This window comes from Enterococcus sp. CR-Ec1, from assembly GCF_002850555.1.
In the GTDB taxonomy this organism is placed as follows: Bacteria; Bacillota; Bacilli; order Lactobacillales; family Enterococcaceae; genus Enterococcus_D; species Enterococcus_D entomosocium.
The window spans coordinates 3,572,844-3,688,186 of sequence record NZ_CP025223.1 but is presented as its reverse complement, the minus strand read 5'-3'; the positions used below and the strand labels follow the sequence as shown (position 1 = coordinate 3,688,186).

107 protein-coding genes and 1 pseudogene (1 of these 108 only partly in view) are annotated in these 115,343 nt (G+C 37.5%); 79 read left to right on the top strand and 29 right to left on the bottom strand.

Annotated features, from left to right (window positions below):
- The 8 genes from CXM95_RS17735 to CXM95_RS17700 form a co-directional block, all read left to right on the top strand.
- Positions 1–366 carry the 3' portion of a hypothetical protein gene (locus tag CXM95_RS17735; protein ID WP_101699544.1) on the top strand. 351 nt of this gene lie to the left of the window's left edge, so only the last 366 of its 717 coding nucleotides appear in the window; its start codon lies off the left edge, out of view; the stop codon is at positions 364–366.
- A 27-nt stretch (positions 367–393) separates the two neighbouring features.
- Complete coding sequence (locus CXM95_RS17730) at positions 394–2,028, top strand: glycoside hydrolase family 43 protein (RefSeq protein WP_101699543.1); 1,635 nt, start codon at positions 394–396, stop codon at positions 2,026–2,028.
- 611 nt (positions 2,029–2,639) lie between these two features.
- Positions 2,640–3,632, top strand: coding sequence for an ABC transporter permease (locus CXM95_RS17725; RefSeq protein WP_005233042.1), 993 nt, complete (start codon positions 2,640–2,642; stop codon positions 3,630–3,632).
- Positions 3,633–3,647: 15 nt separating this feature from the next.
- A complete protein-coding gene (locus CXM95_RS17720; protein WP_005230433.1) occupies positions 3,648–4,532 on the top strand; it encodes a carbohydrate ABC transporter permease in 885 nt (294 codons plus the stop codon).
- Positions 4,533–4,580: 48 nt separating this feature from the next.
- Positions 4,581–6,188 (top strand): ABC transporter substrate-binding protein, encoded by a 1,608-nt coding sequence (locus CXM95_RS17715; RefSeq protein ID WP_061053451.1) that lies wholly within the window; start codon positions 4,581–4,583, stop codon positions 6,186–6,188.
- Positions 6,189–7,673, top strand: a complete 1,485-nt coding sequence (locus tag CXM95_RS17710) for a glycoside hydrolase family 32 protein (RefSeq protein WP_002323464.1) — start codon at positions 6,189–6,191, stop codon at positions 7,671–7,673. It abuts the gene before it with no gap.
- A 175-nt stretch (positions 7,674–7,848) separates the two neighbouring features.
- Positions 7,849–8,841: a LacI family DNA-binding transcriptional regulator gene (locus CXM95_RS17705; protein WP_002323463.1), complete on the top strand. Its 993-nt coding sequence runs from the start codon at positions 7,849–7,851 to the stop codon at positions 8,839–8,841.
- Positions 8,842–8,892: 51 nt separating this feature from the next.
- Complete coding sequence (locus CXM95_RS17700) at positions 8,893–9,762, top strand: ROK family protein (protein WP_061053450.1); 870 nt, start codon at positions 8,893–8,895, stop codon at positions 9,760–9,762.
- Between the two features lie 493 nt (positions 9,763–10,255).
- Here the strand turns inward: CXM95_RS17700 and CXM95_RS17695 are convergent, their stop codons facing one another.
- From CXM95_RS17695 to CXM95_RS17685, 3 genes are read right to left on the bottom strand one after another with little or no spacing between them, the layout of a single operon-like run.
- Positions 10,256–11,185: an NAD-dependent epimerase/dehydratase family protein gene (locus CXM95_RS17695; RefSeq protein WP_061053449.1), complete on the bottom strand. Its 930-nt coding sequence runs from the start codon at positions 11,183–11,185 to the stop codon at positions 10,256–10,258.
- Complete coding sequence (locus tag CXM95_RS17690) at positions 11,170–11,862, bottom strand: type 1 glutamine amidotransferase domain-containing protein (RefSeq protein WP_101699542.1); 693 nt, start codon at positions 11,860–11,862, stop codon at positions 11,170–11,172. The genes CXM95_RS17695 and CXM95_RS17690 overlap by 16 nt, the downstream gene beginning before the upstream one ends.
- On the bottom strand, positions 11,859–12,194 hold the full coding sequence (locus tag CXM95_RS17685) for an ArsR/SmtB family transcription factor (protein ID WP_086316684.1): 336 nt from the start codon (positions 12,192–12,194) through the stop codon (positions 11,859–11,861). Before CXM95_RS17685 ends, CXM95_RS17690 begins: the two co-directional genes overlap by 4 nt.
- 296 nt (positions 12,195–12,490) lie before the next feature.
- Here CXM95_RS17685 and CXM95_RS17680 point away from each other — a divergent pair, with 296 nt between their 5' ends.
- The 11 genes from CXM95_RS17680 to CXM95_RS17620 all read left to right on the top strand — a co-directional run bounded on the left by CXM95_RS17680 (position 12,491) and on the right by CXM95_RS17620 (position 25,623).
- Complete coding sequence (locus CXM95_RS17680; protein WP_101699541.1) at positions 12,491–13,966, top strand: helix-turn-helix domain-containing protein; 1,476 nt, start codon at positions 12,491–12,493, stop codon at positions 13,964–13,966.
- Positions 13,967–14,306: 340 nt separating this feature from the next.
- On the top strand, positions 14,307–14,606 hold the full coding sequence (locus CXM95_RS17675; protein WP_086372948.1) for an LPXTG cell wall anchor domain-containing protein: 300 nt from the start codon (positions 14,307–14,309) through the stop codon (positions 14,604–14,606).
- An 18-nt stretch (positions 14,607–14,624) separates the two neighbouring features.
- Complete coding sequence (locus tag CXM95_RS17670; protein WP_061053445.1) at positions 14,625–15,425, top strand: WxL domain-containing protein; 801 nt, start codon at positions 14,625–14,627, stop codon at positions 15,423–15,425.
- 85 nt (positions 15,426–15,510) lie between these two features.
- The gene (locus CXM95_RS17665) at positions 15,511–16,566 is read left to right on the top strand and encodes a DUF916 and DUF3324 domain-containing protein (protein WP_101699540.1); all 1,056 of its coding nucleotides are present in this window, start codon (positions 15,511–15,513) and stop codon (positions 16,564–16,566) included.
- Positions 16,567–16,584: 18 nt separating this feature from the next.
- Positions 16,585–18,957 (top strand): lectin-like domain-containing protein, encoded by a 2,373-nt coding sequence (locus CXM95_RS17660; RefSeq protein WP_101699539.1) that lies wholly within the window; start codon positions 16,585–16,587, stop codon positions 18,955–18,957.
- A 615-nt stretch (positions 18,958–19,572) separates the two neighbouring features.
- On the top strand, positions 19,573–20,970 hold the full coding sequence (locus CXM95_RS17650; protein WP_086372455.1) for a polysaccharide deacetylase family protein: 1,398 nt from the start codon (positions 19,573–19,575) through the stop codon (positions 20,968–20,970).
- Between the two features lie 36 nt (positions 20,971–21,006).
- Positions 21,007–21,525: an RNA polymerase sigma factor gene (locus CXM95_RS17645; protein ID WP_101699611.1), complete on the top strand. Its 519-nt coding sequence runs from the start codon at positions 21,007–21,009 to the stop codon at positions 21,523–21,525.
- A 32-nt stretch (positions 21,526–21,557) separates the two neighbouring features.
- Complete coding sequence (locus CXM95_RS17640) at positions 21,558–22,397, top strand: RsiV family protein (protein WP_225869329.1); 840 nt, start codon at positions 21,558–21,560, stop codon at positions 22,395–22,397.
- 411 nt (positions 22,398–22,808) lie between these two features.
- Positions 22,809–23,189 (top strand): MarR family winged helix-turn-helix transcriptional regulator, encoded by a 381-nt coding sequence (locus CXM95_RS17630; protein WP_016613715.1) that lies wholly within the window; start codon positions 22,809–22,811, stop codon positions 23,187–23,189.
- Positions 23,190–23,269: 80 nt separating this feature from the next.
- A complete protein-coding gene (locus CXM95_RS17625) occupies positions 23,270–24,655 on the top strand; it encodes an MATE family efflux transporter (protein ID WP_101699535.1) in 1,386 nt (461 codons plus the stop codon).
- A gap of 281 nt (positions 24,656–24,936) precedes the next feature.
- Positions 24,937–25,623, top strand: a complete 687-nt coding sequence (locus tag CXM95_RS17620; RefSeq protein ID WP_087664496.1) for a YoaK family protein — start codon at positions 24,937–24,939, stop codon at positions 25,621–25,623.
- Positions 25,624–25,701: 78 nt separating this feature from the next.
- On the opposite strand, the gene CXM95_RS17615 is transcribed toward CXM95_RS17620, so the two are convergent.
- The 11 genes from CXM95_RS17615 to CXM95_RS17565 form a co-directional block, all read right to left on the bottom strand.
- Positions 25,702–26,241, bottom strand: coding sequence for a DUF1697 domain-containing protein (locus CXM95_RS17615; protein WP_101699534.1), 540 nt, complete (start codon positions 26,239–26,241; stop codon positions 25,702–25,704).
- Between the two features lie 274 nt (positions 26,242–26,515).
- Positions 26,516–27,907 (bottom strand): oxaloacetate decarboxylase subunit alpha, encoded by a 1,392-nt coding sequence (locus CXM95_RS17605; protein WP_101699532.1) that lies wholly within the window; start codon positions 27,905–27,907, stop codon positions 26,516–26,518.
- Complete coding sequence (gene citX, locus CXM95_RS17600) at positions 27,904–28,446, bottom strand: citrate lyase holo-[acyl-carrier protein] synthase (RefSeq protein ID WP_233499073.1); 543 nt, start codon at positions 28,444–28,446, stop codon at positions 27,904–27,906. The genes CXM95_RS17605 and citX overlap by 4 nt, the downstream gene beginning before the upstream one ends.
- Positions 28,439–29,971 (bottom strand): citrate lyase subunit alpha, encoded by a 1,533-nt coding sequence (citF, locus tag CXM95_RS17595; RefSeq protein WP_101699530.1) that lies wholly within the window; start codon positions 29,969–29,971, stop codon positions 28,439–28,441. The genes citX and citF overlap by 8 nt, the downstream gene beginning before the upstream one ends.
- 2 nt (positions 29,972–29,973) lie before the next feature.
- On the bottom strand, positions 29,974–30,861 hold the full coding sequence (gene citE / locus CXM95_RS17590) for a citrate (pro-3S)-lyase subunit beta (RefSeq protein ID WP_005230463.1): 888 nt from the start codon (positions 30,859–30,861) through the stop codon (positions 29,974–29,976).
- Positions 30,849–31,157 carry a citrate lyase acyl carrier protein gene (gene citD, locus CXM95_RS17585; RefSeq protein ID WP_005230465.1) on the bottom strand — a complete coding sequence of 103 codons (309 nt, stop codon included), beginning with the start codon at positions 31,155–31,157 and terminating at the stop codon, positions 30,849–30,851. The genes citE and citD overlap by 13 nt, the downstream gene beginning before the upstream one ends.
- A gap of 12 nt (positions 31,158–31,169) precedes the next feature.
- On the bottom strand, positions 31,170–32,165 hold the full coding sequence (gene citC / locus CXM95_RS17580; RefSeq protein ID WP_101699529.1) for a [citrate (pro-3S)-lyase] ligase: 996 nt from the start codon (positions 32,163–32,165) through the stop codon (positions 31,170–31,172).
- A gap of 12 nt (positions 32,166–32,177) precedes the next feature.
- The gene (locus CXM95_RS19130) at positions 32,178–32,303 is read right to left on the bottom strand and encodes an OadG-related small transporter subunit (RefSeq protein ID WP_008381833.1); all 126 of its coding nucleotides are present in this window, start codon (positions 32,301–32,303) and stop codon (positions 32,178–32,180) included.
- A gap of 24 nt (positions 32,304–32,327) precedes the next feature.
- Positions 32,328–33,443, bottom strand: coding sequence for a sodium ion-translocating decarboxylase subunit beta (locus tag CXM95_RS17575; RefSeq protein ID WP_101699528.1), 1,116 nt, complete (start codon positions 33,441–33,443; stop codon positions 32,328–32,330).
- A gap of 23 nt (positions 33,444–33,466) precedes the next feature.
- On the bottom strand, positions 33,467–33,886 hold the full coding sequence (locus CXM95_RS17570) for an acetyl-CoA carboxylase biotin carboxyl carrier protein subunit (RefSeq protein ID WP_101699527.1): 420 nt from the start codon (positions 33,884–33,886) through the stop codon (positions 33,467–33,469).
- 9 nt (positions 33,887–33,895) lie between these two features.
- Positions 33,896–34,243, bottom strand: coding sequence for a hypothetical protein (locus CXM95_RS17565; protein ID WP_223347142.1), 348 nt, complete (start codon positions 34,241–34,243; stop codon positions 33,896–33,898).
- Positions 34,244–34,674: 431 nt separating this feature from the next.
- Between CXM95_RS17565 and CXM95_RS17560 the strand changes: the two genes are divergently transcribed.
- The 3 genes from CXM95_RS17560 (at position 34,675) to citG (ending at position 37,689) form a co-directional block, all read left to right on the top strand.
- Complete coding sequence (locus CXM95_RS17560) at positions 34,675–36,021, top strand: CitMHS family transporter (protein ID WP_010748906.1); 1,347 nt, start codon at positions 34,675–34,677, stop codon at positions 36,019–36,021.
- Between the two features lie 116 nt (positions 36,022–36,137).
- Complete coding sequence (locus CXM95_RS17555; RefSeq protein ID WP_101699526.1) at positions 36,138–36,833, top strand: GntR family transcriptional regulator; 696 nt, start codon at positions 36,138–36,140, stop codon at positions 36,831–36,833.
- A complete protein-coding gene (gene citG / locus CXM95_RS17550) occupies positions 36,826–37,689 on the top strand; it encodes a triphosphoribosyl-dephospho-CoA synthase CitG (RefSeq protein ID WP_233499072.1) in 864 nt (287 codons plus the stop codon). Before CXM95_RS17555 ends, citG begins: the two co-directional genes overlap by 8 nt.
- Here the strand turns inward: citG and CXM95_RS17545 are convergent.
- On the bottom strand, positions 37,666–38,382 hold the full coding sequence (locus CXM95_RS17545) for a response regulator transcription factor (protein WP_008381846.1): 717 nt from the start codon (positions 38,380–38,382) through the stop codon (positions 37,666–37,668). The two genes, citG and CXM95_RS17545, sit on opposite strands and share 24 nt — an antisense overlap.
- A gap of 53 nt (positions 38,383–38,435) precedes the next feature.
- On the opposite strand from CXM95_RS17545, the gene CXM95_RS17540 reads away from it, so the two are divergent.
- On the top strand, positions 38,436–40,241 hold the full coding sequence (locus CXM95_RS17540; protein WP_101699524.1) for a sensor histidine kinase: 1,806 nt from the start codon (positions 38,436–38,438) through the stop codon (positions 40,239–40,241).
- 15 nt (positions 40,242–40,256) lie between these two features.
- Here the strand turns inward: CXM95_RS17540 and CXM95_RS17535 are convergent, their stop codons facing one another.
- Positions 40,257–40,676, bottom strand: a complete 420-nt coding sequence (locus CXM95_RS17535; protein ID WP_008381850.1) for a phosphate-starvation-inducible PsiE family protein — start codon at positions 40,674–40,676, stop codon at positions 40,257–40,259.
- A gap of 481 nt (positions 40,677–41,157) precedes the next feature.
- On the opposite strand from CXM95_RS17535, the gene CXM95_RS17530 reads away from it, so the two are divergent.
- On the top strand, positions 41,158–42,681 hold the full coding sequence (locus CXM95_RS17530) for a flavocytochrome c (RefSeq protein WP_101699523.1): 1,524 nt from the start codon (positions 41,158–41,160) through the stop codon (positions 42,679–42,681).
- A 277-nt stretch (positions 42,682–42,958) separates the two neighbouring features.
- A complete protein-coding gene (locus CXM95_RS17525; RefSeq protein ID WP_176257016.1) occupies positions 42,959–44,341 on the top strand; it encodes a lytic polysaccharide monooxygenase in 1,383 nt (460 codons plus the stop codon).
- 180 nt (positions 44,342–44,521) lie between these two features.
- On the opposite strand, the gene CXM95_RS17515 is transcribed toward CXM95_RS17525, so the two are convergent.
- Both CXM95_RS17515 and CXM95_RS17510 read right to left on the bottom strand, forming a co-directional pair.
- Complete coding sequence (locus CXM95_RS17515) at positions 44,522–45,802, bottom strand: 2-hydroxycarboxylate transporter family protein (RefSeq protein WP_101699522.1); 1,281 nt, start codon at positions 45,800–45,802, stop codon at positions 44,522–44,524.
- 13 nt (positions 45,803–45,815) lie between these two features.
- Positions 45,816–47,477, bottom strand: a complete 1,662-nt coding sequence (locus CXM95_RS17510) for a malolactic enzyme (protein WP_279612812.1) — start codon at positions 47,475–47,477, stop codon at positions 45,816–45,818.
- Between the two features lie 116 nt (positions 47,478–47,593).
- On the opposite strand from CXM95_RS17510, the gene CXM95_RS17505 reads away from it, so the two are divergent.
- From CXM95_RS17505 to CXM95_RS17440, 13 genes are all read left to right on the top strand, one after another.
- Positions 47,594–48,508: a LysR family transcriptional regulator gene (locus CXM95_RS17505; protein ID WP_101699520.1), complete on the top strand. Its 915-nt coding sequence runs from the start codon at positions 47,594–47,596 to the stop codon at positions 48,506–48,508.
- A gap of 253 nt (positions 48,509–48,761) precedes the next feature.
- Complete coding sequence (locus CXM95_RS17495; protein ID WP_086338795.1) at positions 48,762–48,965, top strand: hypothetical protein; 204 nt, start codon at positions 48,762–48,764, stop codon at positions 48,963–48,965.
- A gap of 356 nt (positions 48,966–49,321) precedes the next feature.
- On the top strand, positions 49,322–50,812 hold the full coding sequence (gene dcm / locus CXM95_RS17490; protein WP_101699519.1) for a DNA (cytosine-5-)-methyltransferase: 1,491 nt from the start codon (positions 49,322–49,324) through the stop codon (positions 50,810–50,812).
- Positions 50,813–51,061: 249 nt separating this feature from the next.
- Positions 51,062–51,265, top strand: coding sequence for a hypothetical protein (locus tag CXM95_RS17485; protein ID WP_034871981.1), 204 nt, complete (start codon positions 51,062–51,064; stop codon positions 51,263–51,265).
- 44 nt (positions 51,266–51,309) lie between these two features.
- A complete protein-coding gene (locus tag CXM95_RS17480; protein ID WP_101699518.1) occupies positions 51,310–51,639 on the top strand; it encodes a hypothetical protein in 330 nt (109 codons plus the stop codon).
- 92 nt (positions 51,640–51,731) lie between these two features.
- Entirely contained in the window at positions 51,732–51,911 is a 180-nt protein-coding gene (locus CXM95_RS17475) for a hypothetical protein (RefSeq protein ID WP_101699517.1), read from the top strand.
- Between the two features lie 581 nt (positions 51,912–52,492).
- The gene (locus CXM95_RS17470) at positions 52,493–52,894 is read left to right on the top strand and encodes a hypothetical protein (RefSeq protein ID WP_005233107.1); all 402 of its coding nucleotides are present in this window, start codon (positions 52,493–52,495) and stop codon (positions 52,892–52,894) included.
- Positions 52,895–52,949: 55 nt separating this feature from the next.
- A complete protein-coding gene (locus tag CXM95_RS17465; RefSeq protein ID WP_101699516.1) occupies positions 52,950–53,714 on the top strand; it encodes a hypothetical protein in 765 nt (254 codons plus the stop codon).
- Between the two features lie 365 nt (positions 53,715–54,079).
- The gene (locus tag CXM95_RS19090) at positions 54,080–54,499 is read left to right on the top strand and encodes a hypothetical protein (protein ID WP_223273155.1); all 420 of its coding nucleotides are present in this window, start codon (positions 54,080–54,082) and stop codon (positions 54,497–54,499) included.
- A gap of 1 nt (position 54,500) precedes the next feature.
- Positions 54,501–55,274 carry a cytochrome b559 subunit alpha gene (locus CXM95_RS17455; RefSeq protein ID WP_101699514.1) on the top strand — a complete coding sequence of 258 codons (774 nt, stop codon included), beginning with the start codon at positions 54,501–54,503 and terminating at the stop codon, positions 55,272–55,274.
- A gap of 14 nt (positions 55,275–55,288) precedes the next feature.
- On the top strand, positions 55,289–55,951 hold the full coding sequence (locus CXM95_RS17450; protein WP_189372419.1) for an ABC transporter ATP-binding protein: 663 nt from the start codon (positions 55,289–55,291) through the stop codon (positions 55,949–55,951).
- A gap of 484 nt (positions 55,952–56,435) precedes the next feature.
- A complete protein-coding gene (locus tag CXM95_RS17445) occupies positions 56,436–56,804 on the top strand; it encodes a BlaI/MecI/CopY family transcriptional regulator (protein ID WP_016612637.1) in 369 nt (122 codons plus the stop codon).
- A 433-nt stretch (positions 56,805–57,237) separates the two neighbouring features.
- Entirely contained in the window at positions 57,238–57,771 is a 534-nt protein-coding gene (locus CXM95_RS17440; protein ID WP_016612636.1) for a hypothetical protein, read from the top strand.
- A 56-nt stretch (positions 57,772–57,827) separates the two neighbouring features.
- On the opposite strand, the pseudogene CXM95_RS17435 reads toward CXM95_RS17440, so the two are convergent.
- Positions 57,828–57,935: pseudogene (locus CXM95_RS17435) on the bottom strand (IS6 family transposase); the annotation flags it as partial.
- A gap of 148 nt (positions 57,936–58,083) precedes the next feature.
- Between CXM95_RS17435 and CXM95_RS17430 the strand changes: the two are divergent.
- From CXM95_RS17430 to CXM95_RS17420, 3 genes are all read left to right on the top strand, one after another.
- On the top strand, positions 58,084–59,196 hold the full coding sequence (locus tag CXM95_RS17430) for an RHS repeat domain-containing protein (RefSeq protein ID WP_101699512.1): 1,113 nt from the start codon (positions 58,084–58,086) through the stop codon (positions 59,194–59,196).
- A gap of 28 nt (positions 59,197–59,224) precedes the next feature.
- Positions 59,225–59,605 (top strand): hypothetical protein, encoded by a 381-nt coding sequence (locus CXM95_RS17425; RefSeq protein WP_101699511.1) that lies wholly within the window; start codon positions 59,225–59,227, stop codon positions 59,603–59,605.
- Positions 59,606–60,437: 832 nt separating this feature from the next.
- On the top strand, positions 60,438–61,085 hold the full coding sequence (locus tag CXM95_RS17420; protein ID WP_101699510.1) for a hypothetical protein: 648 nt from the start codon (positions 60,438–60,440) through the stop codon (positions 61,083–61,085).
- 587 nt (positions 61,086–61,672) lie between these two features.
- On the opposite strand, the gene CXM95_RS17415 is transcribed toward CXM95_RS17420, so the two are convergent.
- From CXM95_RS17415 to CXM95_RS17405, 3 genes are all read right to left on the bottom strand, one after another.
- Entirely contained in the window at positions 61,673–61,963 is a 291-nt protein-coding gene (locus CXM95_RS17415; protein ID WP_101699509.1) for a hypothetical protein, read from the bottom strand.
- Entirely contained in the window at positions 61,941–62,273 is a 333-nt protein-coding gene (locus tag CXM95_RS17410) for a hypothetical protein (protein WP_101699508.1), read from the bottom strand. Before CXM95_RS17410 ends, CXM95_RS17415 begins: the two co-directional genes overlap by 23 nt.
- Before the next feature lie 96 nt (positions 62,274–62,369).
- Positions 62,370–63,371, bottom strand: a complete 1,002-nt coding sequence (locus CXM95_RS17405; protein WP_101699507.1) for an ROK family protein — start codon at positions 63,369–63,371, stop codon at positions 62,370–62,372.
- A 175-nt stretch (positions 63,372–63,546) separates the two neighbouring features.
- Here CXM95_RS17405 and CXM95_RS19155 point away from each other — a divergent pair, with 175 nt between their 5' ends.
- From CXM95_RS19155 to CXM95_RS17290, 23 genes are all read left to right on the top strand, one after another.
- Positions 63,547–64,170 carry a sugar O-acetyltransferase gene (locus tag CXM95_RS19155; RefSeq protein ID WP_324847127.1) on the top strand — a complete coding sequence of 208 codons (624 nt, stop codon included), beginning with the start codon at positions 63,547–63,549 and terminating at the stop codon, positions 64,168–64,170.
- A 24-nt stretch (positions 64,171–64,194) separates the two neighbouring features.
- Complete coding sequence (locus CXM95_RS17395) at positions 64,195–64,986, top strand: Cof-type HAD-IIB family hydrolase (RefSeq protein WP_101699505.1); 792 nt, start codon at positions 64,195–64,197, stop codon at positions 64,984–64,986.
- A gap of 336 nt (positions 64,987–65,322) precedes the next feature.
- Entirely contained in the window at positions 65,323–66,468 is a 1,146-nt protein-coding gene (locus tag CXM95_RS17390; protein ID WP_101699504.1) for an MFS transporter, read from the top strand.
- A gap of 15 nt (positions 66,469–66,483) precedes the next feature.
- Positions 66,484–66,807: a hypothetical protein gene (locus CXM95_RS17385; RefSeq protein ID WP_101699503.1), complete on the top strand. Its 324-nt coding sequence runs from the start codon at positions 66,484–66,486 to the stop codon at positions 66,805–66,807.
- Positions 66,808–66,863: 56 nt separating this feature from the next.
- Positions 66,864–67,493, top strand: a complete 630-nt coding sequence (locus tag CXM95_RS17380; protein WP_101699502.1) for a sugar O-acetyltransferase — start codon at positions 66,864–66,866, stop codon at positions 67,491–67,493.
- Between the two features lie 655 nt (positions 67,494–68,148).
- Entirely contained in the window at positions 68,149–74,898 is a 6,750-nt protein-coding gene (locus CXM95_RS17375; RefSeq protein WP_101699501.1) for a DNRLRE domain-containing protein, read from the top strand.
- 28 nt (positions 74,899–74,926) lie between these two features.
- Positions 74,927–75,307, top strand: a complete 381-nt coding sequence (locus tag CXM95_RS17370) for a hypothetical protein (RefSeq protein WP_101699500.1) — start codon at positions 74,927–74,929, stop codon at positions 75,305–75,307.
- A 753-nt stretch (positions 75,308–76,060) separates the two neighbouring features.
- Positions 76,061–76,381, top strand: a complete 321-nt coding sequence (locus CXM95_RS17365) for an LPXTG cell wall anchor domain-containing protein (RefSeq protein ID WP_233499071.1) — start codon at positions 76,061–76,063, stop codon at positions 76,379–76,381.
- 26 nt (positions 76,382–76,407) lie between these two features.
- Complete coding sequence (locus CXM95_RS17360) at positions 76,408–77,238, top strand: WxL domain-containing protein (protein ID WP_101699498.1); 831 nt, start codon at positions 76,408–76,410, stop codon at positions 77,236–77,238.
- 92 nt (positions 77,239–77,330) lie between these two features.
- Positions 77,331–78,401 (top strand): DUF916 and DUF3324 domain-containing protein, encoded by a 1,071-nt coding sequence (locus tag CXM95_RS17355; protein WP_101699497.1) that lies wholly within the window; start codon positions 77,331–77,333, stop codon positions 78,399–78,401.
- A gap of 5 nt (positions 78,402–78,406) precedes the next feature.
- Positions 78,407–80,716, top strand: a complete 2,310-nt coding sequence (locus CXM95_RS17350; protein ID WP_233499070.1) for a WxL domain-containing protein — start codon at positions 78,407–78,409, stop codon at positions 80,714–80,716.
- A 77-nt stretch (positions 80,717–80,793) separates the two neighbouring features.
- Entirely contained in the window at positions 80,794–81,618 is an 825-nt protein-coding gene (locus CXM95_RS17345; protein ID WP_101699496.1) for a helix-turn-helix domain-containing protein, read from the top strand.
- Between the two features lie 61 nt (positions 81,619–81,679).
- Positions 81,680–82,072: a hypothetical protein gene (locus tag CXM95_RS17340; protein WP_158297438.1), complete on the top strand. Its 393-nt coding sequence runs from the start codon at positions 81,680–81,682 to the stop codon at positions 82,070–82,072.
- A gap of 58 nt (positions 82,073–82,130) precedes the next feature.
- Positions 82,131–82,478: a DUF7006 family protein gene (locus CXM95_RS17335; RefSeq protein WP_101699494.1), complete on the top strand. Its 348-nt coding sequence runs from the start codon at positions 82,131–82,133 to the stop codon at positions 82,476–82,478.
- Between the two features lie 61 nt (positions 82,479–82,539).
- On the top strand, positions 82,540–84,975 hold the full coding sequence (locus tag CXM95_RS17330; RefSeq protein ID WP_101699493.1) for a WxL domain-containing protein: 2,436 nt from the start codon (positions 82,540–82,542) through the stop codon (positions 84,973–84,975).
- Between the two features lie 375 nt (positions 84,976–85,350).
- A complete protein-coding gene (locus CXM95_RS17325) occupies positions 85,351–86,214 on the top strand; it encodes a helix-turn-helix domain-containing protein (RefSeq protein WP_101699492.1) in 864 nt (287 codons plus the stop codon).
- Positions 86,215–86,324: 110 nt separating this feature from the next.
- Positions 86,325–86,852, top strand: a complete 528-nt coding sequence (locus CXM95_RS17320) for a hypothetical protein (protein WP_158297437.1) — start codon at positions 86,325–86,327, stop codon at positions 86,850–86,852.
- Between the two features lie 310 nt (positions 86,853–87,162).
- Positions 87,163–87,453 (top strand): LPXTG cell wall anchor domain-containing protein, encoded by a 291-nt coding sequence (locus tag CXM95_RS17315; RefSeq protein ID WP_101699490.1) that lies wholly within the window; start codon positions 87,163–87,165, stop codon positions 87,451–87,453.
- 26 nt (positions 87,454–87,479) lie between these two features.
- On the top strand, positions 87,480–88,253 hold the full coding sequence (locus CXM95_RS17310) for a WxL domain-containing protein (protein WP_101699489.1): 774 nt from the start codon (positions 87,480–87,482) through the stop codon (positions 88,251–88,253).
- An 84-nt stretch (positions 88,254–88,337) separates the two neighbouring features.
- Positions 88,338–89,396 (top strand): DUF916 and DUF3324 domain-containing protein, encoded by a 1,059-nt coding sequence (locus tag CXM95_RS17305; protein WP_101699488.1) that lies wholly within the window; start codon positions 88,338–88,340, stop codon positions 89,394–89,396.
- Positions 89,397–89,411: 15 nt separating this feature from the next.
- Positions 89,412–94,640, top strand: a complete 5,229-nt coding sequence (locus CXM95_RS19075; protein ID WP_233499069.1) for a WxL domain-containing protein — start codon at positions 89,412–89,414, stop codon at positions 94,638–94,640.
- Positions 94,641–94,784: 144 nt separating this feature from the next.
- On the top strand, positions 94,785–95,123 hold the full coding sequence (locus tag CXM95_RS17295; protein ID WP_101699487.1) for a DUF7006 family protein: 339 nt from the start codon (positions 94,785–94,787) through the stop codon (positions 95,121–95,123).
- A gap of 173 nt (positions 95,124–95,296) precedes the next feature.
- Positions 95,297–95,653 carry a DUF1398 family protein gene (locus CXM95_RS17290; RefSeq protein WP_101699486.1) on the top strand — a complete coding sequence of 119 codons (357 nt, stop codon included), beginning with the start codon at positions 95,297–95,299 and terminating at the stop codon, positions 95,651–95,653.
- 255 nt (positions 95,654–95,908) lie between these two features.
- On the opposite strand, the gene CXM95_RS19215 is transcribed toward CXM95_RS17290, so the two are convergent.
- The 3 genes from CXM95_RS19215 to CXM95_RS17275 all read right to left on the bottom strand — a co-directional run bounded on the left by CXM95_RS19215 (position 95,909) and on the right by CXM95_RS17275 (position 99,259).
- The gene (locus CXM95_RS19215; RefSeq protein WP_101699485.1) at positions 95,909–97,078 is read right to left on the bottom strand and encodes an MFS transporter; all 1,170 of its coding nucleotides are present in this window, start codon (positions 97,076–97,078) and stop codon (positions 95,909–95,911) included.
- 183 nt (positions 97,079–97,261) lie between these two features.
- Complete coding sequence (locus CXM95_RS17280; RefSeq protein WP_101699484.1) at positions 97,262–98,689, bottom strand: 6-phospho-beta-glucosidase; 1,428 nt, start codon at positions 98,687–98,689, stop codon at positions 97,262–97,264.
- A gap of 105 nt (positions 98,690–98,794) precedes the next feature.
- Complete coding sequence (locus CXM95_RS17275) at positions 98,795–99,259, bottom strand: MerR family transcriptional regulator (RefSeq protein WP_101699483.1); 465 nt, start codon at positions 99,257–99,259, stop codon at positions 98,795–98,797.
- Positions 99,260–99,410: 151 nt separating this feature from the next.
- Between CXM95_RS17275 and CXM95_RS17270 the strand changes: the two genes are divergently transcribed.
- From CXM95_RS17270 to CXM95_RS17225, 10 genes are all read left to right on the top strand, one after another.
- Positions 99,411–100,769 carry an MATE family efflux transporter gene (locus tag CXM95_RS17270; RefSeq protein WP_101699608.1) on the top strand — a complete coding sequence of 453 codons (1,359 nt, stop codon included), beginning with the start codon at positions 99,411–99,413 and terminating at the stop codon, positions 100,767–100,769.
- Between the two features lie 128 nt (positions 100,770–100,897).
- A complete protein-coding gene (locus tag CXM95_RS17265; RefSeq protein ID WP_101699482.1) occupies positions 100,898–101,731 on the top strand; it encodes an SDR family NAD(P)-dependent oxidoreductase in 834 nt (277 codons plus the stop codon).
- A gap of 138 nt (positions 101,732–101,869) precedes the next feature.
- On the top strand, positions 101,870–102,424 hold the full coding sequence (locus CXM95_RS17260; RefSeq protein ID WP_101699481.1) for a sugar O-acetyltransferase: 555 nt from the start codon (positions 101,870–101,872) through the stop codon (positions 102,422–102,424).
- A 143-nt stretch (positions 102,425–102,567) separates the two neighbouring features.
- Positions 102,568–103,296, top strand: coding sequence for an SDR family oxidoreductase (locus CXM95_RS17255; RefSeq protein WP_101699480.1), 729 nt, complete (start codon positions 102,568–102,570; stop codon positions 103,294–103,296).
- A gap of 908 nt (positions 103,297–104,204) precedes the next feature.
- Positions 104,205–104,804, top strand: coding sequence for a tyrosine-type recombinase/integrase (locus tag CXM95_RS17250; RefSeq protein ID WP_070415749.1), 600 nt, complete (start codon positions 104,205–104,207; stop codon positions 104,802–104,804).
- Positions 104,805–104,852: 48 nt separating this feature from the next.
- Positions 104,853–105,545, top strand: coding sequence for a Fic family protein (locus CXM95_RS17245; protein ID WP_101699479.1), 693 nt, complete (start codon positions 104,853–104,855; stop codon positions 105,543–105,545).
- 339 nt (positions 105,546–105,884) lie between these two features.
- On the top strand, positions 105,885–106,103 hold the full coding sequence (locus CXM95_RS19070; RefSeq protein ID WP_233499068.1) for a PBECR4 domain-containing protein: 219 nt from the start codon (positions 105,885–105,887) through the stop codon (positions 106,101–106,103).
- A 674-nt stretch (positions 106,104–106,777) separates the two neighbouring features.
- Positions 106,778–106,978, top strand: coding sequence for a cold-shock protein (locus tag CXM95_RS17235; RefSeq protein WP_101699478.1), 201 nt, complete (start codon positions 106,778–106,780; stop codon positions 106,976–106,978).
- Between the two features lie 69 nt (positions 106,979–107,047).
- Positions 107,048–107,263, top strand: a complete 216-nt coding sequence (locus CXM95_RS17230; RefSeq protein ID WP_101699477.1) for a hypothetical protein — start codon at positions 107,048–107,050, stop codon at positions 107,261–107,263.
- An 86-nt stretch (positions 107,264–107,349) separates the two neighbouring features.
- A complete protein-coding gene (locus CXM95_RS17225; protein WP_101699476.1) occupies positions 107,350–107,655 on the top strand; it encodes a hypothetical protein in 306 nt (101 codons plus the stop codon).
- A 597-nt stretch (positions 107,656–108,252) separates the two neighbouring features.
- Here the strand turns inward: CXM95_RS17225 and CXM95_RS18750 are convergent.
- Both CXM95_RS18750 and CXM95_RS17215 read right to left on the bottom strand, forming a co-directional pair.
- Positions 108,253–108,429 (bottom strand): hypothetical protein, encoded by a 177-nt coding sequence (locus tag CXM95_RS18750; RefSeq protein WP_158297434.1) that lies wholly within the window; start codon positions 108,427–108,429, stop codon positions 108,253–108,255.
- A 275-nt stretch (positions 108,430–108,704) separates the two neighbouring features.
- A complete protein-coding gene (locus CXM95_RS17215; RefSeq protein WP_101699474.1) occupies positions 108,705–109,343 on the bottom strand; it encodes a CPBP family intramembrane glutamic endopeptidase in 639 nt (212 codons plus the stop codon).
- Positions 109,344–110,028: 685 nt separating this feature from the next.
- Here CXM95_RS17215 and CXM95_RS19120 point away from each other — a divergent pair.
- On the top strand, positions 110,029–110,151 hold the full coding sequence (locus CXM95_RS19120; RefSeq protein WP_267892602.1) for a hypothetical protein: 123 nt from the start codon (positions 110,029–110,031) through the stop codon (positions 110,149–110,151).
- A gap of 291 nt (positions 110,152–110,442) precedes the next feature.
- Here CXM95_RS19120 and CXM95_RS17205 read toward each other — a convergent pair whose 3' ends face one another.
- The gene (locus CXM95_RS17205; protein ID WP_101699473.1) at positions 110,443–111,351 is read right to left on the bottom strand and encodes a DUF4238 domain-containing protein; all 909 of its coding nucleotides are present in this window, start codon (positions 111,349–111,351) and stop codon (positions 110,443–110,445) included.
- A 24-nt stretch (positions 111,352–111,375) separates the two neighbouring features.
- Positions 111,376–111,996, bottom strand: coding sequence for a recombinase family protein (locus tag CXM95_RS17200; protein WP_101699472.1), 621 nt, complete (start codon positions 111,994–111,996; stop codon positions 111,376–111,378).
- A 428-nt stretch (positions 111,997–112,424) separates the two neighbouring features.
- Between CXM95_RS17200 and CXM95_RS17195 the strand changes: the two genes are divergently transcribed.
- The 4 genes from CXM95_RS17195 to CXM95_RS17180 all read left to right on the top strand — a co-directional run bounded on the left by CXM95_RS17195 (position 112,425) and on the right by CXM95_RS17180 (position 115,256).
- Complete coding sequence (locus tag CXM95_RS17195) at positions 112,425–113,129, top strand: hypothetical protein (protein WP_101699471.1); 705 nt, start codon at positions 112,425–112,427, stop codon at positions 113,127–113,129.
- A 281-nt stretch (positions 113,130–113,410) separates the two neighbouring features.
- Positions 113,411–113,788, top strand: coding sequence for a hypothetical protein (locus CXM95_RS17190; protein WP_233499067.1), 378 nt, complete (start codon positions 113,411–113,413; stop codon positions 113,786–113,788).
- Positions 113,789–113,970: 182 nt separating this feature from the next.
- Positions 113,971–114,867: an RHS repeat domain-containing protein gene (locus CXM95_RS18905; RefSeq protein WP_233499066.1), complete on the top strand. Its 897-nt coding sequence runs from the start codon at positions 113,971–113,973 to the stop codon at positions 114,865–114,867.
- The gene (locus CXM95_RS17180) at positions 114,852–115,256 is read left to right on the top strand and encodes a hypothetical protein (protein WP_005233121.1); all 405 of its coding nucleotides are present in this window, start codon (positions 114,852–114,854) and stop codon (positions 115,254–115,256) included. Before CXM95_RS18905 ends, CXM95_RS17180 begins: the two co-directional genes overlap by 16 nt.
- Positions 115,257–115,343 lie beyond the last annotated feature (87 nt).

The following is a 115,343-nucleotide window of genomic DNA, read 5'->3' as shown; positions in this document are numbered from 1 at the left end:
TATCAACGCTCTGTTATGTTTTTGCCATTTGTCCTTACGAGCTGTTTTTTATTAAGCAGTATGCTCTTTGTCTTACTGATCTCAAGCGATTCTCGCGTCGCTCAAATCCCATTTAAGAAGAAAATAGAATGGTCATTGCTGATAAGCTACCGATTGCCTTCAGTCACTGTTTATAATAGTGCATTTATTGGACTGTCAATTTTCTTAATGCAGTATTTCTCTTTGGCGTATCTTTGTTTTCTTAGTGGTGTAATCAATTACGGCGTGTATCGTAATTTGATTCGACGATTTTCACTTGATTTGTTTTTTGAGGAGTGGGACAACAAGAGCGAACGGCTTGAAATGAATACTAATCAAAAACTGTAGCTTAAATTTAAAAAAAGAGGTGTTTCTATGAAAATAAAAAATCCTGTCTTATCCGGCTTTCATCCTGATCCATCCATCATCCGAGTAGGAGATACGTACTATCTAGCTAATTCAACGTTCGAATGGTTCCCTGGGATTCGTTTGCACGAATCAAAAGACTTGGTCCATTGGAAACTGCTGGATGCTCCTCTCGATTCAGTAGAGATGCTAGACATGAAGGGAAATCCGTCGTCTGGTGGAATATGGGCACCAGACTTATCCTATGCAGACAACAAATTTTGGTTGGTGTTTACCGACGTCAAAGTTGTGGATGGGGCATTTAAGGACATGACCAACTATTTGACTACCGCAACGAACATCCATGGACCGTGGACTACACCGATTCGATTGAATGGCGTTGGCTTTGATCCCTCTCTGTTTCATGATGAGGATGGCAGAAAATACCTCGTGCAACAGACGTGGGATCATCGAGAGTATAAAAATCCTTTCAATGGCATTACACTGACCGAATTTGATGTAGAAACCATGCAGTTGAAACCAGAAACTGCTCGAATGATTTATGAAGGAACGAATGTAGGATTAGTTGAAGGTCCGCATCTATACAAAATAAATGGGCGTTACTATTTATTTGTGGCAGAAGGTGGAACTGTCTTTACCCATCAAGAAGTCGTAGCTAGATCCTCTTCACTGGAAGCTGATTCGTTCGAAACCGATCCTCATGGTCCGTTTCTAACCAATTACGATACGCCTCATTCATACTTGCAAAAGCAAGGACATGGGGCACTTGTGTCTACTCCGTCAGGCGAATGGTACTATGCATCGCTATGTGCCAGACCCTTACATCGAGAAAACGAGTCGGTGACAAATCCTCGCGGATGGTCAACTTTAGGACGTGAGACTGCCATTCAAAAAGTTGAATGGGATTCTGAAGACTGGCCAAGAATCGTTGGTGGACATGGGGGACAAACAAGCGTGGAGGCTCCTAAAGATGCAGCACCTACCGAAGTTTTGAGTAGCCGCTCTCATTATGATGACTTTAGTGAGAAGCAGCTAAATAAAAACTGGCAGACCCTTCGTGTACCATTTTCAGCAGAAATGGGCAGTGTAGGCGATGGGAAACTAGAACTAATTGGAAAAGGAAGCTTAACAAATCATCATGATCTTTCAATGATCGCACGCCGTTGGCAAACCTTTTATTTTGATGCAATAACAAAAGTAAAATTTGATCCATTTTCTTACCAACAAATGGCAGGACTAACCAATTACTATAATGACCAACACTGGTCCTTCATTTTTATCACTTGGAATGAAGAAAATGGAAAAGTAATTGAAGTAGCTGAAAACAATCAAGGAACCTATACGTCCTACTTAAGAGAAAATGCGATTACCATTCCAGATGCTGTGGATTTTCTATGGTTCAAAACAAAAGTCCGCAAGCAGACCTATAGATATGCCTATTCCTTTGATGGAGAAACATGGCAAGATTTACCAATCGAATTTGATTCTGCTATTCTATCGGATGATTATGTATTACAAACTTGCGGCGGCTTCTTCACCGGAGCATTTGTCGGACTAGCAGCGGTTGACTATGCAGGCTATGACACAAAAGCTGTGTTTTATGAATTTGATTATCGAGAGATGGATGAGGAAGGGCGCAGTTAATTATTATATTGATCTAGAGTAAACTCATTTTTTGTAAGTTTACTCTTTTTCGCTAATTTCTTTCAGTTGGCGGATGAAAAAGTGAATACTCTTAGGTGCTACACATTTTTTAAATTTTGATTGGCGACCTTACTTGTCCAAGATTCCCCTATAAAGCTCATCTAACAGCTCCTAACCTTATATACATTTACATATCTAACTCTTATCTTTTCGCTTTTAGTTAGTTAAAAAGCAAAAAATAAAGGTGAATCCGAGCTATTTTTAAATAATTAACCAGATAATCTTCCGATTGGAACGGTTAAATAGTGAATGATTGGTAGAAAAGAGATTAGAGGATGCGAGTTGTGATAAGTAAACTCATAAAAGAAGAATGCTAGAAAAGTAGAGAAAAATAGGATTAATGAAATAATCGAGATCCTTAATTTTTAACAATTTTCGTAAACCATAAATGAATTGACGAAAGCTTAGTGGGGGTGAAAGAATAATTACAAAAAAATATTGACTTAAAAAAATGGCTATGGTAATCTATAAACGAAAATAGTGGGAACGTTTCCAAAATGCATCTTCGTTAAATTTTTATTTTTTTAGACGAAAATGGAAACGTTTCTAAAATGTATTGGGAGGAGATTGAATTGGAAAAGACATTGGGACCAGGTGGTGAGATAAGGGCGGTACAACGGGATAAAAAAAATATCTCGAAGTGGGAAAAATTAAAGAAACAGTTGCGGCGTGATAAGTGGATGTACTTGTTGCTCTTACCAGGTATCATCATGACGTTTATCTTTAAGTATGTGCCAATGTACGGTGCTGTGATTGCATTTAAAGACTATAATCCTATGCTAGGAATTTTGGAAAGTCCTTGGGTAGGACTAGATCACTTTAGGGAATTTATCAGTTCACCAAATTTTACGCTTTTGCTGAGCAACACATTAAAAATTAGCATTTATGGTTTATTGTTAGGTTTTTTTCCACCAATTATTTTAGCACTGAGCTTGAATCAAATTATCAATAAAAAAATAAAACAGAAAATCCAGTTGATTCTATATGCGCCGAATTTTATCTCAGTAGTTATTATCGTGGGGATGCTGTTTTTGTTCCTATCCGCAAATGGACCTATTAATGGGTTAGTAGAAAAGGTTACGGGGCAACCAATTATGTTCATGTCTAATCCAGCTTATTTCAGAACGATTTATATTTTATCGGGAATTTGGCAAGGAATCGGCTGGTCATCCATTCTTTACACCGCGACGCTGGCGGGAGTCAGTACCGATTTATATGAGGCAGCAAATATCGATGGGGCAAATATTTTACAAAAGATTTGGCATATCGATTTGCCTGCATTGAGGCCTGTGATGGTGATCAGCTTCATCTTGGCCGCCGGCGGTATTATGAATGTAGGATATGAAAAAGCCTACTTGATGCAAACTTCAATGAACATCCCTGCCTCAGAAATCATTTCCACTTATGTATACAAAGTCGGCTTGCAATCAGGTGATTATGCCTACTCTGCTGCTGTTGGTCTGTTCAATATGATTATTAATGTCGTTTTATTACTGATTGTCAACAATATAACCAAGCGGCTAAACGATGGTCAAGGCTTGTAATGAAAGGAGAAAATTATGAATAGTGCTTTATCAAAAATCGACCGTCAAATCTTATGGTTGAATCGAGTGATTGTAACTTTTTTAGTCGTCATCACCATTGTTCCGCTGATTTATGTACTGGTAGCTTCTTTTATGGACCCAGCTACTTTGATCAATAAAGGTATAAGCTTCAATCCGAAAGATTGGACAATACAAGGATATCAACGGGTATTTGCAGATGATTCCATTTTACGCGGTTTTGTAAATTCGTTGTTTTACTCTTTTAGCTTCAGCTTATTGACTGTATTTATTACGATGATCACTGCGTATCCTTTGTCTCGACCTAACTTGGCGGGGAAAAAGATTATTATGACTTTTTTTGTCATTACAATGTTCGTGGGTGGCGGCTTGATACCTACCTATTTATTGGTAAAGAACTTGGGCATGTTAGATAGTGTATGGGCGATTATCGTACCAGGTGCTATAAATGTGTGGAATATTATCTTAGCCCGTACCTATTTTAGTGCTTTGCCAAAAGAACTTTCTGAAGCTGCTACTATCGATGGCGCCAATGACTTGCAAATACTGTTCAAAGTCATGCTTCCATTAGCTAAACCAATTATGTTCGTATTGTTTTTATATGCCTTTGTTGGGCAATGGAACTCATATTTTGATGCCATGATTTACATCAAAGATCCCGACTTACAGCCGTTGCAACTCGTATTAAGAAATATTTTGATCCAAAACCAACCTTCACAAGACATGGTGGGAGCCAATACTGCCATGGCAGAAATGAAACAAATTGCTGAGTTGATCAAATACGCAACGATCGTCATTTCTAGTCTGCCATTAATCATAATGTATCCTTTCTTCCAAAAATATTTTGATAAAGGTGTTTTAGTTGGTTCTGTTAAAGGGTAAGTATTGTTCACTATTTGTATGAATAAAAATTATAAAGGAGATTTTAAGATGAAAGCAAAATGGATGCTGCCAATCGTTTTTACTTCCGTACTAATTTTGGGGGCTTGTGGAGGCTCAAAAGAAAAGAGTAAATCAAGCCCTGATTATGAACTAGAAAATGTCTCTTTTCCATTGAAAGAAAAAGTATCTTTAAAAATGATGTCTCAAAGTGCCCCTTTGGCTCCCAATGATCCTAATGACAAATTGATTTTCCAACGATTAGAAGAAGAGACCAATCTCCATATTGATTGGACAAACTACAGTAGTGATTTTGCCGAAAAAAGAAATTTGGATATCGCTAGTGGGGATTTACCAGATGCCATCTTCAACGCCGCTGCAGGTGACTATGATTTATTAAACTGGGCGGAAAGTGGCGTTATTGTACCGATTGAAGACTTGATCGAAGAATATATGCCAAATCTGAAGAAAATTTTTGATGAAAACCCCGAATACCGACAAATGTCTACTGCACCTGATGGTCACATTTACTCTATGCCTTGGATTGAAGAATTAGGCGAAGGAAAAGAGTCGATTCATACAGTAAATGGGATGGCTTGGATCAACAAGGAGTGGTTGGATAATTTGGGTCTTGAAATGCCGCAAACCACTGATCAGTTGATGACTGTGTTGGAGGCTTTCAAGACGCAAGATCCAAATGGTAATGGTGAAGCAGATGAAATTCCTTTTAGCTTTATTAACAATGGAGGAAACGAAGACTTAAAATTTTTAATGGGGGCATTCGGTCTAGGTGATAATGATGACCACTTAGTCGTTGATAACGATGGCCAGGTACAATTTACTGCTAACAAAGAAGGGTATAAAGAAGCCATCAAATATTTCAATGAAATGAATAATAAAGGTCTTATTGATAAAGAGGCTTTCGAACAAGATTGGAATACGTATGTTGCCAAAGGGAAAGAACATAAGTATGGCGTGTACTTTACTTGGGATAAAGCAAATATCACGGGTGCAGATGATAGTTATGACGTCTTGCCAGTCTTAGCGGGACCAGATGGAACGAAACACGTTACTCGTACGAATGGCATGGGTTTCTCAAGAGATCGTTTCGTAATTACTAGTGCGAATAAAAACTTGGAACTTACAGCTAGGTGGATAGATAAAATGTATGAACCGTTACAGTCTGTCCAAAATAACTGGGGAACCTACGGTGATGAAGCACAGGCGAATATTTTTGAATTAAAGGATGGTATGTTAAAACATTTGCCTTTAGAGGGGACAGCACCGGGAGAACTAAGACAAAAGACCGAAGCTGGAGGACCATTAGCAGTTCTTGATTCTTATTACGGCACAGTCACTACTATGCCAGATGATGCGAAGTGGCGTTTAGATTTGATGCATGACACGTATTTGCCATATATTACAGAAGACAATATCTATCCACGTGTCTTTTTAGAAAAAGAAGAAACAGATCGATTAGCAAAAATTGAAACAGATATGTGGGATTACATCTATCGCAAAAGAGCAGAGTGGATCACCGGCGGTAAAATCGATGAAGAATGGGAAGAATACCTTGCTGAATTGGAACGTGTAGGTTTGGAAGAATGGATTCAAATAAAACAAACTGGCTATGATAATTTTTTGAAGGGAGCACAATAAGTGTTAGTAGAAGAAACGGCGATTTTGGATAAAGCAAATCGATTTATTGAAATGATGCGAGGAAAAGTTAACCCTCAGTATCGACAAAACTATCATTTTTCCGCACCCATCGGGTGGATAAATGACCCCAATGGGTTTATATATTACAAAGGGCATTACCATCTCTTCTATCAATACTATCCTTACGATAGTCGATGGGGGCCCATGCATTGGGGGCATGCGCGCAGTAGTGATTTGGTCCATTGGGAAGATCTACCAGTAGCGTTAGCCCCAGATCAACCTTATGACAGCGGCGGGTGTTTCTCAGGAAGTGCAATTGAAAGAGACGGAAAACTATATTTATTTTATACAGGCTGTCAAGAAATTGATGGTATTAGCCATCAGCATCAATGTTTGGCGGTCTCTGAAGATGGTATTCATTTTAGCAAATACAGTGGTAATCCTGTGGTAGCAGAAAAACAGCTAGGTGAGAATGGGCTGATACAAGAATTTCGTGATCCTAAAGTAATTGTTCACAACGATGCTTACTATATGGTAGTAGCTACTAAATCTACACAGTCTACTGGTAGAATAGTGATGTTTCAATCGTCAGATTTGTATACTTGGCACTTTTACTCTGTGTTGCTAGAAGGGACTTCAGAGCAAGGAATAATGTGGGAATGTCCTGACTTATTCCATTTAGACGGACGAGATGTCTTAATCATGTCACCGATACAAATTAAGAAGAACGGACTGGAATATCATAATATCAGTTCTACCATGGCTTGTATTGGTGAGGTAGACTGGGAAACAGGTCAGATGATAGTTGATAATTTCCATGAAATGGATTTTGGAATGGATTTTTATGCACCACAAACAACAACAGATCCTAATGGTGGACGGGTGATGATTGCTTGGATGCAGATGTGGGATCGTACATTGCCTACACATGAGTTAGGCCATCTTTGGGCAGGCTCTATGAGTTTGCCCCGAGAGTTAAGAGTGAAAAAAAATCGATTGGTACAAAAACCCATCTCAACTGTATATAGTCATTTAGTTTATCAACAAGGCAGTGAAAATATTGCAGTGACTGACACATCAGTCGTATTTCGAAACGCGCTGTCTGATTCTTCATATTTACATCTAGTCGCAGATTTGGAGAAAGCAGAAGTTTTTACAATTGAATTACTGCGGTCTAAGACGGATTGTCTCAAACTAACTTATGACACTGCTAAACAGGTTTTTGAATTGGATCGTCAGAAACTAGGAAGAGAGCTTACAGGGGCGGAAGAAGACCCTCTGAATGTCCGAAAAGTTGAAATACCTTTGATTGATAATCAGCTCGTTCTTGAGATTTTTAGAGATACCTCATCAGTTGAAGTCTTTATTAATGGTTTAGAAGTTATGACGGCTACTTTCTATGAGCTGGAAAAAGCTCGAGATATCTTATTTCATTCGATCGGAGAAAGTCGTATTCAAGCTTTTGAAACAGCGAGTGTGAAATAAATGTTTGATTGCTTAGGCGATGAATCAATTATTTAATAGGTTTTGAAGGATAATTTTTTAGAAAAGAACAGATAGCTAGATTTCCCATGGCTTTGCTATTAGTATTTTGAAAAAATTAGTAATTTATGACAAAATTCATTATACTAAACTTGTGCAGAAATGTGAGGGATCAACTATGAAAGCAACAATGAAAGATGTCGCAAAATTAGCAGGTGTCGGAGTAGGAACTGTTTCCCGGGTATTGAATAACGGCTCTGTTAAAGCTTCTACTAGAGAAAAAGTTGAAGCAGCAATGACAGAGTTAAACTATCAACCAGATTTTTATGCCCGGGGGTTAAAGATGAAGCATACGAATACGGTTGCTTTGATTCTACCCACTGTATGGCATCCATTTTTTGGCGAATTTGCCTACCATGTAGAAACAGCATTAGAAAGACAAAACTACAAGCTTTATTTGTGTAACTCCAGTGGGAATAGTGAAAAAGAACAAGAATATATCCAGATGGTCAGCCAAAATAAAGTAGACGGCATCATTGGAATTACTTATTCAGATATCGATGAATACATTTCGAGTAATCTGCCTTTTGTTAGTATTGACCGTTATTTCACTGAAGAGGTGATTTATGTGACCGCTGACAATGCGGCCGGTGGACGTTTGGCTGCAAATGAACTTTATCGCCGAGGATGTCAGAATGTAGCATATATCGGTGGGTACCAAGAAACACCGAATGAAACGAAGAGTCGTCGAAAATATTTTGAGATCGAGTGCCGTCAACTGGGGATTTCCTATAAAGCGTTAGATATGTTAGAACCTTTAGACCATCTCTCAGAACGTGTAACAAATTTTTTGTTAGAGAATCCTGATATCGATGGGATTTTTACGATCAACGATCCGATGGCATTAGCTGTCATTGGTATGCTTGAAAAAATAGGGAAAAACGTACCAGAGGATGTCCAAGTTATCGGATTTGATGGTCAAAAGATGACAGAAGGAGACCCTTATCTCGTCTCAACAATTGCCCAACCTACAAAGCAAATGGCGGAAGTGGCAGTGGCAAAATTAATTGCTGTCATTAATGGAGAGACAGTAGAAAAACGTACCGTATTGCCGATTGAATTTGGCGAAGGTGGCACAACGAAACCTTTAGTGAGAAACGATTTTGCTTAGTGCAAATACGTTTCTTTTTTTGAAGATAAGTGAATGAAAGGTGTAGATAAAATGTTATATGGTGGAATTGAAGCTGGTGGAACAAAGTTTGTCTGTGGGATTGGTAATGAACAATTACAAGTGATAGAACGGAAAAGTTTTCCTACCACAACACCAGAAGAAACGATGAAGCAAGTGTTTGATTTCTTTGATAAGTACAAAGGAAATATCGCATCAATTGGTGTAGGAGCATTTGGGCCAATTGATATTCAAATCGAATCAAGAACTTACGGATATATCACCAACACTCCGAAGGTAGCTTGGCAAAATTATCATTTTGTAGGAGCTTTGGAAAACGCCTTGTCGGTTCCCATCTATTGGACTACCGATGTAAATGCTGCTTGTTATGGAGAATATATGGCAGGGTATGGAAAAGGTAAAAATAGTGTTCTTTATTACACCGTTGGTACTGGTGTTGGTGGTGGTGCTGTAGTCGATGGAAAAATAGTCACAGGTTTCAGTCATCCTGAAATGGGACATATGCTCTTACAACGTCATAATGAAGATCAATTTGAAGGAATCTGTCCTTTTCATCATGATTGTTTGGAAGGGTTAGCCTCAGGGCCCGCGATTGAAAAACGCTTTGGAAGAAAAGCCCAGACCATTTCATTTGATCATCCTTATTGGGCGATTGAGGCAGATTATCTTGCTCAGTGTGTGTATAACACAACGTTACTATATGCACCGGAAGTAATAATTTTAGGTGGGGGTGTAATGAAACAGCCGCAACTACTCGAGTTGATTCGCCAAGCGTTTAAAGAAAAAATGGGTTCCTATGTGGATACCCCTGCTCTTGAAGAATACTTACTAACTCCAATGCTTGCTGACGATGCAGGTTTGATCGGCTGCTTAGCTTTAGCAATAAAGAAGTTGGAACAATAGTAGCATGTTAAAGAACGTGTGAGAGAGTTTTTATAGCAGTTGGGATAGATAAAAAGGTTAACTAAAATGTGAGTTAGAAAAAAGGATGGCTAATAATAGATGTTCATATATATTTTTTGCGTAATCGAATGTCGCAAATAAGAATTTTTTCTTTCGTTCTCGTCTTCAGTTATATTGTTGTCTAGCTGCCTCAAAATTACTTCTTAGTGCTTGTTTTTTTTCTATTAGCCCGAGCAAAGAAAAAGGAAACAGAATGTCTTATTAAAGCCAATTAGGCCTACGCCTAATTGGCTTTCTATATTCCTGTGCTAATTGTGTTTGGGTGGGATGAATATCCTTTTTATTAATAATAGTGACGGTGTAATGAACGGTTTTGCTAACGGTAAAGATTCAACTTTCTACAAACGCGAACATCCTTTGAATTTGATTTACTAAAAGCTGGGTAGCTTCTCATCAGTCATTCTCTTCATTGGGGTTAATAAAGTGTTGTCAGTCATCCTGCCCTATTCTCAACAAGTACCTGCCTAATGCCTTCTTCAAACGTTGTGATCTTAAAATGAGGAAATGCCTTTTTGAATTTATCAGAGACAAAAAGATTATCCACCGTGTATCTAGGTAATAACTCACTTAGTTCGCGCGCGTTTTTACTGAATAGCTTAGCAAGTTTAAATTGCCACAAAGGAATGACACGGTATTTCAATGGTTTGCCTTCAATTTTTTCGGCGAGATCGATCATGTCTTGGAAACTATGAGGTGTATCACAGGGCAAATGCCAAGTCTGGCCATAGGAACTAGGCGTATTTCCGATAAGGGCCATTGCTCGGCTAGCATCAGGTGTCCATATAAGTGTGCGTAAAGTGTCCTTATTGACAGGTATTTTGACGGGAGCATTGTGGACTATATTGTTTAAGACGAGTGTATTGGTAATGCTCTGGGTCTTGCCTGGGCCGTAAAACTCGGGGGCTCGACAAATCACCGCATCTAAACGGCCACTTTCCATCTCGGATAAAACCAATTGAGCCATTTTAGAGCGTACGAGGGACTTCCTGCCTGCTGGAGAAAATGGCGTGTCTTCCTTTTGGGGGGTACGATCCTTTGGATACATATAAGTATTATCAAAAAAAACCAGTTTGCTCTGTGCTTCTTGGCAAGCGCGGATGACATTTTCTGTGATTTTCATAAAATTGGTTTCCCACAGCTCTGCATCCATCGGTAACCCAACAGTGAAGTAAACAATCTCACTATGTTCAATCGCTTTTTTCGTTTGCGAAAAGTCCATCAAATCTGCGGAAACGATCTGATCTGTAGGATTGATTTTTTGAGGCTTCCGGCTAACTAGCCGAAGCTCATTTGTGTAATTTTTGTATAGTTCTTTTGCTAGTTCATAGCCGATTTGTCCATTGCTTCCTAAAATTGTTTGCATGACTGTACCTCCTCAAGATATAGTTTTGCTACAGCACGTACAGAAAAAGGATTTTGGCCAGTGATGATCCGCCCATCTTTTAGGGCAAATGCTTTATAAAAGCGTCTTTTTTTGAATTGAGCGTTTCTTTCTTCTGCGGCGGTTTGATTAAAGAAAGGAACTTTGTTCATTTTCCCGGCGAGAAATTCTTCGGTTTTCGTAAATCCTGTGATTTTTTTCCCAGAAATCAAAAAGCTTCCTTCTCTATCTTTTATATTTAGTAAACCAGCGATTCCGTGGCAAACAGATAAAATATACCCATTGTTTTCATAAATGGCTAAAGCGAGTTCTTGCAGCTCTTTATTATCAGGAAAATCCCACATGACACCATGCCCTCCGGTAAAATAAATCGCATGGTAGTCATTTGGATTTACTTCTGCGGGTTTTTTCGTTTGAATCAAGCCGTTTTGAATGAAATTTTCTTCCAGATAAATGTTCATAATGGCTTGATCTATATATTTCATGCTTCTTGGATCTAGAGGAACAAAGCCTCCTAATGGACTTACGAAATCAACATCAATCCCTTGTTGATAGACTTCATATAGAAACTCGGCACTTTCTCCTAACCAAAGTCCGGTAGCCTCGCTCGTGCCAGCATATTTTTGAATGTTTGTTTCAACAACTAATACTTTCTTCATGAATGGTCCCTCTCGTTCATAATGTGAAGGACTTTCGTTAAAAAGGATTGGAGTTTTTTTATTTCTGTTTGCTCATGATCGAGATAGTAATAATTTTTTGTTCCTTCTTGTCTGAAATTCACGATTTTGGCTTCTTTTAAGATTTTCAAATGATGTGAAATGGCGGGTCTAGATAAATTGGTGGCCTCTAATAAGGAAGTGACCTGTAAGCCAGCACAATTTTCCGCTTCTAGCAACCGAATGATGATAGCTTGTCTTTTTTTGTCACCTAGCGCGATTAAAAAATCACTTAACTCAGAAAAATCTTGTTGCAGATTGGCATAATCTATCATAATTGTCTCTCCATTATCGTTTAAAAGTTTAAACCATTAAACCATTTAAAGGAGATTTTTGCAATGAAAGAAGCTCGAGAGCATTCCTCTTCTCCACCATCGCTAAGGAGATTAGAATGTTCTGTAAGCAAATAGATAATAATGGAAAAGCATAAGAGCATTTGATCCTTTTTTGTGTATAGAAGCAACTTATTTTTTTATGAAGTGATTAAGAGCCGTGTCTTGCTCATTTTTTGTTGTTGTGTTATGTATGTAACATCTAGACAAAAGACGTAGTGAGATATGAGGCGGAGAATATGAGAGACTTACAGTTAGCATTTATCAGTAATCGCACAACTAAGCGCTTATTTCGAGTTTTGAGTGTGATGGAGCGAGATCGTTTATTTACAATTGGTGAAATGGCAGAAAAGATGCAAGTCACACAACGCACAATTGCAAATGATCTCAAGTATGTGAAAGACTATTTTGGTGATTGTATCACCCTAACTTCGGGGAATAGTGGCTTTCTTTTTGAAGAGAAAAAACCTTCCGTGTACCAAGAAAAGAAACAAGATTTGCTAGAAAATGAGTGCTTATTTGAAATCATCGGTCATATTTTTCAAGGGGAATTGATGGATATTGACGAGTTGGCCCATCATTATCATTTTTCTGAGAGCACGTTTCGACGGTTGTTGGGGCAATCGAACAAAATATTGAGCAGTTATCGGTTAAAATGGGTGTCGAATCCATTGACAATTGAAGGGAGCGAAGCGGATTTACGGAAATTCTTCAAAGACTTTTATTACGAAGGGATTGATACTGCCCATACCCTTGTTCCCGACCCCGCATTGCATGAGTTGGTCTTAACCCAGTTAAACAACAAACTAGGACAATATGATATTGGCTCTGGAACAACACCAGCTGCTTTTTACTATACTTTTTTTATTGCAATCAAACGGGCGAGCCTTGGTTTTCCGATAACAGTCCCGAAATACTTGATTGAATTAGCCTACAAAGGAAATAGCTTCTCCCTCCTGTATTCTTTAAAAGACGGAATCAACAAGCTTTACGGCGTAGAACTAGCGAAGGAAGAATTTGCATGGATTTATTTAGTTACTATTTGTAAACGTACCTTAGATCGAGAAGCATCGGAGGAAAAGTTCTACCAGCAGTTTCATCAAGGATCAGAAATTGCCAAACTTACGGAGGCTTACTTACAAGAGTTTGAGCTCACAAATGAGAGCTATGCCAAGATAAAAATTTTCTTGCAATCCTTCTTTTTGTCTAGAAAAGTGAACTATACGTTAGCTCCTGCATTGAACAAAGAGGCACAGGACATCAAAGAATCTCTCATGCGTTCTGACAATGAAAACTATCAACGGAATTTACGATTTTTAAAGAAGCATCAAAGAAAAGACTTTTTGGCTGCGCCATATCTTGAAGATATTTGTGTGAGTTTAACGATCTACAGTGATTTGATTTTTGATTTTTATTCACCGACAAAAAGAATTTATTTTCTTCTAGAAGGTGATCACTTCATCTGCCAACAGATTCGAACTCGTGCAATGCAACAGTTTGGTACAAAGCACACGTTGACCTTTTTGCCATTGCAACATCTGACACAAGAAATATTAAATGCCGCTCATATTGATTTGATTGTCACAAACTATAATCGGTACCTCTTAGACTATATTATTGAAACAGATTACTTGTTATTGAAAGCTGTCCCAGATGAGCATGACTGGCGGAATCTGGAAAGAAAAATCGATCCGTATCGAAAACCATTTCTCTAATTCCCGTACACTCGTTAAAAGTATTAACGAGTGTTTTTTTCATTTATTTCATCCGTATATGAAAATATTGATTCCAATTTGACCAAAAAATCAGGTAACCTTAATCATGTAAGAAAAAGGTATGCATACAAACTTACAAATAAAAGTATCAAAAACCTTCGTTTTTTAGAATAGATATTTGTTATGTATTCTCTAAAATAGAAAACCTAATCTAATAACTTTTCCAAGACATTCGATCCGATCGAATGTCTTTTTTTGTCGTCAACCCAAAAACGAAGAATTTTGAGATACAACAAAGGGGAGGATCATGATTGAGAAAACAAAAAGGTGGATAATATTTATGGGAATACTCTCAGTTTTATCATTACCGTTGGTAAACGCTGCAGAAGTCCAGCAAGTTGAAACAAATGGGACCATTGGATTTACTGGTGTCTATGAACCCATTGGTACACCTGATCCAGCGCCGCCCGAAAGTATTGTCAGACCACCAATTACCGAAGTGGCCAAACCAGATGGTACGTTGCCACAAACAAACGAAATAGGACATTCATGGCACGCTTGGCTAGGCGTTTTTCTAATCAGTTTCGTCTTCCTCTTATGGAAACAAAAAAGAAATCATAATAAAAATCTAAAACAATAAGAAAGCAGGAATAACCAAATGAAATTTATTCGTTTAGCAACAATTGCCGCACTATCAACTACTATTTTAGCAGGAGGAGCAGCTTCTGTTTTTGCCGATGAAATGAGAGAAGTAACAACCGAAGGTCAAATCCAGTTTACAGCGGATGAAGACGGTGATCTGGAAGTCATCCCTCCTGTACCTGATCCGGATGTGATTATTCCACCGATTATCGATCCAGTTACAGGTCCATTGTCTATCGTACAGGCACCTACAATGAACTTTGGTACTCAGGTCATCTCCAACCAAGATCAAACATATAATATGGTTGCAGAGACTGCTGAACTCGCTAATCCAGAAGAAGGTGGGCCTACTGACGTTCCATATATTAGTTTTGCTCAAGTACAAGACGTTCGTGGAACCAATGCTGGATGGGATCTAAAAGTGAGCTTAAGTGATTTTGAAGCTCCAGAAGCACAAAATAAAATTCTAACGGGAGCGCAAATCACCTTTGCTAATGCTCAGTTAAATTATGAAGGTAGCAATACTGATAACGAACCTACAGTGCACCAGGCTGGACTAACATTACTTCCTAATGGTGCAGCGCGTTCAGTGATGACTGCGGCACAAGGACAAGGTGCAGGAGCTTCTTCAGTTATCTGGGGAGACCAAGCAGACTTGACTGCCCAATTTGAAGCAGAGGACTTTAATCCTGAGACAGACGTTGTAGAAAACAACGCAATACAATTGTCGATTCCAGGTTCAACAGCCAAAGATGCGACAACGTATACGTCAACGCTAACTTGGGAATTAAACTTAACACCTGGAGACGAACTATAAAAGCCTTGTAACCATTTGTTTTGAAACTCTCGGCAGCGTCACAGTAAAATTGTGACGCTGTTTTTCTAAGAAAGGAGACGTAACCTTGAAACAAACAACTTTAGCTCATCGTTCTCAAAGAGCCTCTTGGTGGGTACTTACGCTTCTTTTTCTTCTTTTTGGAATTTTTCCATCAGTAGCTCAAGCGGAGGAAACACTGTCATTTTATGTCACGCCTGAATTTCCTGAAAGCCAGGTAGAAGGATCAAATAGTTATTTCGATTTGAATCTAGCAGCTGGAGCAACAGAAACCTTAGCATTGAAACTGCAAAATGTTAGTAGTGACCCAATTCAAGTGCAAGTAACCCCTCATACAGCGTATACCAATGTTCATGGAGTCGTTGAGTACGGAAAAGATGCCCAAGAACCAGATAGTAGCCTTACTTATTCATTGGACGAATTGATTGACTCATCTGGCGTCATTGAACTGGCAGGAAATGAAACCCAAACAATTAGTGTTCCTTTACATATGCCAGAAGAATCGTTTGAGGGATTTTTAGCGGGAGGTCTACGGATTTCGGAAGTCAAAGAGGAGCAAGAAGAAACGGCAATCAATGAAGAAGGCGTAGCGATCAAAAATGAATTTGCCTATGTGATTGGGATTGTTGTCAGCAATTCTCGGGATTCAGTTCAACCGGATCTCGATTTATTAGCTGTTTTTGCAGATCAGTTGAATTATCGGAATGTGATTAGTGCAACGATCCAAAACTTCACGCCTACCTTTGTCAATCGAATGGCGGTGGAAGCGACAGTACAACGAGCAGGAGAAAACGAGGTTCTTTATGAAGCGAGTGAAGAAATGATGCAAATGGCGCCCAATTCTAATTTTGATTTTCCAATCTCGTTAGAAGGCGATCGCTTTCAAAGTGGCGACTATGTATTGAAATTAAGAGCAATATCTGGTGAAGATGAGTGGGTATGGGAGAGACCCTTCACAATTAAAGCAGATGAAGCCAGGGCATTGAATCAAGCAGATGTGACCATTGATTCAAGTATGAATTGGTGGATGATTGGCGCAATCATTTTACTTGTTCTTTTACTGGGGGTCATTCTTTATCTACTTATTCAAAAAAAGAAAGCAAACAGAAGCGAACAAGAGTAGTAAAAAGGAGTGAATGGAATGACCACGAGATTAAGAAGACCGCTGCTTCTATTAGGGGCGTCTATTCTAATGATGCAAGCATTAATTCTATCGATTGGCATGGTCTACGCTGAGACAACGATGGACACTGAGGAACAAAAACAGGTAGAACACCCATCCATGAAAAACCTTCAAAAAGAAGAACAGGCTAGTGATGCGCGCTTTTTCTTTACTCAGGCGCGGATGCAAGGGACGGTAGAAGAACCCATACAAGTAACCTTCTTTTCTGATCAAGAAGTTTCAGAGACACGAGTATTTTTACCTGAAGAAGCAACGCTTATCAACGAGCAGTTACCGGCAGGGGGATCAGTCGAACAGATAGAGCAGTCTCAGGAATGGCTGGTTCAGTCAAAACGGGCGCAAAATACGTTTGTTCTTCCTTTAGTATTTGAACAAGCAGGACGCTATGAACTGTCTGTGGGAGGAGCAACGGCTTATCTTGAAATCAGTGAACAAGAAGATAGTAATGTGGAGAACCCTACTGAAGGAATAGAAGCTTCTGATGATGCTCAAACAGTACAAGCGGATCTGGAAGCGAAAGAGAATGCAATAGAAGAGAATCAAATGAAGGAGCAGCCATCGCAAAGTTTAGATAATGAATACAGTTCAAATGCTACCGTCACAAAAGATAATTTTTTGCAGCATTTTGACTTACAGGGTTCTGCAACGTATGATTCAGAAACAGGGGAAGTAACCTTAACTACAGCTAGTAATAATCAAGTTGGAAATGTTACATTGAAGGAAAAATTAAGTGTAAATTATCCATTTGTTTTGACAGGGAAGGCAAATATTGGTTCTAATACGAATGGTGCAGATGGTATGGCTTTTGGTTTCCATAGATCTGAAAATTCTGCTGTTGGAAATAGTGGAAACGGTATGGGGATTGCTGGCCTAACAGGAGGCTTTGGATTCAAATTGGATTCAAATTTTAATACAACTCAGGGAGCGGGTGCAGCTAGAGATCCGGCTGCTTTAGGTGGGGCTCCTTTTGCTGGATACGTTTATCATGAGACGAATGGTTTATTGACTACTTATATGGGAAGCGATGCTCCAGCAAAGCGAACAGGTACATTGAATGGCGCTTACGATGATATAGTCATTGAGTATCTGCCAAGTGAAGAAGCAAACATTTTCCGTATTAACTATAAAGGAGAAACCTGGGAACGAGATATATCCGATTGGCAAGGAATCGATACTACTGCATTATCTTTTTTAATCTCAGGAAGTACAGGTGCAAGAAACAATGTTCATAGCTTTATATTTGAACAGATGGACTATGTAATAGGGACAGGAGAAGTTGAAGTCAGTTATCGTGATGCAGCTACAAATGAAGAAATAATACCTAGTCAATTGTTAGAAATTCCTTTTAAATCAGAGGCAGTTCTTAATCCAAATTCAGGGATTGATGATGAACCGTACCTTCTTGGTTATGACTATAGTCATGTTGAGACAGATGCACTTTATTTCGATGAAACAAACAATACCATAAAACCAGAGGCTGAGCGTCGGAATGTTACTTACTTTTTTAATCGTGCTGAGTCCGAGGTGACAATTCATTACATTGATGATGCCGGGACAGTTATTTCGCCATCTGATACAATCATTGGTTATGTGAATGAGGAGCTAGAAGTAACGATTAAAGAAATAGAAAACTACAAGTTTTTATTTGAAAGAGACAATCAATTATTGAATACGGTATTTACTCGAGAGCAACAAAATTATTGGCTCGTTTATATCTTACAGGGCTCTATGCCACCAGTAGATCCATTGGATCCTGAAATAGAAGTGAACCCAGAAAATAAACCAGAGCTGCCAGAAAATCAAGGGCTTCTGAGTATTGACTTCATTTCCTCCTTTAACTTTGGCTCACAACCTATTTCAGTTCATGACCAAATCTATTACGCGCAACCACAACGTTTATTGGATGAAGACGGAACTGTAAATGAGATGGAAGAACGTCCTAACTATATTCAGATCAGCGATCGTCGGTCAGCTACTGAGCGTAACGGCTGGCAGCTATCGGTTACCCAGACGAAACAATTTGAAGGATTAAAAAATCAACAGCTTACAGGTGCGAGTATTACTTTCTCAAATCAACAATTAGTGACCGCTCAAGGTGGCAATACCCCTTCTTTACAGACAGCCAACCCGTTAACGTTGGTACCAGGAAACAAGCGAGCACTGATTCGTGCGGAAGATACTGAAGGAACAGGCACATGGATCTATCGTTTTGGAGATGAGCATACCGCAAGGGAAAGTGTTACGCTCAACGCACCGAAAGGTTCAAATCCTGAAGCCACAAGCTATTCCACAACCCTGATATGGGAATTGAATGCTATTCCTGACAATTAAAAGAGAAATTTCTTTTTTCCTTTTTCTGCCATTTATTAATGAGACCGCTAGATTGGTTCGAAAAAAGATGAATAGTTCGTGTATGATCCTGGTTCATTCAAAAGAAAGTCAAGCCATGACGAACAAAGAATTAAACGAGAAACTAAGCGTCATGCCACCAATAGTTAAAGGAAATATCAAACAAATCAAGACATATTTCAAAGAAATCTGTGGTTATGATCTAAGTGTAGAAAAGAAGAATTCTATCGTATTCAATGTGTCATAGAGTTTGCATAAATACAAATTATCTTAAAAAAGGCTTCAAAAAAAATTTTTTGAAGCCTTTTTTTGTTTTCCGCAAGTATTAAGATTAAGAACTAACGCTATTGTCTAATGACATAGTTAAGGGAAAACGTAAAGGTCTGATGTCAAAGCTAAACCTTAAAGGAAAAGACAGGAAAAAACGAATAATTTGGAAGTTACTATTTTTCGCTAATGAATTTAGACAGCAACATTATGGAGATAAAGGAATCACGATTAAGAAAGTTCACGATTGATAAAAACTTGCTAATAAATGAAACTATTTGACCTGTTCTTTCGTCATACCCTATAGAACAACGAAAGAGAGGAAATACTATGAGAAAAAAATTATTGTTAATAGCTATATTCTGTGCACTGATTCTTACGTTAGTAGTGGGTGCCATGTATAAGTACCTAATGAGTCAAGTGTATGGAGAAGAACAAACAAATTTTGAAATGCAAGTCGAAAAAACAATTAAAACTGAATTTTTTGATCGTGATATCACTCAGATTGAAGAATCAAAGAGTGGCGATAATCAATACAACAAATATTACCTGTACTATTCTGCGACTGAAAATAAAAATATTATAAAACAATTGGAAGCTCAAACTCAGGTTGCTTCGAAACAATTGAAGGATTCTCGGTCAATGGTGCTTTCTTATGTCAATGAGGAAAAGGTGAATGATGCCCTTATTAATCGACAATTAGTAACAAAGGAATATATTTGGGATGATAAAACAAAGTCTTTGAAATATTTAGGTGAATTAAAAGAATTATCTGAAATACTCTTATCCAAAAATCGAAATGAGCCTCGATTAAAAGATATTGTCAACGATGAATCAGACTTGCTTGCGATAAACAGAATTGTACAAGAACAGCTACTTAGTACTCGAACTAAATTAAAATCGACAATTGATGAGGAAGAATTAGATCAAGTGTTAACGAATGACTTTTTAAGCAAGGATAGTAAGATAACCCTTCTCCCTCACTCAATACAAATCGCTTTTGATAAAGAGGTCTTAGGGGTGACAAAGATGAATGTCGACACTGAAAAAATTCTGCCTTTTATTGATCCAGCAATCGTTTCTGATAATAATCTGCCGAAAAAATCCTTAGACCAAAAAAGAAACTATGTCGCGCTCACCTTTGATGATGGACCTAACGATACGTCTACGAAAAAATTACTAGGAGAGTTAAAAAAAGAAAAGATCAAAGCGACTTTTTTTGTTTTAGGTCAGATGGTTGATAAGAACCCAGAGGTCGCGAAAAAAATAGTGGGAGAGGGGCATGAAATTGGCAGTCATTCATACACTCACCCAGACTTAACTCAAGTAACCCTGGATAAAGTCAAAGAAGAAGTACTGAAGACTGATAAGGCAATATTTCATGCTACAGGGGTATTGCCAAAACTCTTTCGACCACCTTACGGAGCAGTAAACGGCGCCGTTGCCAAAACCATCGGATTGCCTATTATTCAATGGAATGTAGACTCTGAAGATTGGCAAGTCAAAAATAAAGATTTGATTGTAAATAAGGTAATTGATACTGTGGAAAATGGATCAATCATTTTGATTCATGATATCCATGAACGTTCCGTAGAATCCATTCCAGAAATGGTAAGTCAACTAAGAAAAAGAGGCTATGAGTTTGTGACTATAAGCGAATTGCTCTCTTATGGACAAAAACCACTAAATCAGTATTTTGGTTTAGCTGACCAAAGAGAAATTAAATAGCAGTCTTTTCTAGTCCATTGGAGAGTTGTGGAAGGAGTGATCTTTATTTTTAAGAATAGAAGTCAAACAAAAAAAGTGCGCTATTATGAGCATTTACTAGAAGAACTGATAGAAGGTAAATATGATCAAATGTATCGAATTGCCTACAGTTATGTTTATGATCATGAAGATGCTTTAGATGTCCTGCAAGATAGCTTTCAAAAGGCGTTAAAAAGCTTTAGAAACACAGTAGAAATTGATAATTTTCAAGCATGGTTCTATAAAATTTTAGTAAGAACCGCGATTGATCAATGGCGAGTGAAGAGACTAAGACCATTAGGATTAGCCTTTGAAGAAACTATAGAACTAAGTCATTTTCGTTTCGATCAAAGTGAATTTCTTGAACTAAAGGAAATTCTAGAGAGAACGCCTAGTCCGGAAAGAGATATCATCATTTTAAAATATTTTGATGGATTTACCTTGCAAGAAATTGCTCAAATACTTAATTTAAATGAGAATACGGTGAAAACGAAGATGTACCGTTCTCTTGTTCAATTTAAGCATCTTTTAAATTAAAAAAACAAGATATGAAAAGGAGAATGAGCGAAATGAAACAGCACACGTTTGATGGAGAAAACCAAGAACAATTAAAGCGTGAAATAGTTGCGCGTTTTCAAATAGAAAAGGCAAAGGTATACGAAGAAAAGAAGCGAAAAGTACTTAGAAGAGGCGTCGAAAGCGTGATCTTGGTGGTTTTTAGTTTTTTGATTATGCTTCAAAATACTACCTTTAGAGGTTTTGCATCAGAAATACCTATTTTGGGGGATTTGGTATCAATTATAACTGGGGAAACGCTTCTGTTCAGTCAAGAGGAGGCAGAAATCACTATTGATGTGCCTAAGATAACAGAAGAAAATCAAGTGTATTCGCAATTAAATGAAAAATATCTCCGTGAAGGACAACGAGCATATCAAAGTTATATAGACGTAATAAATAAGGTGGACGAAAAACAAATGTATGTCAGTGGTACCTATGATGTGAAAGTCAATGATAATCGATTTTTAGTAATCGACCGTACATTTGAAGAGACAGTGGGGAGCACCAATGTCGAACATCGATTTGATACATTCGATAAAAAGAACGAGGTCTTATTATCATTAAAGATGTTATTTAAAACGGAAAACTATTTAGAGGTGCTGGCTCAGGAAATTGAGCACCAAATGAAAGAGCGGATGAGAGTAAATAGCGATATCAAATATTGGGTTTTAGACTATAATGATACAAATTGGTTGGAGAATGATCCGAATTTTTATATTAATGAAAATCATGAACTAGTTATTTCGTTTGATAAATATGAAGTTTCGGCTGGATACATGGGGACACAAGAGTTCATAATACCTACTACAGTATTGAAGCCGATCTTAGTTGACGAAAATTTTTTTAATTAGATCAATAAATCAGTTTAAGCTTATTCAGAAAATGATTTCTGGATAAGCTTTCTTTTTTTCGCTAGCAAGAGCGGAAAATAAAGCCTACTTTTCTAATTGGCTTTGATACCATGAGGGGAAAAAATCGATGAACCCAGAGACTCTTTTATACACGTTTACTACAAAGGCAATAAAAAGTCCCTTGTTGTCTGCTTTTGTGAGTAACTTTTCCACAGTGTGGAACTCCCTGAGCCTTACTACCATTATTGGATTTGAAAATAATTAGAGATCTAATTATTAGGTAGCGAATCTTTTTATTGACTTTCCTTTTTAACCGGTGTATATTCTTTTCGAATAGTTAGATATCTAACATTTGGCGAAGGGGGAGTCGTTTTGGAGGAACTGATCGTTTCGAATGTGATGCGTTCCATTATGAATAAGTCACGGGAATCGATGGAACTGCGTATAAAAGACCTGGATATCAGTCAGCAGCAAGGAAGAATGATTGCGTATATCGCACAAAATGAAGACAAGGGATTGATTCAGAAGGATTTGGCCCAAGTGTTTCAACGTCGTGATGCCAGTATCACAAGTATGCTTCAAGGGTTAGAAAAAAAAGGGTATATCGAACGCCGCATCCCAAAAAATAATGAGCGGCAAAAAAATATATACGTTTTACCTAAAGGAAAAGCGTTGATTGATCAAACCAATGAAGCTTTTTATGCGGCAGAAAAAGAACTGGTCCAAGCACTGAATGCAGAAGAAGTCGAAGAACTGACTCGTTTGTTAAGAAAAATCGATCAAAGTCTATGAGCAATAAGCAGTCAATCACTGCTTATTGCCTTAAAGTTAGAATTCTAACAGTTAACTATCTAATAGAAGGAGGAATCATCATGGAAGAAGTCACAATGAATGAATCCAATATTTACTACTTAAGCGAAAGTCCGGTGCGAAAGGCAATTGCCCATTTATCGATCCCGATGATGGTTGGTATTTCAACCACGACGATCTATAATTTGATTAATGCCTATTTTATTGGATTGATCCATGATACCAATATGATGTCGGCGATTACCTTGGCGATGCCCATTACGATTCTGTTGATGGCCGTTGGGAACATGCTGGGTGTTGGTGGAGGAAGCTATATCACACGACTACTAGGCAATGGAGACACTCAAAAGGGCAAGAAAGTTGCCGGCTATGCGTTTTACTCGAGCATCCTGCTCGGTGTAATCATAGGGATTGTCGCAGTAATTTTCATGGATCCGTTTATTCATTTACTAGGAGCAGGTGGGCAGACATTTTTGTATACAAAACAATATTCACTGATTTTGTTTGTTGGTGGAGCATCGTTCATTTTAAATTTTGCTTTGGAACAGTTGGTGCGTTCAGAAGGGGCATCAAAAGAATCAATGTATGGCATGTTCGTCAGTGTTGCAGTGAGTATCCTACTTGATGCATTATTGATTCTCGTCTTTAACCTACATGTGATCGGTGCAGGGCTATCACTGGTGATTGCGAATATCGCTTCAACAACGTATTATGTCTGGTTCCTAGAAACGAAAAGCGAGACATTGAAGGGCTTTTTAAAGAACATGAAACTTTCAATCAAAGATCAGCTAGAAGTTTATAAAATAGGGATATCCGAGCTGTTTAAATCAGCTTTCATGATCGTCACCACATTATTATTGAACAATTTTTCTGCTGAATATGGAGATAATGTTGTGGCTAGCTTTGGTATCGCTGTTCGAATCACGCAATTACCGGAATTTTTAACAATGGGTCTATTTTTGGGCGTCATACCGTTATTTGCCTACAGTTTCTCTGCCCATAACACGAAACGAGTGAAAGAAGCACTGAAAGAAGTATCTTTGTGGATAGGTGGGATCTCCATCCTTTTTGCCTTGATTGTGTATTGGTTGCGAGTGCCTGTGCTGGGGTTATTTACAAGTGATCCTCGTGTGATCCAAGTTGGCTTAACGATTTTGGGAGCACAGTTGGTTTCTTCGATCTTTAATGGTTTCTCTGGTTTATTCACGGGCATCTTTCAGGCATCTGGACTAGGTGCTCAGACCGGAGTGATGTCCACGATTCAAGGAACATTCTTTATTCCGATCGTTTTATTGCTGCATCATTTCTATGGATTGGATGGATTGATTTGGTCAATGACGATTACAGAAGGTATCGCGTTTGTTGCGGGTGTCTTAATGATGATTCCTTATCTAAATAAACTAAATAAGAATGATCTGCCCGCCATGCAAAACCAACAGCGTATATGAATCAGATACATTCGGAATATTTGTTTATGGAAGAAAGGAAAACGAAAGGTTTCTTTTCGAACATCCTATAAGGAAAGCCCAACGAAGTTTGCTTTGTTGGGCTTCTTTACTTGCTATATATTTCCTTTTCGTTAAAGTAAGAGGAGATGTTGATTCTGTTATACTTACTATTGAAAAAAACTCCATTTCAAGGATAAACGATCTTTTTCATGTATCAATAGAAGAAAAGCGTCTAAAACAAATGCTATTAGCAAAATTATCAAGCGATTGAGGAACCTACTATGCAAAAAAAATTTTATAAAGTTGTCTCTGTCTCGAATAACAGTCGTCTGTTTGCGATTTTAATGGCTTTTTCAGGCGGGGCATTAGATGTCTATTCTCACAATTACTTTCATGGATTAGTTGCTACCCAGACGGGGAACATTATTTTGATGGCTTCGAATTTATCCCAATATAATTGGCAGCAAATGCTGCCTAAGATCGTATCGATCGTTTTGTTTACGGTAGGATTTTTATTAGGTATTCTTCTAAAGCGCAGCAATTTCAGTCATTATTGGCGCAGTTACACCATGCTACCTGTTATTTTATCGAGCTTGATCATTCCATTGTTGTCTCAAAACTTGCACCTTTTTAAAATTGGTCTGCTTGCTTTTGGCAGTGGCTTGCTGATGCTGACGTTCACTGGAACGCAAATCGAAGGAAATCCTTATACGATCATGATGACCTCAGGCAATTATCGGAAAATGCTAAATGAATGGTATCTTTATCTGACCTCACGGAATAAAACGTCGCTTCAAAGACGCAATGCCCATAACTATACGATCGTCGTGCTCTCATTTGTCATTGGTGCTTGTTTACTAGCCTTTGTCAGTCTTGTTTTGAAAAAATATTCAATTTGGATCGTAACCTTCACGTTTCTGCTGGCTCTTTTTATTGAAATCCATCAAGCGAAAAAGACGATTCGATAGTCAAAGAAAAACCGTCAGAGGGACTCCTTCTGACGGTTTTTCTTATAAGTTGAAACAGGAATATTTTTTAGAATGTCGTCACAGCTCCGCAATCTTCCTTACGGTATTGATGGTCCGAATCGTAATCTGCTTGCCGACGCTAGTGCTGGCTGTTTTTTTCCACCAATTGGTTTTTTGATAGTCTTTGCGGAGGTAGGACCAGAAGACGACGTCTTTGTAAGGAAAAACCTGTTCAAGGGTGGCATTCGGAGCCCCGAGTTTTTCAGATAACTCCTCGTAGGACAGTGAAGGCATCAAAAAGATCAGGTTGTCATAGATGGTTTTATCTTCCGTTCCTGACCAGTCAGGTATATGGGTCAAGCGTTCCTGCAGCTCTGTTTGGCGAATGATATAAATAGCGATATCAAAGGAAAAGTACCGTTTGATCATTGCTTTAATCGTTTCGGCAAGGGCTTGTGGATCATCCTCTTCGCTAGAAAAAATCACATTGCCACTATTCAAATAAGTGACCACATTGCTAAACCCCAGTTCTTCAAAACCGGCTTTCAATTCTTTCATAGAAATTTTGTTCTTTCCACCGACATTGATGCCTCTTAATAAAGCGATGTATCGTTGCATGGATAACTCCTCCTTTAAAACCCTTCTTTTAGCTGATTATAGAATGGATGGAGCGGAAGTACAATCCTGGCTTCTCAGCTACCCAAAATACGTGAGCGAGAAACGACGAATGCAAGCTTATTGGTGGAGTGGCTATGGCGCATGTATTTTTGCGCTGCTAATTAGTAAAAACGAATAAACAGCCTGTAAATGATAACAACCCTCACAAATCTGCTCAAGCAAGCGAATTTGTGAGGGGCACTTTCAGTCGTTTTCTCTGTTTCTGGCTTCGTTGTTAATCCACCGCAATCCTCACAGACACGGTCTGTACGGGGACATCATAAAAGGGATCTTCTCGTCGGCCTAAAAAGTCTTGGGCTTGTTGAGGGAAGAGGGCGTACATCAGCACGTCTTCTTCGCTTTTGGCATACTCAGCGATTTCTTCCCGAAAGGCTGGCAGTTGTGGTGCCAGTAGATCAGCTGGTCTGACGGTGATCACTTCAGCATCTCCGATGATTGTTTCTTTGATTTCGTCGGTGATGGGTGCTGGCGATTGACCGTAAAGTCCTTTGACGTAATCTTTGATCTCACTTGGGACAAGTTTGTAACGTTCTCCTGAAATCACATTCATCAAGGCTTGGGTACCGACCATTTGCGACAATGGGGTCACTAGTGGCGGATAGCCCAAGTCTGCTCTGACTTTTGGTACTTCTGCTAGGACTTCTTCATACTTGTCTTGCAATCCTTGTTCCGTCAATTGGCTGAGTAGGTTTGACAACATGCCACCAGGTACTTGATAGATCAAGGTTTTAGGTTCAATATCTTTGACTTTTGGATTCAGCAGACCTTCTTCACGGAAGCGATCACGAACGGGATTGAAATGTTCAGCAATCTCAGCGACTTTCTGCAAATCAAGTCCCGTAGCAAAGCCGCAATCTTCTAAGGCGATCGCCACAGATTCGGTTGCTGGCTGACTGGTGCCGCCAGCAAAGGAGGAGATGGCGGTATCAATGATGTCTGCACCGGCTTCCGCAACTTTTAAGTAAGTCATCTCAGCGATGCCGCTGGTGGCATGGGTATGGACTTCTAGCGGCAGATCGACGGCATCTTTGATTCGGCTGACCAGCTCGTAGCCAGTTTGCGGTGTCAAAACGCCTGCCATATCTTTGATACAGATGGAATCGGCGCCGAGGTTTGCCATTTTATGGGCAAGGTCGACGAAGTAATCCACCGTATGGATTTGGCTAGTAGTATAAGAGATTGCTGTTTGACAGTGTCCGCCGGCTGCTTTTGTGGCGCGGATGGCGGTTTCTAAATTGCGGACATCATTTAAGGCATCAAACAAACGAAGAATGTCGATGCCGTTTTCAACCGATTTGGTAACAAAGTCAGCAACGACGTCATCGGCATAGTTTTTGTAACCTAAGAGATTTTGTCCCCGTAAGAGCATTTGCAATTTGGTCTTTTTCACTTCTTTGCGGATCGCCCGCAATCTTTCCCATGGGTCTTCATTTAAAAAACGCAGACAAGCATCGAAGGTCGCGCCGCCCCACATTTCAAGGGCATGATAGCCTGCTTGATCCATGGTTTTTAAAATCGGCAGCATATCGCTGGTAGGCATCCGCGTGGCGATCAGACTTTGTTGGCCGTCCCGCAAGACGGTTTCGGTAAATTGGATTTTTTTCATTCTTTCACTCTTTCCTGAATGATTTTACGGATCTGCTGCTGCATATCTGCTACGCTATGAGTTCTAGAACGGCCACAAACTTTGGCATCTTGTTCACAGACGTAGCAGCTTCTTGTCGGCAGTCCGATTTCGGTGCGGCTGATAGGTAAAAGCTGGTCTTGGTTTTTGGCTAAGACATCCAGATCCACCAATCGACCATAAGGATGATGGGTCTCAATCTGAACCATCATTCGTTTTAGTTCATAAGGATCTGTGGGCAGTACGAGATAATATTCCGGTCCAGTTTCCAAACTACGGTAGAGGTTTGCCAGTGGAATCAGTTCCTTGACGGCCTCTTCGATTTCCGTAATGAGTTCTTCAAAAACGGCGGTCAATGGGGCAGAATTTTTCACGGGACCGGGAATATTCATGGTGGCAACAAGCAATGCCGCTTTTTCATCCGCAGCGAGAAGCTCCCGTTGAAGCGAGCTTCTATTTTCTCGTGCCTGCAGCATGTCGATTAGCGTCACAGGGGTTCCTGAAAATAGGGCATCAGACATTTTTGACCACATCAATGATCGTGCCATCGCGGTATTCGATCAAAGCGACGGTTTTTTCCCCGTACTTGATTGGTTCGGGTTGACCGACAATGCTGTAGGCTTTTTCTTTTAGCTCTTCAATGGTGTATTGGGGAATATCCAATGCTTCAAAATGGCTGATCAAGTCTTTGCGAGCTGGATTGATGGCGATCCCGATTTCTGTGACGACGACATCAATGCTGGCGCCTGGCGTGACGATCGTGTTGACGGTATCGACGATCGTTGGGATCCGTCCCCGCACGAGAGGAGCGATCACTAAGCTCATTTTGCACGCCATACTGGTATCTGAGTGTCCGCCAGAAGCACCGCGGATCACACCGTCAGAACCGGTGATGACATTGATGTTGAAATCCGTGTCGACTTCCAGTGCGGAAAGAATGGCGGTATCCAATTGATTGATAAACGCCCCTTTGCTTAACGGTGAGGCATACATATTGGCATCGATCTCGTAATGATTGGCGTTTTTTCCTAGCGATTGTGCGGAAGGGTGATCAAAGTCTTGGACATCGATCAGTTTTTCCACTAATCCTTCTTCTAACAGTTCCACCATGGCATTGGTGATGCCGCCAAGGGCAAAGCTGGCTTTGATCTCATCTTGGATCATTGCTTCGCGTAAAAAACGAGAAACGGCTAATGCGGCACCGCCCGTTCCAGTTTGGAAGGAGAAGCCATGTTGGTAGTAAGGCGAGCTGGTGATGACCTTGGCTGCATACTCAGCAATCAGCAATTCTTTTGGATTTTTGGTAAAGCGGGTCGCCCCTTTTGCGATCCCTGCAGGATCACCGATGGCGTCGACTTCCACGACATAATCGACATCCGTTTGGGGAATGCTGATTGGGGTATTTGGAAACGGCACCAGGGTGTCGGTGATGATCACGACTTGGTCGGCGTATTTTGCATCGACCATCGCATAGCCCAATGAGCCGCAGGTTGCTTTTCCGACGGTACCATTGGCATTGCCATACGCATCTGAGCTAGGCGCTCCTAAGAAAGCGACATCGATGTGGATATCGCCGGCGGCAATCGCACGAGCCCGACCGCCATGAGAACGGATAATGACTGGGGCATCCATAATGCCTTCGGAGATTGCGGCACCGACTTTGTCCCGCAGACCGCTGGAGGTGATATTGGTCACGACCCCAGATTTGATATGTCCGATCAATGGTTCATGGACATTCGCGATGGAACTAGGGGCAATCGCAAGATTCTTGATGCCCATTTTTGCGATCTCGTCCAAAACGAGATTCATGATAAAGTCCCCTTCGCGAAAATGATGGTGGAAGGAGATCGTCATGCCGTCCGTTAGCCCTGTTTTTTCAATGGCTTCACGTATGCTGCCTAAGACCTTGCTTTTGCCTGGCAGGACTGGCTCGATCTTGCGACTCGCTTCTTTGTAGGCACGGATATTGGCCGTTTCATTTTCAAAGACCCCGTATTGGTTGGCATAGCATTCAGGGATATCTTTTCCTGCTTTGTTTAACACCATAATTACACTTCCTCCTCGGTAATCAATTTCGCTGCTTTGGCAAGGGCAATCACACGTTCCGCTCGCTCAACGATTGGTTTATCGACCATTTTGCCATTCAAGGAGATCACACCAGAACCTTTGCTTTCGGCTTCACGAATGGCCCATATCACTTCTTTGGCCTGTTGGATCTCGGCTTTTGAAGGCGCATAGATCCCATTAACTAGGGGAATCTGCCGTGGATTGATCACTGATTTTCCGTCAAAACCAAGCTGCTTGATGCGGGTCGTTTCAGCGATAAAGCCATCTGTGTCATTGATATCAGAAAAGACGGTATCGATGGCGGCGATCCCCGCAGCTCTAGCTGCATGCAAAATCATACTGCGGGCAAACAACAACTCTTGCCCATCTGGGTAGCGACGGGTTTTCATATTGGTGACATAATCTTCTGCCCCTAAAGCGATCCCGATCAAGCGGTCGGAAGCTGTGGCGATGTCTCGGGCATTTAAAACGCCTTCGGCCGACTCGATGGCAGCCATCATTTTGGTGGTTCCTACAGGCAGATCGTTTTCTTCTTCTACTTGTGTGATCACAGCGGCAACGTCAATGATATCTTGGGCGGTTTCGGTTTTCGGTAGTCGAATGACGTTGACCCCCGCTAGGACCATCGCTTCGATATCAAGGGCACCCACCGTGTCGAGGCCGTTGATGCGCACGACGGTTTCGATGGCAGAATAGTCAAAGGTTTTTAAGGCAAAATGCACCAGTGTCCGAGCAGAGTCTTTTTCATTCAAGGAGACCGCATCTTCTAAATCAAACATAACGGAATCGGCGCCATACAATGGCGCATCCCGTAGCATGGCAGCATTGGCTCCTGGTACAAACATCATCGTTCTTCTTAAACGTTCCATGTGTCGATCTCCTTCCAAGCATACTGTTCTTGTTCGGCGGCCCGATGAACGGCGGTCAGAGTTCGGGCTTTGATGGTACAGTCCAATGCGCCTTTATCGGTGGCAGTGATTTTGGCCTGTGTCACGCCTAGATGGTTCAGCGTCTCAAGGATGACGGCGCGAATTTGTTTGCCGAATTGTTTTTCGACACTGCTATCGAGGGTCAGCTCGATGGTTTGGGTTGTGGTGGGCTCGATCGCGATCAAGATATCACTGGATTCAACAGAGCCAGCAACCGCACTTTTTTTGATTTCCACTTATTATCACCTCTAAATATAGTTATGCTGCATTAAAAATGAGAACGTTGTTTCTGGTAAAAATTGCTGCAAGAAAAGTAAATCTTTTTCTGCAATCGCTTTCCGAACTTTTGTAGCCGAAACGGTTGATTGGTTGATCTTCAGACGGTCGATCACGATCAGTTCAAGCTCGGGAGAAAAAACGGCAGCCATTGCCTCGTTGTAGAGTTGGGTCACGGGCGAGTAAGGCTCTGAGCCTACAAAACGCGTAGTGATCGCCAACAACGGCGCAATTTTTTCTTTGAAGAGGGTTGCATCAAAGGCGGCTTGTTTTTTGGCGATCGCCTCAGGTGCTTGCTCTTTCAAGAAATAACTGGGAAAAACTGCCGAAGAGACGAGATAGTTGTTGGTTGGCAGCACCGTTACATTTGGCAGGTGAGCCACGCCATCCGTCACCATCTGCAGCCGTTCACTGGCAGAAAATTGCGAGCGGTCTTCTGATAAAACGAACACATAAACCTGTTCTTTTTGACTCGCAGCCGTTTCGACTAAGTACAAATGTCCCTTGGTAAAAGGATTGGCGTTCATCACGATCGCGCCGTTGTTTTGTCCGATTCGCTGCCGTTGCAGTTGTTGGGCATAGCTTTCATAAGAAGGAACGCCTTGTTCCATGAACAAGATGTCTTGCGCAGCGAGCACTTCACGAAACCCGAGAGATTCAAAAAACAGACGATTTTTCGGTGCTGTATAGACGAAGGACTTGGTATAGCCCTCGTCTTTGATATGATCGCTAAGGTGCGAAATCAATTGCGTCAACAGCTGTTCGGAGCGTTTTTTTTCACAGACCACCACATACTTGATGATATTGGCATAGCAAGAAGCAGTAGCAATCAAGGTTTGCTGGTCAAAAATGCCGATGGTATAGGCTACTTCTTCACCGACGGCTAAGCCAGCACGGGTGATCAATTTTTGCCATTGCAAAAAGACTTCCGGATCTTTTTGCAGCCAGATTCTTTTTAGGGTATACATACAATGCCTTCTTTATTTTTTTACTGGGAAGAGCTTCGACAAAAGCAAAGATGCGAAGTAGATGATCAGGATCACGACAAAGACGCCGCCCCAACCGAATAACAACAATTCAAATGAAGTCAGTAAATCTTGACTCATAATTTTCCTCTCCTTTCTAGTGACCTAAGCAATCAGTGCCAGCAGTAAGCCACCGGCGATGACCGAAGCAATCTGTCCTGAAACGTTGGCACCGGCTGCATGCATCAAGATAAAGTTTTGCGGATCTTCATCTGTCGCCATTTTTTGGATGACCCGGCTAGACATTGGAAACGCAGAGATTCCGGCTGCGCCGATCATTGGATTGATTTTTTCTTTACGGAACAAGTTCAGCACTTTCGCAAACAACACCCCGCCGACCGAGTCCATAATGAAGGCAACCAGCCCTAAACCAATAACCATCAATGTATCGACTTGTAAAAATTCTTCATATTGCATTTTCACAGAAATTGATAAACCTAGGAGGATACTGATGATATTCACCAGTTCGTTTTGAGCGGTGATGGACAAACGATCCAAGACACCACATTCCCGCAAGAGATTTCCGAACATCAAAAATCCGACCAATGGCAATGAAACAGGAGCAATCAACCCTGCTACGATCGAGATCACGATCGGGAACAAAATTTTTGCCGTTTGCGAAACTTCATCGGCACGATACGTCATGCGGATTTTTCGTTCGTGCTTGGTCGTCACAGCTTTGATGGCTACCGGTTGAATGATCGGTACAAGCGCCATGTAAGAGTAAGCTGCTACCATGATCGCACCCATATATTTCGAGTTCAGCGTATTTGCGACAAAAATCGACGTTGGTCCGTCAGCGGCACCGATGATCCCGATGGAAGCTGCGTCGTTTAAATCAAAACCAAGCAGCACGGCAACGATGATCGTAAAGAAGATCCCGAATTGCGCAGCGGCACCAAACAACAAAAGAAATGGATTTTGCAGCAATGGACCGAAGTCGATCATCGCACCAATCCCGATAAACAAAAGCAAAGGGAACAATTCAGTTGAGATCCCCATATCAAACAATACTTGGAACGGGCCAGCTTCTCCACCAGCACTTAACACACCTGAGTTCGGGAAGTTCACTAACAACGTGCCCAATCCCATAGGGACCAACAAGGTTGGTTCATATTCTTTCTTGATCCCCAAATACATCAATAGACCACCGATGAGCATCATAACGATCCGTCCCGGCTCCGATCCTAACCCGACTACACCTTCAATTAACGTTTCCACTACGTCACTTCCTTTTCAATAAATTAGCCGATCGTAATCAGCAGTTCTCCTGGGTTGACCATGTCGCCCGCATTGACTGCAATGGCAACAACGGTTCCTGCTTTTGGTGCCACGATTTCATTTTCCATCTTCATGGCTTCTAAAATCATCAATGATTGGTTTTCTTGCACAGTATCCCCCACATTGACCAAGAGACGTAAAATCGTTCCCGGCATTGGAGAATGAATCGGCTCGCCGTCAGCAGGAAGCGTAGCTGGCGCTGGCGCTGGCTGTGGTGCTACTTCTGGTTCTGGTGTGCTGACTGGTTCTGGTTGAGCGGGTGCCGCTGCTGGAGCCGGTGTTGGCACTGCTGGGGCAGGAGCGGTAGGTTGCGGGGCACCGATTTCTTCCATTTCGACAAGGTATTCTTGCCCATCGATCGCTATTTTAAATTTACGTAACATGTTTTTCCCTCACTTGTTTTCATTTTTTTTGGCTATTTTTTTGATTGTGAACTGAGAATCTGATAGCTCTCCGGCGGCGATACTGGCGGCAATCAGGGTGACTCGCTTAAATTCAGGATTGCGTTTCTCAATTCTTCGAATGACAAACTGACTTTCAGGGGAACACTCGGCACCTAGTGCGGCGGCTATCAGACTGACTAACGGATAATCTTCTGCAGGCGCCGGCTGATAGCCCGACACTTCTTGCCAATCAGACGCGGGTGGGTCCGCTATCATTTCCCTTGGCTTCAGAGGAGGACTGACAGGCGCATCTGGTTCATCATGCGTTTTTTTGAACAATCTTTTAATAAGATTCATGGGTTTCTCCTTTCTCAATGATTCGTTCCCTTTCATTATAGAAACTCCCGTTCAATCAGCGAGATTTATTTCGGCTGAAAATTGTTTTTTCAGTGTTCCTTTTTTGAGAAAAGAGTGAAAAACCGATATAAACGCTGATTTATCAAGGTTTTTCTTGCGTTAATATTCTGTTAAGAACTTTTTAAACGAAAAATAAGATTTGAAAAGAGAAATTGTTTTTTTGCTGTTCTTTTTTTAAACGGGTCTTTTTTTCTATTTCTTGATTGTTTATTCTTAGACGTGTAAAGCATTCAATAACATTATTTCCTTTAATAAAAGAAAAATATTCACAAACTAGTGACGCTTGTCGCTAACAAATTACGGGCCTGTAATTTTTTTAAAATGTTTTTTGATAACGCTTACACATTTCGATGCATGAAAGGAAGAAGAAAATGTTCTTAACAATTTTGTCCTATGCCATGATTATTGTCTTCATGTTTGTCATCATGAAGAAAAAAATGTCACCCTTTACATCCTTAGTAATTATCCCATTACTATTTACCCTCGTTGCGATGGTTGCTGGTGTTTCCGAAAAAGGCAACATCGGTGATTTTGTCCTTGAGGGCATCTCCACAACAGCCAACACAGGAATCATGTTGCTGTTTGCGATTTTGTACTTTTCCATTATGTTGGATGCCGGTTTGTTTGATCCAATCACGAAAAAAATGATTTATTTTGCTAAAGGCGATCCGATGAAAGTCTTGATGGCAACGGCAGTCGTTGCCGCTGCGGTCTCTTTGAACGGTGATGGAACGACCACTACCTTGATCTGTTGTTCTGCGTTTATTCCCATCTATAAGAAGTTGAATATGAAAATGATGAACCTTGGTGTCTTGATCATTTTGCAAAATACCATCATGAACTTGTTGCCATGGGGCGGACCAACTGCTCGGGCAATGGCCGTGCTGGAAGTCGATGCGGATATTCTTTCTTATCTGCTGCCAGGAATGATCTTGTCTCTGCTCTATGTGGTTTTCTTTGTAGCTCGCAGAATGGGGATCCAAGAACGGAAACGTTTAGGGGTTACCGAGCTGACGAATGATGAGATTTTAGAAATGACAACTGTGACTGATCCTGATACATTAGCGATCCGCCGTCCGAAAAACTTTGTCTTCAACGGTATCTTAACAATCGTCTTGATTGGCTGGTTAGTAGCAAGCTCCTTTATCTCTAGTATCGCTTTACCGCCAATCTTGTTATTCCTTGTAGGTACGTGTATTGCATTGATGGTCAACTACCCAATCTTGAAAGACCAGTCGTCACGGATCGGTGCCAACGGCGGCGACGCTGTGCAAGTCGTAATTTTAGTTTTTGCAGCAGGCGTCTTCATGGGCTTGTTCCAAGGCTCAGGGATGGCAACGGCTTTGGCGAATAGCTTCACGCAAATCATCCCTAAACAATTGGCTGGTTTCTGGGGATTAGTCATTGCCCTGATTTCTGCACCTGGGACCTTCTTTATTTCCAATGACGGATTTTACTTTGGGGTCCTGCCAGTCTTAGCAGAAGCAGGTCGTTCGTATGGTTTCACCAATATGCAGATGGCCTTGGCGTCCTTAATGGGCCAAGCGTTCCACTTGTTAAGTCCATTGGTTGCCTTCATCTACTTGCTATTGCGCTTGACGGGCTTAGATATGGGGCAATGGCAAAAAGAAGCGGCGAAATACGCACTGGGGATTTTCGTGATCTTTGTCGTTACGATCGTACTATTGGGTCATATGCCGTTTTATATTCCACAGTAACTTCATAAAGAAACTATCGAGCAGGCTGCCATTTTGCTCGGTAGTTTTCCTTGTTTATCGATATATCTATTTTTTCCCAAAAATCTCATTTGTTTTTAGTATGATAGGAGTAAATCATGAATCCAATTATTGATGCAGTAAATAAAAATCTGGATCTGACCAAAAATAAACCATTAAAAGATTTGATCTATGAAGCGTTCAAAAAAACCATCATTTTAGGAGACATTCCCGCAGGCTCTCGCATCAATGAGAAAGAATTTTCCGATACGTTAAACATCAGCCGGACCCCAATTCGTTACGCCATGACTCAGCTGGTGGCTGAAAAACTGGTGGAACACGTACCAAAAATCGGCATCGTCGTAAAAGGGATCAGTATCAAAGATGCTTATGAGATTTACGATATCCGCAAATCATTGGATACATTGGCGACTATCAAAGCAATGGCCTTGATGAGTGAGGAAGATTTCCGGGAGATGCGCTGCTTGTTAGAACATGGCGAACAGCTGAATCGTGAGGATGATGTGGATGGGGTCTTGAAAAACTTTTCTGACTTCAATGCGTTTATTTACGAAAAAAGCCAGATGCTGCGGTTAAAAAGTATCGTGCTGGATCTGCAAGCGTACCTCGTTTATTTTCGTGACATTGCGATTCGCTCTTCTAGAAGAAGGGATGCGGCATTGGCGGAACATTGGCTGATTTATCGCGGCATGAGAACCAATGACGCGGAACAGATCACGTTGTTGACCCATGAACATTTGGATCACTCCCTGCAATTTATTCTTGCTGAAATGGAGCGAAGAAAAATTGACTGATTCCCGTCTTTTTATCGCCAGCAGCTATGCAGTCAATGCGCTGCATTATGAGGTAGCGTTAGCACCCAAGCCTGGTTTAGTAGATCCTTGCTCCTCTGGTGCGCATCAGGACATGAATGTGTTTACCTTTATCAACAGTATCACTTGTTTGGCGCCTTTTTTTCAGCGCTATAGCCAAGCTGGCTTTGCCCATACAGGCGCCCTGATCCAGCTGTTTGACCAGTTACGTGGGATCGGTCAAGAAGCAGAAGAAGCGATGCTTCAGGCAACCAAAGGCATCAATACCCACAAAGGGGCGAACTTTTCCTTTGCAGTTTTGTTGGGGGCGACAGGAGTCTATTATCAACAGCATGACAAGGCTGTGCTGACGGCTGAAGATACTAATCAGATCCTGCGGCTTGCCGCCAACATCTGCCAGCATTTGGTCAAGCAAGACCTGCAGCAAATCACCCACAAAGACCAGTTGTCTTACGGAGAAAAAAATTATTTGACCTACGGCACGATGGGGATTCGTGGAGAAGCCGCAGCTGGTTATCCAACGGTTAAAAAATTGCTGGAGTACTTACGGCAGCAACCACAAAAAACCTCCGTTTCCTTGTTGCGAGGGTTGGTCTATCTAATGAGTGAAACCGAAGACAGCAACCTCGTCCACCGAGGCGGCTACGAGGCGATGAAGACCGTGCAGCAGGAAATGCAAAAAATTCACCAAGCCAATCTGTCGGATACAGACTTGCTTCGTGAATTAACGACCTATGATCAATTGTTGATCGCACGCCATTTGAGTCCTGGCGGGTCGGCGGATCTTTTAGCCTTGGCCCTTTATTTCTTGCAGCTAGAAGGCGTCTCCTTCTGGTAAAAAGGTATAGCCGATCCCCCAAACGGTTTTCAAAAAACGGGCTTGCTTCGGCTCATCTTCAATTTTGTTTCGCAGATGATTGATAAAAACCATCACGGTATTGGCATCGAATTGGCCATCTTGCCAAACATTGCTGTAAATCTGTTCTTTCGAGAACACTTGATCCGGATTTTCCATGAAAAAGCGCATCAGCATGATTTCTTTTGAAGACAACTTGATGGGCTGGTCATTTTTGAAAAACTGATAGCGTTTTTGGTCAAAACGAAACATGCCGCTGCACAGATCCCCTTCCGGTTTGGCGATCCCTTTTTCTCGCAGCACGTTGCGGCGATCAAGAATCGAAACGATTTGTGCTTTTAAGAGTGCTGGTGAAAAAGGCTTCGTAATGTAGTGATCGGCACCGATCTCATAGCCGTTGATCATATCTTTTTCGTCACTTTTACCGCTCAAAAAGACGATCGGCACCGTGGGGTTTTCTTCTCGAATCAGTTGTGCCAAATGATAGCCGTCATTTTCATGCTCCAAACTGATATCCAGTAAAAAAAGATCAAAGCTGACACGAGAATTGATCGCAATCGTTTTTTCAACGGAATCAGTCTGGTAGATCAAAATGCCCGTCGATTGTAAAGATTTCCAAATCAGCCGCCGAATAGCAGGGTCATCATCAACGATTAAAATTTTTTCATCTCGCAAAATATCCGCCTCCTGTATCAATAGTATTATAGTAAATATGAAAGGGGTTTACAATGAAACCGCCATCAAAGTTTTGGCTGTATTTAAGCGTGGTCGCTACCTTATTCATTACATTGATTGGACTTATTTTTACCTTTACAAGTTATAAAAGCGCACAAAGACAAGCTGAAACCGTCGGGTTGCGGCAGTTAGAAACGGTCAACCAAGCGGCGATCAAGCTGATCAGCCGTAGTATCGAATCGTACCACATGGCTCTTGCCAATTATGCCGATGACCACCTCGAAGGTGCCGCCTTGGCTGATTTGCAGCGCCCCTTAACGTTACCAGTGATCAATTCCGCGAACAATGCCATGGTCGGATTGTTTTTGATAGACCAACAAGGTCAGGTCATCGCCCAAAATACCGCAACGTCTATAAATAAACCACAAGATCCAACGATGCAGGAACTGTTATTTAAAGACCCATCCTTAGACAAAGTATTGGCAGGACGACAAGTACAAAATGGGCAAGTCTATTTTGATGGCAAGCAGGCCTATTTAAATGTGTATCAGTCCTTAACCCTTGACGACAAAGAAGCGGTTCTTGTGATGCCTTTGAATCTGCAGCGTATGTATCATCATGAATTTACCACCGATCGCAATGTTTCCGGCTATACGATGGTCAAAAACGCCGATATGCGGATCGTTATGCACCCATCGGACGAACAAATTGGTTTTTCCATCGTTGAGAGCCGCAAAAAAGAATTTCCAGAGCTGGATTTCACCGATCTTGAGCGCTTGGAGCAAGAACAAATCGACAATGAAGAAGGCACCTCCGTCTATTATTCTTATTGGTGGAACGAAGAAACACTGCAAAAAGTGCTGAAATTGGCTGCTTATCAATGGATCACCATCGGCGACAGTCGGCTGATCGTCGCTAGCAATGCCGATTTTTTGGAGCAAAGCGGTCTCTTCTTACAAGACAACTTGATTTTGATCGGCCTACTGGGTTTGTTGTTTGTCATTATGATTTTATTGACCGTCCTGATCAAAAACTACATGAAACGCAATCAAGCCTATGTCGAAAACCAAGCATTGAAAGAACGACAACGGCTGTTAAAAGAAAAGCACGAAATCGAAAAAAACATTTTGCAAGAATCAAAACTGGAAACCATTGGCTTGCTAACGACCTCGATCGTCCATGACCTAAACAACTTTTTGACGCCAATGATTGGTCATCTGCAATTGCTGATCGAGGAAAACCAACACGATGAAGTCTTAGTGGAGGACTTGCAAGAAGTCTGCAAAGCGGCGGAAAAAGGCAAAGAGTTATCCAGCAATGTGCTGCGTTTTTCGAAACTCGAAAGTGCCGATAAAACTGTGCAGTCGATCGCTACTACCTTGACAGAAGCCATCGATACTATGCGCGCACTGTTGCCAAAAGCCTTTTCCCTTACGTATGATATCCAAGAAGTAGGATATGCCGTCTACGAGAAGATCGATCTGCAAGTCATCATTTACAATTTGTTGATGAATGTGTACCAAGCAAATGCCGATTGTAGCATTCGATTGAGTCCCACTTCGACAGAAAGCGCCACCTTTCCATTTCGTAAGCAAGCTTTCTCCGCACAACAGGAGTTTGCTTTGATCGAAATCGTCGACAACGGTCCCGGCATACCAGAAGCGATCCAAGAAAAAATCTTTACCCGCTTTTTCACGACCAAGAGTGCCACTGGCGGTACTGGTCTAGGACTCTTTACTGTCTCTTCGATCGTGGAAAAAAACGACTGGTTGATCGATGTTACAAGTACGCCTAAAGGAACCACCTTTTATATTGGTATTCCTCTAACTGATCCCGAAAAAGCCACTGAGCCCAACTGATCCGACGGGCTAGTTTCAGTGGTCTTTTTCTTGGGCATGCTGGAAGGCATTGATTTTTTGCAGGACTAGCAAGACCAGTACCAAGACAAAAATCGCTAGAGCAAAAAATAGGGCATCGTTCGCCATGCCTTGCGTTAACAATAGCTCGCGCAAAATCGCAGTAATACTGATCAAAATCAAGTAACGGACGGGAATATGGTGTCCGTCCTTCATATACCGCAGCAACATCAAAATGATTTCTAACAAAATGAATAACGTGGCAATTTCTTCAATCAAAAAGGACAGGTGGGGCGCTTCACTTAAAGGAAAGAGCGTCGTGCTGATCATAAAAATCGCTTTTCCCATAAAAATCAAGACGACAACGACTAAGATCGCTAACATGCTATCAATACAGATACTGATCACTCGCTCGAACATCCGGGTCAATTTTTCCATTTGCCACTCCATTTCTGCTTTTTCTTTTATTATACAAAAGAAGGCGCAGGACAAAGGGAAAAGAACAGTGAAAGAACAATCGCGACAATATCTTTTTGACCGCGAACTTAACGGTCATTCTATGAGCGGGACCTTTGTGGCAGCTTTGAATAGCAGAAATTAGCGAGGAAAATATAGTATCTTTTTCCGATAAAATTAGAAAAAGATGAGAACGGATAGTTAAAATATACACAAATTATTACGAGACACTTAGTTTCTTTTTTTGTTACAATGGTTAAATAAAATAGAACTCTGTTTAAATGTTGCTTAAACAATGTTTTTATCGCTATCGAATAGAAAAATAGTCCGATCGCAAGATGTTTATCATTGTTAATAAAGTAACAAGTTAAGCAGGGTTCGCAAGAAAAATGCCTCTTTTCTCATCATATATGACGGGGATCAGTGAGGAGAAAAGGGCAAAAAGAAAAACGGAGGGAAACAAATGAAAAAAAGTGGATGGTCAAAATGGGTGATTGGGGCAGCCTCATTATTGTTGCTTAGTGCATGTGGTGCCGATGGCGGAACAAAAGCCAGCAGCAGTGCGGCAAGCTCTTCTTCAGAAAGTGAAGTCACTTCAGGTGCTTCCCAACAAGAGTATACCGATCCAGCAGAGTTAAAAGATCAATATGATATCGTCATCGTTGGTGCTGGCGGTGCAGGGATGGCAGCAGCCTTGTCGGCTAAAGATGCTGGAATGAATCCAGTCATTTTAGAAAAAATGCCGATCGCAGGCGGAAATACCTTGAAATCTTCTGGCGGAATGAACGCATCAGAAACCAAATTCCAAGAAGCCCAAGGCATTGAAGATTCGAATGAACAATTTTTTGAAGATACCCTTAAAGGTGGTAAAGGAACCAACGATCAAGAATTGCTGCATTATTTAGTAGACAACTCTGCTTCAGCGATTGATTGGTTGGATTCAATGGGGATCACTTTAGACAATATCAGTTATAGCGGCGGTGCCAGTGTGAAACGGATCCATCGCCCTCACGACGGTTCAGCAGTCGGTACGTATTTGGTGGATGGCCTGTTAAGAAACATTCATGAGCAAGAAATTCCTTTGTTTGTAAATGCTGATGTGACAAAAATCAATGAAACAGACGGCAAAGTCACTGGCGTCAACGTGAAAATCAATGGCGAAGAAAAAGAAATCGCTGGTGATGCAGTGGTTGTTACTACTGGTGGTTTTGGCTCCAACAAAGAACTGATCGAAAAATATCGTCCAGATCTGAAAGGCTATGTCAGCACGACTTCTGAAGGAAGTACAGGCGATGGCATCAAGATGATCGAAGAATTAGGCGGCGCAACGGTTGATATGGATCAAATCCAAGTCCATCCAACAGTGGTTCAAGATACAGGGATGTTGATCAGTGAAACCGTTCGTGGAGAAGGCGCCATTTTGGTGAACCAACAAGGGGAACGTTTCTACAATGAATTAGAAACCCGCGACAATGTTTCAGCTGCTATTACGGATCTGCCAGAAAGCTATGCCTACTTGATTTTTGACAATGCGTTAGCAGGTAGAGCCAAACAAGTCGATTACTACAAAGAACGAGGTGTAGTGGTAGAAGCTGACACCATCGAAGCGTTAGCTGAAAAAATTGATGTTGATCCAGCAACCTTGAAGAAAACTTTAGATACATGGAACCAAGCAGTGGCAGACAAAGCCGACAAAGATTTCGGTCGTGAAACGGCGATGGACTATGATTTGACGGAAGGACCATTCTATGCGATTCAAATTGCACCTGGGATCCACCATACTATGGGCGGCGTCAAGATCAATACGAAGACCCAAGTGTTGAAAGAAGATGGCACACCAATCACTGGCTTGTATGCAGCAGGTGAAGTGACCGGCGGTATCCATGGACAAAATCGAATCGGCGGCAATGCTGTAGCCGACATTATGGTCTTTGGTCGCCAAGCAGGCGCGCAATCCTCTGACTATGTGAAAGAAAACGGGAAATAAGCGGCTGTTTTTTCCTAAAAAAGATCGTCTATAAAGAAAGAAACTTGGAACGAATCCTGTTAAGTGATTAGGAGGAGAATCGTTTCAAGTTTTTTTGTATTTCTAACTGAAAGGACGGAAAACTAGTCATTATAATCTTATAATGATTAAGTCGTTTATCATACATATATAAATAAACTATTTATAAATGTAGGGTTTGCTTTTCAATGAATCGGAATCAAGGAATAAACGGATAGGATTGGTTTATTCGATGATAAAAAATTTTAGGAGGCAGAGTATGAAAAACGCATTGGTAAAATGGTCGGTCGGGGTGGCAATCTTACTTGGAGGGACCTTGTTCTTCACGGGGAAACAAGTATTTGCTCATGGTTATGTGGAATCACCGGTCAGTCGGGGCTATCAAGGGTCTTTGGATCGCAATACGTTAGGGTGGAGCGCTGCGTTTGAAAAATATGGCAATGTCATTTCAAACCCACAATCATTGGAAACCAAAAAGGGCTTTCCAGAAGCAGGACCAGTAGATGGTCGTATCGCTTCGGCAGATGGTGGACTCGGACAAATCGGGGACTTTGTTCTTGATGAACAAGGAACCAATCGTTGGACCAAACAAGACATCAATCAAGGACCATTGCGGGTCAATTGGCACTATACAGCGCCTCACAAGACCACAAAATGGCATTACTATATCACGAAACCAGGTTGGGATCAAAACGCGCCACTTTCGAGAGATAGCTTGGAATTGATCGCTACTGTGAATCACGATGGTTCGGCTGCCAGCAATAGCCCAAGCCATACCATTACCATTCCAGAAAATCGTCTCGGTTACCATGTCATTTTAGCGGTCTGGGATGTTGCCGATACGCCAAATGCCTTTTATAACGTGATCGACGTCAACGTTTCCGGCTCAACGGTCATTCCCGAAAAACCAGCAGCACCAGCAAATGTCCGCTCAGAACGAGTGACTAGCAGCACGGTGGCTTTAGCATGGAACGGTCAAACCGATGCGAAAGAATACAACGTGTATCGCGATGGTGCCTTAGTGGCAACGACTACTGAGCCAACTTTTACCGACACACAATTAAAAGCCAACACAACCTATAGCTATCAAGTAGAAGCAGTCGGCTTTACTGCGTTAGTTTCAGAAAAAAGTGCTGCAGTGAAAGTGACTACCTCAGCAGACAATCAAGTCGAAACCCCTTCGACACCAGGCAACCTGCACCAAATGAGCGTGACAGACAGCAGCGTTTCCTTAATGTGGCAAGCATCGACTCATACAAATGGGATCGCTGGATATGACGTTTACCGCAATGGCGTAAAAATTGCTACAGCCACAGGGACAACCTATGAAGACACGAATCTAGCAGCGGATACAACCTACAATTACCAAATCAAAGCAATCAGCAAAACGGGCGAACAATCCGCTTTCAGTAACCAGCTGAGCGTGAAAACCAATGCCAAAGAAGAAACTGAAACACCTGGAGGCGGGGAGTCAGAATACCGTGTGTGGAAACTAGGTACATTCTCTGCACCAGAAGTGTATACAAGTGGTGAAATCGTGAGCCATAAAGGCAGCAATTATGTCGTGATTAACACCCACTCAAATTACGGGGACACCACTTGGTCTCCTGATCAAGCACCAACCTTGTTTAAGAAGCTGTAACCCTTGAATGAATCAGGAAAGCAAGAGCAGTGCGGAGGCACTGCTCTTTTTGGCTCTTTTATGAGTGAATGGCTGAATCTTTGTTCGATTCGTGCAACCAATTGGACGAATTCGTTTGAGGAATGCAAAAACAGGTGCTGCTATGCATCATGCGTAGCAGCACCTGTTTTTTGTTTTAGATCAAGAATAGAAGAAACGGATCAAGATTCCACCTAGAATCAGCACGATCGCACCGCATAAACGGTTGGCCATTTGGGCAAAAGCAATCATTTCCATTCTATCAGAGGCAGACAATACAGCGATATTACCTGTTCCCCCCATCGAGTTGTTGATCATACCGGCGCCAATTGCGGTTTCAACGGGGTACATCCCCAATACCATCCCGAAGAACCAGCTGGCAGCCCCCATAGATACGACACTGGTTAGGCAAAGCACGACAAATTGCCAAGTAAAGGCAGAGGCCAATGTTGACAGATCGATCAATGCCAAACCAATCCCCGCCAAGACCGCGTGGGTCAAATTCGTCATTACAACATTGTTGAACATCACCACAGAATCTTCGAGTTTCTTAGGGACAATGTTCAAGGCTTTCAGAATAAAGACAATCACGATCATAAAGGCATACTCGTGAATTTTAGGGAAAAAGTCGCTTAAAATTGCACCAACGACCAACAGTGAGAAGGAAAACAGCATCCCAACCCCGATTTGTTGGGCATCAAGCGTTATTTTTGGTTTTTCTAATTCTTCTTTCGTGGCATTGATCAGGGTGCCATGGCCATTGTATTTGGTTTTAGCAAAGGTCTTTGCGATAAATAAAGCACCAATAATGGCAAGAATATTCCCGAAAGTAACTGCTGGCGCTAATTGAGAAAAGATGGCGGCTTGATTACCGTTTGCCAAGCCATCAGCATAAATTTGTGAAAGTGGGGTGATTCCCGCACCCATCCCGCCAGACATCATTGGTAGAGACACATACATCACCGAATCAGCGAATCCATTGCCTAGCAGCATACCGACAAGGCCGACGGAGAAAAAGCCTATTACCATGGTGATCAAAGCAACAGGAATGAATTTCGTAGAAGCTTTCACCAACAAATTGCGGTTCATACCTAAAATCGAGCCGCAAATCAAAGCGGCAATATAGAAATCAAGAAAGCCAAAACCGCCCCCCATGAAGTCACTGACCGCGTCAATGACTTTCGTGGGTACGAGATGGAAGGAGGCTAAAAGGGTGGCACCAAGCAGGGTAAAAACTGACCCACCGCCAAGATAAGAATTCATGATCGGGAGTTTTTCCCCAATGAAATACAGCAGGTGTCCTAAGGCAACCAGTAAAATGGTGATCCCAACCATATTTAATGGCAACTTGTCTAAGGCAATCGCACTGAATATGACAACCATGAAAAAGAGATACAAGGGAAGACTAATTCCCGAAATCGTCATCGTTTTTAATTTATTCATTTTTCAGACCTTCCTAGTATGTTGGATACCATTTAAGATTTTGGACAGCTTTTGCCATATCGGTTTCTTGCGCTTGGGCTAGTCCTTGTTCTTTGGCTTTATTGGCAACTGCTTCAGCCACTTTGATGGAAACGTCCGCAACGTATTCAAATGGTGGAAGAACAGGTGCACCGGGTTGGCTCAGATCAACCAAACCACTTAATGAGTGAGCAGCGGCACCAATCATTTCGTCGGTCAAGAGAGAGGCTTCTGAAGCCAACATACCTAACCCTAGACCAGGATAGATCAAGGCGTTGTTTGCTTGGCCGATTTGGTAGTCGACTCCTTTGTATTGGATTGTTCCTGAAGGGACACCGGTTGCCACAAAGGCTTTTCCATCAGACCATTCGATTACTTGCTCAGCCGTTGCTTCTAATTTTTTGGTTGGATTCGAGATAGGGAAAATCACTGGACGAGCAGTGTTTTCACACATCGCTTCCACAACTTCTTTGGTAAAGGCACCGGCATTGGTTGAAGTACCGACCAAAATCGTTGGTTTTGCGACTTTAATGACATTGATCAATTGCGTCATATCGCCAGCATTGGCAAAGTCAGCCCGCTTTTTAGCAAATGGTTTTTGTGCAGGAGTCAAATCGGACATATCATCAAACAAAAGCCCTTGTTTGTCAACCATAAAGAAATGATTGTAGGCTTCTTCTTCTGAAAGCCCTTCGCTGACCATTTCCGCATGGACTCGACTGGCTATCCCGGCACCAGCGGAACCACCACCATAACATAAGTAGACTTGATCCGTTAATTTTTCACCTGTAATATCTAACGCGCCGAAGATACCGCCCAGTACAACGATTCCCGTTCCTTGGATGTCATCGTTAAAAGTTGGAATCGTTTGTTTGTATTTGTCCAAAATCGTTGCAGCATTTGAACGGCCAAAGTCTTCCCAGTGCAAGTAAAGTTTAGGGAACAATGATTCTGCCGTTTGAACAAATTGATCGATGAATTGGTAGTAAGCGTCACCGTAGACACGTTCTTGACGATTGCCTAGATACAAATGATCCTCTAACAATTCTTTACGGTTGGTACCGGCATCGATCACGATTGGTAAAACAGAAGCAGGGTCGATCCCAGCAGCTGCGGTATAAATCATCAATTTACCGACAGAAATATCGACACCTTGGACACCCCAATCACCAATCCCAAGAATTCCTTCAGCATCTGTGGCTACGATCAAGCGAATGTCCCGATCGCCAGCGGCATTTTTCAACGTTTCTTCGATGTTTTCTGGATGATTGATATCTAAGTATGCTGCATATTGAGGATCAACGAATAGGCGGCTGTAATTTTCAATGGTATCAGCAATCGTTGGATCGTAGACGATCGGATTGAATTCAACGATATGTTGGTTGAACAAATAGTAGAACAATGTCCGATTGGTATTAAAGATCTCCATTAAAAAGTGACGTTTTTCAATGTCTGATTCTTTTGTGACATATTGCAAATAGGCTTGTTCTGCTTGTTCTTCGATCGTTTGCACGTGAGGGGGCAATAAACCGATCAATCCTAGTTCTTTTCGTTCTTCTTGTGTAAACGCGGTTCCTTTGTTTAAAAATGGGTTATTTAAAATGTCATGTGCTTTCATTATGTTCCTCCAATAGATATATTTTGAGTACTCGTTCATTTCCATTAGCTACTTTAATCCTCGGACAGAATTATAGTCAACTATCGGTGGTATAATAAAAATTATTTATAACAAAACCGCTGCTAGTTTAAACCGGTTAAGGGAGGAATCAGACGATGAATATACGAGATTTAGAATACTTTAACGCTTTGGCAGATATGCTTTCTTTTACCCAAGTGGCGCATAAATTTGCCGTCAGTCAACCAACCGTCAGCTACGCTGTCAAACGCTTGGAAGAGCATTATGGCTGTGATTTGATTGTGCGAGAAGCCTCGCATCGCTCCATCTCATTGACGACGGAGGGGGAAATTTTGAAGGCTCATGCACAGTATATCTTAGATGAATTTGTGACCTTGGACCGAGCCATCGACCATGCTAAAAACAACCGGACCCACATCGGTTTGCCGCCGATCATTCGTTCCAAAGTTTTTTCAAAACTCTTAGATGAAAAAGAGATCATCCGCTTTATTTCGAAATTTCACTTGGTATCTGGGGGATCCAATGAATTGCTTTCAAAACTATTATCGGGAAAAATCGATTTTAGCTTGCTGGGCAGTGTCAATCCCCTCGTCCACCCGAATCTGCAGGTGAAATTATTGCATCAGCAAGAATTCTTTATTTTTGTGTCAAAAGAAAACCCATTAGCTAAGAAAAAGGAAATCTCATTTGAAGAAGCTGCCGAATATCCCTTTATCCTATTGGAAAAAGGCTATACCCACATGCGCGCTTTTCAGAATTTAAGTGAGAAATCAAAGAAGAAGCCGGAAGTCCCCTTTTATTTTTCAGACGTCCAGACGATTGGCCAGCTGGTCAGTTCCAATATTGGCATTACCTTGATGACGGAATTTCCTGTGTTTCAAGAAATGGAAGGCTTAGTGAAAATACCGCTAGTCCCTGAAGATAAGGAAATTTTTTATATTCAATATGCCTATTTAAAGAGTGCGATGTTGAATCAAGAGGTTCAAAAGTTGATTAGGATCTTGGATGAGCTGTCTTGGGAGGAGGAAGAGGGAGGAGTGGGGATTTTTTGAGGTAAGGTCAGAGAAAAATGGTGTAGGTATGTGTTCTTGAGGTAAGAAAAATCTTTCAAAGTAGAAAAAACAAATGGATGATTTCTTTAACCGATGAAACGAGAAAAAATTCCTTTATTTGGGCTGTTCTTACCGCATGAAAAAACGCTAAAAACCTTGATAACTATCGGTTTATAGCGTGTGTTTTTGGTATAATAGTAGTACAGTAAAGTTTGTGACGGTGGCGCTTTTTTTGAAAGTGAGGTGGTGCATTATGAATGTACTATCGAAATCTGAAGAAAGGAGCAGTCTTTTGCAAGGTGTAGATATAATCGGCATTTTGTTAGCAATAGCGCCTGTTTTATTAGCCTTTATTGGTTTAATCGAAGCATGTGTGAAACTAGCAGATACGATTATAAACACTCGTTCTTCTAAGCGTAAAAGCAAGAAGAAACGAAAAAAGAGTGCAAAAAAATAACCGTCAACTTTAGCCGGCGGACGATTATTTTTAACAATTAATTAAAACTGGCCACCGTCTTAAACGGTGCTGTAGGGGAGTAGTTAGCGCAACTCCTCTTTACATAGTAATTATAGCAAGATTTCAGTGAAATATCAACCTTTTGCTCTACAGACGTGCCTTGCAAGTCTATTTTTTTTGCCCTCCTAAGTGGTGGAGGCGGCTGGAACGTGGAGGGCAAAAAAGATCGCTTTTCTTTCTTAAAAAAGGTCTAAGTACCACCATTGTTCCGAAATTTAACCATCCATTTTCTCGGTATTCTTAATCCATCAGGTACTTGAAATACCTTTCATGCGCATGAAGAAACTGAGTGAACAATGGAAAATGGTACAACAGAAAATAAAGGCACCTTTTTAGATCTTTTTTCAGGAATCGGAGGATTTCGTTTAGGAATGGAACAAGCTGGCTTTCGATGTGTTGGGTATTGTGAGATCGATGGCCATTCCAGAAAAAGTTATCAATCAATTTTTGACACAAAACAGGAGGTAGAAATGCATGATATCACAAAACTTTCAGATGAATTTATTCGAGGAATCGGACGTGTGGACATTATCACGGGAGGATTTCCGTGCCAAGCTTTCAGCCTTGCAGGAAAAAGAAAAGGTTTTTCAGATACTAGAGGAACTCTCTTTTTTGAGATTGCACGCTTCGCATCTATCTTGCGACCTAAGCTTTTATACCTTGAAAACGTCAAAGGACTCCTCAACCATGAACGAGGGGCTACGTTTGAGACGATCCTCCGAACCCTGGATGAATTGGGGTATGACGTGGAATGGCAACTGTTTAACAGCAAAGAGTTTGTCGCCCAAAACAGAGAGCGTGTATTTATTATCGGACATCTTAGAGGAGCAGGTACCAAAAAGATTTTTCCTCTCACAAGAGAAGAAGGATCAGCTGATCAAAAATCAGGAAGGATCCGTTTAGCTGGAACGACACATGCAGCGAATGATTTAAGTCGTTTTACACGAGAAAGAACGTACTACACGGATGGTCTGATGGGGACTTTGACCGCAACGGACTACAAAACACCGAAACAAATCGTTGTTGGCAACATCAATCCAAGCGGTGGCGGAATGAATGGCCAAGTGTATGACGCTTCAGGACTTAGTCCTACGATCACCACAAACAAAGGAGAAGGAAATAAAATTGCGATCCCGATACTAACGCCAGATAAAGCTACTATTCGTCAAAACGGCCGTAGAATGAAGGAAAATGAAGCGCCTATGTTTACTTTAACCACACAAGATCGTCACGGAATTATCGTGGCAGGGTCGATCGATGGTTCCTATCGATCAGCTGCAGCGATCCATTCCATAGAAGGGTTATGCCCTACACTTACCACCATGAGTGGTGGCGGCCACGAACCCAAAATACTGGTGAAAGAAGCCACGAAAAAAGGCTATACTGCAGCACTACCAGGCGATAGTATTAATTTCGCTTATCCTAAATCTACAAAACGTCGGGGACGTGTGGGAAATCAGCAAGCAAATACCGTCGTTACAGGTGATCAGCAAGCAGTAGTAACCGAAGATTTTCAGATCCGGAAACTAACACCACTTGAATGTTGGCGACTGCAGTCGTTTCCTGATTGGGCCTTTTTATCAGCGAAATTCGGTAGTAGGCAGATCGCTGAAGAAATAATCAGTAACGGGCTTGATCACTATAACTGCAGATACGATCAAAAAACTTCGGACAGTCAGCTGTACAAACAAGCTGGAAATTCGGTTACTGTATCAGTCATTTATTTCATAGCAAAACACTTCGAAATAAATGATACGACGGCTTTTGATCGCTTTAGCGAAAGGTAAATAATTAAAGATAGTTCTTAAAAAGAACGGTATGCCGTGATATAATAGATATACGGTATACCGTTATTTCGTTTAGGTTAAGGAGGGATTTAATTAAAAATAGACGGAACAAAAAAAGCATTTATTCTGCTGGGAACAGAATAAATGCACAGTAACAAATCCTTTCACGGGACGCTACTACTCAAAATATACCATAATTGCGAGTAGTGGCAAGCTTTAATTGTCACACTCCTTTCAGGAGGAAAAAATATGTATGCAGATAAAGAAAAAATTGAATGGCTGCTATTTAAAAGCGGTCACTCGATCACTGAAATCAAGAATAGATCCGGAGTCAAAGCAATGACTGTCTCTGATTTGATGCACAAGAAATCTTCTATAGAAAGAATGCGATTCGATAACGCTGCAAAGCTTACAAAACTTGCGGATCAATTAAAAGAAGAAATCACTGAATAATCAGGGTTTTGCCTTGTAACTCCTTATCTTTAGGAGGAAAAACTATGAACGCCGTTTTAAATAAGAAAAAATGTACTGTGACATTTGATCACTATGAAGATAATAACAATGTAGCGATTCAACTGGTTAAGAAAAGAAGAGGTCAGTCTGAAGAAGAGCTGCTTGCTACGGCTACGGTAAACACGAGTATCGGAATCAGACAAGATTTCGTCGCAATCAAAGGGTGGTCTGAAAATACGGGCATTGAAGAGGTACTGATAGAAGCGGGTGTCATTTGTGAGGAAGCTGTAGGGGCAATTCCTTGTGGCATGGCTGTTGCAAAAGTCTTTCCCCTTACAGATGAAGCAAAGGAAGTCATGAAAAACAATCAGTAGAAAAGAGTCCGTTCAAAGCTGCGGCGAGTGTGATTTACGCTCGCTGCGTCTTTTATCAAATCTACGATCGTTTCAATGAAGGAGAGCAAGTTATGGCTATTGCAAAAGGAAACACATGTCTTCCTGTAACGCTTAATGAAAAGAGGAAGCAGGGACTGAAGCACTTGAACACCAAGTACAAGAAAAGTGAATCGAAATTAATGTGTATCGCTTTAGATATGTTGCTTGAGCAAGAAAAAGCGGGATTTGAGATTCCTGCACTTAGAAAGTGACCGCATTTTATTTTCTATTTCATTGAAGTGCTATCACTTTTCACTCATTACATTTATCAGTGAAACCGTTACCCAATACGTGGTAAACTAAAATCAGACAAAAGGCGAGATACACTGGATGAAAAAGCCCCCAAAAAAATCGTAAAATTATTAGGTTTTTCAAATGATGGCAAACTTCGCTCGTTGGTTAATTTTGTCCAATGAGATATCAATAGTAAAATGTGATTTGATGGCAGATTATTTAGAGATGAGCAATGAATTATTGCTTAGATCTATATTTTGTTTACCAATTAATACTTCTATGATTTAAAGAAATAAGGTGAGAGATACAATATTTAACCACTAGATATATGGTCTAGTGGTGGTGAAGCATGGTATCAGCTCGGCAATAAATCGGTGGGATTAAATTGAAACTTTACTGGAATAATTTTAAGGAAAATCAATAATTTAATATTTCTAATTTTATTTTTAAGCTATAATTTATTTGTCAAAAGACTTTAAAAAATTAAAAAAATATTGATATAGGTTTATATAAATGATAAGGTTAATTATGGCGCTGTCAATAAAAGGAGAATATTATTTTGAAAAAAATTAGACTAGTTTTGACAATTGGTATAATCGCATCATTCTTTGGTTTTGTAATTCCTTCTTTCGCAAGAAGTATTTCAACCTATGATGTAACGATTCCTAGACAAGGCGCAATCGTTACTGGTTCATTGAAGAAAGAGTCTGCAGGGAAAGGTGTTCATAATAACTCTGCAATAGGTGGTAATAAAAGAATCAATACCTCTATTCGTTTAAAAAAGGATAGTTCAAATATAACCCCATCTTACAATATGGGGTCTGGGGACCGAATTACACTTAGTTACTCTGGTGGCGGTTCTTCTTATAACGGTAGCAACACTTCACTTGGAATTGCAACTCCTGTAACAACTACCGTTAAAGTTGCTGCTCAAGGAAGTTGGAGTCCAGACGAAAAATAATTTATAAATTAAAATATATGATAGCGCCAGATTTTTTGCTAAAGGGGATTTAATAATGAAATATATACACTACGAATTGAAGTTAGTACTAAAATCAAAATTATTTGTTTTTTCAATAGTTTTATCAATTTTGAGTATTGTAATAGGAATAGTTGGTAATATATTGCTTATCGAAATGGAGAAAGGTTTAACTATTTTCTTTTCTGGATTTAGCTTAAGCACTTCCTCAATACTCCCTTTATTGGCTCCGTTGTTAGCGGCTTTACCAATGGCCGATTCTTTTATAAATGATTTTCAGAATAATATGACTACAGCAATATTTGTTAGAGAATCGAAAGAAGATTATTTCTTTAAAAAATTTATTAGTGTGGGTTTATCTGGTTTTCTATCTTTATTCTTCCCATTGACATTGTTACTAATAATAAATTTATTAATATTTCCTGACTATTCTAATGCATATGTAGGGGTAATAGGAGGGGCATTTTCTAGCATTTTTTCAAAAAATCAATTGTTATATGCTGTTGTCATTATAGTAAATAGTAGTATTTTTGGATTTATATATGCCAATATTGGTTTAGTTTCTTCTTTCTACTTTAAAAATCGATATATATGTGTGTTTTTTCCTTTAATCGTATATTTTTTACCATCTTTTATTTTCCCTTTTATGGGATTTGATAAATATGAACCAGTTACAACATTTGATTTAACTTCAAATACAGCCACAAATGGCTATTTAGTATCTTTGCAGTTAGCATTCCTATTTATATCGACTTTCTTTGTGGGCTATAAAAAAATCGCAAAAGGAAATTTAAACATATGATTCGAAGAACAGAAGCTATAAGATTATCTAAAAATAATCGTCATATTATATTATTTGTATGTTTATTATTCATAGTAATTTGTTTTTCTTACTATCAATTTTTTTTGGAAACACCAACTAGAAATTTTTTCATGTGGCTACTTTATAACTTTCAAAATCTTTATTCCACAATTTTTGCTTTTCCACTGCTTTATCTAATCACAATAAATTCGCAGTTTTCATTTAACCTCAATAATTATCTTTATCTTAGTAGGATACCGAATAGAAAATTTCTATTTATTTCAGATATCAATTTAGTTTTGAAAGTTACTTTTTATTATATGGCTGGGATTTTTTTCATAAGTTCAATATTAGGAATCTATGAGTTGAGATTTAATAATAGTTGGAGTCAAGAATTAGTTAATTTTTTTAAAAATACGTTTCAAGCTATACCAAATACTAATTATTCTCCCGTATTTCAAACAGGGCTTGCCTTTCTATTTTTCTTTTTATACTTATTAACTATTGGGAATTTATTTAATTTTTTGTTTGTGTTACTAAAAAAGAAAGGAATTAGCTTTTTAATTATATTTGGTATGATTGGGCTGCAAGCATACTTTTTTAAATCACCTACAAATAACTTAATTAAAATTATGATGCCTATTAATCATTATTTGATTTATTTTGAAAGAGCAAATGGCCAGTTTATTTCAATTTCTATAAGTTTTTTGTATTGGCTATCCCTTTTAGTAGCTAACTATTCATCTCTATATATACTATACAAAAATACTAAACTAGGAGATTAGGATGCATAGCATTTTACGGTTTCAAAAAATCTATTTTGCACAATTAAATAGCAAAAAATTTATCTCATCAAGCATTATATTAATTTTAATTATTTATATTTCTACATTAATCGATGTCGGTGATCAACCAGATTTAATTTATAAGTCAATCGTTAACGGTATTTCCTACCAAGATTTTTCTTTTTTAACAATTATAAGATTTTTAGTATTACATCTAACCTATGTTTATGGATTTTCGGCAGCGTCTAGTTTTAGTAACAATGCCTATTTGTATCTAGCCATTATCAGACTTAAGAGTCGATGTAATTTGTATTATAATTCTATTTTCTTTTCTTTAATTCTATCCATACTATATTGGGGGATAGCAGTTATTATTCTTGTGGTATATTTATCTGCTTTTACGCTTTTCAATAGCAGCCTATCCGAGATTTTTTTCTTATTAATTTCAAAAGAAACAATGCTATTTTGTCTATTAAATATGCTTACTAGTTTTAGTCTTATAAACATTTTTATTCTGGTTAAAGCTAAGTTAAGAAAAGAGACATTAGCGTTTGGAACAATTGTTTTTCTACTGATAATTTATATATATTCATTTTTCATTTTTGGGAAAAATCATTTTTTATTTCTTAACACAGGAATTTTAACTGTTTATAGAACTAATTTATTCTTATTGGAAAAAGAATCATTAGTGCCAAATCTTTTATGGTTTAGTATACAAAATTTAATCATAGGATATCTAAATTTGTTTAATCTGAAGAAATTAGGAGTGGAGTGATATTAGTGAAAACTATAGAAAGTGTAATACAATTAGACAATGTGAGTATGAAATTTAAAAAGCATATCATTTTCGAAGATTTATATTTCCAGTGTCAAGCTAACGAGATAATTGGTATCGTTGGTGAAAATGGATCTGGAAAAAGTGTATTATTTAAACTTATTTCTGGATTTATTATTCCAGATAAAGGAAATATATCTGTGAATGGTATTAATATAACGAGAAATAATGCACTACCTGATAAATTAGGGGTACTTATAGAGGAACCATCTTTTTTAGAAGATATTACAGGGTTTGAAAATCTTAAATTACTTTCTAGTATTAAAAATGAGATATCAGATGCTGATATATTTGAAATACTATCAGAAGTAGGACTAATCGATAGAAAAGATGAAAAAGTTAAACATTACTCTTTAGGAATGAAGAAAAAACTTGGGATTGCTCAAGCAATTATGGAAAAACAAGAAGTAATTTTATTGGATGAACCTATGAATGCTTTAGATGAAGAAAGTGTTGAAAAAATGCGATCTTTATTTAAGAAAATAGCTACTAAAGGAGCTACTATATTAATAGCTAGTCATAATAAAGAAGATATAAATAAACTCTGTGATAAAGTTTATAGAATAAAGGATAATAAATTAGAGAACATAGAATTTAAAACTCAAATAGAAAATTAATCTTATTGTTTTAAATAGTCATTCAAATAGCATATCGTCCTCTTAGTTATTTAAATATTCGTAGAAAACGATATGATTTTAATACTTAAAATAATATAATTTCTTTTCAACTGTTTCAGACAATCTATTTGATAGAGTCTACTCATCTCTACCAAATTCAATGTTTTTGAAGCATTAATTTAATGATAGCTTGCTTCAGTAATCGTATTATGCATAAAGTTTTTTTAAATGAAAAAGTGGTATGCGTGGCTATAAATGTTAGCTCTAAATACACTTTTAATCGTTGTAATCTTAACTGTTTGGCTATAGTGATCTTTATCATCAGTAGTGTTATTAACTTCATATGTTTAAATTTTTTCTGCCCAAGCAACTAATGGCAAGGTACAATGGATTATAATAGATATTATCAAATATGTGTATTGGCTAGTGGTCGTTTTTATATTTTACAAATAGAGAATCATCGAAAAAAAGTTAAGGGGCTATTATGTTAGAATTAAGCAAATCTGAATATCAACTTCTTTACTATTTTTATGAATTCAATCAGGCTTTAACTAAACACGAAATATTAAAAAGACTTCCAGAACTAAACAAAAATACGACTGCTGCTGTGATAAGAAGCTTGTTAGATAAAGGGTATTTAAAAGTAGAAGAGATTAAATATTCTCAGAACGTATTAGCACGGGCTTACAGGCCTAGTATTCCTTTTATAAATTTTATAAAAGAAGAGTATGGGGAAGTGGCTGTAGAAAAATTAGTTAATCATGCAGTAAACTCTTTAAAGACCAAAAAGCAAACCGAATACTTTTCCAATCTTATAATTGAAAGAAAAAATGCCATAAATAAGAATAGTTGAAAATTTCATATTTTGTAGACTATTCAGGGAATAAAAAAGGGTCAGAAACTTAAAAGTTTTTGACCTTTTTTCCTAAAGAACTCTTCAAACGTTTAGTCTGGAGACATAATTTATCGTTTCAAGGGCTTTAATTGCTTCAGCAACAGATCCCGCTTGTTTGCAGTATAATTTTAGCTATTATTTTCAAACTAGCACTAAACTTTCTTCAAGCATGCTATTATAATCAATTTTCGTAGTAGAAAGTCTTGTATTTATATTGTTAAAAAATGTATTGACAATTTATATACAATTAAATTATATTTAATTGACCTTCTGGCTTAACACTCAATTTAGAAGGATAATGTTTAGGGAGAGAGAATAGTGCAGGGAAAGAAGAATTATTTTAGAAAAGGGATTGTTGGTAGCGTCATCATTAGAGTCCGTATGTGGTAATATGACAGATTATGAGTATATAAGAGAAAACCTTAATAAATTATTTAATCTAAAAAAAGATATGTATTCAAAATTTTTCCAACAAGAAAAATTTTATAATTTTTTTGGTGATTCAAATATTTCAATTGCAGATAGAAATAAGATATTAAAATTGATTTTTAAAACTGAAGAAAATATTTATGTTTATTATGATGATTACTTCTTTAAATATAGTAAAAAGTGTTTTTTCGATAAAAAATTGTTAAAAAATTTCTTGGGGAATTATACAAATGATACAATGTATCCTTTTATGATATTCTCTGAAAATTTTGATAGATTCCTATATATGGACACAGTCTTTGAAGATATATTCCTTTTAAGTATAAAGTCTGAAAAGTTAAAAAATAGTATAGAAGATTTTCAGAATAACTATGATTTTATTTGGGTATCAAATATCAATAATCTAGATCTTCAACAGAGATTTGTTTCGGGATTATATATAACAAAAAAGAAATTAAAAAAATTAACAAGTATCTATTCTGATCAAGGTTTTTGAGGTTGTGTTGAAAAGCTTGAAAGATAAACGGATTTGCCTAATTTTCAACCAATGGATTATGCTGTTTTGAATGACCTTTCAATTTCATTCCAAGCAGAAAAGTCGAAGAGGGTAATTTCTCTTCGACTTTCTTTGTATAAAGCGGAAACCACTTCAATGCTTTTGGACTATAGATTTGAAAAAAATCATTACATTCGCTGTTCTTTGTATGATCTCACTTGCTTTGATAGGTGGAATCTTATTTAATGTGTCAAGTGAGCCTGAAGTTGTAAAATCAGCGGAAGTTCAGAATATTTCTGAAGCAGTTTTTAAATGGAAATCGGTTGTGCAATCGGAAGTGTAACTATCAACAACACAACTCATCAAGCAGCTTTTAATACCGGAAACCAGTTGATTAGCTTCAATGGTCAAGCACTAACCTATGATGCAAATGGGAATCGTCTAAGTGATGCAAAATATAACTACGCTCGGGATCAAGCGGATCGCTTGGTAGGGGTGACGAAAAATGGAGAAAACCAACCATTTGTCACATACACTTACGACGAGGACAACCGACGATTGTCTAAGAAGATTAATGGACAGATAACGAACTACCATTATGATGGCGATAGTATTGATGTGCTGTATGAAACAGATACGAATGGGCAAGTTTTACGTCATTATATCTACTCTGATGATAATATTCGCTTAGCTATGAAGAGTGGGAAAAACACGGTATACTATCATTACAATGGGCATGGTGATGTGGTTGCATTGACGGACGAAAACGGCCAGCAAGTAGCCAGCTACACTTACGATGCTTGGGGAAACGTTCTAACCAGTGAAGCAAAAACGGAACTAGCGAAAAGCAATCCTTATGGTTATGCCGGATATACGTACGATGCTGAAATCCAACAGTATTATTTAATGGCACGGTATTATCATCCGGCTCATGGAGTTTTTACCTCTCTTGATCCTGATCCAGGAGACGAAGATGATCCATTGACCATGAATGGATATACTTACGCAGACAATAATCCAGTGATGTATGTTGACCTTAATGGGCATTTTGCGATTGTAGCTGGTCTAGGGATTTATATAAGTGCAAAAGTGATTTTTACTGGTGTAACTATGTTAGCTGGAGCAGGCATAGGTTATTATTTGGCGAAAAAACGACCTTACAGCAAAAATAAAAGAACTACTAAGCAGGTTCCACCAAAAGGACAGCGAGGGTACAGAGGAAGAAATAGAATAAAAACTCAAGTGGAAAATGGTAGAACACACCAGAAAAGAATTTATGATGAAAAGGGGAATCCACGTGTTGATATCGATTACAGTAACCACGGTAATGCTAAACGACATCCCCATGTACCACATAAGCATATATGGAGAAAAGGTATTAGAGATAAAAAAGGTATAAAGATTCCAAAGCATACTAGAAAATAATAATCATAATGAAGGAGATGGTATAGTTATGTGGATTAATATAACTGATACAAAAGATATTAACTTAATTGTTGAAGATTATGACAACTTCCATGATGCTATTATCGAAAAAGTAAAATTTGTTTCTGGAATGAAAGTAGACGATGCAGGAAGTATAGTATTCGGAAGTGGCATAGATGATTTTTTTTTTAAAGATTCAAAATTGATCATGATAATTAGCTCACAATCTAATAATTCTAAAATAATCTTTAAGTTTGAAGAGTTATTAGATTTTAAATATCATTTTTCATCAAAATTAGATAACATTTTATATGATGCAACTCTTGATTATAGAGGATATAGATTTCACTTTAAAACAGATTTGTTTGATATTGCAGCAAAAAAATTGCTATATAAATTTCAAGATTGAAATTTGTATCATAAAATAAATCTACCCGTCGATCGGGAGGATTTGTTTACACATTAATCTGAGGTATTCAAACGACGCATACATTTTTAGTGTGATGGCGATAACATTGATGTGCTGTATGAAACAGATACGAATAGGCAATTTGTCACATACAATTACGATGAGAACAACCGAAACTTCTCTAGGAAGGTTAATGGACAGATAGCGAACTACCGTTATGAAGGTGATGGCAAAAGAGAGAGTTCAGAAAATGATTAATTTCTGAGCGCTCTCTTTATATACAATAATTGAGATCAATTACTTTTTTTATGTCCATAGAATTGTAAAGTACTTATTTTTATTTTGAAAAATTATTTTACAATTAATTGAACAATCTTTAATTAGGTCAGAAACTTAAAAGTTTTTGATCCTTTTTTCATTGCTAACTTCTTAGCTTCTTCAGTAGCTCATTTAATTGTGTTCAGTAATATATTTTTTTCAAAAAACGGAGTATCATACTACAATACGCTGATTAAAATACTTTTAAATATTTTTAATCTAATAAAATTAGGTGTGCCTACAAAAAATTGATTGCTATCCATAATTATAGTATATTTTAAATAAATAGATAAAGCGATGTTTTAGAAAATATAATAATTGTTAAATATACAGGCAGTTAAGAAAAATGTTTGGTTTGTAATAGATTTAACTTCTATATATTATGTGGTATCGAGTTAAGCACCTGAATTTATAAATAAACTATTACAAATATAAATTTATTAGTGAAAGTACTTTTTACTAATGGTATGATGACGATTTCTGTCTCATTCAAAATTTTGTTAGGAGAGCGAAAATGGAATATCTAAGTATAACTATTAAGAATCTGGATAAAAAGAGGATTAAGCAGTTTAAGCAGTTATTTTCTTCATTTGAGAATGAATTTTCAAGAATGTATAAATCACAAATTAAGTTTGAGGGAGAAGAATCAAAGAGATGGGCTTATTTTTTTATTTGCGAATTATCAGATAACAGTAATGTTGATGTTTTAAAATCAATCAAAAGTATGACTTCTGATTTAAAAGAATATATAATTCGTACAGAATTGATGGAATTGACACCAGAGAGTTTTCTTAAAAAAGTACCACATAAAACAGGCATGACAATTATTGAGCATGTTAATGTACAAGAAGAATATCTGATTGATTTCCAAAATATTATGATTAATAATAATACACCTGCTATGAAATATATTATTGAAAAAAAAGATTGGTGTAATGAGTTTATCGCTCTTGAAACAAAGAATATTTTATATCATGATGCTACTTTTAAATCATGGAATCAGATTCATTTAGTCGATATGGCCGCTTATGGAATTTTTAGGTACAAGAAGGACTTTAATGACGGGCTTCGATTAGTCGATGCACCAAGTTTTAAAACTAACTTTAAAGATCTGTCTAAAATCCGAAAATTTACTTATAAATTTAAAAGTAAATTAATATGAAAAATTATTATTGAAGCGACCTTAGAAATAAGTCTAAATGTTTAACTTTATGTAGATCACTATTTTAAAGAAAAATTTTTTTAGAATATTTCAGAGAAGCTGGTTCCTAATAACAGAAAATTTCTTGTGAATTTTTTTAAAAAATCAATAAAGGATTTTGTATTCCATTGTTTTTATAAAATATCTTGTTAATTTACTGATAGGCCAACAGAGTATACTCTACTGGCTTTTTTTTTTAATTGAAATATATAGATTATTTTTGACGGACAGATATGTTGTGCAAAATCAAATATAAAATACTGAAATGTATTAAGATCGTAGTGATACAAATTTTTTTGAAGATAGCATCGTATTAAATCTTGTACTCGAAGTACACGATTTTTTTAATGTTCACCGGTAGCTCGAATTTTTAATTCATCGTCTACTACGTATTCGGTCTATCTTACGATGTAATTATCAAAAAAGAAGTAGAAAATCTATAATTAAAAACAATGATTTTGGAAATTTAACAAAATAAAAACTATAAAGAAATTAGCAATTTTTTGGCCGTAAACGCACCAAGAGTTTTTCTTTATGCTTAATACTTGCTAAAAAATGATCGCTGGATCAATTAGCCCATAACCTCTGTAATCGATGGTTTCTACACATGCGTCTGAAATAAACTTCTCCCACTTCTTGACTAAGCATTTCAATTGAACATCCCCAATAACAAGTTTATTTTTTAGAACTATTTTTGATTCCTTAGGTGAAAATGTTACTAATTCAAAAGAATAACCAACACCTTCATTTATGTAAGACCTCCCCAGCTGCTGCACTATTTTATCAACGATTTTGGATTGTGTATCGTCATCTAATTTAACGAAAAGTACCTTTTGCATAAGTAGTATCTCCATTAAAATTTTCAATCAAATCCATTACGCCATCTGAGTTCAATCCAGCATAGTGACCTGTATGAAAGCTGATTCTTTCAATTCTTGAAGGAATGTAATGCAATAAAGCAGGAGAGTCTAAAGGAATCAACGGGTCTACAATGACTAGTTTTTCATCTGAAAATTTGTACTTACTTATTTTTCTATATTCCACTACTGATACGTTAATTTTTCTGTCCGACATCAATATATTCCTTGCGATAATTTTTACAACGCTGCCGGCTAACGGAGACTTGTCTACAAACAATACTTTTATCATAATTGCACCTCTATATAATTAATATTATTAATTAAGTATATTAATTAAAATGAAATTTGTAAACAAAAAAAGACAACTATTTTTTAAAATAGTTGTCTACAGGTAGAAGGGAGTATCTTTTGTTACTAACCAGAAAAGTCCCGTGGTTAGAGAATGTTGAAAGTCTTCGACAAAAAGTATTTCAGGATGGTTCAATTGCTTTGAAAGAATCTCTGAATTATCAACGCTTTTATATAATGCAGATTTACTCAAAGAATTTGTTGAAAGTATAAAGGCATCTGGTGAAATAACAGCATTGTAAATTTCCAATATTTCGATCAGCTTAACGATCATTTCGTCGTTATTGATAGGGGGCGTACAATTGATGAGATTAGGCAATAGTTTCGCTTCACCAGCTAGATTCCTTCCACCTTCAAAAAGAGCCCCGTTGGAGTAAATGGTGATCCCAGGCATACTGTTTTCAGGATAATAAATTCCCACTACCGTTTTGATTTCCGCTGAGTGATTTAAAACAGTATATCCCACCGTCAAGAGATGCGCATCGTTTTGAATTGAAAAAGGGATATTAGTTATTTTGGAAATCTCTTCTCCAAACGTCCAATAATTGAATACATCGTTCCAGCTTGATAGTACAGTATCCTTATAAACTTTCCCAGGTAGCGATACACCTATTTTAGAGATAGAGAAATCAAGATTTAAAAAATGGAAAATTTTTGAGACAAAAAAATCTATTGTCAATTTACTGAAATCAAAAATTCTCTCATACTTTATTTGTTGATTTAAATTCACAATTTGACCAACAATGATTAAGTTTCGATTACCATTGGTAATTCTTTCTTGAATGCTCATCAAAAGAAAAAAAGAATGATCGTAATTAAAATCATAACTCAGTGCAGGTCGACCAAGAGATTGCTGGTAAGAACTTCCAGTAGTAATAATAGAGGAACTCACTAGCTCTTGGACTAATGAATTGATTGTCACAACGCTCAATCCAGTATGTACGGCCATATCTGCTTTTAGTGCAGATTTTTCTTTATAAATGTACCTCTTTAGAATATCTAAATTTTTCTTTCGAATCATATTTCTAGATGTGGTCATGAATGAGAATCCTTTCAAATACTTATATTACTTCTAACTATAAAATATATGTAAACGAATGTAAAACTATTTAATTAACCATACTTAAAAAAAATTAAAGCCAATTGACAAGTAAAATAATAATTAATATACTTAATTAATAATATTAATGAAAGGTGGTTTTCATCCTTTGGACATGCGGGAAAGAATCTATTCGGGAGATTTATTTTTAGATAATTGCCAAGGATTAGATATTGAAAGACAAGATGCAAAAGAAAGAATGCTGAAGTATAATAGTTTACTCCCAAAAGACAAGAATAAAAAGGATCAATTGAAAACTGAAATATTTGGAAAAGAAACAAATGCCCACATAGAGAACCCATTTCACTTCACTTATGGTACCAATATCGAGTTGGGCGATCATTGTTATATTAATTATAATTGTAATTTTATTGATGATGGTAAGATTATAATTGGAAGCGGTGTTATGTTTGGAGCAAATGTAACAATAGCAACTGTTGGACACCCTATTAATCCTGATTTCAGAAAATTTATGTATACTGAGCCAGTCGTTATTAAGGATAATTGCTGGATCGGTGCAGGTGTAGTGATTAATCCAGGAGTTGTTATCGGCGAAAACACTGTGATCGGATCTGGTAGTGTCGTTGTAAAAGATATTCCGGATAATAGCGTGGCTGTTGGAAACCCTTGTAAAGCAATTAGAAACATTAGTCAGGAAGATTTGCAATACTACAGAAAAAACAAGCCAATAGACCTTGCAGAGTTAAAGCAAGTTGAGGAAACGAATCAAAATACGTAAGCATAAGAGAGAAGAGGAAGTAGAATGATAAAATTAGTAATTACAGATCTAGATGGTACTTTTTTAAATAGCAAAGGTGATTTTGACCATGAGTATTATACTGATGTCTCAAAGAAAATGCAGAAAAAAGAGGTTGTTTTTGCCGCATGTACAGGCAAACAATGTGAGCGAGTAGAAGAGCTATTTGGACCAGAATTGTCAAAAAATGTGTGGATTTTAGGCGATAGTGCTACTCGAATCAAGCATAATGGAAAATATGTCTATGAATCATTGTTACCAAATCATATCGGTAGAAATATTATAAAAAAACTTGAAGAAATCGCTTCAGATCATATTATAATTGCATGTACACCAACAGCAGCGTTTATCAAAGAATCAACACCAGACAAGGAAGCTCAGATGGTGCGAGGATCCTATGCAGTGGTGAAAAAAACATCTGATTTAAGTGAAATAACAGAGGATTTTGTTAAGATTACTATTTTTGATCCTAAATTACGATGTTTAGAAAGCGTGAAAGAGTTAGAAGCATTTAAAGATCAAGCATATATTGTTGCTTCTGAAGCTGCATGGATAGACATTTCTAACTACAATGTTCATAAGGGAACAACAGTGATGGAGTTACAAAAAAAATTAAATATATCAAAAGAAGAAACAATCGTTTTTGGTGATGGGTATAATGATTTAGAATTATTTGCTCAAGCTGGAATTAGTTTTGCTATGGAAAATGCATTCGACGAGGTGAAAAGTCGAGCAGATTTCATAACAAAAAATAATAACGAAAACGGTGTACTAAGAGCCATAGAAAAACTTATTTAGTTAATACTCTCAGAGAAAAAAGGCAATTGATAAAATTTATCTATTCAAGTATGTATAAAAATGATACAAGAATCATTTAGAGAGTGATTCTTGTATCATTTAATCAATTATTGACTATGAAATGAATCAATAGTTTGAAAAGCAAAGTATTGCTATAGAGTCTAACTGATTGACTGTAAGGAACACAATTAGACTAACTACATATGAAGATAGTGGTGAAGTAAACGTTGATTTGTAGAACGTGTTTTTTTTGTTTATTTAGTTAAACATCTTTATTAATTTTGTTAATAAGGATATAATTGTTATCATGCCTAGTTTGAGGAAGGAGTAAGTAATTTGAAAAAAAAGATAGCAATACTGTCTTTATCTACGGTAACAGGCTCAGCCACAGCGATAACAACTATACTACCCCTAATGATGCTATTCTTCTTTGACCAAAGTACAGCTAGAGTGGAGACCTTGGTTACAGTCTCAAGTATTAGTGCGGTTATAACAATTCTACTAAATGGTTATATTTGTAAAATGATAGGTATAAAAAAAACGATTGTTACGGGTTTGATTATAGGAGCTCTCTTTGGTGTTTTTCCCTTATTTATAAACGACTACTACGGAATTCTTGTTTGTCGAATACTATTAGGCATCGGCATTGGGTTATATTCTCCACATGCAATTTCACTAATTTCTTTTTTTTATAAGGGATCTGAAAGATCGAAACTTCTTGGAATGCAGATGGGAATAGGTGCATTGGGCAATGCAATTTTGTTATCAATATCTGGTTGGTTGGCTTCACTTGGCTGGCAATTCTCCTTTTTGGTCTATATTTTATTAGCCATCATAGCTGTGCTCATATGGTTTTTTGTTCCAGAAGTCAATTTAACACAATCTACTGAGGAGATATCGAACAAGAGGTTAGGTAGCAAGGTTTGGTTCTATCTTATTTTGTGTTTATTGACGTTTATAATTATTTGGGGAGTGCAGCTGAAAATTCCTTCTTATTTGATTGATAACGGGATCAAATCCACCGAAAAAGCAGGAAGCCTACTGAGTATTATGAATATTGCTGGAATGCTCGCGGGTTTTTCTTTCGGATTTATATTCTCAAAATTGCGTCGATTCCTTCTTCCGTTAGGTTACTTGGGCGCGGCAGGCTCTGTTTTAGGCTTGGTATATTCAAATACGTGGGTAAGCATATTCCTATTTGCCGTCTTGTTTAATTTTATCTATTCATTTACTGGACCCTCAATAACTGTAATTTTGAATCAATTGGCAAAGAACGAGCAAATAACGCGAGTAAATTCGTTGCTTACCATGACAACAATAGTTAGCTCATTCGCAGCACCCTTTATTTGGAATCCGTTACCCGGACTCTTGGGATTGTCAGAAAACGCTCAAAATTCTTTATTATTTATGATTATATCTTTGTTGATCTTAGGAGTTATTTTAATTGTGCGGAGTATACTTATGAAAAGTGATCATAGCTAGATTTGAGGTAGAATTATGGATCCTATTATAGAAAAACGACTGAAATTGATAAACACCTTTGAAAACAATCAATTAAGAATTCTTTTATTTAGAAAGTCCGTCCGTTCTTGCGGTGAAGAATTATTTTTAGGAAAAGATGTATTTTTTCTGAGTGGGTCGAATATAACAATTGGAGAGAACGTAATAGTTATGGATAATGTATGTTTTCTTGATTTTGATACTATCAATATTGGAAATAATGTGCTAATTGGTGAGGGAGTCACTATCTATCCTGGCGTAACAGTGAGGGACAATATCATTCTAAATCCGTTCACGGTAGTTAAAAAATCAATTTTCTAAAATTAAGTTAGTAAATATAGTTATAATTTTGAAAAAGGGAATTGAGAGGAGAAATTATGAAAAAAGATTTTGATTACGAACAAATGCTTAGTGGTGAATTATATATAGCATCAAATATATTTCCAGAAAATAATTCAAGTCACGGAAAAAAAATCGCACAGAAAATTAATGAGCTACCTATTGATAGAAAAGAGGATATCGTTCGATTAGAAAGAGAATTGTTTGGCAAATCGGGCGAAAATATTTATGTAAATCCCCCTTTTCATGTGGATTATGGTAGACATATTGAGATCGGTAACAACTTCTATGCGAATATGGATTGTATTTTTTTAGATGTGAACAAAATTATTATAGGAGATAACGTCATGGTAGGTCCGCGTGTAAGTTTTTATACGGCAGGACACCCGATTGATGCGGAAGTTAGAAATACTGATTTAGAGTTTGGCTTGCCGATTCATATTGAAAGTAATGTTTGGATTGGTGGAAATGCGGTGATACTTCCTGGAGTAACTATTGGGGAAAATTCGATTATTGCAGCAGGATCGGTAGTAACGAAAGATGTTCCTGCAAACACTATTGTTGGTGGAAATCCTGCTAGAGTAATTAGAGAAATAAATGAAGCAGATAAAGAGCTTTGGACCAGAAAATCAAAAGAATATCACTTAAAAAAATTTAATTTTCAATAGGCGTTGTTTGATTGATTAGTATAAAAGTTTGTGTGAAAGTAATTGTTTTTATACTATTTTATCGATGTTCTGAATTCATCCGAATACTAATTATTGAAGGTAAAAAGTAATTAAGAGATGACGTAATTAAATTTTGGTTTTGATAAAGTTTACATTGCATAAATAATAGCTTGATAATAATAGATGGGAAATTGATATGTGTAAAGAAGATTTCAGAAATTGATTAATTTCTGAAATCTTCTTTTTATATACAATAACTATGATCGATCATACTGTTTCGTGTCCATTAAATCGTAAATAAATCATTTTATGAGTAGTGGAACAATTCTTTAAAGGGTCAGAAACTTAAAAGTTTTTGACCTTTTTTCCTAAAGAACTCTTCAAACGTTTAGTCTGGAGACATAATTTATCGTTTCAAGAGCTTTAATTGCTTCAAAAACAAATCCGCTTGTTTGCAGTATAATTTTAGCTATTATTTTCTAACTAGCACTAAACTTTCTTCGAGCATGCTATTATAATCAATTTTCGTAGTAGAAAGTCTTGTATTTATATTGTTAAAAAATGTATTGACAATTTATATACAATTAAATTATATTTAATTGACCTTCTGGCTTAACACTCAATTTAGAAGGATAATGTTTAGGGAGAGAGAATAGTGCAGGGAAAGAAGAATTATTTTAGAAAAGGGATTGTTGGTAGCGTCATCATTCTATTGACGGCTATTGTGATACCATCTACAATAGCTGTTGCTGAAAGTATCGGGGAAATAGATTCAAAATATATGGACTCTGAATATCCTTATTTAGTTGATTCTGAGGAACAAGTAGCTAGCCCTCAAGAGCCAACAGAAATTATAGAGGAAAGAACGGAAAATGAAGTCGTTTTAGACAATCATGATGGTACTTTCACAAAGAAAATCTATCAAGAACCCATTTATACAGAAGCTGAAAACAGCGGAAAGTTAGAGGAGGTACAGACCAATCTAATAATAGAAGATGGGGTTATTCAACCAGATAATGTGACAATACCAACAACGTTTCTTCCAAAAATGGAAAAAGGATTGTATCAGATTGTAGGAGACGGGAGCGAGAAGATCTCCTTTTCATTTAAAGGCGCTTCAGGAGTAGCCAAAGAAAGTAAAGAACAAACGAGTGAAAAGAATCAATTAATAGCAGATTCTTCAGGAGAGGTAATTGAAGATAGCTCAGCAGCAAACAGCCAGATGCATACGCAAGAAACAATAAATGATCAGGAAGAAGAACAAGAAAAAATATATGGTGAAGAAGTATCAATCGTCACAGAAGATCGGGATGTTGAAATTTCTGAAAACGAAGCTCTTTACAAAAATGTTTTGCCAGAAATTGATTTTCGTCAAATGGTGTTTAATCAGTCAGTAAAAGAAGATTTAATCATCCATAGTGTAAACGATTACCATAGTTATTATTTTGAAATCGAAACATCATTAAATCCAAAGGTAGAGGATACTGGAGAAGTAACATTTCGAACGAAAGACAACAAATTTATTTATGAGATTCCTCGGCCGACAATGACGGATTCAAATTTTGATGAGCAATTGGGGTCAGGCATATCAAATGAAAGTAATTATTTTGAAGTGATTCCGTTAACAAAAAACTTGTATCAGCTTGTACTTCGAGTAGATAGTGATTGGATTCAGTCCACGGAACGAGTATTTCCCATTTATATTGATCCAAGTATTACTTATAACAAGCTGCAAGATGCCAATGCTAGACAAGCGAATGGAGGTACAAACTATAGCGGAGCAAGTTTATGGCGCCCACAATTGAAAGCACACACTTTATGGGTAGGAAAATATCAAGATACACAAGCTAACCAAGCTTATTTTAAAACAGATATGAGCAAGATTAATCAAGCAACCATTCAAAAAGCGCAGTTTAAAGTATATAATATTTGGCATTCATATGATAACTTATCTAACGAGCTTTCTCTAAATGCTGTTAATCAAAATTGGGACCCCAAAAAAATTACCTGGAACAACAAACCTTCGCACACTTATATAACTAAAACAAATGTAAAAAAAGCTCAGTGGGCTACTTTTGATGTCACAACACTTGTTCAAGAATGGTCAACTGGAAAGCGAGTTAATTATGGGATCAGCTTAACTACTAAGAATCAAGATGATCATTGGAAACAAGTAGTTGCAGCAGAAAATAGTACGAATATTCCATATTTTGAGATTACTTATGCATATAATAAACCAGTAAAGCCTACTGTCAAAGGTATAGCACATGATAATCAGAAAACTGGACATTTAGAAATAAGTTGGCCAAAGATAAACGGTGCAACAAGTTATCAGATTATCTTATCAAGTGGAAAAGAAAATTTAGCGTTTCCTGTTGGTAATGTCACTTCTTTTTCAACTAAAGGGAAAGGGATTTTTCCCACTGATAAAGAAATTGCGGAAGGGATTTCTCGCTACCACACAGATGGAAAAGGGACTGATTTAGCTCTTGATCCGAGAGAATTTTATGAAAACGTAGATGCAGAAGGAGCTGCAAATAGTCTAAAAGGAATATCAGGATATGATGTGAGAGTTGCTGCAGTCTACCCTGGAGGTATTAGTCCTCAATCTGATTATGTACGTACCTATCTTCCAATAGGAGCACCCAAAGGACCCATTGCAAAAGCCTATAGTAATTTAACTGAAGAAAATAGTGGGTATGTTCAGTTAAGTTGGGAAGAGGTTCCTTTGGCGGATAGTTATGAAGTATTAGTTTTTAACGGAAAAGATTATCAAACTTTCGATGTAGGAAATACATTAACTTGGACAACACAAGGAAAAGGTATTTGGCCAACCAACGAAGAAATTGCTGTAGGAAAGTACCAACTTCATACCGATGGTAAAGGTTCCGAGTTAGCCAAAGATCCACGACCAGTGTATAAGAATGCCGGAACACAATATGCGGCGAAGACAAATTATTGGTTTCGAGTCAGAGGGTATCGTAAAGACAATAAACATGTAAAAAGTAATGACTCTGCAGCAGCAACACCAGTCATACCAGATAGTCAAGCAGATAAGCTTGGGATGACAGATTTTTGGACAAGTATTCCAGTTCGCGGTGGTCAAATCAATGCAGTAAATGGAAACTTGTTGTTAACGGAGGAAGATTTTAACCTAGAAGGTCGCGGAATCTCGATTGGCTTAAGTCGTACATTTAATAGTTTTGATCAAGAAATCGGCTTGTTTGGGAAAGGTTGGTCTTCAACTTTTGAAGAAAGGCTGATCGATCATGTAGAAAAAAATGAAATCTACTGGTTGGAATCTGATGGTAAGCAGCATGTCTTCAAGAAAAAAGGAGAGATTTATCACGCACCTCCTGGACTTTTTTCTGAAATCAAAAAAGAAGCTGATGGAACCTTTACAAAAACCGAAGAAGACAAGACAAAGACCTTGTATTCTAAGACAGGAAAAATAGTCAAAGAAATTGATAAGAACCAAAATACGACGGCGTATACCTATGATGCGACAGATCGGTTAGTAACAATCAAAGACGCTAGTGGCCGAGAAGTAACCCTAACGTACGCAAAAGACGCTTCATTGGTTGAGAAAGTTCAATTACCTGGGGACAAGCTCCTTTCCTTTCGGTATGATGATGACGGAAAATTGATTGAATCCAAAACAGCGCGAGGGAAAACCTACGGTTACGGTTACAATGACCAACAACAGTTAACGTCACTCTTTGAACCCAAGCATACTAAAGAAAATCCGCAAGAAACCCGATATGTGTATGACGAAAACAAACTTCAAGAGATTATTGATCCAGTACAAAAGAAAACCCAGTTGGCTTACAATCCTAGCGAACATGTGACCACAGTAACAAATGAACGGGGCAAGAAAACAGCGTACTATTATTCGAAAGCTGGAAATCCAGAGAAGACGATAGAAGATATTGAGGGATTAAAATTAACTACTTCTTATCAATACGAGTCTAATAACTTAATGAAAGAAATCAATCCAAAAGGGCAAGCAGAAACGTATACTTACGATGGAGAAGGAAACATTCTTACCTTCACAGATGCGTATGGTACGGAGGCGTACGCATATAATAAGAACAACGATATTGTTACAGAAACAGATACAGAAAATCGTAAAACCACTACTGCATATGATGGAGCAGATGCATTATCAGAAACTATAAATGATGCAAGTACTTCCTCGTTCACAATGTATGATCGCTATGGGAATATCTTGAAAGAGAGTGCTTCTTTAGGAACGGGTGAAAATATGGTGAAAAATAGTGGGTTTGAATCCGGTAATACGGACAGTTGGTATCTTTCACAAGACAAAACCCGCGCCAAAGGTTCGATGAGTGTTGATACCAAAGAACGGGCACCTGGTTCGCTAAGCGGGAAATATGCAATCAAGATCCATTCGGAACCCGCAAATAGTGATCGAAAAACACATAGCAGTACGTCTATCGCCCAACGATTTGATGTCGAACCAAATACCACGTATACGCTCAGTGCAGACATCAAAACAGCTAATATGAAAGCTTCTCAAGCCTTTTTAGATGTATGGTTTATTAAATCAGATAACCAAACTGGTGATGGGTGGCGGAATAACCGAGAAACGGCAATCCAAGGCAATAGCGATTGGGTTCGAAGACAAGTTACTTTTACTACCACAAAAGAGACACGACGTATCGGCATTTATTTAAAAAATGAGCAATTGGCTAATGAAGCTGGCAGCGGCGATGCCTGGTTTGATAATGTGCAGCTGGAAAAGGGCAGCACACATACTGGATATAACCCAGTACTAAATAGTGGGTTAGAGGAAGCAACAGGGTTACAAGAAATTCAGCATTTCTCTCTTTCTGGAACGAAAACGAACTTGCAGTTATCAGATGAAGCTTTCTCTGGAGAACAAGGATTTGAAATGACAAGAAAAAGCGGAACAGAAGGGAATGGCTATATTGCCCAATACGTCTCATTAAATCAACAGAAAGCTGAACCAATCACTATTTCTGCTTTATCTAAAGCCAAAAATGTGCAAGCCGGGGATAAAAGTGCTGCCCATCAAGACTACTCACTGTGGGCAGATATTATCTATCAAGATGGATCGAAAGAATTAAGACATGAGAAATTTCCGACAGGTAATCAAGATTGGAACCGTGCGGCTATTGCCGTACAACCAAAACAGCCAATCAAAGAAGTCAAATTATTGTTTATGTTCCGAAATCAGATGACTGGTACTGCGTATTTTGACAATCTTCGTATCATGGAAGGGAGCAGGCTAACTGAAAGTGAGTACGATGTTGCTGGAAATTATGTGGTTGCTCAATATGATGAAGAACTTAGAAAAACAAGTTTTACCTATGATACATTTGGAAATCGTTTAAGTGAAACAGATGAAAAAGGACAGCAAAAGAATTTTCAATACGATAAAGACAATCAATTGGTAGTTACTCGATTGGCGAACGGGACAGAAGTGAAGTATACGTATGATGATAACGGGAATATAACGAAACGAGAGATTGTTGCGAATGGCATAGCTCAAAGCCATGGGTATAGTTACGATGCTGATGATAAAACAACCTTGTATCAGGATCCATTAGGTCGCAAGATTTCTTATGAATATGATGCCAGCGGGAATGAAATTGGTGTGAACATGCCCAACGGTAATCAGATTAAGAATGAATATGATTCGGCAGACCGTCAAACAAAAGTTTTGTGGGGGGCTACTCCTGCTTATAGCTTTCAATATGATCCTAATGGGAATCAAACTAAGGTTACAGATCATCTCAATCAAGTAGTAACTGATAAAATATATGACGATGCAAATCGAATCACTAAGGTTCAAGAGCGCGGGGGAACCATCAGTTATCAGTACAAAGACAAGCCAACAAAAGATAATAAAGGAAAGACAGATAAAGTAGCCGATGTCACCATAAATAAGGGAGCGTATTCGAGCAAAGTTAGCTATGAGTACAATGCGTTGGATCAAAACACTAGTGTTAGTGATGGCGACAACAAGTATAGATTTGATTATGACGAGTTTGGAAATAAAACGCTCTACACCGCAGGAAATGGTTCTATGTCAAACTTTAGTTATGATCAAACGAATAAACTTACAGAAGTAGCAATCGGAACTAAAAACCATATTCAAGTGTTAAAAGAGAGCTACGCGTATGATGCGACAAGTAATCGGACAAGTATCGTGCATACAGATGGGAAAAAGACAACATACAGTTACGATTCCACTAATCAATTGACTAAAGAAGTCTTATCTAACGGAGAAGTACGGTCTTACACTTACGATGGATTTGGTAACCGAACAAGTGTAACTATCAACAACGCAACTCATCAAGCAGCTTTTAATGCCGGAAACCAGTTGATTAGCTTCAATGGTCAAGCACTAACCTATAATGCAAATGGGAATCGTCTAAGTGATGAAAAATATAACTACGCTTGGGATCAAGCGGATCGCTTGGTAGGGGTGACGAAAAAGGGAGAAAACCAACCATTTATCACATACACTTACGACGAGGACAACCGACGATTGTCTAAGAAGGTTAATGGACAGATAACAAACTACCATTATGATGGTGATAGCATTGATGTGCTGTATGAAACAGATACGAATGGGCAAGTTTTACGTCATTATATCTACTCTGATGACAATATTCGCTTAGCTATGAAGAGTGGGAAAAACACGGTATACTATCATTACAATGGGCATGGTGATGTGGTTGCATTGACGGACGAAAACGGCCAGCAAGTAGCCAGTTACACTTACGATGCGTGGGGAAACGTTCTAACCAGTGAAGCAAAAACGGAACTAGCGAAAAGCAATCCTTATGGTTATGCCGGATATACGTACGATGCTGAAATCCAACAGTATTATTTAATGGCACGGTATTATCATCCGGCACATGGAGTTTTTACCTCTCTTGATCCTGATCCAGGGGACGAAGATGATCCATTGACCATGAATGGATATACTTACGCGGACAATAATCCGGTGATGTATGTTGACCCTAATGGGCATTTTGCGATTGTAGCTGGTCTAGGGATTTATATAAGTGCAAAAGTGATTTTTACTGGTGTAACTATGTTAGCTGGAGCAGGCATAGGTTATTATTTGGCGAAAAAACGACCTTACAGCAAAAATAAAAGAACTACTAAGCAGGTTCCACCAAAAGGACAGCGAGGGTACAGAGGAAGAAATAGAATAAAAACTCAAGTGAAAAATGGTAGAACACACCAGAAAAGAATTTATGATGAAAAGGGGAATCCACGTGTTGATATCGATTACAATAACCACGGTAATCCTAAACGACATCCCCATGTACCACATAAGCATATATGGAGAAAAGGTATTAGAGATAAAAAAGGTATAAAGATTCCAAAGCATACTAGAAAATAATAATCATAATGAAGGAGATGGTATAGTTATGTGGATTAATATAACTGATACAAAAGATATTAATTTAATTGTTGAAGATTATGACAACTTCCATGATGCTATTATCGAAAAAGTAAAATTTGTTTCTGGAATGAAAGTAGACGATGCAGGAAGTATAGTATTCGGAAGTGGCATAGATGATTTTTTTTTTAAAGATTCAAAATTGATCATGATAATTAGCTCACAATCTAATAATTCTAAAATAATCTTTAAGTTTGAAGAGTTATTAGATTTTAAATATCATTTTTCATCAAAATTAGATAACATTTTATATGATGCAACTCTTGATTATAGAGGATATAGATTTCACTTTAAAACAGATTTGTTTGATATTACAGCAAAAAAATTGCTATATAAATTTCAAGATTGAAATTTGTATCATAAAATAAATCTACCCGTCGATCGGGAGGATTTGTTTACACATTAATCTGAGGTATCCAAACGACTCATACATTTTTAGTGTGATGGCGATAACATTGATGTGCTGTATGAAACAGATACGAATAGGCAATTTGTCACATACAATTACGATGAGAACAACCGAAACTTCTCTAGGAAGGTTAATGGACAGATAGCGAACTACCGTTATGAAGGTGATGGCAAAAGAGAGAGTTCAGAAAATGATTAATTTCTGAGCGCTCTCTTTATATACAATAATTGAGATCAATTACTTTTTTTATGTCCATAGAATTGTAAAGTACTTATTTTTATTTTGAAAAATTATTTTACAATTAATTGAACAATCTTTAATTAGGTCAGAAACTTAAAAGTTTTTGATCCTTTTTCTATATCCAAATGTTTAAGAATAAAATATAATGATAAATTATATCATTATAGAAATTATCTAGTAATATTCTGTTATTTCATACACCTATGAAAATTATGATTTAAAATCAATGAGAATATAGTGTAAGCTAATTCATGTAAGGATAAAGTATGCATACAAACTTACATAAAAAGTATCAAAAACCTTCGTTTTTTAGAATAAATATTCGTTATGTATTCTCTAAAATAGAAAACCTATTCTAATAACTTTTCCAAGACATTCGATGGTATCGGATGTCTTTTTTATTGTCCTCTTAAAAACGAAGAATTATGAGACAAGTACAGCGGGAGGGACATGATGAAAAAACTAAAAGGGTGGCTTATGGCCACTTTAATGATCGTCATCTTTTCATCCAACATGGCTGTTGCCCAAGAAGTGCAACAAGTTGAAACAGCTGGAACAATAGGATTCACCGGTGTCTATGAACCCATCGGAACACCTGATCCAACACCACCTGAAAGTATTGTGAGACCACCAATAACTGAAGTGGCCAAGCCAGGTGGCATATTGCCGCAAACAAATGATAATGGATCTTCTAGGCTCCTTTGGTTAGGAATTTTGATCATCAGTTTCGTTTTTCTTTTGTGGAAACGAAAAAACAAACAAATACAAGACTAAAACAAAAAGAAAGCAGGAATTATCACATGAAATTTATCCGTTTAGCAACAATTGCAGCATTAAGCTCCACCATTTTGGTTGGAAGTGTCACAGGCTTCGCAGATGAAGTACGTAAGGTCACTACGGATGGAACGATTGAATTTACACCAAATGAAGATGAAGACCTCGTCGTTGTCCCGCCAGAAAGTGGACCAGATGTAGAGATTGAACCTGAAGTGCCAGGAACAACTGGACCTTTATCGATCATGAAAGCTGCCACCATGAATTTTGGTTCACAGGTCATTTCGAATCAAGATCAAACCTATAATATGATCGCAGAAAAACAACAAAAAACCGGTACGACTGGTGAAGCAAACAAAGTCCCTTATGTCAGTTTTGCACAAGTACAAGATGTCCGTGGGACGAATGCGGGTTGGGATCTACAAGTACGTATGACAGATTTTAAAGCAACAAAAGAAACAGTCAATGATACCTTGATTGGGGCAGAGATTTCATTGTTAAGTCCAAGAATCCAGTATGAAGGAAGCACAACTGGGAATGCGCCAGTAGCTCATACAAGTGGATTGAAATTGATACCAAATGCTTCTGCCGTATCTGTGATGACTGCAGCAAAAGATAAAGGAGCAGGTGTTTCTTCCGTCGTTTGGGGAAATCAAGAAAACTTAGATGCACAAGATGAGGACGATAAGGTTGATGTGGTGACAAATAATGCCATCCAATTATTTGTTCCTGGTGCGACAGCGAAAGATGCAGCACAATACAAATCTACATTAACTTGGGAATTATCTACTACTCCTGATAATGAGGATGACGATGAAGAAGATGTGGATCAACCAGATGGAAATGATGGCGTATAGTCCTGACGAAACTAACGGTTTCAGTTGATAGAAGTGAACGATGTAGCGTTACATTTTGTAGCGCTACTTTCTTTAAAGGAAGGAGTAAACCAATGAGACAAGTAAATACATATCGAAAAAATAAAATCCAACAAGCAGGACTAGTACTGCTTATGGTGTTCGTTAGTTTGTTGGCTCCGATGCGTGTAGGTGCAGAAGAAGGAACGTTGAATTTTTATGTAACACCGGAATTCTCAGATAATCAAAAAGCAGGAAATGAACGTTACTTTCAGCTAACTCTTCCACCAGATACGACAGAAAAACTCACGTTGAAACTACAAAACGCCAATGCAGACGCAAAGAAAATCAAAATCACGCCACATACTGCGTATACGAACGTGATGGGGGTTGTGGAATACGGGCAAGACGCGGAAAAAGCAGATCCCACACTCAAGCACTCGCTGGATGAATTGATCGAACAACCCGAAATCCTTGAACTTGGTGGCAATGAAACGAAAACGGTGACACTTGATCTGAAGATGCCAAAAGAAGCCTTTGAAGGATTCTTAGCGGGGGGCTTAAGGGTATCCGAAGTCAAAGAAGACACAACGGAAGAAACGAGCGATGGAGAAGGCGTCGCCATCCAAAATGAGTTTGCGTATATCATCGGGGTGGTTGTGAGCAACAAACAAGAGGCCGTGCAACCTGATTTAGATTTATTAGATGTTTTTGCCGATCAACTCAACTATCGCAATGTGATCAGCGCCAATCTACAAAATTTCACCTCGACATTCGTGAATCGCTTAGAAGTTGAAGCTACGGTTCAAAAAGTGGGCGAGGAAGAAATTCTATACCAAGCCAGTCAAGAACAGATGCAAATGGCGCCAAACTCCAATTTCAACTTTCCGATTTCCTTAGAAGGAAATCGTTTTCGCAGTGGGGAGTACCTGTTGAAACTAAAAGCTACCTCAGGGGAAGAGGAATGGGAATGGGATCGGAAGTTTACCATCGATGCAGATGAAGCACGAGCATTGAATCAGCAAGATGTCACGATTGACACAGGTACTAATTGGTGGATGATTGGTTCAATCATGTTACTTGTGTTATTACTTGGAATCAATCTTTATTTATTTTTCCATAAAAGAAAAAACGAGCAATCGAATAAGAGTAATGAAAAGGAGTGAATGCAGTGATCTCAAGATTAAGAAGAGTAATGCTTGTGTTAGGGACGACCATCTTAATTATGCAAGCCGTATTCATGCCAGCCGGCATGGTTTATGCAGAGACAATGACTGATACAGAGGAACAAGAACAAATGAAGTTATCTAACTTTCAAAATCCCATTGAGGAACTAGCTAGCGATCCTAAGTTTTTCTTTCATCAATCTCATTTACAAGGAACGGTGGAAGAACCCCTTCAAGTGACATTCTTTTCTGATCAAAAAGTGTCCGAAGCGAGTGTATTCTTACCAGAAGAAGCAACACTCTTAAAAAATAAATTACAAACAGGAATCTCAGTTTCGGAAGGGGCGCAGCCTAATGAATGGATCGTTCAGTCAGGAAGGGCGAAAAATACGTTTGTTCTTTCTCTGGTATTCGAGGTAACAGGGATGTATGAGGTTGCTATGGCAGAAGATATAGTGAAAATTGAAATTTGTGATCACGAAAAAACACAAATGGATGAGGACGATTCAATCGAAGAAAAATCAGATCAAGACTATGTTACTGAGGATGATTTGGGTTATCAGAAAAATAGTGCCGCTCAACTTTCTGAGACTTCACCAAGAAATTGGAATATCAATAATTTCCCCTTGATTATAAGTAGAGGAGACCAATTAATACGTCCGGAATTGATACCAGATACTTATCATTATGTCCAAGCATCTAACTCTAGCCTGCCAGCAGGTTTTGGTTGGATGAGAGCATTCGATCGTAGGCCGCTCGATTCTGGGAGCCTGTCAGCTATTAAGTATATTTTTCCCGATATCGTTCAAGATACAACTGGAAGCAATCTAAATCTATTTTTCGATGTTTCACAAAGTTCAGCTATGGTGATACAGAATACCCCTGGGAGGATGTGGAGTAATGGTAATGGTTTGTCTATACCAGCAAGCTTTACCGCCGATATATCATTGGAGAATTCAAACGGTTTGGCAGTAGAAGCACCTATATACTTTTATCATAGCAATGCGGGTTATACATTGCACATCAAGAAAGATGATCTTATTGGGGTGATACTTCCTTCAACTATAAATACTTTTACCGTAGTTGAATCTGAAGACTCTTACGCAATTGATGCAGCTGCTGTGGGTACTAATACAACCGGATGGATTATTAGAAATGGTGCACAATTTCGGGCAACTACTAATAGTGGAGCGGGTTTTTCGATGTTTTCATCTAGACCTTCAACTTCTGCAGTCAAGAATTTAGCGTTTGAAATTTTTCCTATAGAAGGTGGAAGTGCTGAGTCAAACAAGACTTCTGTGTTTCAAGGGGAGACAGTAGATATTAGCGCATTTTCTAATCCGGGCTATCAATTTAGCCGATGGGAGATTGCATCTGGATCTGGCGGCGTGATTGAAGAGATAGAATTAGAGAATACTAATTTTACTATGGGAAGTTCTGATACCGTTCTTCGAGCAATATTTGAAGAAATTAAATATGAGGTTGTTTTAGAAGCCAATCCAATAAATGGAGGAACGCCTGAAGTAGAGACACCCCAACTATCTCCAGGGGAAAAAACAGTGATTCGTGCAAATCCAAACCAAGGATATGATTTTGTTCGATGGGAAATCATTAATGGAGAGGATAGCGTGATTGACAATGCCTTCAATGCAGTGACAACTATTACAATGGGAAGTGAAGACACTAAGATTCGAGCGGTTTATGAAACTAAGATTGTCTCACCGGTAGATCCGTTATATCCAGAAGTAGAAGTGAATCCAGAAAACACACCGGAATTGCCAGAGGATCAAGGCCAACTAAGTATTGATTTTATTTCGTCCTTCGACTTTGGTTCACAAGCTATTTCGGTTCATGATCAAACCTATTATGCCAAACCGCAACGTTTACTAAATGAAGATGGCACAGTAAATGAGAAAGAAGAACGACCAAACTATGTCCAGATTAGTGATCGACGTTCGGAGAACGATCGCAACGGATGGACACTAGCGGTCACCCAAAAAGAACAATTCAAAGGAGAAGAAAATCAAGTGCTTAATGGTGCGAGATTGAGTTTATCAAACCAACAAGTCATTACCGCACAAGGAGGGGAAGCACCTGGACTCCAATCCGTACCTTGTACATTAGTTCCTGGGAATCGACGAACGCTGCTACATGCACAAGGGTATGAAGGAACAGGTACATGGATCTATCGTTTTGGCGATGGGGAGACGGCGGGTGAAAGTGTTGCACTGGATGTACCAAGAGGGGCTAATCCAGAAGCCACTACCTATTCCACTTCCCTTATCTGGGAGTTAAGTGCCGTTCCTGGCAATTAAACAAAAAGGGAAAGAGAAATCTCTCTTTTCCTTTTTCTACTATTATTCACAAGGATATTTACTAGAAAGGAGAGGCAATGAGTCAGTTGTTTTATCACCTGATCTATCAGGAAAAAAACAAGCATTGGTTGATGATTTTAGATCAGTTCGAAGAGAATCAAACCATGACAGGCAAAGACCTAGCGACGAAACTAAGTTGTACGCAACGAACGATCCAATCCGATATCAAACAAATCAAGCAGTATTTTGACGCATCGATCCTGCTTGCGGGCGGAGAGGATGGCTATCATTTTTCCTTTCAATATCCCACGGCATATACAAGAAAAAAACAAGCGTTACTAGATCAAGAACCTTTGTTTTCCTATGCGGATCAGTTACTTGCCGGGACTCGAAGGACCAATCAAGAGTGGGCGGAAATCCTCAACCTGTCTCCGGCTAGTTTTGGTCGAATTAAACGACAGTTTGTTCACCTATTAGAAGAACATTACCATTTGACGATCGTTGACAAAGACAATCAATTAAAAGGAAATGAGCCCGCCATTCGGCAATTCATGCATGACTTGTACTTTACGCTTCCTCTTTGTCCAAACGTGTTGGAACAACGAATCGAGTCCTGGGACTCGTTCGATCAACCCACTAAGCCTGCCCATTGGTCGCTAGATCCGATCCGTCTGAATCAGTGGCGCCAACTGGCGCAATGGCGCATCGATCAAGGACACTGCTTACAGGTGAAAAAAGGCCAAGAGGAAGTGCAAGAAAGAATCGTTGTCGCACTGGATGAAACAGTTACACTCCCTTTCCCACCGCAAGAAAAAGCAGCCTTGTTTTTATTGTCTTTAAACGAAGAACAGTTTTTAAACTCGTTAAGACAGAGAGAATTTATTCGACAGTTTTCTTCTTAAGAGTGGGCATTATTTTTCTGTTATAAATTTTGATAGTGTGACGGGGGCTTTTTTTGAAACTTTGATCGCTTTGATGGTTCAATTCTTTCAAATATACTCAAACAAAGCGAAAGAAGAATTAACTAAAAGACAATCAGAATCAGAAGAAGAAAAATTTTTTAAGCAGCTGATGGAAAACTATTACGAGAGTAAAAAGCGATTTGAACGATCATTAGTACTTACCTTCCAACTAGTAGGCAGCCCCGCCTTACAGCGATGGATAAAAACGGTGGTTCGCTATCACTTACAAACGAAAGGTTACTATTTATTAGAGGACGTTAAAAACGCCCCTTTCAGTCGTCGAGTCACCCTATCGAACAAGAAGATGCTAAAAGACAATCCGCATGTGGTGTACCTACCAGCCATACCTGAAGAAAAAGAAATCAAGCGAGCACTGAGAGTGATTGATTGGTGATAGTAACTAATTTTGCTATCACCCTGATTATCAATGTTAATAAAAGAGGAGACAAGAGATGACTAAATTAAAAACAAAGAACGAATATAGAGAACAGTTTCAGATGGCTCTTGATCAAGCAGGAAAGGAAAGGATAATGTTAACTGCTTACTTGGATATGCAGTTTCAAAAACTAAACCAACTAATCGAGAGTATTTCGCAAGAGAGTTTTTGGCAAGTCTTTCCTGAAATCTTAGGTGTGGACGCAAAATTAACTCTATTGACTGAACTGATCCCATTTGACGATTTCTCAAATGAAGAAATTATTCGAATCATTGAAAATGACTATCCCAATTATTTTAAGGAATTGTGTGGATACGACTTAAAAATGAAAGATAAGCCGTCAATGATTTTTAGTGTTTTGTAAATCACGTACCCTATATTACAAGAGACTTGATACAAAAGAAAAAAATGATTGGAACAAGAGAATGATAAAAGCAATAACTTACCCTATATTCACCCTATTTTTGATGGGAATCGCATGGCTCATAGTACCCTTAGAAACAAATGCTCAATCACAAGCCCAAACAGTCTCCACTTTATTGGAAGCTGGCTGGCTAGATGCAACAGATGAATCACTTTTTGGGATACAAGCTTTACAAAAAAACAGTGTTGCAGATCAGTCCGATAAATTACAAGAAATTATTGATTATGCGGATAGAACCACAAAAAAAATCTACATTCCCGCTGGCACGTATATTTTGAATAAGAGTGTTACTCTTAGAAGCGGAATAAAACTAGAAGGTGACCCACAGCGTCCAACAATTTTAAAAAATACGACAGGAGAGAACATTGTTTTATCAGATGAAAATTATCATACCAGTCAAAACATAGAGATCAGGAAATTGTTTTTTGATGGTGTAGGGATTTTTACACGGTTGGCGAATGATATCACCATCAATGACAATATTTTTTATCATCCAGTCTCTTTGTATCCTGTTAGTCTTCAAACATCAAAGGGTGCTATCCTAAAAAATAATATTTTTATGCGAGATCACGAACATGCGACACCAGATACAGAAAATCGTGCCATTTATATCGGTGGCTTTTCAACTATCGGTCGCTACGAGTATATTGAGAATGTTCAAATTACCGATAATTTATTTGGTCTGAAGATAAATGAATTAGAGGCAATCAAAAGTTTTAGTAATGATTCGATCATTCAAACGATTGATCGTCTTCAATCTGCCATAAAATTGGGAGACGTTCAGCTGGGGCACAACGAACAAAACTATCTTTCTTGCGGAGTAAATTCATATAGCAATGCGAAGAATGTGTTAATTGAAAACAATTTTTTCCATCAAATGTACGAAAATGAAGATCGTCATGAGGTTGTTGGCGACCATGCGATTTACTTAAGAGGTTCTCAAGATATCCAAGTGATTGGTAACCATGTACGTGGATTACAAAACGGGCCAGCAGGAGGCTTTAAATTTAAATCAGGACGGAATATTACGATTATGAACAATTACCTGCGTAATACGGGACTCATACTGTATGAAACACCTGAATTTGGTTTAGGGGATAGTTTTACGCAAGGACAAGTTGCAGAGTTATCCAATTGGTTAGTCGCAAATAATATATTTGATTTTAAAGAATGGCAAGACAAATATGCGATTGGTATTGAATACAATCGACATACAGGCAAGGATAATGTGTTTAATGGCGTTTTTATCGACAATCATTTTGTCAATTATCACAATATTCCAGCCAATCGTCGACGTTCTTTATTGATTATGAACAGAGCGCTTGAAGGGTTTAAAGGAGAATCAACTTATGTATCTGGAAACACACGTGATGATACGTCGGATGGGATATTAGATGTAGAGTTTTGGTCGACAGAAGAATATGCCAAAATGCCTGATAGTTGGGAAAGTCTCATTGATTCTTCCATCTATGAGAAGTACAAAAGCAGCCCAATTCCCACTCTGAATTCCTTTCCTATTGGCCGTACAGTCGAATTGATAATCGGTTCTTCCTATGACCCATTTGATTTTGTGGATCAAACCCATGATATAGATGAGGAGAGACCGAGTATTAAAATTGTCAATCCGGAAGTGCTAACGAAAGTCGGACAACATCAATTAGAACTGCTTCTCACCTATCAGAATAGTCGTGAGGTACGCGTTTTTTCAAATGTAACGGTTATTTCTCAAGCAGTCGATGAGATTGTATCAAATAACCCCGCCCAAAATATTGATACCCATGGTCAAATTACGTTTCTACCTAACGCAGAAGAGGCAATTGTCATCCCTCCAGAAACGAGTCCTGAAGTGACCATCCCACCCGATACCCCGGGAGTAACAGGCCCATTATCGATTGTAAAAGCAATATCGATGGACTTTGGACGTCAAGTGATTTCTACAAAAGATCAGACCTACGAAATGAATGCAGAATTGGCAGAATTAACGGATGGATCAGGACAAACTCCTTATGTCAGTTTTGTCCAGATACAAGATTTGCGAGGAACAAATGAAGGATGGACATTGAATCTGAGTTTGAGCGACTTCACTTCAACGACTAGAAACAATCTCCTTAAAGGAGCAGAAATAAACTTAATTGATCCAAAAGTTCACTATGAAGGAAGTAATGAAGCAAACGCACCCTCTAATAATGAATCGTCCATACAGTTAATACCAAATACAGGTATGGTAACTTTGATGGAAGCACCTTCAGGAACAGGAGCCGGAACTTCTTCCTTCGTATTAGGTAATCAATCCGATCTAGAGAATCAGTTGTCGGATCAAACATCAAACATGGTTAAAAATGCGAATATCTTGCTTACAGTGCCAGGAAGAACAGAAAAAGATGCGACAATCTACCATTCAGTTTTGACTTGGGAATTGGCCATGGTTCCAGAGTGAAATGGATTCTTCCCGAATTAATAAAATCATTGTTAAATTAAAATTTAGATTTATGATTATTAGGACAAGTCTCGGAGGGGGTCAGAAACTTTTAAGTTTTTGGCCTCTTTTAAGATTTGCTTTAATCTAACAAAGTTTATGAAAAGTGAAAATATTAAATAAATCAACTATATAACTACATAAAAGCATGTTATCCTCTTAAAGAATGAAAATTGATCAATGAACAAACTTCAAAAATTCATATTTTAAAGTGACTAATACGTATCGATTGACTAAAAGAATTATGGTGAATATATTTATGGATATGAATTAAATTCCTAATATTAACTAAAGTATAAAATTGTTGAATAAAAGTTAGAGGTAGGGGAAAGTGCGTTGGAAAATTTACAGGTAAAGTTTATTACTAATAAAGTTACAATTAGATGGTTGAAAATTTTGGATATGTTGGAAAGATCACGTGTATGTTCTTCAAAACAAATTGCTGATTCGTTAAACGTTGGTATGCGAACTATAGGTACTGATATCAGAGAGATGCGAGAGCACTTTGGTTCATCGATTGAGATATCTTCTGAATATGCTGGCTACTTTTTTAAAGAAATCAATCCTGATTTATATCACGTGAGAAAAAGAGAATTGATCGAAGGGGAAGTTCTTTTTATTGTTTTAAAGAGTATCCTTAATGGCAATCTTCACACATTTGAGGAATGGGCATTTAAGTTTCATCTGTCTGAGAGCACAATGAAGAGATATTTGATGAGTGCGGAAGAGACACTAAAAGAGTATGAATTGAAATTTTCTTTAACCCCAGTTGATTTACTAGGAGGAGAAGCAAATATTCGCAAATTTTACAAAGATTTTTACTACGAAGTAGAAATTGTACCGCATACACTATTGCCAATTGATCAAATCAGAAAATTTATAGAAGAGTATACTACGCTTAATCATTTTAAGTTCAATACAAATGTGTCACAGTCTGATTTTTCTTATTATGCATACATAATGATTCAACGGGTTAAAAGTAAAAGATATCTAAAAACTAATAAGCCAATGAATGAATTCGTCTATAGCGAGCATGAAAAAAATTTTTTTCATGCATTAGATGCATATGTATATAGTGAAGAAGACGTTATTATTCCTCAAGAAGAAAAAAAATTCTCTATCTTTACTGTGCTTGTCAAAGAACAATCAATGATATTGGGGGAGAAAAAGATTTTTGTAATCAATTTGATAAAGAAATGAGTTTAAAAAAATTATCGCATTCATTTTTATCTATTTACGATGCGAAATTGTATTTGATGAACCCGGATTTATCCTATTATGTGCATTCTTTTTTTACAGCAGTTCAGAAATTGGATAATATACATCCAATTTTTAATAGGAATGTTACTGGGATCAATGAATTTGCAAATAGTGCTTATCCAGAAGGTATGAAGATAGCCTATCAATTTATAAAAAAAAATTGGGCTGTATTAAATGTTTCGACTAAATTCATTGATGATTTAGTAGCTAACTTAACATTAACTGTAGAATCTATCAAAGACTTGCACAAGCCAAATCCTAAAAAAATAGCTTTTCTTTTAGAAGGGTCTTATTATCTTTCCCGATCTATTGAGTCGAAGGCCTCTCGATATTTAGGTGCACATCACCAAATATATTTTATAAACATGAACAAACTAAACAATAAGTTTTTAACAGAGAATAAAATTGATATTTTTGTGACAAATCAAGGAGATTACATTACAGAATTTTTAGCCAGTGTAGACTATCTAGTTTTTAAGTCATTACCAGATGTATCGGATTGGAACAACTTGTTAAGAATGATCAATCCTCAACTAGGAAAGGATGTAAGGTTAGATAAGGTCGTATATGAGAAATAGCGATGAAAATATATGGATTCGATTCTTATATGTATATCAAATCAAAAAAGTTTTTGAAGAGAGCGCTAAAAAATTAGATTTCAGATCTAATTTTTTAGCGTTGTTTTTAATTTGAAGTTATTTCTTGAAGAGTAAAAAACCGATTATACCAAAAACTTCTAGGGGGTGCGCAATTAAAGACTTTCGATGGTGTTTCTATTCTAGTAAATTATAAATCGTAATATTTAATACGAATCACAAAAAATATTACTGGATTAATTTAGGGGAGGTATATGAATATATTAAAAAAAAATCGATCGTATTATTAGTTATGTTATTTATTCAGTTTTTAACAACTACCAATGTAAAGGCAGTAGAAGTTGAGCGTACTGAAACAACTGGATCGATTGGCTTTAGTGGTGTCTATCAACCAATTGGTACACCTGATCCAACACCACCTGAAAGTATCGTGAGACCACCAATAAATGACGTAGCCAAACCTGGAGAAACGTTACCACAAACAAATGAGATCGGTCATCCATGGTTCCTGTGGTTAGGAATTTTGATCATCAGTTTCGTCTTTCTTTTGTGGAAACGAAAAAACAAACAACTACAAAACTAAAACAAGAAGAAAGCAGGAATTATCATATGAAATTTATCCGTTTAGCAACAATTGCCGCACTATCAACGACTATTTTAGCAGGAGCAGCTACTGCAGTATCTGCTGATGAAGTAAGAGAAGTCACAACCAATGGTCAAATTCAATTTTCAGCTGATGAAGAAGGACCATTAGAAGTACTTCCTCCTGAGACTGAACCAGGAGTAACTATCCCTCCTGAAGTTGAAGGGACTACAGGGCCTTTGTCAATCGTAAAAGCTGCGACGATGAACTTTGGGTCTCAAGTAATCTCTAATCAAGACCAAACTTACAATATGGTGGCTGAAGTGGCAAACCTAGCAGATGGTTCTGGTCAGGTTCCTTATGTAAGTTTCGCCCAAGTACAAGATGTTCGTGGAACAAACGAGGGTTGGGATTTACAAGTAAGCCTTTCAGACTTTACATCAAACACACAAAATAATGTATTGACTGGTGCTGAGATCGAATTTGTGGATTCTCGTATTCAATACGAAGGAACGAATACTGAAAATGCTCCTATTGCACACTCAGCTGGATTAACACTACTGCCAAACGGAGCAGCACGTTCAGTGATGACGGCAGCACAAGGACAAGGAGCAGGGGCCTCTTCTGTTGTTTGGGGAGACCAAGAAGACTTAAACGCAAAATTTGCGGATGACGAGATTGAAATCGTTGAAAATGAAGCCATTCAATTATCGATCCCAGGTTCAACGGCAAAAGATGCAACAACCTATACATCAACTCTAACATGGGAGCTAACCTCAACCCCTGGAGATGAAGTATAAGAATCTTTTCATCGTCTGATTTGAAACTCTCGGCAGCGTCACAGGAAATTTGTGGCGCTGTTTTTCTAAGAAAGGAGACTACCATTGAAACAATCAATCTTAGCTAATCATCCACTTAAAGCCACTTGCTGGCTACTTCCTTTATTCTCTCTCCTTCTTGTCTTTTTTCCATCAGTCGCTCAAGCGGAGGAAACCCTCTCTTTTTATGTCACGCCGGAATTTCCTGAAAGCCAAATTGAGGGATCCAATAGGTACTTTGATTTGAATCTGGCCGCAGGAGAAACAGAAACCTTAGCGTTGAAACTACAAAATGCTAGTAGTGAACCAATTCAAGTACAAGTAACCCCACATACCGCTTATACCAATGTTCATGGGGTCGTGGAGTATGGCAAAGATGCCCAAGAACCAGATAACAGTCTACTGTTTTCACTGGATGAATTGATCGACCCTTCGGGTGTCATTGAACTAGCAGGAAATGAAACGAAAACAATCACCGTTCCATTACATATGCCTGAAGAATTATTTGAGGGATTTCTAGCTGGCGGTTTACGGATTACGGAAGTCAAAGAGGAACAAGAAGAAACGACCAGCAATGAAGAAGGCGTGGCAATCAAAAATGAATTTGCCTATGTCGTCGGTGTCGTTGTTAGTAACTCTCGGGATTCGGTCCAACCGGATCTTGACCTGTTAACTGTTTTTGCGGATCAATTAAACTATCGAAATGTGATCAGTGCAACGATCCAGAACTTTACGCCCACTTTCGTCAACCGAATGGCGGTGGAAGCAACGGTTCAACGAGCAGGAGAAGATGAGGTTCTCTATGAAGCCAGTGAAGAAATGATGCAGATGGCGCCTAATTCTCATTTTGATTTTCCAATCTCGCTAGAAGGCGATCGCTTTCAAAGTGGCGACTATGTATTGAAATTAAGAGCAATATCTGGTGAAGAAGAGTGGTCATGGGAGCGGACCTTTACCATTGATGCAGAGGAAGCTAGATCTTTGAATCGAGCAGATGTGACCATTGATACAAGCTTGAACTGGTGGATGATTGGCTCAATTGTCTTGGTTATACTTTTACTTGGCGTCATTTTGTATCTACTGATTCAAAAGAAGAAAACAAGAGCAAACGAGCAAGAACAGTAAGAAGGAGTGAATGAAATGACCACGAGATTCAGACGACCGATGCTTATGTTAGGGACGACCATCTTGATCATGCAAGCGGTATTCATGCCTGTCGGCATGGTCTACGCAGAGACAACGATGGACACTGAGGAACAAGAACTAATGGAACTTCCGCCAATGAAAAACTATCTGGAGGAAGAACAGATCAGTGACCCGCGCTTCTTCTTTACTCGTTCTCGGATGCAAGGAACGGTAGAAGAACCTCTTCAAGTGACATTCTTTTCTGATCAAGAAGTGTCTGAAGCACGAGTATTCTTACCAGAAGAAGCAACGCTCTTGAAAGATCAACTACCAACAGGGATCTCAGTTGAGGAAGGAGCACAGCCTAATGAATGGCTCGTTCAGTCAAAGCGTGCGCAAAAGACATTTGTCCTTCCTTTAGTAGTTAAACAGGTGGGAAACTATGAACTGTCGGTGGAAGAAACGACGGCTCATCTAGAGATCAGTGAGAAAGAAGAGACGAGTGAGGAAGTCCCAGTCGAAGAAACAGAATTGTCCGATGAGGATCAAGCAGGACAAGAGGAATTAAACGAAGAAAATGGAAGAGAAGAAGAGCAAGAAAATGAACAACCGGCAGATGAAGTACGTGAGCCTGTATCAGAAGCTCCGCAGGAGCAACAAACAGATGAGGAAGAGACCGATGAGGGGTCACAAGTGGTTGAACCGACCGTCTTTGATGGAGAAACAGCAGAAGTCGCTACGATGGCAGAATTTAGAGGAGCAGTTGGCAATCCAGCTATTGGGATCATTTCTGTTCAAGCCAATTTGACAGAGGCTACCGCAAACGTACTAACTGTGGATCGTCCGTTACTTATCCAAGGGAATGGGTATACATTGACTTTTGGTATCAATGGGTTTTACTTTCAACTAGAAGAAGTAACACAAGCAAGCACCATTCGACTTGAAAATGCGACACTGACAAAAGTTGGTGCTACACCATTAATCAACGCAACGGTAGATAGTAGTAAAAATTGGACCGTTGAATTGGAAGATATAACTGAAGTGAATGCGAATACCATGCGATTAGCCTCTCTTCCTGAAGGAAGCATTCACTTTACAGGTGGTGTATCAAACTTTACACGTACAACTTCTGCACAAACGTTCATCGAAGCAAAAGAGGTCTTAGCAACCAACCAAGCTGAAGTCACGATTAGTCGAGGGAATGCGACAGTCTTCTTTTCTTCTGCCACAGTGGCGGATCCCAAGCTTACGGTAGAACAGGGAGCAACAGTTACGATCACAACCACCGCAGGCGTGGCAAATACGATTGATCTAAGAGGAGAAAGCCCTGAAGTTTTTTTGCAAAGTGGAGAATTGAATGTAGCTACTGTTGGGACAACAGCAGCACCTACAGATACAACGAATAATACGATCTCCCTAACGGGAACCACCCCTAAAATAACGATGAATTCAAACGCTCGAATGACAGTCATAAGTACATTAGCTAAAAGAGGCATGCATCTGGCTGGAAACAATGCGAAGCTTTTAATCAACAATTCTGAGATATCCGTTACTTCTGCGACACAAGCAGCTATAAATATATCTGGCGATCACTCCTCTTTTTCGTCAGAAAATAGCACGATTCAGCTTGGTTCAACGACGGGCATTACAATGAACATGACTGGTGAATCGCCACAACTAATTTTTGATTCATCAGTGGTAAATGTTACAAGTACCACTGGACAACGAATCAATTTGATTGGTGCCAACCCATTACTATCATTAGCTAGCACGGAGATGATTATGAATGCCTCGACCGGACGAGGGATTTATTTACAGGGAATAACGCCACAAGTAAAGTTAGATAATAGTCAGTTACTTGTGACTGATACTGGCGCTTCGCAAGGAATGATCTTACAAGGAACAGATGCATTGCTTTCATTGAGTAATAAGAGTGAACTATCAATTACAGGTGCAGGGACTGGAGCGTTGGAAAATATACAAATTGGGAATAACAATGCTCGCCCGGAACTTTCGATTACCGGTGAATCTAAGGTTTCTGTCACAACAACCAGTGGAACTGGCGCTGCGACAGATACGGCAAATAACGCCATTCATCTACGAGGTGCTGATCCAAAAGCAACAGTCACTAGTCGATCAGAACTGGTAGTTTCAATAACTTCTAATGCACGAAGAGGGGTGTACTTAAATGGTGATAATGCAAATTTATCCGTTACTGATAGCCTATTTGATGTAACGACAGTTTCTGGACAGACACTAAATCTTACTGGAACTTCTCCGAAAATGACACTAAACAAATCGAGTGCAAGAGTCGTTTCAACGACAGGAGTTTCAATGACTTTATCGGGAAGTGACGCGGTACTTGAAGCGAATGAATCGGAACTATCGATTCAATCAACAACTGGCCAAAGAATGAACCTGATTGGCTCAAATCCAGTCTTGAATTTAGAGAATAGTCAATTAGACATGAAAGCGACAACCGGACGAGGGATTTATTTGCTGGGGGCAACGCCACAAGTACTCCTGGATAATAGTCAGTTATTGATGACTGATACTGGCGCTTCGCAAGGGATGATCTTACAAGGAACAGATGCATTGCTTTCATTGAGTAATAAGAGTGAACTATCAATTACAGGTGCAGGGACTGGAGCGTTGGAAAATATACAAATTGGGAATAACAATGCTCGCCCAGAACTTTCGGTTACCGAGAGTTCTAAGGTTTCTGTCACGACAACCAGTGGAACAGGCGCTGCGACAGAAACGGCTAATAACGCCATCCATTTACGAGGGAATGCTCCTGTTGTGGAAGTTACTGACTCAGAAGTTACTATAGATATCATATCTGGAATACGTAGAGGTATCATGGTGAATGGGAGAGCTCCTGAAATAAGTATACAAAGTAGCGATATTTTGATAAAAACTGCTTTAGCGAATGGTTATGCTATTGATACTTTACAAACAGAAGATGGTAACACATCAATAGTGAACAGTACAATTGATGTGGATGGTAGTATAATAGGGATTAAAAACGGTAATGATACAACAATAACCAATTCAACTATTATGGCTGGATCAATGTGGTTTAACGCAATTAGTATGGTTATTGAACAAAAATCTTTAATAGAATTGAATTCTTCTATCAATCGCCCCGCTACGAATTACATGGAAGGGGCATTAAGTAGTTATAACTCGGCTGTACAGTTATTAAAGATTACAACAGAAAGTATAGTTGACATAAAAAGAACAGATGGGACCAATCGTCATGGTTTAAGTATGGGATTAGGCAATTCAACAGTTTCTGTAGAGCAGGGTGGAAAGCTTTATATAAATAATTTAGGAAATGGTACACCTAGCGATAGTCAAATTGGAGCTCCAAACGCAGGAGTATCATTTAGAAATGGAAACAATAATAAATTTATTGTAAAGGACCCAGGATCTGAAGTGTCAATTATAGCTGAAAATGGTGCCGCTATAACAAATTCTTGGGGGGATACAAAGTTCTCTATGGATTTAGAAGTAAGTAATGGCGGTTATTTCTCAGCTGTTAGCAACACTGCCACAACAGCTTCGGGTACATTTAATGTTTCTACTTTGAATGTAAACTTCGATAATCCTTTGTTCTTAGACTTTAGAAATTTACAATCAAATGGTGGAGTTGTCTTTTCGACTGATAGTGCATCCACATTAACTGCTTCAAACAGTGATTTAGCTTTGTGGCAAAGATTAAGTGATTTAGATTCCGACCCTACCTTTAATTTTCGGAGACTTGACTATTCATTCTCAGGTTCAAGTCTTTCTAGATTGGTTAGCACAAGTAGCCCGGAAGAACTGAACACATCAGTTATTGGAACTAGTGGGCTGTCTCAATTCAGTAGGCTGTCTTCCAATAATGGCCGATGGGCAATCGCAGATGAATTAAGAGTGCCAACCAATGCTGATAAGAAAATTTATGGGCGAGTGAGTCTTCCAGTCGGGCTAGATGATAGTCGTCCTGCTTGGGATGATGAAGCAATTGTGACCGTAGAAGTAGAATCACCTTCTGGAGAAAACAAAAAAGAATATACGGCTAAAACGGTTGGTGATACAAATGAATCACCAGGAATCAGTATTTATGGCGAAGAGCCGCGTGGCGGACTCTTTGAAATCGATTTAGATGAACCGCTAGAAGCAGGATCGAAAGTTCGAATCAATAAAGTTGAACTAACCAGTGGGGAACTTACGGATGGCTTCGAACACCAGATTTTAACGGAAACCGTTGAGGTTTTTCCAATCATACCACCAACACCGGCACAATTTTCTTCGTCAATCATTGCGCAAGACAGTAACACGATCCAAGGGATGACGGATAATATTGATGCGGAAGTAACAGCTACACATAATGGCGACCCACTCAATACTGAAGCAGTAACGGTAGACGCTGATGGTAAGTTTACATTAGACTTAAGTGAGGTTTCTTTAGAAATGGATGATGAAATACAAGTCTTTCTACGAGATGCAGAAGGATCAGCTGTAGCTGCAGGAGTTGTTAATCCGCCAGAAACAAATAATACTCGCGGAAATATCAACCCAGCCACTGAATTAACGTTTCACGATGTAACATTTGAACCGGCTACAACACTAATCGTTGGCGAGGTTGGCCCGGTATCACCAGTGGATCCATTGGATCCAGATGCAGAGGTCGATCCGGAAAATAAACCGGAATTGCCAGAAGATCAAGGCTTACTAAGTATTGATTTTGTCTCTCAATTCGATTTTGGTTCACAAGCGATTTCAGCTCATGATCAAACCTATTACGCACAGCCACAACGCTTGTTGAACGAAGATGGGACAGTCAATGAAGACGAAGAACGACCAAACTATGTCCAAGTCAGTGACCGACGGTCAGAAAATGAGCGCAACGGCTGGCAACTGGCCGTCACTCAAAAGGAACAATTTCAAACTAAAACAAAAACTGAGTTAGCTGGTGCGCAGCTACAACTGATGAACCAACAATTAGTGACCGCACAAGGTGGGAAAGAACCGTCCCTTCAAGCCACGAATCCTTTAAATCTCATTCCAGGAAACAAGCGGACCTTGATACGAGCCGAAGGCAATGAAGGCACAGGAACCTGGATCTACCGTTTTGGGAATGCAGATACTGCTGGAGAAAGTGTCGCTTTACATGTACCAAAAGCGGCGAACCCTGAAGCAACCAAGTATTCGACAACATTAGTTTGGGAGCTTAGTGCTGTTCCTGGAAATTGAGATAAAAAGGAAAAGAGAAGGTTCTCTTTTCCTTTTTATCGTACCTGTTTCCACCCTTCATCAGTGAAAATTATCAAGAGAATCTACTATTGATAGTTCTTAGAGATTAAGCCTTGTGGGCACCCATAAGGAGAAAGGAAAGAAATGACCACAAAAAAAGAGTACAAAGAATATTTTTTAAAGAAGATCGAGTCATCTAATAGAGACTCAGAAGTGTTATCTGCATACTTGGACAAGCAGTTAAAAAGATTTGATGAGTTAATAGGTACAATCGCAAAAGCCAATTTTTGGATCGTCTTCCCAGAGATCCTCGGGATCGATGCTAAATTAACATTATTAGAAGAATTGATCCGATTTGAAGATTTTTCAACTGAAGAATTGATTCGCATGGTCGAAACGGACTATTGTACCTATTTCAAAGAGCTGTGTGGCTACGATCTTAAAACAAAACCAAAGCCTTCACTCATTTTTAATGTGCGTTGAGTGTTGGTAAGTCTATTCTAAAAGTCATAGGTTGATCTACTTCATTAGTTAATAGAACGTTTCTTTAATAAAATGCTATACTAAGTTCACAAACAAAATTGATTGAGGTGTTCCATGAAATTACTTGAACGTTTAAAAAATCTATGAATCGGTTATAAAGTGTAAAACCAGAAATTGGTAGCTTTCCCTATTTAGCTGAATGTTTGCGAAAGGAAGGATTCGTTAAAAAAAGCTGGTATCTCCCTTCCGGTGACAGTTTTTATTTTTTAGGTGAAGAGGTTTTGGTTATTCCAGGAAAGGCATTAATTGACCAGGTCGCTCCATTTCCTTCTTTTTCGGAAGAAAAACTAATTAAAGCTTTACGAGCAGATCAAGCTGGGCAGACAACTTTTACAGAATTTTTGATGGCGACATGGGCATCTGGGATCGTCAATTATGAGATGAACTTTCGTGAAAGAACAGTCGCCTACTATGGATTAAACAATGAAGAATACAAAGAAGCATATTCAGAGGTAGAACTAAACGAGTGAAGTCGAACAAGGGGTCAGAAACTTTTGAGTTTTTGATCCTTTTTCAATTGTTTCTTTCATGGCTTCTTCAGCAGTTCAATTAATTATGTTCAGCTAAGTATTCAAGTTGTGGTCATTATGGAATTTCTTCGAGAGGTCAGAAACTTAATAGTTTTTGACCATCATTAACTAGTTCTTACTATTCCAACCAAAACAGCGATAAAGTCTTATCTGAGTAATGACATTTAAAAAGATAAGTTATTCTTATATTGGTAATCAACTAAATGAGTTTATCTTGTTCCCTATTCTCATATTGAATGCCAAAATTAGACTTATACAAGAAGCAATAGTTAGTAATAAATAAAACTGTCGTATTTCGATGTTTTCTAAAATCAACCCACTTATGTTCTGATTAACGAAACTTCCCAACGACTTTATGGTATTAGTCAAGGCTAAAATGGTTACCACTAGATTGTCGGGAACTATATTGATGATAACCTTAAGTGTGATCATAATAAAGAGCATTGTAGCTAACGATTTTGTTAAAATAGTAATCATGAAGATTAGTAGTTGATTGCTTGCAAAACTATAAAAAGAGAATTGAATAATCAAAAGTAAAAATGAAGAAACCAAAAGAAATTTGCTGGAAAATTTGTCCATAAAATGTTTTGAGAATAGTATGAGAGGTATCTCCATTAAGGTTCCAAGAAAAAGAATTGTACCTATTTTAGATATCGGCACGCCGATATCCTGATACAATATAGGCAGGTATGTGCTATTAACCCCAGTAATGCCATTAAACAAGAATGCTAAAATGAAAAATAGGATAAGGTTTTTATCTAATAAGATACTTTTACGATGTTTCTGAGAATGAGAGGTCTGATCTAAATCTATAGGAACGGTGTTTAGTATCTTTCGTAACGAAAGGAATAATAAGGATAATGCAATAATGAAGTTTAAAAAAATAAATTTACTATTAAATGATTCCACAACAAATGCAGATAATTGAATTGAACAGGCAAAACCAACTGCCCCCCACACACGAATGGATCCATAAGTATAGCTGCTGCTTGTTATGAGTTTATCGATTATTGGTCCTAAACTTTGTACAATAGATAAAGCTAATCCGGATGTAATAAATAAAACTAGAACATGTTCACTAAATGCAAATATAACTACAAAAATACTTGATGAAATAGTTATTAGAGAAATGATGAATTTTTTTTTATTAATGCGATCATAAATTATATTTATAAAGGGTGTTACCAGTAGTGAAAATATGAAATTACTTGAAATGATGAAAGAAATTTCTAAACTAGTTTTCCCAATAGATTGCAGATAAATAGTTAGGATTGAACCGAATATTCCTAAACAAAAATAATACATAAAAGTGATTACAGTATAGGCGGGATAAGTTGTCTTATTAATAGCTAAATTCCTCCTCAAAATTTATTCAAATAAATTAAATCACCTAAACATATATTTAAGTCAAATCTAATGTTGTATTTTTAAATGCTCCAGTGTTATCTAATTTATACAGTAAGACGAGAACTTACATTCTTAACTATAAAAATACCCTTGTAATAATTGAATTGATCACAAGGGTATTTTTAACATCGAGGGAATTATTTATACTTCTTTACCATTTGATGCAATGACGTTCTTGTACCAAATAAAAGAATCTTTACGATACCTATTAAGCGATCCAGAGCCGTCATTGTGTCTATCTACATAGATCATCCCATACCGTTTTTTCATTTCTCCGGTAGTAAACGATACAAGATCTATAATTCCCCAAGGTGTATAACCAATTAAATCAACCCCGTCATACTCAACTGCTTTTTTCATTTCAATGATATGATCGCGAAGGTAAGAAATACGATCACTATCATGTATTTTTTTATCTTCAGTGAGCTCGTCCACTTGTCCAAAACCGTTTTCGACGATAAACAAAGGTAGCTGATATCGATTATAGAGTAAGTTTAATGAGTAGCGTAAACCAACAGGATCAATCCCCCAGCCCCAGTCACTTGATTTGATAAAAGGATTGTCAATTGATTGAGAGATTCCTCCGCTAACAACGTCGTCAGATTCATTGCTATGATTTGATTTTACAGTAGTAGACATATAGTAGCTAAACCCAACGAAATCAACTGTTCCTTCTTTTAGTATAGTTTTTTCTTCTTCTGTTATCTCGATTTTGTATCCTTCACGATCAAATTCCTTAAGAGCATAGCTAGGATATTCACCTCGAACGTGAATATCGCCAAAAAAGAAACGTTGTCGCAAGTATTCTTCAGCGGCCATTACATCATTAGGATTTGAAGAGTAAGGATATACTGGAACAAATGCCAACATACAGCCGATTTGCAAAGCAGGATTTATCTTTTTCGCTTCAATGACAACTTTTGCACTAGCGACTAATTCATTGTGTGCAACTTGATACATTAATTCTTTGGGATGCTCATCATCCTGAACTTTTACACCGGAATTTGTCCATAAAAATAAAGGATTGTTGGTATTCATTTGATTATTAATCTCATTGAAAGTCATCCAAAATTTCACTTTGTCTTGATAACGCTTTAGTACCACTTTGGCAAACCGTAAAAAATAATCGATGACTTTTTTATTCCGGAAACCACCATACTCATTTGCCAAGTGAAGGGGCATTTCAAAGTGAGAAAGAGTAATAACTGGTTCAATATTATTTTTCAATAGTTCATCAAAAACTTCATCATAAAACGCTAGTCCTTCTTCATTGGGCACTTCTTCATCTCCGTTAGGGAAAATACGAGTCCAAGCTATAGAAGTCCGTAAACATTTTAATCCCATTTCAGCGAATAAAGAGATATCGTCTTTGAACCGGTGATAGAAGTCAATTGCCTCATGATTAGGATAAAACTCATTTGGTTCAATAGTGTCTGTGATCTTTCTTGGTGTACTATGAGTACCAGCCGTTAAGACATCAATGACACTTGGACCTTTTCCGCCAGTATTCCATCCACCTTCAAATTGATGTGCAGCCAAGGCCCCTCCCCATAGGAAGTCAGTTTTCATTAAGAACACGCTCCATTCATAATAATTTGGTTGTATTACAGTACTTAATTACTCACTATATAGGTTAAACACTGGTTTAAGTCAATGATAAACAGCGATTAAATATTAGAGATTTTGTGGATCATTGTTCGAAGCTAAAGATAGATACTCGTTATATAAATTAGGATTAACCAATGTGGTACCTTCAACATAATTCACAGATTCTGTTCCTGCTTCCAATGCCTTTTCATAATACCACTTTTTATATCGCAAGTAGTCTAACTGATTGCTTAGATCAGTTATTTTATTAACTAAATTTGATTCTTCCATTGATAGGTAGTCGAACCGCTCTTTTAGCGTAGTATCACCTTCCATGCAAAGGCCAACAAATTTAACTATAACATCGACGGATACGCCGCTTTTTTTTAAGCAAGTAATCACCCTCAAAAAGTTGAGGTCATTCTCTTTAAACCTTCTACGACCATTTTTATCTCGTTCTAAGAAAGGTAACAATCCTTGTTTATCGTAAAAGCGTATTGTTGAGGTAGGTAGATTCATTTTTTTTGCTATATCACCAATTGTATAATACATAATTTTCGTCCCCTTATTTTAAAGTTGAGTTTAAGTTCAATGCATTCTATCATATTGAAATATAAAGTGTAAATCTATCTTGACTTAAACATGTGTTTAACATGTATTATTTTACATTGATAATCAGCTTATATAAAAGGGAGTGTTTGTACTGAAACTAATGACAAAAGGGTCACCAATAAAATTAATTGTACGCTTTACAATTCCATTACTTATTGGGAATTTAGTTCAACAACTGTATAATTTTTCTGACGCATTGGTTGTAGGAAGAGCAATTGGGGTAAACGCATTAGCCGCAGTGGGCGCGACGAGCGGTGTGATATCTTTAATTATCGGCTTTGCAGTTGGGATGACATCAGGATTAGGAATTCCGACTGCTAAAGCATTCGGTAATCAAAACAAGAGTGAAATTACACGCAGTTTCGTCACGTCAATTTATATCACCTTAGGTGTTTCAATAATTATGACACTATTCTCTTACATATTTAGTAGACCATTGTTGCTATATATGCAGACACCGTCAGAAATAATAGATGATGCGGTACTATTTTCTAGAGTGATTTTCTTAGGATCGGGCGCAACAATGTTTTACAATCTTTTAAATAGTCAAATTAGGGCTTTAGGTAATTCGAGAACCCCGCTATTCTTCTTAGTTATTTCATGTTTTATAAATGTTATTCTTGATTTGATAATGGTTGTAGGATTGAATTTTGGTATTACAGGAGCAGCTGTTTCAACAGTTTTGGCGCAAATCTTCTCGTCAGTTTGTTGTTTGCTGTACATAAAATATAAGATCCCAGAGTTAAAGTTGGAACGTACTGATTTTATCTTCAAATGGATCGATATTAGAAGTCATCTTTCAATTGCATTGCCAATGGGCTTTCAACAATCAATTATTGCTATTGGTACAGTCGTTTTACAGTCAATGCTTAATACTCTGGGTACAACCTCTATTGTTGCATATACGACAGCAAGCAGGATTGACCAATTAGCTATTTTACCATCTGCCTCATTTGGTATTGCAATGGCAACCTATACTGCTCAAAATTTAGGTGCAAAAAAAATTACAAGAATTCGAAAAGGTGTACATCAAACCATGATTCTAAATTGCACACTATCTCTCTTCATAGGATTATTAATTATCTTATTTGGTGAGAATCTGGTGCAAATGTTTGTAGGACCTGGACAAACTGAGGTTCTAGATTTGACCAATAAATATTTTCTTATAAATAGCAGTATGTATTGGGTGTTAGGGATACTATTTACTATCCGATATACTTTACAAGGGCTAGGTAAAAAGGCAGCACCCACACTTGCAGGAATTTTTGAACTGTCCGCAAGAATTTTTGCAGGATTGATTTTAATACCAAGTTTAGGATTCCTCGGTGCCGCTATGGATAGCCCACTTGCCTGGATAGGTTCTGTACTTGTTTTAATCCCAAGCTATATACATGTAATGAAAAATCTAAAGACTGTTGAAGACAATGAGCTACTCCTATCTAATGAGTGACTGAGAGGATCCAAGAGGAAAATGAGTATTAAATAATGTGATCGCTTGAGAGTATCTGCTTGACTTAAACATGAGTTTAAGTTGTACGATTTTTTTGTATCAAAATAATTTAAGGATGTGACCTATTTATGAAAAAAACATGGATGGTAACAGGGACCTCAACAGGATTTGGGAAAGAACTTGCTAGTTTACTTGCACAAAAAGAAAACATAAATTTAGTTGCGACTGCTCGCAATTTGACTGACTTGGATTATCTTGATCAGTATGATCAAGGACAGATAAAAAAAGTTAAACTTGATGTTGTTAATCACGATGAAGTTAAAGCAGCGGTAAATGAAGCAACTTCAGCATTTGAGTCAATTGATGTTTTAGTAAATAATGCAGGGCTGGGATACTTTGGTACCTTTGAAGAAAGTGATCTCGAGTCTGTTAAGTATATGATGGATGTTAATGTGTGGGGACTAGTTGATTTAACCAGACTAATTCTTCCAACAATGAGAAAACAAAAGTCCGGTGCAATCGTTAACTTTTCATCTATTGGCGGATTGTACTCATTTCCTACATTGTCGTTTTATCATGCAACAAAATACGCTGTAGAAGGTATTAGTGAGTCATTACAAAAAGAAGTTGAACCAATGAATATTAAAGTGATGATTGTAGAACCCAGTGGATTTAGAACTGATTGGGCAGGGCGATCTTCTGAGAAAATTCTACCTGAAATTGGCGATTATAAATTTCTGACCGAATTTCTTAACGGAAATATTGAAGGAGCACATAACGAGCCTGGAGATCCTAAGGTTGCTGCAGAAATTATTTTTGATCAGGTTGAAAATAATTACGAAGCATTACCTTTACGGTTGCCGCTTGGAAAAGCAGCTTCGAATCTTGCCATTGAGAAATACGAAGAGAGTCTAAAAAATTTCAAGAGTTTGAGAGAAATTTCAGTTTCTGCAGATAAATAATATGTTTTAAACGATTCGATTAAAAGTGTATTCTTTTGATCGAATTTTCATTATTTAATAGCTAAGCGATACAATATTCTTTCTATTATCAAAATCGTATAATTAAACTATTATTTTAAAACGAAAGGGAGTTTTAACATGAGTGAAATAGAAAAGATGAATGCAGGGGAAGAATATTTTTTTCTTGACGAGGAAATAGCAAAACGGAAAGCTCGGGCAGCAAAACTATGTCAAGAATTCAATCAAATATCTTCAGAAAATACCGAAGAACAAACTAAAAAGATAAAAGAAATCCTTGGTTCTTCTGGAAATAATGTATCTTTCCAAACGGGGTTTAACTGTGATTATGGTAAAAACATACATGTTGGAGAAGATTTTCTTTCCAATTACAACTTAACAATATTAGATATTGCGCCTGTAACAATTGGTAAAAACGTAATGATAGGTCCAAACGTTGATATTTATACGGTAAACCATCCGATTGATAAAGTAGGAAGACGGAATTATAAAGCTATTGCACTGCCAGTCAAGATAGGGGATGACGTGTGGATTGGTGGGAAAACAACCATTTTACCCGGTGTAACAATAGGAAATAACGTGATTGTAGCAGCGGGATCTGTGGTTACCAAAAATATTGAAGACAATTCAATTGTAGCTGGTGTTCCCGCGAAAATAATAAAGAAGTTACAATAAACACAAAAGGTTCGAATTTTGTTTAAAAGCTATCAAGATATTATAGAGGTATTCTTAAATAACATTCCGAGGTTCTGGAAAATAATTTTATAAGATTGAATTTTGATCTTAATAGAATCATAGATTAATAGGAGATGATCATAATGGGAAAACTATCAGGAAAAACAGCAATTATTACAGGTGCGAGCTCAGGTTTTGGGAGAGGTACGGCCTATGCTTTTGCTAAAGAAGGTTGTAACTTGGTTCTCACAGCAAGACGTGAAGACCGTTTGCAAGAGGCTGTTAAGGAGTGTGAAAAATTAGGAGTCAAAGCAATTTATGTTGTTGGTGATGCAAGAGATGAGCAGACATCTATTGATACAGTGAATGCATCAATCAAAGCGTTCGGAAAAATTGATATTTTAGTAAATAATGCAGGTATTGGTCGTGTTCAAAAAATTGAGGATACGACTATGGATGATTATGATTTAATTATGGATACTAACGTCAGGAGTGCATTCTCATTTACTAAGAATACGGTCCCTACAATGTTGCAACAAGGTGATGGTCAAATTATCATGGTTTCATCTGTTACAGGTATAAAAGGACACACAGATGAAGCAGCATATACTTGTAGTAAATTTGCACTACGAGGGTTTGCGCAGGCGTTAGATCAAGAGTTATTAGATAAAGGAATTAAAACTTGCGTCTTCTGTCCTCATGCAGGTGCAACTGAATTCGAAGTTGGGTATGGTCGGACTGAAGAGCAGGTTGCTAAATCAGGGCATTTAACGCCCGAAGACGTAGGTCAAGCATTAGTAAGTGTTTGTACACAAACTAAAAACTCTAGGATTGTTGAGCTACGATTAGCATCAAATAATGTGAGATATTAACTATAGTTCAAAGAGTCGTTTGTACACGTCTTAAAGATGAAATATAAACCTTCGATAATTTTTCATGTAGTATGAAATCGTACCTACTTTTGTGTTCATAAACTCGTAAACAAATCATTGTTCATTAAAAATTAGTTTTACGAGTATTCGTACAATACTTTGAAAGGGTCAGAAACTTAAAAGTTTTTGATCCTTTTTTGATTTCTCATTTCATAGCTCTTTCAGCAGCTCAATTTATTAGGTCAGAAAGTATTTCATTAAGAGGTCAACAGAGTATACCTTCTTGGTCCTTTTCAATGTTTGTGATATTATTAATTTTTTGAAAGGTCGACAAAGTTTGGCAACAGATTATTGAAATTAATCCATATTTTTAAATTTATAAAGATAATTTTGACGAATAAAATTGGATACCATTTGATTAAGCATCATCTAAGAACTACGTGCGCTAAGAAAAATGCAAAGGTTAAAGTGAAGCCAAAATAAAAAGAACATGATTCAGCGATCAAATTGTTTATTCTTGAGCTTAGAGGAAACAATTTGAGATATTAATTTTATACTACTTATGTTCTGAATATTTTCCATGAGTTGTGATTTCTAATATTATTATCAATCAGAATATGGTTCATCAAAAATGGGTATCTATCTTTTGTTAAAACCGAAATTTATCATTTAATAATTTTTATATCCTTATATTTAATATGTGCTATTATCATATTTCAATTAATGATAAATCTAAAAAATGCAAATGTGACACAATCAGATTCTGTCACATTCATTAAAATCGCTCCATCCTTAGAGGCTCTAAGAGGAAATCACTTTTCTTTTAGAGCCTTTTTTTTATAGCTTGTTTAAATGAGACTTATTATCTGTTATAATCATATTAAGTAACATTTGAGAGGTGGCTAAAAATGAAGAGCGTGGAACCGATTCGCGACAAAAAAAAGATCGATGCCATGAAAGCAATTTTGGCTTCCGGAAAATATGGGCAACGAAATTTAGTGCTTTTTTCGATCGGGATCAATACAGCCTATCGAATTTCCGATTTAAGACAGTTGAAATTAAGTGATGTGTTAGAAATTTCCCGTGGGCGGGTGATTGTCAAAGAACGTCTGGCCATGAAGGAACAAAAAACGGCCAAACACAATTCGGTCTTCATTTCGAACAAATTGCGAAAAGTGATTCTCGATTATGTTCAATCCGAATTTCCTGAGCAGTTGCAAGTACATGACTTCAGCAAGTATCTGTTTCCAAGTCGAAAGGGAGCAGATACGCCTTTGACCCGACAAAGCCTTTGGCGGATCATTCATGAAGCAGGAACGGCCGTTGGTTTGAAAGAAATTGGTCCCCATTCGATGCGCAAGACCTTTGGCTATTTTTTGTACAAGCAAGGGACCAAAACAGAAATCATTCAGTCGCTGCTCAACCATTCTTCACAACGGGAGACCTTACGCTATATTGGGATCACCCAGGAAGACAAAGATACCGCCGTAAAGAGTTTGGATTTATGACAGAATAATGCCCTATATAATAGAAGGAAAAATTCAAGAGGTGAGAAAATGAACGGAGAAAAGCGTACAAACTTTCCTGATAAATACCACTTATCTCGCAAAGAGTCGGTGTATTTATTGAAGAAAAACATTGTGGAACTGGTGTATAATGCTGGGAAATTTGAAGGATTGAATACAACGCTATTACAAACAGAAGAGATTATTAAGTATAATTGGGCCAATAACGTGGCTGTAGATGATGTCCTGACCGTCGTTAACTTAAAAAGAGGCTTTGAACTGCTTTTAAACGACGTACAGGAGCCCCTGTTAGAGACAAGTAAGCGTATTAATCGGATCGTTGCAGCAGAGGATGCTCTATTCCCTGGTGAAATCCGAACCGGTGGAGTAGAAGTATCGACTATTCAAGGTAGATATGTACCACCAATGTTAACTGAAACTGAGATAAAGGATCAGTATGATGAGATAATGAATCAAGATATATCAGAAACGGAAAAAGCTTTGCGCTTGTTTTTATTTATATCAAAAAATCAAATATTTTGGGACGGTAATAAGAGAACTGCATTGTTAAGTGCAAATAAGATTATGTTTAGAAATGGCTCCGGGGTATTATCCATACCTGAGACTGCTTTCATCAGATTTAATGAACTTTTATCAAAATATTATAATAGTAGTCAAGCTATTGTTGAAGTGGAAATGCTATCATTTATGTATGAACACAGTATTTTTGGTATAAATTATTAGCAAATAATTTGAATAAAAAGGTTGTACTCAATCTAGAAGACTTGTTTTTGAAAAGTTTTGTAATTTGATGAAACTAGCAAAGTAGCTGTTTTTCTCAAATTAAACGGCTATTCCTTTTTAAAGCTAATAATTAGTGAAGATTCAAAAGATGAGAATATAACAGTGTAGATAATTTGAGTATCTACTATAGCTGAGATAATCTTCGGTGCGCTGGAATGCACTGGTGGTTTGATCTTTAATAGGGTTGTGTGTGTACACCTCAAACCAGCAATTAAAACACTCATAATTTAACTTTTAGAGATTTCTTAAAGAAATCTCTTTTTTTGTAAAGAAAAAACAATGGGAAATAATGACATATTATATCAAGCAGCCAAAATTTTTGAAGAAATTAAATCCTATAAAATTGAGATTATAATAGGAAGAAAAGGTCATGCGGAATTATTCACAATTATTTTTGAAGATAGCGATTTTCATCATCTGGCTGGGCTACACAAATTAACTGACATAGTACAAGTCTATAAGCAAAATGCGAGCATAGTTTTCTCGAAAATGCTTTAAAGAGAAATATGCTTAAGTGATTTAGAAGCATCCTCTTTTTATCCTGTAATAGAAGACAGAATACTTTTATCTCTAAAAGAACTATTTTTTAATATAAATAGTATTTTCAAATTTAGAAAAGTAATGATTCCAAATAGTAAAATCCGATGGACATATCTTCTTGAATTTACCTATAATAAAATTGATGTAGGATATCTATTTTTGGAAGAATATAGAACAATGCCTACTAATTATGTGTATGTTTAAAATTTCAAGAAAAATATAGACTATGGATTTGGGCAGATCAAGTATTACATTGCTTCAAGCAAAAGCAATACATAAACTTTCAGCAGAAGAAGATGTTTGGTACAAAAATCTTGTATACAAAGAGTGACGGATCTCAATTCCTTACATAATAGATAATCATATTGCCACAGGGAAGGCTTTTTAAAGCCTATCATATATAAATATTACTAGATAATTTAGGTGCAAAATTTGTATTATTAAGCTTTGCTTTAGAAAAATAACTTATTTATCCAAAATTACATTTTCGTGTAAAAATGTGTTATACTAATTGTAGTGATATATTTTGAATCGTATTAAGAGTGCTATACTTAAATTTATACTCTCCTTTTGCTAATCAAACATTTATTGCAACAAAACGCATACTTAGAGATGCACAAGGAGGAAACAATATGAATAAAGGTACAGTAAAATGGTTTAATTCAGATAAAGGGTTTGGGTTCATTACAGGAGAAGATGGTCAAGACGTCTTTGCTCATTTTTCAGCGATTCAAGCGGATGGATTTAAATCTCTAGATGAAGGTCAAGCAGTTACTTTTGATACTGAAGAAGGTCAACGCGGCTTGCAAGCTACTAATATCTACAAAGCATAAAAGGATCTTTTAAACTCGTCTCAACATGTGTGAGGCGGGTTTTTTTCATACTTTAAAGGAGGGGTAAGAATGAGTTTTTCACAATGGAAACCACAAGAACCATCACTCGAAGGGCAAGCATTTCATAAAAATCAACAAGTCGTGTTTATATATAGAAAGAAACAAGTAGTTGGAACAATCATAAAATTACTAGGTAATTCTGCCGTTGTAACCCTATCAAATTCAGAAGTGACGGATACTACGGAAAGAACCGTTGTAAATTATAAAAATTTAATGGGTAACTGAAATCAATGGAAAATAATCTGAGTGAATTTGATAACTATCTATTTAAATGTAAATAGATAGCCGATTGTTTTGATTGGAGGAACAAAATGCAAAAAGAAGCTATTCATCAGTTAATTGTAAAATTGACACTTAACAAGAATTGGCTTAATGACCCAATAATAGTAAATCAGGTGAAATTCTTAGGAGACCAGCTTTCTTGTACACGACGTTCTCCAATTAATTATAATCAGATTAAGGGAATCAATGTTTATTATCTGGATGGTTCGAAAAAAATGTACACTTCTTTAAAAAGTTGCTGTGAGGGGGAGAAACTCTTCAAAGGAACCATCCAGAAGTACATTTTATCTGATTCACCAATAGCAGACGGAAGATATTTCCGTATCATTCGTTAATTCTATAAACTTCTTAATCTACTCTCGTAAGAGTAGCGTTAGATATTTCTTTATATCAAGAGGATGGATGATGAACATTTGGGTTCAGTTTTAGTTTATTAGAAACAAATAAACAAAAAAACTAGCTATAATCAGCTAGTTAAATTATTTATACATAAGAGAGTTACATCTAGATTTAGCTTCCTCTAAAGTAGAAAATTTTTCGATATCAATATCGTATATAAATAATTTGAGTTGAATATTGCGCAACTCTTTCAAATTTAGCACGGCAAATGACGTGATCAAAGGCGGTCTCGATTGAAAATCAAACAAACTTGTTTTTGCTTTTGACGAATATAAGCGATAGTCTGAACTAAAAACTTCTACTGGGTAAAAATTAGTATTCATATTTGAACACCTACTTTCATGGTACTTATCCAGTATAGCACTTTAAAGAAGACAAAAGTAAAAACAGAAAAAACGTAAGGGATTCCTAAGTATTATTTATACACTGTTGCTTGATCAATTAATACTATTTCTACACCTTAATAAGTTAATATATCAGTGATTTGTTGATGTAGACTGATGATGGGATACTTCTAATGGAACTTCTAAGTTTTAACCAAATAATGATGCAATGCTACCGATTAGCAGAACTGCTGCAGCAATGAATATCAAAGCACAGATTGCTCTACCTATTATAGATTTTCCTACTCGCAAGCCGTAGCCTGAAAGTAGTGCAATAATGAGCATGATGAAAATAACAATGATTGTCTGGGTGAGGGTTGCAGTCATAGATTAGAACCTGCTTTCTAACAGATTTTATTTTTTGTGTGCATTTGTTCCATATATTCTAAATTTAATCGTATCCCCTGATTACTTATCCGTGGAAAATAATAGTAAGCCGATTAATTCGATTGAGTTTGTGCAACGAAATTCCTTTGTTATAGATCATTTGGTTATAAATTGCCGTTAAATACTTACAACTTATCATAGAATAAGCTCTATTGAAACAATCATAAGTTATATTGACGAATATTATAATTAATTAGTGGAAGTCAGTTAAAATTTCAAGAGAAAGAACTTGCTATGAGTATAGCAACAATATCAAATAATAAATGGATAGTCCAACTAGTAATAATTGAGTTACTTTTAATTGCTGCTTGATTAAAGAATAGTCTTGCAACACCTTGTATTAATAATATATGAACGAGAGTATGAAGAATGTTTCCATTGTTGTAGGTAGAATAGTGAATTAATCCAAAAATAACTGCTGAAAGTAAGCTGGCAATAGGTACATTGAATTTACTGGAAAAAATTGACAGAAAATAAATGGAGAACAGTTCTTCACCTAAAATCATAAACGGTAAAATAAGTAGTAGTGAAAGCTGACTAGCTTCAACTGCGGAGTTTCCGCTTAGATCCCATTTAAGAATATTTTGAAGAAAAATTGTAGCAGCAAAGCTTACCACAATATTTAAAAAGAAGTAAATAAGAATATTTTTGAACGGAGCAACTGGTTTCGAAAATAATTTTTTCAAGCTGTTTTTTCCATAGACATAACGAAAAGATATAAGGCTTGTGACTGCCAAAGAAAATATACTTACTATTGCAGGGCCATACAGCAATCCGATTAAACCGATAATAACTATAATTGTTCCTAAAACAACCTTTTTTAATTCAAGATCTCTATTTAATATTTTGTTCATATATTTCATCTCCAAATGTATGACTTGTGAAACAAAGTTCAATATACACCTATTTATAAAATAGACAATATTATTTAATCTCAAAACAGTAAAAAAACGCTTTAATGAGAATAAATTTATCTAATTATATCTTAGTTGAAATTAATTGGATAATAATAAAACTTGAAATTAGAAAGTAACCTTATTTTTCAAGTAGTTTGTCTATTTTAAAAGTCTTATTCACTTATTAATATTGTAGAGGGAAATACCTATTTTATGAACACACAATGATTGGATTTGGAAAAACAAGTAAGTGTTTTTGCAGTAATTGAAAATAGCTACTTTCTTTTTATTGCGAAAAAATAAAAAAACAATTTCTATGTCTTAGTTAGAATACGTGTATTGCTTGCAAAAACAGAATTTATAAAGTAGGGTAATTAAGCAACATGCATTAATCTAAGAAGAGTACCGGCACAGAAAACTTGGGGAAGTTTTTCTGGACTGCGCCGAGTACTCTTCGTTTTTTTATTTTAACATTACTCTTGCTTAATAAACATTAGAATATGAAAAATTATATTCAACGAACAGAAAATATCAGAACGTTAACTTATTGGGATTCCATTAACCAAAAAGAGAAGAAAAAGTCAAGCAACTTGAATAAAAAAAAGATATACGGCATATACTGTCTTGTAGGAGTTGATTAACTATGATTATAAAAAATAGAAAAATTAGAGAAGTTAGAGAAGTAGGTAATTCAGTGATTGTAACTTTATCTAGAGAAAGCTTACTAGAAAAAGGTTTAAAAACTGGAGATACTATATCAGGGTGAATTTGATGAGTTAAAAGAGGCAACAACATATATATTAATAAAGAATTCAGCAAAGATCGGTTCTAAAAAACAGAAGTAAAGTAGTGATTCAGTTAGTTTTGGAGCATTAGTCTGCTTTTCATTTTAGTTTACATAAGATATATTATGCAAAGATTAAGATGTTAAACAGCTTAAAATCAAACTGTTATATACGTGCTAAATATTTATGTTAACTATAACCTTATTTTATTATAAATATTATTACATGGTAAGATGTAAATATCTTTAAGAAATAAATTTGCCGGTAGTTATTTACTCCACTATTAAATGAGAGCCGAATTGTTTTACTATATCTAAATCTTTCTTTGTGAATACAATTACAGTTTGTCTTGCATTTCGTAGTGTCAAATGATTAATTTTTCTCACCATATTATCGTCGACTATATTGAAGTTTGATTTGATAAGTACACGATTATTTTGTAATCTTAATTTTGTTGTTCCTAAACATAGGCTGGGAGCAATTGGTATTAAATAATCAATATCTTCAAATTTATTAACTAATATTGGATTATCTCCTAAAAAAAAATTTCCCTTCCCTTCCGACATGTATATTTCAAGTTGATAATTGTTCATTAAATGTTCTAAGATAACTTGGATTCCACTATCGCTATTTCCTTTTAAAACGTGTAATGCGATTTCTAATTCTTCACCATTTAAATGGCTTTTTGCATGTTCTACAGCCATCATTTGAGATCCAATAATCTGTCTATACATTATTGACTTCATGAATAATGGAATATTGTCATTATCGTAAAACATTTTTTTTATATAAGGGCTACGTATTAGTGTTAAGGCTATATGACTAAGTAGGGCTGCTTCATTACTTGGCCACTCATTTGTTTTAATCATACGCAGAAAATCTGAGGTTGATTTATTCGAAAGTAACAATTCTATTAATGACTTAAATTTTTTCGATATATCGTTCTCAAATTTGGAATATAGGTCTTCTATTTCATTCCGATTGATATAATTTCCTTCTGAATCTTTAGATTCATATAGATCAATTTCCTGCATTATATCAGCAGTTTTTTTTATTGATACTTCTAAAGGTTTTTTCTTTAGATCGATTATCAAACATTTACCTTTTGCAACTTCAAAAGGGCGTATAGAAAATTGCGGAATAAAATGCTGTCTTTTTGTGAACTGCTGTTTTTGTTTCATATTTTATCTCCCTTCCACTAAGCTTTAATTCATAGGAAAATCACTACTGAGGTCCCTTTTAATTCTATATACTGTTTGTCTAGTTATATTATAATTTTTAGAAATAGTTGAGATAGCAACTCCATTCTCAAGATCCTGAACAATGCTCCTATAAACAAGGCGACGTTGAGGGTCTTTTGTGTCTGCACTGTATAACTTAGGGCGACCTTTATAGACGCCGTTTGCTTTAGCAATCTTAATACCTTGTGCTTGGCGACGTTTGGATTCGGTACGCTCTTGCTCAGCAATCATGGCCAAGATTTGAATGATTAAATCTTTGATGAATTTATCTAAAAGAGGATTTCCGATTGCTTCAGCCATGATCGGTAAACTAGTGATAATGAGTCTCACATTTTTCTTCTTTAGATAATTAACTGAATCGATAATCTCGTCATAGTTCCGCCCAAGTCGATCGATGGCTTCTACAATAAAAACATCTTGCTCTCTAACAAAATCTAGAGCTTCCTGAAAAATCGGTCGATGAGTAATAGTTGCTCCAGATTGTTTCTCGATGAAAATTTTTTCGGCACCAAATTTTTTCATTTCCTCAATTTGACGTTGCTCATTTTGATCAATCGATGAAACTCGGATATATGCAATTTTCAATAATTTCTACCTGCTTTCTCCAACCATATAAAATACACCCTAATCATACATTGAAAAACCTTGTTTTTCAACTATATTTCCGTGTCTATTTAGGGTACACCCATTTCATACGAATTTAGCAAAGCGTTAAATATTTCAAATTACTTTTTGTAAATAATAAGCACTTTAATAATTTTACTAATTAAAAATAGTAAAACCTTGAATAAATAAGGTTTTATTATTGCATTTAATCTATACTTATATCAATTGACATTCTTTACTCCTAGATTCTTTGATAACTATATAAACTGGTTTAACCACCAGTCTATACACATGTATTAAAACACTATATACTCATATTCGTAATATTTATTTAATTTCAGAACTTTGAATTATATTAATTAATTCAATTTGGATATATAATCAATTAAAAGGTGGGAATAGAAATAGTGAAAATAACTTACACTCAGGATGATTATAAAAAGATTAATTTTGTAAATACTCCTGAAAGATATAAATTTTATTTTAGACGCTCCGGTGAGGATATTGAAGATTATCTAATCTATTTGTTAAATCAAATATTCTGTTTTTCAAAAATAAAAAAAGCAATAGTTATTGAAAATAACATAGAAATAAAGATTCGAGATCTTTACGCTCCTCTTAGTAAAGATGATTTCTTTGAGTATTGGGGAGACGAGATTGTTTTTTTCTTTAATAATGACGATATAATACTAAAATATAATATAGATGATGACTTTTTTATTATAGGTGTTAAAGACACAGTTGAACGTAATTTTTTTTTAGATATAAAACAGATTGGATTTTTGCCTATTTCAGAGTTTGTTGCTCTAGAAAATTATTTTTTAATCGAAGAAGACAAAGAAAAAATGTTTTATTTATATGGTACAGTACCACATAAATATTATGAGAAAAAAGCAACAACTTTAAGTCAATTAACAAAAGGAATAGTTGCTATACTCAGTGTGATATTTACATTACTAATAATGACCTCTTTACCCTTTTTAGATAAAAATGAGTCTGAAGTTTCTTTTATAGAAATATTTTTGATGATGGGTATTTTTTTACTTATATTTGGATTTCTTTATTTTATTGCAAAAATAATAAAACACAAGTACTTCCAAAAGAAGAAATAGCGATAATTTTACTTCACATAACTGTCCATTTATTAACCAGAACGATTTTTAGATAATCCTAACAACTATTAAAAGCCCTCAGAATCGCTCTGAAGGCTTTTTTAGCTCAGTATAATCTGCGAGTATGGTAAATAATGGGTAAAACAACCAGTTTCTTATATTTACTCTCCAAAGTTTTTTCACATAATAGATGCTTATACTATTCTGAATTTTACTGGTTTAAAGATAGTAATTGCAACAAGTTATAACTTTTGTTGTAATTATTTCGAAGAGGTGATTTCATGAAAAATATAAAAGTTCGAAAAGCTGGAAATTCAGTAGGTATTATTTTGCGGAAAGAAAGTGGTTTACAAGTTGGGGATTTATTAGGTTATAAACAAGATGGGAAAAAATTAATCTATGAATGGGAAGTAGAGCTGGAAATTCCTCTTGAAAAAATAAGAAAATTTGTTCAATCAATTGAAGCATCTTTAAGAATGGTCAGTGAATTTCCAGAAATGCATGAGGAAATTTCGTCTGTATATAGTTTATCAGAATTAACTTATAGAATTTTGATAGGGAAACAGTTTGCTCTATTTTATCGTTTAAATCATGATAAATATGATTTTATAAAATTAAGGACTACGGCTACCGAAATTCCCACAATTTTCGAGCAATAATTTATATCATTCAAGGCTTGATCTTCCAAGTAAAAAAAAGCAGTTAAGCACTCTGCCTAACTGGTTATGACTAAATTTTTAGTTGTATCTTTCTCTACCAATACTAAATGTCGAAGAGCCATTTTTGAGTTCTCCTTATTTTTTTGGAAAGCGTAACTAGGTACGACGAGGACAACCGACGATTGTCTAAGAAGATTAATGGACAGATAACGAACTACCATTATGATGGTGATAGTAATGATGTGCTGTATGAAACAGATACGAATGGGCAAGTTTTACGTCATTATATCTACTCTGATGACAATATTCGCTTAGCTATGAAGAGTGGAAAAAACAAGGTATACTATCATTACAATGGGCATGGTGATGTGGTGGCATTGACGGACGAAAGCGGTCAGCAAGTAGCCAGTTACACTTACGATGCGTGGGGAAACGTTCTAACCAGTGAAGCAAAAACGGAACTAGCGAAAAGCAATCCTTATGGTTATGCCGGATATACGTACGATGCTGAAATCCAACAGTATTATTTAATGGCACGGTATTATCATCCGGCACATGGAGTTTTTACCTCTCTTGATCCTGATCCAGGGGACGAAGACGATCCATTGACCATGAATGGATATACTTACGCGGACAATAATCCGGTGATGAATGTTGACCCTAATGGGCATTTTACGATTGTAGCTGGTCTAGGGATTTATATAAGTGCAAAAGTGATTTTTACTGGTGTAACTATGTTAGCTGGAGCAGGTATAGGTTATTATTCGGCGAAAAAACGACCTTATAACAAAAATAAAAAATCTACACCAAATCTTTCTTATAAAGGCCCTAAGGGATATAGAGGGAAAGCTAAAACAAAAACTCAACAAAAAAATGGTAGAACACACCAAAAAAGGATTTATGATAAAAAGGGAAGCCACGTGTTGATATCGATTACAGTAATCACGGTAATGCTAAACGACATCCCCATGTTCCACACAAGCACAGCTGGAAGAATAGAAATGGAAATGGCCAAAAGTACCCACGATATAATAGGAAATTTAATAAAAGGAGATGATGTGAATTGTGGAGTTATGTAAATAATTCGGATGAAGTAGGATATTTGAATGAAAAGTATGGGAATTTTCATGATTCATTTGTTGAAAAAATGGAGTTTTACTCAGGTATGATACTAAATTTAGATGGATCGCTATCCTATGCTAGTATTAGTATGTTAACCGGTGAAGAAGGTATGGAAAGTGATATATATGAAAACGCAAGTCTATTATTGTTATTAAATTCTCTAGAAACATCTTCCAAGGTCGTCCTCAAATTTCAAGGAGTACTAGATTTTAATTATAATTTTTCATTTAGAAGCGATAATCTGCTAGATGAACCTGCTTTAGATTTTAAAGGTTACAGATTTCATTTTAAAACTAATTTATTTAACGTATCTTCAAAAAATATGGCGTACAAAATTATTTTATGACCTACTTAACTCACGGAATTTTTATCTAACTAAATCTCGATTTAGAGAATCTATAATGTGCATGCCCACTTGGACAGTAATCCATTG

Excerpts from the sequence above, each read along its gene's own strand:
- CXM95_RS17495 (WP_086338795.1), top strand. The coding sequence starts at position 48,762 with ATGAATGTACTATCGAAATCTGAAGAAAGGAGCAGTCTTTTGCAAGGT.
- CXM95_RS17685 (WP_086316684.1), bottom strand. The coding sequence starts at position 12,194 with ATGATAGATTATGCCAATCTGCAACAAGATTTTTCTGAGTTAAGTGAT.
- CXM95_RS17365 (WP_233499071.1), top strand. The coding sequence starts at position 76,061 with ATGAAAAAACTAAAAGGGTGGCTTATGGCCACTTTAATGATCGTCATC.
- CXM95_RS19120 (WP_267892602.1), top strand. The coding sequence starts at position 110,029 with ATGATTATAAAAAATAGAAAAATTAGAGAAGTTAGAGAAGTAGGTAAT.
- citE (WP_005230463.1), bottom strand. The coding sequence starts at position 30,861 with ATGGAACGTTTAAGAAGAACGATGATGTTTGTACCAGGAGCCAATGCT.
- CXM95_RS17640 (WP_225869329.1), top strand. The coding sequence starts at position 21,558 with ATGAAACAGCACACGTTTGATGGAGAAAACCAAGAACAATTAAAGCGT.
- CXM95_RS17250 (WP_070415749.1), top strand. The coding sequence starts at position 104,205 with ATGAAGAGCGTGGAACCGATTCGCGACAAAAAAAAGATCGATGCCATG.
- CXM95_RS17525 (WP_176257016.1), top strand. The coding sequence starts at position 42,959 with ATGAAAAACGCATTGGTAAAATGGTCGGTCGGGGTGGCAATCTTACTT.
- CXM95_RS17345 (WP_101699496.1), top strand. The coding sequence starts at position 80,794 with ATGAGTCAGTTGTTTTATCACCTGATCTATCAGGAAAAAAACAAGCAT.
- CXM95_RS17265 (WP_101699482.1), top strand. The coding sequence starts at position 100,898 with ATGAAAAAAACATGGATGGTAACAGGGACCTCAACAGGATTTGGGAAA.
- CXM95_RS17245 (WP_101699479.1), top strand. The coding sequence starts at position 104,853 with ATGAACGGAGAAAAGCGTACAAACTTTCCTGATAAATACCACTTATCT.
- CXM95_RS17505 (WP_101699520.1), top strand. The coding sequence starts at position 47,594 with ATGAATATACGAGATTTAGAATACTTTAACGCTTTGGCAGATATGCTT.
- CXM95_RS17415 (WP_101699509.1), bottom strand. The coding sequence starts at position 61,963 with ATGCAAAAGGTACTTTTCGTTAAATTAGATGACGATACACAATCCAAA.
- dcm (WP_101699519.1), top strand. The coding sequence starts at position 49,322 with ATGGAAAATGGTACAACAGAAAATAAAGGCACCTTTTTAGATCTTTTT.
- CXM95_RS17720 (WP_005230433.1), top strand. The coding sequence starts at position 3,648 with ATGAATAGTGCTTTATCAAAAATCGACCGTCAAATCTTATGGTTGAAT.
- CXM95_RS17615 (WP_101699534.1), bottom strand. The coding sequence starts at position 26,241 with ATGCAACGATACATCGCTTTATTAAGAGGCATCAATGTCGGTGGAAAG.
- CXM95_RS17730 (WP_101699543.1), top strand. The coding sequence starts at position 394 with ATGAAAATAAAAAATCCTGTCTTATCCGGCTTTCATCCTGATCCATCC.
- CXM95_RS17225 (WP_101699476.1), top strand. The coding sequence starts at position 107,350 with ATGCAAAAAGAAGCTATTCATCAGTTAATTGTAAAATTGACACTTAAC.
- CXM95_RS17275 (WP_101699483.1), bottom strand. The coding sequence starts at position 99,259 with ATGTATTATACAATTGGTGATATAGCAAAAAAAATGAATCTACCTACC.
- CXM95_RS17485 (WP_034871981.1), top strand. The coding sequence starts at position 51,062 with ATGTATGCAGATAAAGAAAAAATTGAATGGCTGCTATTTAAAAGCGGT.
- CXM95_RS17625 (WP_101699535.1), top strand. The coding sequence starts at position 23,270 with ATGGAAGAAGTCACAATGAATGAATCCAATATTTACTACTTAAGCGAA.
- CXM95_RS17680 (WP_101699541.1), top strand. The coding sequence starts at position 12,491 with ATGAGAGACTTACAGTTAGCATTTATCAGTAATCGCACAACTAAGCGC.
- CXM95_RS17660 (WP_101699539.1), top strand. The coding sequence starts at position 16,585 with ATGACCACGAGATTAAGAAGACCGCTGCTTCTATTAGGGGCGTCTATT.
- CXM95_RS17445 (WP_016612637.1), top strand. The coding sequence starts at position 56,436 with ATGTTAGAATTAAGCAAATCTGAATATCAACTTCTTTACTATTTTTAT.
- CXM95_RS17510 (WP_279612812.1), bottom strand. The coding sequence starts at position 47,477 with ATGAACGAGTACTCAAAATATATCTATTGGAGGAACATAATGAAAGCA.
- CXM95_RS17715 (WP_061053451.1), top strand. The coding sequence starts at position 4,581 with ATGAAAGCAAAATGGATGCTGCCAATCGTTTTTACTTCCGTACTAATT.
- CXM95_RS17555 (WP_101699526.1), top strand. The coding sequence starts at position 36,138 with ATGAATCCAATTATTGATGCAGTAAATAAAAATCTGGATCTGACCAAA.
- CXM95_RS17280 (WP_101699484.1), bottom strand. The coding sequence starts at position 98,689 with ATGAAAACTGACTTCCTATGGGGAGGGGCCTTGGCTGCACATCAATTT.
- CXM95_RS17530 (WP_101699523.1), top strand. The coding sequence starts at position 41,158 with ATGAAAAAAAGTGGATGGTCAAAATGGGTGATTGGGGCAGCCTCATTA.
- CXM95_RS17235 (WP_101699478.1), top strand. The coding sequence starts at position 106,778 with ATGAATAAAGGTACAGTAAAATGGTTTAATTCAGATAAAGGGTTTGGG.
- CXM95_RS17475 (WP_101699517.1), top strand. The coding sequence starts at position 51,732 with ATGGCTATTGCAAAAGGAAACACATGTCTTCCTGTAACGCTTAATGAA.
- CXM95_RS17355 (WP_101699497.1), top strand. The coding sequence starts at position 77,331 with ATGAGACAAGTAAATACATATCGAAAAAATAAAATCCAACAAGCAGGA.
- CXM95_RS17405 (WP_101699507.1), bottom strand. The coding sequence starts at position 63,371 with ATGACCACATCTAGAAATATGATTCGAAAGAAAAATTTAGATATTCTA.
- CXM95_RS17620 (WP_087664496.1), top strand. The coding sequence starts at position 24,937 with ATGCAAAAAAAATTTTATAAAGTTGTCTCTGTCTCGAATAACAGTCGT.
- CXM95_RS17440 (WP_016612636.1), top strand. The coding sequence starts at position 57,238 with ATGACAGATTATGAGTATATAAGAGAAAACCTTAATAAATTATTTAAT.
- CXM95_RS19155 (WP_324847127.1), top strand. The coding sequence starts at position 63,547 with ATGCGGGAAAGAATCTATTCGGGAGATTTATTTTTAGATAATTGCCAA.
- CXM95_RS17705 (WP_002323463.1), top strand. The coding sequence starts at position 7,849 with ATGAAAGCAACAATGAAAGATGTCGCAAAATTAGCAGGTGTCGGAGTA.
- CXM95_RS17565 (WP_223347142.1), bottom strand. The coding sequence starts at position 34,243 with ATGAATCTTATTAAAAGATTGTTCAAAAAAACGCATGATGAACCAGAT.
- CXM95_RS17670 (WP_061053445.1), top strand. The coding sequence starts at position 14,625 with ATGAAATTTATTCGTTTAGCAACAATTGCCGCACTATCAACTACTATT.
- citX (WP_233499073.1), bottom strand. The coding sequence starts at position 28,446 with ATGTCTGATGCCCTATTTTCAGGAACCCCTGTGACGCTAATCGACATG.
- CXM95_RS17190 (WP_233499067.1), top strand. The coding sequence starts at position 113,411 with ATGAAAAATATAAAAGTTCGAAAAGCTGGAAATTCAGTAGGTATTATT.
- CXM95_RS17335 (WP_101699494.1), top strand. The coding sequence starts at position 82,131 with ATGACTAAATTAAAAACAAAGAACGAATATAGAGAACAGTTTCAGATG.
- CXM95_RS17690 (WP_101699542.1), bottom strand. The coding sequence starts at position 11,862 with ATGAAGAAAGTATTAGTTGTTGAAACAAACATTCAAAAATATGCTGGC.
- CXM95_RS17230 (WP_101699477.1), top strand. The coding sequence starts at position 107,048 with ATGAGTTTTTCACAATGGAAACCACAAGAACCATCACTCGAAGGGCAA.
- CXM95_RS17370 (WP_101699500.1), top strand. The coding sequence starts at position 74,927 with ATGTGGATTAATATAACTGATACAAAAGATATTAATTTAATTGTTGAA.
- CXM95_RS17420 (WP_101699510.1), top strand. The coding sequence starts at position 60,438 with ATGGAATATCTAAGTATAACTATTAAGAATCTGGATAAAAAGAGGATT.
- CXM95_RS17215 (WP_101699474.1), bottom strand. The coding sequence starts at position 109,343 with ATGAACAAAATATTAAATAGAGATCTTGAATTAAAAAAGGTTGTTTTA.
- CXM95_RS17570 (WP_101699527.1), bottom strand. The coding sequence starts at position 33,886 with ATGTTACGTAAATTTAAAATAGCGATCGATGGGCAAGAATACCTTGTC.
- CXM95_RS17630 (WP_016613715.1), top strand. The coding sequence starts at position 22,809 with ATGAATAAGTCACGGGAATCGATGGAACTGCGTATAAAAGACCTGGAT.
- CXM95_RS19130 (WP_008381833.1), bottom strand. The coding sequence starts at position 32,303 with ATGAGTCAAGATTTACTGACTTCATTTGAATTGTTGTTATTCGGTTGG.
- CXM95_RS17395 (WP_101699505.1), top strand. The coding sequence starts at position 64,195 with ATGATAAAATTAGTAATTACAGATCTAGATGGTACTTTTTTAAATAGC.
- CXM95_RS17480 (WP_101699518.1), top strand. The coding sequence starts at position 51,310 with ATGAACGCCGTTTTAAATAAGAAAAAATGTACTGTGACATTTGATCAC.
- CXM95_RS17430 (WP_101699512.1), top strand. The coding sequence starts at position 58,084 with ATGGAAATCGGTTGTGCAATCGGAAGTGTAACTATCAACAACACAACT.
- CXM95_RS19075 (WP_233499069.1), top strand. The coding sequence starts at position 89,412 with ATGACCACGAGATTCAGACGACCGATGCTTATGTTAGGGACGACCATC.
- CXM95_RS17540 (WP_101699524.1), top strand. The coding sequence starts at position 38,436 with ATGAAACCGCCATCAAAGTTTTGGCTGTATTTAAGCGTGGTCGCTACC.
- CXM95_RS17535 (WP_008381850.1), bottom strand. The coding sequence starts at position 40,676 with ATGGAAAAATTGACCCGGATGTTCGAGCGAGTGATCAGTATCTGTATT.
- CXM95_RS18750 (WP_158297434.1), bottom strand. The coding sequence starts at position 108,429 with ATGACTGCAACCCTCACCCAGACAATCATTGTTATTTTCATCATGCTC.
- CXM95_RS17330 (WP_101699493.1), top strand. The coding sequence starts at position 82,540 with ATGATAAAAGCAATAACTTACCCTATATTCACCCTATTTTTGATGGGA.
- CXM95_RS19070 (WP_233499068.1), top strand. The coding sequence starts at position 105,885 with ATGGGAAATAATGACATATTATATCAAGCAGCCAAAATTTTTGAAGAA.
- CXM95_RS17255 (WP_101699480.1), top strand. The coding sequence starts at position 102,568 with ATGGGAAAACTATCAGGAAAAACAGCAATTATTACAGGTGCGAGCTCA.
- CXM95_RS17385 (WP_101699503.1), top strand. The coding sequence starts at position 66,484 with ATGGATCCTATTATAGAAAAACGACTGAAATTGATAAACACCTTTGAA.
- CXM95_RS17465 (WP_101699516.1), top strand. The coding sequence starts at position 52,950 with ATGAAATATATACACTACGAATTGAAGTTAGTACTAAAATCAAAATTA.
- CXM95_RS17425 (WP_101699511.1), top strand. The coding sequence starts at position 59,225 with ATGTGGATTAATATAACTGATACAAAAGATATTAACTTAATTGTTGAA.
- citF (WP_101699530.1), bottom strand. The coding sequence starts at position 29,971 with ATGGTGTTAAACAAAGCAGGAAAAGATATCCCTGAATGCTATGCCAAC.
- CXM95_RS17605 (WP_101699532.1), bottom strand. The coding sequence starts at position 27,907 with ATGAAAAAAATCCAATTTACCGAAACCGTCTTGCGGGACGGCCAACAA.
- CXM95_RS17410 (WP_101699508.1), bottom strand. The coding sequence starts at position 62,273 with ATGATAAAAGTATTGTTTGTAGACAAGTCTCCGTTAGCCGGCAGCGTT.
- CXM95_RS17295 (WP_101699487.1), top strand. The coding sequence starts at position 94,785 with ATGACCACAAAAAAAGAGTACAAAGAATATTTTTTAAAGAAGATCGAG.
- CXM95_RS17310 (WP_101699489.1), top strand. The coding sequence starts at position 87,480 with ATGAAATTTATCCGTTTAGCAACAATTGCCGCACTATCAACGACTATT.
- citC (WP_101699529.1), bottom strand. The coding sequence starts at position 32,165 with ATGTATACCCTAAAAAGAATCTGGCTGCAAAAAGATCCGGAAGTCTTT.
- CXM95_RS17360 (WP_101699498.1), top strand. The coding sequence starts at position 76,408 with ATGAAATTTATCCGTTTAGCAACAATTGCAGCATTAAGCTCCACCATT.
- CXM95_RS17315 (WP_101699490.1), top strand. The coding sequence starts at position 87,163 with ATGTTATTTATTCAGTTTTTAACAACTACCAATGTAAAGGCAGTAGAA.
- CXM95_RS17560 (WP_010748906.1), top strand. The coding sequence starts at position 34,675 with ATGTTCTTAACAATTTTGTCCTATGCCATGATTATTGTCTTCATGTTT.
- CXM95_RS17515 (WP_101699522.1), bottom strand. The coding sequence starts at position 45,802 with ATGAATAAATTAAAAACGATGACGATTTCGGGAATTAGTCTTCCCTTG.
- CXM95_RS17260 (WP_101699481.1), top strand. The coding sequence starts at position 101,870 with ATGAGTGAAATAGAAAAGATGAATGCAGGGGAAGAATATTTTTTTCTT.
- CXM95_RS17455 (WP_101699514.1), top strand. The coding sequence starts at position 54,501 with ATGCATAGCATTTTACGGTTTCAAAAAATCTATTTTGCACAATTAAAT.
- CXM95_RS17650 (WP_086372455.1), top strand. The coding sequence starts at position 19,573 with ATGAGAAAAAAATTATTGTTAATAGCTATATTCTGTGCACTGATTCTT.
- CXM95_RS17205 (WP_101699473.1), bottom strand. The coding sequence starts at position 111,351 with ATGAAACAAAAACAGCAGTTCACAAAAAGACAGCATTTTATTCCGCAA.
- CXM95_RS17675 (WP_086372948.1), top strand. The coding sequence starts at position 14,307 with ATGGGAATACTCTCAGTTTTATCATTACCGTTGGTAAACGCTGCAGAA.
- CXM95_RS17725 (WP_005233042.1), top strand. The coding sequence starts at position 2,640 with ATGTATTGGGAGGAGATTGAATTGGAAAAGACATTGGGACCAGGTGGT.
- CXM95_RS17700 (WP_061053450.1), top strand. The coding sequence starts at position 8,893 with ATGTTATATGGTGGAATTGAAGCTGGTGGAACAAAGTTTGTCTGTGGG.
- CXM95_RS17380 (WP_101699502.1), top strand. The coding sequence starts at position 66,864 with ATGAAAAAAGATTTTGATTACGAACAAATGCTTAGTGGTGAATTATAT.
- CXM95_RS17695 (WP_061053449.1), bottom strand. The coding sequence starts at position 11,185 with ATGCAAACAATTTTAGGAAGCAATGGACAAATCGGCTATGAACTAGCA.